This window comes from Pontimicrobium aquaticum (assembly GCF_005047595.1).
Lineage (GTDB): Bacteria > Bacteroidota > Bacteroidia > Flavobacteriales > Flavobacteriaceae > Pontimicrobium > Pontimicrobium aquaticum.
Map to the genome: position 1 here is coordinate 1 of NZ_SUPL01000003.1, position 115,343 is coordinate 115,343.

The 115,343-nt window shown below is 32.2% G+C and carries 112 protein-coding genes and 1 tRNA gene (1 of these 113 running past the window's edge); 78 read left to right on the forward strand and 35 right to left on the reverse strand.

The annotated features are described in order from the left end of the window. Nucleotides 1-182: 182 nt before the first annotated feature. Nucleotides 183-434: a type B 50S ribosomal protein L31 gene (locus E5167_RS05615; protein WP_136841916.1), complete on the reverse strand. Its 252-nt coding sequence runs from the start codon at nucleotides 432-434 to the stop codon at nucleotides 183-185. A gap of 156 nt (nucleotides 435-590) precedes the next feature. On the opposite strand from E5167_RS05615, the gene E5167_RS05620 reads away from it, so the two are divergent. The 7 genes from E5167_RS05620 to E5167_RS05650 all read left to right on the forward strand — a co-directional run bounded on the left by E5167_RS05620 (nucleotide 591) and on the right by E5167_RS05650 (nucleotide 7,606). Further along, nucleotides 591-1,118, forward strand: a complete 528-nt coding sequence (locus E5167_RS05620; RefSeq protein WP_136841919.1) for a DUF4199 domain-containing protein — start codon at nucleotides 591-593, stop codon at nucleotides 1,116-1,118. A 44-nt stretch (nucleotides 1,119-1,162) separates the two neighbouring features. After that, a complete protein-coding gene (locus E5167_RS05625; RefSeq protein ID WP_136841922.1) occupies nucleotides 1,163-2,110 on the forward strand; it encodes a glycosyltransferase family 2 protein in 948 nt (315 codons plus the stop codon). A gap of 67 nt (nucleotides 2,111-2,177) precedes the next feature. Further along, entirely contained in the window at nucleotides 2,178-3,908 is a 1,731-nt protein-coding gene (locus E5167_RS05630; protein WP_136841924.1) for a phospho-sugar mutase, read from the forward strand. Then, complete coding sequence (locus tag E5167_RS05635; protein WP_136841927.1) at nucleotides 3,908-5,734, forward strand: ABC transporter ATP-binding protein; 1,827 nt, start codon at nucleotides 3,908-3,910, stop codon at nucleotides 5,732-5,734. The genes E5167_RS05630 and E5167_RS05635 overlap by 1 nt, the downstream gene beginning before the upstream one ends. 307 nt (nucleotides 5,735-6,041) lie before the next feature. Next, nucleotides 6,042-6,584 (forward strand): RNA polymerase sigma factor, encoded by a 543-nt coding sequence (locus E5167_RS05640; protein WP_136841929.1) that lies wholly within the window; start codon nucleotides 6,042-6,044, stop codon nucleotides 6,582-6,584. A gap of 34 nt (nucleotides 6,585-6,618) precedes the next feature. Beyond that, complete coding sequence (locus E5167_RS05645; RefSeq protein ID WP_136841932.1) at nucleotides 6,619-7,128, forward strand: hypothetical protein; 510 nt, start codon at nucleotides 6,619-6,621, stop codon at nucleotides 7,126-7,128. 16 nt (nucleotides 7,129-7,144) lie between these two features. Beyond that, entirely contained in the window at nucleotides 7,145-7,606 is a 462-nt protein-coding gene (locus E5167_RS05650) for a sensor of ECF-type sigma factor (RefSeq protein WP_136841935.1), read from the forward strand. A 30-nt stretch (nucleotides 7,607-7,636) separates the two neighbouring features. Here the strand turns inward: E5167_RS05650 and E5167_RS05655 are convergent, their stop codons facing one another. Beyond that, nucleotides 7,637-8,674 carry a WD40/YVTN/BNR-like repeat-containing protein gene (locus tag E5167_RS05655; RefSeq protein ID WP_136841937.1) on the reverse strand — a complete coding sequence of 346 codons (1,038 nt, stop codon included), beginning with the start codon at nucleotides 8,672-8,674 and terminating at the stop codon, nucleotides 7,637-7,639. A gap of 100 nt (nucleotides 8,675-8,774) precedes the next feature. On the opposite strand from E5167_RS05655, the gene E5167_RS05660 reads away from it, so the two are divergent. From E5167_RS05660 to E5167_RS05710, 11 genes are all read left to right on the forward strand, one after another. After that, complete coding sequence (locus E5167_RS05660; RefSeq protein WP_136841940.1) at nucleotides 8,775-9,989, forward strand: RsmB/NOP family class I SAM-dependent RNA methyltransferase; 1,215 nt, start codon at nucleotides 8,775-8,777, stop codon at nucleotides 9,987-9,989. Between the two features lie 5 nt (nucleotides 9,990-9,994). After that, nucleotides 9,995-11,773 carry an endonuclease gene (locus E5167_RS05665; protein WP_136841943.1) on the forward strand — a complete coding sequence of 593 codons (1,779 nt, stop codon included), beginning with the start codon at nucleotides 9,995-9,997 and terminating at the stop codon, nucleotides 11,771-11,773. A gap of 113 nt (nucleotides 11,774-11,886) precedes the next feature. Beyond that, nucleotides 11,887-12,696 carry a fructosamine kinase family protein gene (locus tag E5167_RS05670; RefSeq protein WP_262709580.1) on the forward strand — a complete coding sequence of 270 codons (810 nt, stop codon included), beginning with the start codon at nucleotides 11,887-11,889 and terminating at the stop codon, nucleotides 12,694-12,696. A gap of 110 nt (nucleotides 12,697-12,806) precedes the next feature. After that, the gene (purL, locus tag E5167_RS05675) at nucleotides 12,807-16,469 is read left to right on the forward strand and encodes a phosphoribosylformylglycinamidine synthase (RefSeq protein ID WP_136841947.1); all 3,663 of its coding nucleotides are present in this window, start codon (nucleotides 12,807-12,809) and stop codon (nucleotides 16,467-16,469) included. A gap of 81 nt (nucleotides 16,470-16,550) precedes the next feature. Further along, nucleotides 16,551-17,288, forward strand: a complete 738-nt coding sequence (locus E5167_RS05680) for a pentapeptide repeat-containing protein (protein ID WP_136841949.1) — start codon at nucleotides 16,551-16,553, stop codon at nucleotides 17,286-17,288. 116 nt (nucleotides 17,289-17,404) lie between these two features. After that, complete coding sequence (locus tag E5167_RS05685; protein WP_136841952.1) at nucleotides 17,405-19,177, forward strand: AMP-dependent synthetase/ligase; 1,773 nt, start codon at nucleotides 17,405-17,407, stop codon at nucleotides 19,175-19,177. 139 nt (nucleotides 19,178-19,316) lie between these two features. Continuing rightward, on the forward strand, nucleotides 19,317-19,775 hold the full coding sequence (locus tag E5167_RS05690) for a MarR family winged helix-turn-helix transcriptional regulator (protein WP_136841955.1): 459 nt from the start codon (nucleotides 19,317-19,319) through the stop codon (nucleotides 19,773-19,775). Continuing rightward, entirely contained in the window at nucleotides 19,772-22,180 is a 2,409-nt protein-coding gene (locus tag E5167_RS05695) for a 3-hydroxyacyl-CoA dehydrogenase/enoyl-CoA hydratase family protein (protein WP_136841958.1), read from the forward strand. The genes E5167_RS05690 and E5167_RS05695 overlap by 4 nt, the downstream gene beginning before the upstream one ends. Before the next feature lie 80 nt (nucleotides 22,181-22,260). After that, entirely contained in the window at nucleotides 22,261-23,451 is a 1,191-nt protein-coding gene (locus E5167_RS05700; protein ID WP_136841960.1) for an acetyl-CoA C-acyltransferase, read from the forward strand. Nucleotides 23,452-23,487: 36 nt separating this feature from the next. After that, nucleotides 23,488-23,778 carry a four helix bundle protein gene (locus E5167_RS05705; protein ID WP_317130368.1) on the forward strand — a complete coding sequence of 97 codons (291 nt, stop codon included), beginning with the start codon at nucleotides 23,488-23,490 and terminating at the stop codon, nucleotides 23,776-23,778. 104 nt (nucleotides 23,779-23,882) lie between these two features. Beyond that, complete coding sequence (locus E5167_RS05710) at nucleotides 23,883-25,685, forward strand: acyl-CoA dehydrogenase family protein (RefSeq protein WP_136841963.1); 1,803 nt, start codon at nucleotides 23,883-23,885, stop codon at nucleotides 25,683-25,685. Nucleotides 25,686-25,757: 72 nt separating this feature from the next. Here E5167_RS05710 and E5167_RS05715 read toward each other — a convergent pair whose 3' ends face one another. From E5167_RS05715 to E5167_RS05735, 5 genes are all read right to left on the reverse strand, one after another. Beyond that, entirely contained in the window at nucleotides 25,758-26,744 is a 987-nt protein-coding gene (locus tag E5167_RS05715) for a M10 family metallopeptidase domain-containing protein (RefSeq protein WP_136841966.1), read from the reverse strand. Between the two features lie 133 nt (nucleotides 26,745-26,877). Further along, nucleotides 26,878-27,291: a nuclear transport factor 2 family protein gene (locus tag E5167_RS05720; RefSeq protein WP_136841969.1), complete on the reverse strand. Its 414-nt coding sequence runs from the start codon at nucleotides 27,289-27,291 to the stop codon at nucleotides 26,878-26,880. A 29-nt stretch (nucleotides 27,292-27,320) separates the two neighbouring features. After that, nucleotides 27,321-29,483, reverse strand: coding sequence for a DUF5916 domain-containing protein (locus tag E5167_RS05725; protein ID WP_136841971.1), 2,163 nt, complete (start codon nucleotides 29,481-29,483; stop codon nucleotides 27,321-27,323). A gap of 1 nt (nucleotide 29,484) precedes the next feature. Beyond that, on the reverse strand, nucleotides 29,485-29,910 hold the full coding sequence (locus E5167_RS05730; protein ID WP_136841974.1) for a nuclear transport factor 2 family protein: 426 nt from the start codon (nucleotides 29,908-29,910) through the stop codon (nucleotides 29,485-29,487). Between the two features lie 99 nt (nucleotides 29,911-30,009). Further along, a complete protein-coding gene (locus tag E5167_RS05735; protein ID WP_136841976.1) occupies nucleotides 30,010-31,053 on the reverse strand; it encodes an AraC family transcriptional regulator in 1,044 nt (347 codons plus the stop codon). A 123-nt stretch (nucleotides 31,054-31,176) separates the two neighbouring features. On the opposite strand from E5167_RS05735, the gene E5167_RS05740 reads away from it, so the two are divergent. The 6 genes from E5167_RS05740 to E5167_RS05765 are packed head-to-tail and all read left to right on the forward strand — an operon-like array spanning nucleotide 31,177 to nucleotide 37,226. Beyond that, nucleotides 31,177-32,430: a nuclear transport factor 2 family protein gene (locus tag E5167_RS05740; protein WP_136841979.1), complete on the forward strand. Its 1,254-nt coding sequence runs from the start codon at nucleotides 31,177-31,179 to the stop codon at nucleotides 32,428-32,430. Between the two features lie 6 nt (nucleotides 32,431-32,436). Further along, nucleotides 32,437-32,904 (forward strand): DUF6265 family protein, encoded by a 468-nt coding sequence (locus E5167_RS05745; RefSeq protein ID WP_136841981.1) that lies wholly within the window; start codon nucleotides 32,437-32,439, stop codon nucleotides 32,902-32,904. A gap of 2 nt (nucleotides 32,905-32,906) precedes the next feature. Further along, on the forward strand, nucleotides 32,907-34,238 hold the full coding sequence (locus E5167_RS05750) for a M28 family peptidase (RefSeq protein WP_136841984.1): 1,332 nt from the start codon (nucleotides 32,907-32,909) through the stop codon (nucleotides 34,236-34,238). Nucleotides 34,239-34,242: 4 nt separating this feature from the next. Then, nucleotides 34,243-35,010, forward strand: a complete 768-nt coding sequence (locus E5167_RS05755) for a hypothetical protein (protein ID WP_136841988.1) — start codon at nucleotides 34,243-34,245, stop codon at nucleotides 35,008-35,010. Nucleotides 35,011-35,016: 6 nt separating this feature from the next. Continuing rightward, nucleotides 35,017-36,657: a M1 family metallopeptidase gene (locus E5167_RS05760; protein ID WP_136841990.1), complete on the forward strand. Its 1,641-nt coding sequence runs from the start codon at nucleotides 35,017-35,019 to the stop codon at nucleotides 36,655-36,657. Nucleotides 36,658-36,662: 5 nt separating this feature from the next. After that, nucleotides 36,663-37,226 carry a YdeI/OmpD-associated family protein gene (locus tag E5167_RS05765; RefSeq protein WP_136841993.1) on the forward strand — a complete coding sequence of 188 codons (564 nt, stop codon included), beginning with the start codon at nucleotides 36,663-36,665 and terminating at the stop codon, nucleotides 37,224-37,226. 84 nt (nucleotides 37,227-37,310) lie between these two features. On the opposite strand, the gene E5167_RS05770 is transcribed toward E5167_RS05765, so the two are convergent. From E5167_RS05770 to E5167_RS05785, 4 genes are all read right to left on the reverse strand, one after another. Then, nucleotides 37,311-37,991, reverse strand: a complete 681-nt coding sequence (locus E5167_RS05770) for a DUF4386 domain-containing protein (RefSeq protein WP_136841996.1) — start codon at nucleotides 37,989-37,991, stop codon at nucleotides 37,311-37,313. 11 nt (nucleotides 37,992-38,002) lie between these two features. Further along, entirely contained in the window at nucleotides 38,003-38,461 is a 459-nt protein-coding gene (locus E5167_RS05775) for a carboxymuconolactone decarboxylase family protein (protein WP_136841998.1), read from the reverse strand. 220 nt (nucleotides 38,462-38,681) lie between these two features. After that, nucleotides 38,682-39,509 (reverse strand): N-acyl homoserine lactonase family protein, encoded by an 828-nt coding sequence (locus E5167_RS05780; RefSeq protein WP_211242133.1) that lies wholly within the window; start codon nucleotides 39,507-39,509, stop codon nucleotides 38,682-38,684. A 57-nt stretch (nucleotides 39,510-39,566) separates the two neighbouring features. Next, a complete protein-coding gene (locus tag E5167_RS05785) occupies nucleotides 39,567-40,136 on the reverse strand; it encodes a TetR/AcrR family transcriptional regulator (protein WP_136842001.1) in 570 nt (189 codons plus the stop codon). A 280-nt stretch (nucleotides 40,137-40,416) separates the two neighbouring features. Between E5167_RS05785 and E5167_RS05790 the strand changes: the two genes are divergently transcribed. Continuing rightward, nucleotides 40,417-40,971: a PepSY-associated TM helix domain-containing protein gene (locus tag E5167_RS05790; RefSeq protein WP_136842003.1), complete on the forward strand. Its 555-nt coding sequence runs from the start codon at nucleotides 40,417-40,419 to the stop codon at nucleotides 40,969-40,971. Nucleotides 40,972-41,041: 70 nt separating this feature from the next. Then, nucleotides 41,042-44,287, forward strand: coding sequence for a VPS10 domain-containing protein (locus E5167_RS05795; RefSeq protein ID WP_136842006.1), 3,246 nt, complete (start codon nucleotides 41,042-41,044; stop codon nucleotides 44,285-44,287). Between the two features lie 76 nt (nucleotides 44,288-44,363). Here E5167_RS05795 and E5167_RS05800 read toward each other — a convergent pair whose 3' ends face one another. After that, the gene (locus E5167_RS05800) at nucleotides 44,364-45,041 is read right to left on the reverse strand and encodes a Crp/Fnr family transcriptional regulator (protein ID WP_136842009.1); all 678 of its coding nucleotides are present in this window, start codon (nucleotides 45,039-45,041) and stop codon (nucleotides 44,364-44,366) included. Between the two features lie 194 nt (nucleotides 45,042-45,235). Between E5167_RS05800 and E5167_RS05805 the strand changes: the two genes are divergently transcribed. The 11 genes from E5167_RS05805 to E5167_RS15605 all read left to right on the forward strand — a co-directional run bounded on the left by E5167_RS05805 (nucleotide 45,236) and on the right by E5167_RS15605 (nucleotide 59,016). Further along, nucleotides 45,236-47,611 (forward strand): heavy metal translocating P-type ATPase, encoded by a 2,376-nt coding sequence (locus E5167_RS05805; protein ID WP_136842011.1) that lies wholly within the window; start codon nucleotides 45,236-45,238, stop codon nucleotides 47,609-47,611. Nucleotides 47,612-47,699: 88 nt separating this feature from the next. Then, nucleotides 47,700-47,864: a cbb3-type cytochrome oxidase assembly protein CcoS gene (ccoS, locus tag E5167_RS05810; RefSeq protein ID WP_136842014.1), complete on the forward strand. Its 165-nt coding sequence runs from the start codon at nucleotides 47,700-47,702 to the stop codon at nucleotides 47,862-47,864. 31 nt (nucleotides 47,865-47,895) lie between these two features. Next, nucleotides 47,896-50,073 (forward strand): cytochrome-c oxidase, cbb3-type subunit I, encoded by a 2,178-nt coding sequence (ccoN, locus tag E5167_RS05815; RefSeq protein ID WP_136842016.1) that lies wholly within the window; start codon nucleotides 47,896-47,898, stop codon nucleotides 50,071-50,073. A 15-nt stretch (nucleotides 50,074-50,088) separates the two neighbouring features. Continuing rightward, nucleotides 50,089-50,274, forward strand: coding sequence for a CcoQ/FixQ family Cbb3-type cytochrome c oxidase assembly chaperone (locus E5167_RS05820; protein WP_136842018.1), 186 nt, complete (start codon nucleotides 50,089-50,091; stop codon nucleotides 50,272-50,274). Beyond that, nucleotides 50,271-51,230 (forward strand): cbb3-type cytochrome c oxidase N-terminal domain-containing protein, encoded by a 960-nt coding sequence (locus tag E5167_RS05825; protein ID WP_136842019.1) that lies wholly within the window; start codon nucleotides 50,271-50,273, stop codon nucleotides 51,228-51,230. The genes E5167_RS05820 and E5167_RS05825 overlap by 4 nt, the downstream gene beginning before the upstream one ends. 12 nt (nucleotides 51,231-51,242) lie before the next feature. Then, nucleotides 51,243-52,667: a cytochrome c oxidase accessory protein CcoG gene (gene ccoG, locus E5167_RS05830; protein WP_136842021.1), complete on the forward strand. Its 1,425-nt coding sequence runs from the start codon at nucleotides 51,243-51,245 to the stop codon at nucleotides 52,665-52,667. Nucleotides 52,668-52,679: 12 nt separating this feature from the next. Continuing rightward, complete coding sequence (locus E5167_RS05835) at nucleotides 52,680-53,126, forward strand: FixH family protein (protein ID WP_136842023.1); 447 nt, start codon at nucleotides 52,680-52,682, stop codon at nucleotides 53,124-53,126. A gap of 1 nt (nucleotide 53,127) precedes the next feature. Next, entirely contained in the window at nucleotides 53,128-53,832 is a 705-nt protein-coding gene (locus E5167_RS05840) for a sulfite exporter TauE/SafE family protein (protein ID WP_136842025.1), read from the forward strand. Nucleotides 53,833-53,983: 151 nt separating this feature from the next. Next, the gene (locus E5167_RS05845; RefSeq protein ID WP_136842027.1) at nucleotides 53,984-56,911 is read left to right on the forward strand and encodes a sigma 54-interacting transcriptional regulator; all 2,928 of its coding nucleotides are present in this window, start codon (nucleotides 53,984-53,986) and stop codon (nucleotides 56,909-56,911) included. Nucleotides 56,912-57,133: 222 nt separating this feature from the next. Beyond that, nucleotides 57,134-58,591, forward strand: a complete 1,458-nt coding sequence (locus E5167_RS05850) for a PAS domain S-box protein (protein WP_136842029.1) — start codon at nucleotides 57,134-57,136, stop codon at nucleotides 58,589-58,591. A 35-nt stretch (nucleotides 58,592-58,626) separates the two neighbouring features. Then, nucleotides 58,627-59,016 (forward strand): response regulator, encoded by a 390-nt coding sequence (locus E5167_RS15605; protein ID WP_394347690.1) that lies wholly within the window; start codon nucleotides 58,627-58,629, stop codon nucleotides 59,014-59,016. A 386-nt stretch (nucleotides 59,017-59,402) separates the two neighbouring features. Here E5167_RS15605 and E5167_RS05860 read toward each other — a convergent pair whose 3' ends face one another. After that, entirely contained in the window at nucleotides 59,403-60,236 is an 834-nt protein-coding gene (locus E5167_RS05860; RefSeq protein WP_136842032.1) for a universal stress protein, read from the reverse strand. A gap of 21 nt (nucleotides 60,237-60,257) precedes the next feature. Continuing rightward, nucleotides 60,258-61,622, reverse strand: coding sequence for an oxygen-independent coproporphyrinogen III oxidase (gene hemN / locus E5167_RS05865; protein ID WP_136842035.1), 1,365 nt, complete (start codon nucleotides 61,620-61,622; stop codon nucleotides 60,258-60,260). A gap of 126 nt (nucleotides 61,623-61,748) precedes the next feature. On the opposite strand from hemN, the gene E5167_RS05870 reads away from it, so the two are divergent. After that, entirely contained in the window at nucleotides 61,749-62,348 is a 600-nt protein-coding gene (locus E5167_RS05870; RefSeq protein WP_136842036.1) for a superoxide dismutase family protein, read from the forward strand. A gap of 84 nt (nucleotides 62,349-62,432) precedes the next feature. Here E5167_RS05870 and E5167_RS05875 read toward each other — a convergent pair whose 3' ends face one another. Then, complete coding sequence (locus tag E5167_RS05875) at nucleotides 62,433-64,676, reverse strand: TonB-dependent receptor (RefSeq protein ID WP_136842039.1); 2,244 nt, start codon at nucleotides 64,674-64,676, stop codon at nucleotides 62,433-62,435. A gap of 252 nt (nucleotides 64,677-64,928) precedes the next feature. Between E5167_RS05875 and E5167_RS05880 the strand changes: the two genes are divergently transcribed. The 7 genes from E5167_RS05880 to E5167_RS05910 all read left to right on the forward strand — a co-directional run bounded on the left by E5167_RS05880 (nucleotide 64,929) and on the right by E5167_RS05910 (nucleotide 71,003). Next, nucleotides 64,929-66,104: an LETM1-related biofilm-associated protein gene (locus E5167_RS05880; protein ID WP_136842042.1), complete on the forward strand. Its 1,176-nt coding sequence runs from the start codon at nucleotides 64,929-64,931 to the stop codon at nucleotides 66,102-66,104. 31 nt (nucleotides 66,105-66,135) lie between these two features. Next, entirely contained in the window at nucleotides 66,136-66,390 is a 255-nt protein-coding gene (locus E5167_RS05885; protein WP_136842044.1) for a DUF1456 family protein, read from the forward strand. Nucleotides 66,391-66,402: 12 nt separating this feature from the next. After that, nucleotides 66,403-67,854 (forward strand): pyridoxal phosphate-dependent decarboxylase family protein, encoded by a 1,452-nt coding sequence (locus E5167_RS05890; RefSeq protein ID WP_136842046.1) that lies wholly within the window; start codon nucleotides 66,403-66,405, stop codon nucleotides 67,852-67,854. A gap of 88 nt (nucleotides 67,855-67,942) precedes the next feature. After that, nucleotides 67,943-68,578: a hypothetical protein gene (locus E5167_RS05895; RefSeq protein WP_136842048.1), complete on the forward strand. Its 636-nt coding sequence runs from the start codon at nucleotides 67,943-67,945 to the stop codon at nucleotides 68,576-68,578. Nucleotides 68,579-68,717: 139 nt separating this feature from the next. Further along, on the forward strand, nucleotides 68,718-69,113 hold the full coding sequence (locus tag E5167_RS05900) for a RidA family protein (RefSeq protein WP_136842050.1): 396 nt from the start codon (nucleotides 68,718-68,720) through the stop codon (nucleotides 69,111-69,113). Between the two features lie 199 nt (nucleotides 69,114-69,312). Next, nucleotides 69,313-69,969 (forward strand): hypothetical protein, encoded by a 657-nt coding sequence (locus tag E5167_RS05905; RefSeq protein WP_211242134.1) that lies wholly within the window; start codon nucleotides 69,313-69,315, stop codon nucleotides 69,967-69,969. Between the two features lie 122 nt (nucleotides 69,970-70,091). Continuing rightward, nucleotides 70,092-71,003 carry a hypothetical protein gene (locus E5167_RS05910; RefSeq protein WP_136842056.1) on the forward strand — a complete coding sequence of 304 codons (912 nt, stop codon included), beginning with the start codon at nucleotides 70,092-70,094 and terminating at the stop codon, nucleotides 71,001-71,003. Nucleotides 71,004-71,007: 4 nt separating this feature from the next. Here the strand turns inward: E5167_RS05910 and E5167_RS05915 are convergent, their stop codons facing one another. From E5167_RS05915 to E5167_RS05935, 5 genes are read right to left on the reverse strand one after another with little or no spacing between them, the layout of a single operon-like run. Continuing rightward, on the reverse strand, nucleotides 71,008-71,763 hold the full coding sequence (locus tag E5167_RS05915; protein WP_136842060.1) for a LytR/AlgR family response regulator transcription factor: 756 nt from the start codon (nucleotides 71,761-71,763) through the stop codon (nucleotides 71,008-71,010). Between the two features lie 10 nt (nucleotides 71,764-71,773). Then, nucleotides 71,774-72,127, reverse strand: a complete 354-nt coding sequence (locus tag E5167_RS05920; RefSeq protein ID WP_136842064.1) for a 2TM domain-containing protein — start codon at nucleotides 72,125-72,127, stop codon at nucleotides 71,774-71,776. Between the two features lie 6 nt (nucleotides 72,128-72,133). Continuing rightward, the gene (locus E5167_RS05925; RefSeq protein ID WP_136842066.1) at nucleotides 72,134-72,460 is read right to left on the reverse strand and encodes a 2TM domain-containing protein; all 327 of its coding nucleotides are present in this window, start codon (nucleotides 72,458-72,460) and stop codon (nucleotides 72,134-72,136) included. A 12-nt stretch (nucleotides 72,461-72,472) separates the two neighbouring features. Beyond that, nucleotides 72,473-73,822, reverse strand: coding sequence for a 2TM domain-containing protein (locus E5167_RS05930; RefSeq protein WP_136842068.1), 1,350 nt, complete (start codon nucleotides 73,820-73,822; stop codon nucleotides 72,473-72,475). Between the two features lie 9 nt (nucleotides 73,823-73,831). Then, nucleotides 73,832-74,452 carry a hypothetical protein gene (locus E5167_RS05935; protein ID WP_136842070.1) on the reverse strand — a complete coding sequence of 207 codons (621 nt, stop codon included), beginning with the start codon at nucleotides 74,450-74,452 and terminating at the stop codon, nucleotides 73,832-73,834. A 180-nt stretch (nucleotides 74,453-74,632) separates the two neighbouring features. On the opposite strand from E5167_RS05935, the gene E5167_RS05940 reads away from it, so the two are divergent. Beyond that, nucleotides 74,633-76,435, forward strand: coding sequence for a serine hydrolase (locus E5167_RS05940; RefSeq protein WP_136842073.1), 1,803 nt, complete (start codon nucleotides 74,633-74,635; stop codon nucleotides 76,433-76,435). A 10-nt stretch (nucleotides 76,436-76,445) separates the two neighbouring features. On the opposite strand, the gene E5167_RS05945 is transcribed toward E5167_RS05940, so the two are convergent. After that, nucleotides 76,446-76,994 carry a class I SAM-dependent methyltransferase gene (locus tag E5167_RS05945; protein WP_136842075.1) on the reverse strand — a complete coding sequence of 183 codons (549 nt, stop codon included), beginning with the start codon at nucleotides 76,992-76,994 and terminating at the stop codon, nucleotides 76,446-76,448. Nucleotides 76,995-77,141: 147 nt separating this feature from the next. On the opposite strand from E5167_RS05945, the gene E5167_RS05950 reads away from it, so the two are divergent. Next, complete coding sequence (locus E5167_RS05950; protein WP_136842078.1) at nucleotides 77,142-78,017, forward strand: DUF1684 domain-containing protein; 876 nt, start codon at nucleotides 77,142-77,144, stop codon at nucleotides 78,015-78,017. On the opposite strand, the gene E5167_RS05955 is transcribed toward E5167_RS05950, so the two are convergent. Then, nucleotides 78,014-78,736, reverse strand: coding sequence for an energy transducer TonB (locus E5167_RS05955; RefSeq protein ID WP_136842081.1), 723 nt, complete (start codon nucleotides 78,734-78,736; stop codon nucleotides 78,014-78,016). The two genes, E5167_RS05950 and E5167_RS05955, sit on opposite strands and share 4 nt — an antisense overlap. 160 nt (nucleotides 78,737-78,896) lie before the next feature. Between E5167_RS05955 and E5167_RS05960 the strand changes: the two genes are divergently transcribed. The 8 genes from E5167_RS05960 to E5167_RS05995 all read left to right on the forward strand — a co-directional run bounded on the left by E5167_RS05960 (nucleotide 78,897) and on the right by E5167_RS05995 (nucleotide 85,876). Further along, nucleotides 78,897-80,462, forward strand: a complete 1,566-nt coding sequence (locus E5167_RS05960) for a M28 family peptidase (RefSeq protein WP_136842084.1) — start codon at nucleotides 78,897-78,899, stop codon at nucleotides 80,460-80,462. Nucleotides 80,463-80,516: 54 nt separating this feature from the next. Then, the gene (locus E5167_RS05965; protein WP_136842086.1) at nucleotides 80,517-81,068 is read left to right on the forward strand and encodes a RidA family protein; all 552 of its coding nucleotides are present in this window, start codon (nucleotides 80,517-80,519) and stop codon (nucleotides 81,066-81,068) included. A 4-nt stretch (nucleotides 81,069-81,072) separates the two neighbouring features. Further along, nucleotides 81,073-81,969: a peptidylprolyl isomerase gene (locus tag E5167_RS05970; protein ID WP_136842089.1), complete on the forward strand. Its 897-nt coding sequence runs from the start codon at nucleotides 81,073-81,075 to the stop codon at nucleotides 81,967-81,969. Further along, nucleotides 81,966-82,889 (forward strand): carbon-nitrogen hydrolase family protein, encoded by a 924-nt coding sequence (locus E5167_RS05975; RefSeq protein ID WP_136842092.1) that lies wholly within the window; start codon nucleotides 81,966-81,968, stop codon nucleotides 82,887-82,889. Before E5167_RS05970 ends, E5167_RS05975 begins: the two co-directional genes overlap by 4 nt. A 145-nt stretch (nucleotides 82,890-83,034) precedes the next feature. Beyond that, nucleotides 83,035-83,337: an ArsR/SmtB family transcription factor gene (locus tag E5167_RS05980; RefSeq protein WP_136842095.1), complete on the forward strand. Its 303-nt coding sequence runs from the start codon at nucleotides 83,035-83,037 to the stop codon at nucleotides 83,335-83,337. A gap of 56 nt (nucleotides 83,338-83,393) precedes the next feature. Next, entirely contained in the window at nucleotides 83,394-84,125 is a 732-nt protein-coding gene (locus E5167_RS05985) for an NAD-dependent epimerase/dehydratase family protein (protein WP_136842098.1), read from the forward strand. Nucleotides 84,126-84,465: 340 nt separating this feature from the next. Continuing rightward, nucleotides 84,466-85,383 carry a carbon-nitrogen hydrolase family protein gene (locus E5167_RS05990; protein WP_136842101.1) on the forward strand — a complete coding sequence of 306 codons (918 nt, stop codon included), beginning with the start codon at nucleotides 84,466-84,468 and terminating at the stop codon, nucleotides 85,381-85,383. A gap of 7 nt (nucleotides 85,384-85,390) precedes the next feature. After that, nucleotides 85,391-85,876: a DinB family protein gene (locus tag E5167_RS05995; RefSeq protein WP_136842104.1), complete on the forward strand. Its 486-nt coding sequence runs from the start codon at nucleotides 85,391-85,393 to the stop codon at nucleotides 85,874-85,876. Nucleotides 85,877-85,885: 9 nt separating this feature from the next. Here E5167_RS05995 and E5167_RS06000 read toward each other — a convergent pair whose 3' ends face one another. Beyond that, a complete protein-coding gene (locus tag E5167_RS06000) occupies nucleotides 85,886-88,039 on the reverse strand; it encodes a TonB-dependent receptor (protein WP_136842106.1) in 2,154 nt (717 codons plus the stop codon). A 128-nt stretch (nucleotides 88,040-88,167) separates the two neighbouring features. Between E5167_RS06000 and E5167_RS06005 the strand changes: the two genes are divergently transcribed. The 4 genes from E5167_RS06005 to E5167_RS06020 all read left to right on the forward strand — a co-directional run bounded on the left by E5167_RS06005 (nucleotide 88,168) and on the right by E5167_RS06020 (nucleotide 91,034). After that, nucleotides 88,168-88,845 (forward strand): lysoplasmalogenase, encoded by a 678-nt coding sequence (locus E5167_RS06005; protein WP_136842111.1) that lies wholly within the window; start codon nucleotides 88,168-88,170, stop codon nucleotides 88,843-88,845. 55 nt (nucleotides 88,846-88,900) lie between these two features. Then, complete coding sequence (locus E5167_RS06010) at nucleotides 88,901-89,797, forward strand: M55 family metallopeptidase (protein WP_136842114.1); 897 nt, start codon at nucleotides 88,901-88,903, stop codon at nucleotides 89,795-89,797. A 96-nt stretch (nucleotides 89,798-89,893) separates the two neighbouring features. Next, complete coding sequence (locus E5167_RS06015) at nucleotides 89,894-90,388, forward strand: RNA polymerase sigma factor (protein ID WP_136842118.1); 495 nt, start codon at nucleotides 89,894-89,896, stop codon at nucleotides 90,386-90,388. Nucleotides 90,389-90,392: 4 nt separating this feature from the next. Beyond that, nucleotides 90,393-91,034 carry a DUF898 domain-containing protein gene (locus E5167_RS06020; RefSeq protein WP_136842120.1) on the forward strand — a complete coding sequence of 214 codons (642 nt, stop codon included), beginning with the start codon at nucleotides 90,393-90,395 and terminating at the stop codon, nucleotides 91,032-91,034. 184 nt (nucleotides 91,035-91,218) lie between these two features. On the opposite strand, the gene E5167_RS06025 is transcribed toward E5167_RS06020, so the two are convergent. After that, nucleotides 91,219-92,016, reverse strand: a complete 798-nt coding sequence (locus E5167_RS06025) for a lysophospholipid acyltransferase family protein (protein WP_136842123.1) — start codon at nucleotides 92,014-92,016, stop codon at nucleotides 91,219-91,221. Between the two features lie 114 nt (nucleotides 92,017-92,130). Further along, a complete protein-coding gene (locus E5167_RS06030; RefSeq protein ID WP_136842126.1) occupies nucleotides 92,131-92,772 on the reverse strand; it encodes an NUDIX hydrolase in 642 nt (213 codons plus the stop codon). 2 nt (nucleotides 92,773-92,774) lie between these two features. Here E5167_RS06030 and E5167_RS06035 point away from each other — a divergent pair, with 2 nt between their 5' ends. After that, nucleotides 92,775-93,476, forward strand: coding sequence for a peptidylprolyl isomerase (locus E5167_RS06035; RefSeq protein ID WP_136842129.1), 702 nt, complete (start codon nucleotides 92,775-92,777; stop codon nucleotides 93,474-93,476). Here E5167_RS06035 and E5167_RS06040 read toward each other — a convergent pair whose 3' ends face one another. Beyond that, nucleotides 93,477-94,079: a trimeric intracellular cation channel family protein gene (locus tag E5167_RS06040; RefSeq protein ID WP_136842132.1), complete on the reverse strand. Its 603-nt coding sequence runs from the start codon at nucleotides 94,077-94,079 to the stop codon at nucleotides 93,477-93,479. Next, nucleotides 94,079-94,825 (reverse strand): RDD family protein, encoded by a 747-nt coding sequence (locus E5167_RS06045; RefSeq protein ID WP_136842135.1) that lies wholly within the window; start codon nucleotides 94,823-94,825, stop codon nucleotides 94,079-94,081. The genes E5167_RS06040 and E5167_RS06045 overlap by 1 nt, the downstream gene beginning before the upstream one ends. Before the next feature lie 23 nt (nucleotides 94,826-94,848). Here E5167_RS06045 and E5167_RS06050 point away from each other — a divergent pair, with 23 nt between their 5' ends. The 8 genes from E5167_RS06050 to E5167_RS06085 all read left to right on the forward strand — a co-directional run bounded on the left by E5167_RS06050 (nucleotide 94,849) and on the right by E5167_RS06085 (nucleotide 102,007). Then, the gene (locus E5167_RS06050) at nucleotides 94,849-95,826 is read left to right on the forward strand and encodes a stage II sporulation protein M (protein ID WP_136842138.1); all 978 of its coding nucleotides are present in this window, start codon (nucleotides 94,849-94,851) and stop codon (nucleotides 95,824-95,826) included. Continuing rightward, nucleotides 95,813-96,757, forward strand: coding sequence for a hypothetical protein (locus tag E5167_RS06055; protein ID WP_136842141.1), 945 nt, complete (start codon nucleotides 95,813-95,815; stop codon nucleotides 96,755-96,757). Before E5167_RS06050 ends, E5167_RS06055 begins: the two co-directional genes overlap by 14 nt. Then, the gene (locus tag E5167_RS06060) at nucleotides 96,750-97,514 is read left to right on the forward strand and encodes a DUF4129 domain-containing protein (RefSeq protein WP_136842144.1); all 765 of its coding nucleotides are present in this window, start codon (nucleotides 96,750-96,752) and stop codon (nucleotides 97,512-97,514) included. Before E5167_RS06055 ends, E5167_RS06060 begins: the two co-directional genes overlap by 8 nt. Beyond that, nucleotides 97,511-98,707, forward strand: coding sequence for a DUF4350 domain-containing protein (locus tag E5167_RS06065; RefSeq protein ID WP_136842147.1), 1,197 nt, complete (start codon nucleotides 97,511-97,513; stop codon nucleotides 98,705-98,707). The genes E5167_RS06060 and E5167_RS06065 overlap by 4 nt, the downstream gene beginning before the upstream one ends. 2 nt (nucleotides 98,708-98,709) lie before the next feature. Continuing rightward, complete coding sequence (locus tag E5167_RS06070; protein WP_136842152.1) at nucleotides 98,710-99,789, forward strand: AAA family ATPase; 1,080 nt, start codon at nucleotides 98,710-98,712, stop codon at nucleotides 99,787-99,789. Nucleotides 99,790-99,806: 17 nt separating this feature from the next. Continuing rightward, complete coding sequence (locus E5167_RS06075) at nucleotides 99,807-100,157, forward strand: DUF805 domain-containing protein (RefSeq protein ID WP_169301387.1); 351 nt, start codon at nucleotides 99,807-99,809, stop codon at nucleotides 100,155-100,157. Further along, nucleotides 100,157-101,488: a DUF58 domain-containing protein gene (locus E5167_RS06080; protein ID WP_136842155.1), complete on the forward strand. Its 1,332-nt coding sequence runs from the start codon at nucleotides 100,157-100,159 to the stop codon at nucleotides 101,486-101,488. The genes E5167_RS06075 and E5167_RS06080 overlap by 1 nt, the downstream gene beginning before the upstream one ends. Before the next feature lie 99 nt (nucleotides 101,489-101,587). After that, nucleotides 101,588-102,007, forward strand: coding sequence for a DUF2141 domain-containing protein (locus E5167_RS06085; protein ID WP_136842157.1), 420 nt, complete (start codon nucleotides 101,588-101,590; stop codon nucleotides 102,005-102,007). Nucleotides 102,008-102,094: 87 nt separating this feature from the next. Here the strand turns inward: E5167_RS06085 and E5167_RS06090 are convergent, their stop codons facing one another. Continuing rightward, complete coding sequence (locus E5167_RS06090; protein WP_136842159.1) at nucleotides 102,095-102,577, reverse strand: Dps family protein; 483 nt, start codon at nucleotides 102,575-102,577, stop codon at nucleotides 102,095-102,097. 102 nt (nucleotides 102,578-102,679) lie between these two features. On the opposite strand from E5167_RS06090, the gene E5167_RS06095 reads away from it, so the two are divergent. Beyond that, a complete protein-coding gene (locus E5167_RS06095) occupies nucleotides 102,680-103,618 on the forward strand; it encodes a LysR substrate-binding domain-containing protein (RefSeq protein ID WP_136842162.1) in 939 nt (312 codons plus the stop codon). 27 nt (nucleotides 103,619-103,645) lie between these two features. On the opposite strand, the gene E5167_RS06100 is transcribed toward E5167_RS06095, so the two are convergent. From E5167_RS06100 to E5167_RS06110, 3 genes are all read right to left on the reverse strand, one after another. Further along, entirely contained in the window at nucleotides 103,646-103,843 is a 198-nt protein-coding gene (locus E5167_RS06100; protein ID WP_136842165.1) for a hypothetical protein, read from the reverse strand. Between the two features lie 178 nt (nucleotides 103,844-104,021). Next, nucleotides 104,022-104,822 carry a TIGR00266 family protein gene (locus E5167_RS06105; RefSeq protein ID WP_136842168.1) on the reverse strand — a complete coding sequence of 267 codons (801 nt, stop codon included), beginning with the start codon at nucleotides 104,820-104,822 and terminating at the stop codon, nucleotides 104,022-104,024. Between the two features lie 61 nt (nucleotides 104,823-104,883). Then, nucleotides 104,884-105,339: a DUF4442 domain-containing protein gene (locus E5167_RS06110; protein ID WP_136842171.1), complete on the reverse strand. Its 456-nt coding sequence runs from the start codon at nucleotides 105,337-105,339 to the stop codon at nucleotides 104,884-104,886. Between the two features lie 144 nt (nucleotides 105,340-105,483). On the opposite strand from E5167_RS06110, the gene E5167_RS06115 reads away from it, so the two are divergent. The 4 genes from E5167_RS06115 to E5167_RS06130 all read left to right on the forward strand — a co-directional run bounded on the left by E5167_RS06115 (nucleotide 105,484) and on the right by E5167_RS06130 (nucleotide 108,997). Continuing rightward, nucleotides 105,484-105,942, forward strand: coding sequence for a DUF4870 domain-containing protein (locus tag E5167_RS06115; protein WP_136842177.1), 459 nt, complete (start codon nucleotides 105,484-105,486; stop codon nucleotides 105,940-105,942). A gap of 165 nt (nucleotides 105,943-106,107) precedes the next feature. After that, a complete protein-coding gene (locus tag E5167_RS06120; RefSeq protein WP_136842179.1) occupies nucleotides 106,108-106,449 on the forward strand; it encodes a PadR family transcriptional regulator in 342 nt (113 codons plus the stop codon). Continuing rightward, nucleotides 106,446-108,170, forward strand: coding sequence for a PspC domain-containing protein (locus tag E5167_RS06125; protein WP_136842181.1), 1,725 nt, complete (start codon nucleotides 106,446-106,448; stop codon nucleotides 108,168-108,170). The genes E5167_RS06120 and E5167_RS06125 overlap by 4 nt, the downstream gene beginning before the upstream one ends. 101 nt (nucleotides 108,171-108,271) lie before the next feature. After that, complete coding sequence (locus tag E5167_RS06130; protein ID WP_136842183.1) at nucleotides 108,272-108,997, forward strand: head GIN domain-containing protein; 726 nt, start codon at nucleotides 108,272-108,274, stop codon at nucleotides 108,995-108,997. A gap of 108 nt (nucleotides 108,998-109,105) precedes the next feature. On the opposite strand, the gene E5167_RS06135 is transcribed toward E5167_RS06130, so the two are convergent. The 3 genes from E5167_RS06135 to E5167_RS06145 all read right to left on the reverse strand — a co-directional run bounded on the left by E5167_RS06135 (nucleotide 109,106) and on the right by E5167_RS06145 (nucleotide 111,728). Then, nucleotides 109,106-109,696 (reverse strand): YceI family protein, encoded by a 591-nt coding sequence (locus E5167_RS06135; protein ID WP_136842185.1) that lies wholly within the window; start codon nucleotides 109,694-109,696, stop codon nucleotides 109,106-109,108. A 128-nt stretch (nucleotides 109,697-109,824) separates the two neighbouring features. Next, a complete protein-coding gene (locus E5167_RS06140) occupies nucleotides 109,825-111,105 on the reverse strand; it encodes a hypothetical protein (RefSeq protein WP_136842186.1) in 1,281 nt (426 codons plus the stop codon). A 44-nt stretch (nucleotides 111,106-111,149) separates the two neighbouring features. Then, on the reverse strand, nucleotides 111,150-111,728 hold the full coding sequence (locus E5167_RS06145) for a YceI family protein (protein WP_136842188.1): 579 nt from the start codon (nucleotides 111,726-111,728) through the stop codon (nucleotides 111,150-111,152). A gap of 294 nt (nucleotides 111,729-112,022) precedes the next feature. Here E5167_RS06145 and E5167_RS06150 point away from each other — a divergent pair, with 294 nt between their 5' ends. Then, nucleotides 112,023-112,862 (forward strand): GIN domain-containing protein, encoded by an 840-nt coding sequence (locus E5167_RS06150; RefSeq protein WP_136842190.1) that lies wholly within the window; start codon nucleotides 112,023-112,025, stop codon nucleotides 112,860-112,862. A gap of 37 nt (nucleotides 112,863-112,899) precedes the next feature. Here the strand turns inward: E5167_RS06150 and E5167_RS06155 are convergent. Beyond that, a tRNA-Pro gene (locus tag E5167_RS06155) sits at nucleotides 112,900-112,974 on the reverse strand. Nucleotides 112,975-113,069: 95 nt separating this feature from the next. On the opposite strand from E5167_RS06155, the gene E5167_RS06160 reads away from it, so the two are divergent. The 4 genes in view from E5167_RS06160 to E5167_RS06175 are tightly spaced (at most 36 nt apart) and all read left to right on the forward strand, a layout consistent with a single transcriptional unit that may run on beyond the window. Further along, the gene (locus E5167_RS06160) at nucleotides 113,070-114,200 is read left to right on the forward strand and encodes a PQQ-dependent sugar dehydrogenase (RefSeq protein ID WP_136842193.1); all 1,131 of its coding nucleotides are present in this window, start codon (nucleotides 113,070-113,072) and stop codon (nucleotides 114,198-114,200) included. Between the two features lie 36 nt (nucleotides 114,201-114,236). After that, nucleotides 114,237-114,842 (forward strand): uridine kinase, encoded by a 606-nt coding sequence (udk, locus tag E5167_RS06165; protein ID WP_136842195.1) that lies wholly within the window; start codon nucleotides 114,237-114,239, stop codon nucleotides 114,840-114,842. Then, entirely contained in the window at nucleotides 114,842-115,174 is a 333-nt protein-coding gene (locus tag E5167_RS06170) for an FtsB family cell division protein (protein ID WP_262709578.1), read from the forward strand. Before udk ends, E5167_RS06170 begins: the two co-directional genes overlap by 1 nt. Beyond that, nucleotides 115,167-115,343: the start of a methylmalonyl-CoA mutase subunit beta gene (locus E5167_RS06175; protein WP_136842197.1), read on the forward strand. It continues 1,197 nt past the right edge of the window; 177 of the gene's 1,374 nt are visible here — the first part of the coding sequence; it begins with the start codon at nucleotides 115,167-115,169; the stop codon falls past the right edge of the window. The genes E5167_RS06170 and E5167_RS06175 overlap by 8 nt, the downstream gene beginning before the upstream one ends.

Below are 115,343 nucleotides of genomic sequence, written 5' to 3' on the forward strand. Positions count from 1 at the left end.
ACTTGCGATACTACTGCTAATTTAAAGCCCAAATTATAATCGCGCTGAGTACGCTTAACTCTTGATTGCTCTTTGTCTTTCATAATAAGTCGTTTTTGTGTCAACTTATTTCAGGACGGGACACACAAAATAAAAAAGCCTTTCAATTATTGAAAGGCTTTTAATATTTATGATAGCAAAAATTACTTTTTGAATTTTGCGTATTTGTTTTTGAATTTATCGATACGTCCAGCAGTATCAACAAGTTTAGATTTACCTGTGTAATAAGGGTGAGACGTTCTTGAAATTTCCATTTTCACTAATGGATATTCAACACCATCAACCTCTATTGTTTCACTAGTATCTGCTGTAGATTTTGTTAAAAACACATCGTCGTTAGACATATCTTTAAACGCTACTAATCTATAATTTTCTGGATGTATATCTTTTTTCATCACTTAAACTTTAAAATCGTTTCTTTTTTCGAGCTGCAAATTTAAGAATTTTTCATAAAACAACAACATATTATTTATTTTTTTATTCGTCTATTTTTACTGTAACATTTTTTACTTTTAACATACTAACTAAATTATTAACCAAAAATAACATTCATGGAAAACTCGATTAAATCAAGTGCTTTAAATTATGGACTTTATCTAGGAGGAGCTCTAGCATTAATAACCGTTGCAATATATGCCATTGACCTAAGTCTTATGGTTAATATGTGGCTTGGTATCTTTTTAATTTTAATAATTGTTGGATTTGGAGTAGTATCGACTGCTAAGTCCAAAGGAATTTTAGAAGGCTTTTTAAGCTTTAAACAGGCTTTTACCTCCTATTTTATTACAGTGGTAGTAGGTATCACAATCAGTACAGTTATAAGTGCTCTTCTATTTAATTTTATTGACCCAGAAGCTGCTATACAAATGAAAGAGATGACAGTACAGGCTACTATCAATATGTTGGAAGGTTTTGGTGCACCACCAGAATCAATTGCGGAAGCTGTTGAAAAGATTGAAAATCAAAATCAGTTTGGCATTGGGGCATTAATTCAAAACCTTATTTGGAGTTTTGTTATTCAAGCAATATTAGGTCTTATTGTTGCAGCAATAATGAAAAGATCTAACCCAGATGCTTAAATAATTTCTTTATTTTTGACAAAGAATTTAGAAATTACTAAAACATGAACATATCAGTAGTTATTCCACTACTTAACGAGAAAGACTCATTAAACGAATTACATGATTGGATTGCAAATGTTATGCAATCCAATCATTTTTCGTACGAGATTATTTTTATTGACGATGGCAGTACTGATGGTTCATGGCAAACTATTGAAGCACTTTCGCAAAAAAACAATGCTGTAAAAGGCATTCGCTTTTTTAAAAACTACGGAAAATCGCAAGCTCTTCATGCTGGCTTCCTAGAAACTCAAGGCAATGTAATTATTACTATGGATGCCGATTTACAGGACAACCCTGAGGAAATTCCTGGGCTCTACAAAATGATTAGTGATGAGGGTTACGATTTGGTTTCTGGATGGAAAAAGAAACGTTACGACTCGGTTATTGCTAAAAACCTACCTTCAAAATTATTTAATTGGGCAGCTAGAAAGACCTCTGGAGTTAAGCTAAATGACTTTAATTGTGGTTTAAAAGCTTACAACAAAGAGGTGGTAAAAAGCATAAATGTGTATGGCGAAATGCATCGTTACATTCCTGTATTAGCTAAAAATGAAGGATTTAGCAATATTGGTGAAAAAATAGTGCAACATCAAGCACGTAAATACGGAAAAACAAAATTTGGTATGGAGCGGTTTATAAATGGGTTTTTAGATTTAATTAGTATTTGGTTTTTATCTAAGTTTGGCAAACGACCTATGCACTTTTTTGGTGCTCTAGGAGCTTTAATGTTTTTTATAGGGTTTTGCTTTGCTATGTATTTAGGTATCGATAAACTATTTATTAATCCTGAAGGACGATTAATTACTCAAAGACCTCAGTTTTACATTGCACTAGTAACTATGATTATTGGCACCCAGTTTTTTGTAGCTGGGTTTTTAGGAGAAATTATTTTACGCTCAAAAGAAGATAAAGATCGCTACAAAATCGATAAAAAAATTAATTTATAAGTTGTTAACGTTACTACAACAACGTTAGCTGAGCTAATTCGCTATTTTTGCATATAAAATTTAATCAATGACTCATATTGAACCTCAAATTCTAGATAGGGTAAATGCGTGGTTAACGCCTACTTTTGATACTGATACACAACAAGAAATAAAGGAGTTAATAGCTTCAAGTCCTAAAGAATTAAAAGAAAGTTTTTACAAGGATTTAGAATTCGGAACTGGTGGTATGCGAGGTGTTATGGGAGTTGGCACCAACCGAATGAACAAATACACCATTGGTAAGAATACCCAAGGATTAAGTAATTATTTACAACAATCCTTTCCAAATGAGCAATTAAAGGTTGCTATTGCTTACGATTGCCGACATAATAGCAAAGCATTTGCAAAAATTGTAGCTAATGTTTTTTCGGCAAACAATATTAAAGCGTATTTGTTTGAAGATTTGCGTCCAACACCAGAATTATCTTTTGCTTTAAAACATTTAAATTGTCATTGTGGTATTGTATTAACAGCATCACATAATCCTCCAGAATACAATGGTTATAAAGTATATTGGCAGGATGGCGGACAAATAGTGCCTCCACAGGATACTAATATTATTACTGAAATTAACAAACTAGACTATTCCGAAATTAATTTTGAAGCAAATGAAACACTTATTCAATATATAGGGAAAGACATTGATGATGTGTTTATAAATGCCTCTATAAAAAACGGAAGCTTTAATACCACTAAAACTGCCAAGGAAAACTTAAATGTCGTCTTTACATCATTACACGGAACTTCTATAACCATTATTCCCGAAACGCTAAAAAAAGCAGGTTATACAAATGTTCATATTGTTAAGGAGCAAGAAATTCCTAATGGTAATTTTCCAACAGTAGATTCACCTAACCCAGAAGAGCCTGCAGCCTTAAAAATGGCGTTAGAATTAGCCGATAAAGTAAATGGAGATATTGTTATTGGCACCGATCCTGATAGTGACAGAGTTGGTATTGCGGTGAGAGACATAGATGGTAATATGAAGCTGCTAAACGGAAACCAAACAATGGTAGTCATGACCGAGTTCTTATTAAAACAATGGAGAGGTCAAAACAAAATTCAAGGTAAAGAATTTATTGGTTCTACAATAGTCTCCACACCAATGATGGAAAATTTAGCATCACATTATAATGTGGAGTGCAAAATTGGACTAACAGGTTTTAAGTGGATTGCTAAAATGATTAAAGATTTTCCAGAACTTGATTTTATTGGAGGAGGCGAAGAGAGCTTTGGCTTTATGGTTGGAGATTTTGTAAGAGATAAGGATGCTGTTACCTCTACCCTTTTAGCATGTGAAATTGCGGCACAAGCAAAAGCAAAAGGAAGTTCGTTTTTTAAAGAGCTTATCAACTTATATACAACACATGGTTTCTATAAAGAACGCTTAATTTCTATGACAAAGAAAGGCATAGAAGGTGCTGAAGAAATTAAGCAAATGATGATTGATGCAAGGAAAAACCCATTGCAACAGGTAAATGGCAGTAAGGTTGTAAAAATAGAAGACTATCAATTATCCATTGCTAAAAACTTGGTGACTGGTTCAGAAACCATTATAGATGTCCCAAAATCTAATGTGCTTATTTACTATACTCAAGATGGCAGTAAAATAGCCCTTAGGCCAAGTGGTACCGAACCAAAAATTAAGTTTTATATTAGCGTAAACACAACATTAGACAATGTGGCAGCATTTAAAACTACGGAACAACTTTTGGAAGCAAAGATTGATGCCATCATTAAAGATATGAAACTTAATTAATGGATTATTTAAAAAAACTATCACGTTTTATTATACCATACAAAAAGTATGGAATATTAAACATAATCTGTAATATTTTTTATGCGCTGTTTAGTACATTAGCTATGGTATCTCTAATGCCAATGATTAATGTGCTCTTTGGTGAAAACGAAAAAGTCTATACAAAGCCTACCTATGAAGGCTTAAAAAAACTAAAAGTATATGCAGAAGATAGCTTAAATTACTTTATTACATCAACTACCGATAGTCAAGGACCTCAACAAGCTTTGTTATACATGATTATTCTAATTATAAGCTTATTCCTATTAAAAAACATCTTTAATTATCTAGCACTATACTTTATTACCTTTTTAAGGAATGGTGTATTAAAAGATTTACGAAATGAGGTTTACCACAAAGTTTTAACATTGCCTATTTCTTATTATTCTGAGAAAAGAAAAGGCGATATTATAGCTAGAATTTCTGGAGATGTAAACGAAGTTAAAAACTCTCTATTAGCAGTGCTAGAATTAATAGTGAAAGAACCATTAACTATTGCTTTTGCAATATTAGCGATGTTCTCAATTTCAGTGAAGCTAACAATATTTGTTTTTCTTTTCATTCCAATTTCTGGATTTATTATTTCTAGAATTGGTAAAAGCTTAAAAAGAAAATCTGATCGTGTACAAAAAGAACAAGGTGTGTTTTTATCTACTTTAGAAGAAACACTTTCTGGACTTAAAGTAATAAAAGGATTTAATGCTGAAGGTAAATTCAACAAGAAGTTTCAGGAATCTACAAATAAATTTTACAACTTTTCCAATATTTTGCTAAACAGACAAAATCTAGCTTCTCCAACAAGTGAATTTCTAGGTATTGTCTCTATTGCAGCGCTTTTATGGTATGGTGGCTCAATGGTTTTAATAGAAAAAACATTATCTGGTGGTGCTTTTATTACTTATATGGCTTTAGCATATCAAATACTAACGCCTGCAAAAGCTATATCAAAAGCCAGCTATAAAGTTAAAGCTGGAAATGCAGCTGCTGATAGAATATTAGAAGTTATAGAAACTCATTCACCATTAGAGGATAAACCAAACACAACTACAAAACACGATTTTACAAATAGTATAAAACTTGAAAATGTTTCCTTTAAATACGAAGATGACTTAGTTTTAAGGAATTTCTCGATTAATGTTCCTAAAGGCAAAACCGTTGCTTTAGTTGGACAATCTGGAAGTGGAAAAAGTACCATTGCTAACTTAGTTACACGATTCTATGACGTAACTGAAGGAAAAATAACTATTGATGGTACCAATATTAAAGATATTACCAAGCACTCACTAAGGAGCCTTATAGGCTTAGTCACACAAGATTCCATTTTATTTAACGATACTGTAAAAAACAACATCCTTCTAGGTGACGAAAATGCAACAGATGAACAAGTGATTGAGGCTTTAAAAATTGCTAATGCCTGGGAGTTTGTTAAAGATCTTCCAGAAGGCATCAACACTAATATTGGAGACTCTGGAAATAAGCTGTCTGGTGGACAAAAACAACGTTTAAGCATTGCTAGAGCAGTTTTAAAAAATCCACCAATCATGATTCTCGACGAAGCAACCTCAGCTTTAGATACCGAAAGCGAACGATTAGTACAAGTAGCTTTAGAAAACATGATGAAAAACAGAACCTCAATTGTTATTGCACATCGCTTATCCACTATTCAAAATGCTGATGAAATTATTGTTATACAAAAAGGTGAAATTGTAGAGCAAGGTAAGCATCAAGAACTTCTCGATAAAGGTGCTGTTTATAGCAATTTAATTGCTATGCAATCTTTTCAGTAAATTAAAATTTAAGAGACTTATAAAAATAAGAAAAGGATGTAATTTGGGTAACATCCTTTTCTCGATTATTACCAATCTTGGGGGAAATGGTAATACTTAGTAGGTTAAGACGGTGTAAACATATAACATATTTTAGTTCTAAGCAAGAAAAAAATGCATTTTATCGATATTATTTTACACTTTATCGATAAAAAGTACATCAAACAACTAATTATCAATTGATTATAATGTTTGAAAAAATTTAAAAAATATCATCAAAGTGATTAAACTTTTCATAAATTCAAAAGTCTAAAAAGAAAACAGTTTTTTGAATAGCGAAGATTTTTTATTATTACAACTTAAGTCACCTTCTACCAGAGAAAAAGCATTTAGGGAGCTAATTACACTTTATAAAGAGCGTTTATATTGGCATATACGTAAAATGGTTATATCTCATGATGATGCAGATGATGTATTACAAAACACTTTTATTAAAGTATTTAAAAATATAGATAAATTTAAAGGAGATAGTAAGTTGTTTTCCTGGATGTATCGCATAGCTACTAATGAAGCTATTACACATTTAAACAAAAATGCTAAACATGTACAAATGAGCAATGAAGAAATACAATCTAACACAGTTAATAATTTAACTTCTGATGTATACTTTGAAGGAAACGATATTCAACTTAAATTACAAAAAGCAATTGCTACATTACCACAAAAACAGCAGTTAGTATTTAATATGAAGTATTTTGAGGATTTAAAATATAAGGATATGGCTGACATTTTAGAAACTAGCGAAGGTGCTTTAAAAGCATCTTACCATATAGCAGTAAAAAAAATTGAAGCTTATTTAACTGGCAATTAAACCTTTTAATGAAATTATAGTCTAACTAATAACCATGAAAAAATTAAACAACATAAAAAAAACTGGCTTTGAAGTTCCAAAAGATTACTTTCATAATATGGAAGATAAAATAATGGATGCTATCAAACTAAACGATGCGCTCCAAAATATGGGTGATGCTGGTTTTAAAGCTCCTGAAGGATATTTTGATGCTTTGGAAGATGTTGTTTTAACTAAAATTAAAGACAGTAAAAATCCAAAAGTTATTTCCCTTTTCAATAAGCAAACACTTATGTACATCTCTGGAGTGGCTGCTGCAATACTCATAATGTTTAGCGTGTTTTGGAATAAAAATGAAGTGTCAATCGATACAATAGAAGCCGAACTCGTAGAAAACTACTTTATTGAACAAGGTATAAACACTTATGAAATAGCGTCTTTATTAACTGAAGATAATAACGATATAAATTTAGACATAGAACTATTTGATGACACTTTTAATGACGATTCTTTAGAGGATTACCTATTAGAGAATGTTAATTTAGAAGATTTCATCGACCAATAACAACAACAATAACAAAATGAGAAAAATAATAACTCCCTTATTACTATTAATCTTTTGCTTCTCGGCTTATGCACAATCGGGAGGAAAAGATTGGAGACAACAAATAAAAGCTCAAAAAGTAGCTTTTATTACTGAGCAATTAAGCTTAACTCCAAAAGAAGCACAAAAATTTTGGCCTATCTATAATACATACGAAGACAAATTACACCAAATACGTCGTAATGACGAAAGAGCTTTAAGAGATGCCATGAAAAAAGAAAATCTAACCGAAAAAGAAGCACAAGATATTATAGATCAATACTTGGCTATTGAGAATAAAACGCATCTTGCCAAACAACAACTAATTAAAGATTTGGGTAATGTAATTACACCTCAGAAAATAATTAAATTAAAAATTGCAGAAGATGCCTTTAATAGAAAACTTATGGAGTCCTACAGACAAAGGCGTGCTCAACGTATGAAAAACAAAAAACCTTAAACAAAAAGAGAAGCATCAGCTTCTCTTTTTTTATTTTAATGTTATTTTACTAATACGTCCACTTCCAGCTGCATAAGCTGTAGTTTCATCAATGAATCGTATCGTAAAAAAACCTTCGTCGCTTATAGTTTTCCAAGTCTCTCCACCGTCATTACTATAGTCTATTCCTTTAAAGCCAACCGCAACTAACTCTTGACCATTTCGGTTTGGAATGTACTGCACGCAGCTTCTATAATTTGGTGTTTGTCCATCTGCAACCAGTTTCCAAGTTTTTCCACCATCAATGGTTTTAGCCTTATTGCCTTTGTTACTATCAGGGTTTGTGTAATCACCACCAATAGCAAAACCATGTAGTTCATCATAAAAATCTACAGAGTAAATCCCTTCTGTATCTTTATCATTAACAATTGGCGTACTAACAAATTCCCATGTTTTCCCTTTATCCGCTGAGTAATAAATTCTTCCAGCTGTAGTGGCAACCCAAGTGTTATCTCCTACAATAACAATATTGGTATTACTGGCAGCAAATGCACCTTCTCCATCCTTCGCTGGAGGTAATTGGTCACAAGGTAGTTTTGTCCAAGTATTCCCTCCATCACGTGTAATAATTATGGATATACAACCATCAATACTATCACCAATGGCAATACCTTCATTATCATTCCAAAAATTCATAGCGTCATAAAACACATTGTCATGATCTTCTCTATACACCAATTGCATTCCAGAATTTGTAGTCTTGTATAATAATGCAGGATTTGCAACGGTTAACATAAAAAAGTCGGTACTTGTATGCGCAACAGATCTAAAGCTAAATTTTAAAGAGTCTTGTTTTTGCTTAGAAATATTCCAAGTATTCTTAGCTGGATCATACAATCCAAATGAATTATTATTAGCTGCAAAAGCTAAACCATCATCATCCAAAATATCAATTGCTCTTACACTTAAAAGCGAATCTTCTAAAATAGTTTCTACTTCAACTGTGTTAAAATCTCGAGGAATAAATTTTTCTTCAGTTTTACATGAAAAGAATGAAATTAAAAGAAATAAGGTTATTAGTTGTTTCATTTTTAAAGTTTTTATAAAAATAGAAAACTCAATGAATAAACACACAAAGCATTTAACAAATAAACTTTTTAAACTACCTTTGCATGTTTAAATTATTGAGATGCGTTTACACAGAAATTTATGTTTTGCAGTTATTGATGGACTGATACAAATATTCAACGAAGGCGAATATGCCGACAAAGTTGTACAAAAACTTTTAAAGCGTGACAAACGTTGGGGAAGTCGCGACCGAGGTTTTGTAGCAGAAACCACCTATGAAATTGTGCGTTGGAAACGTTTATATGCCGAAATTGCTAATGTAAAAGAACCTTTTAGTCGTGATGACGCATGGCGTTTATTTGCTGTTTGGGCAACTTTAAAAGGGATTAAACTACCTGACTGGAAATATTTTGAAAACACACCAACCAGAAAAATTAAAGGACGTTTTGATGAGCTTTCAAAAATCAGAAAGTTTAGAGAATCTGTACCAGATTGGATGGACGATTTGGGCTTACAGGAACTAGGAGAAAGTAAGTGGACTAAAGAGCTAGCTGCACAAAATCAACAAGCGGATGTTATTTTAAGAGTAAACACACTAAAGACCAACAAAAAAGATTTACAACTTAAGTTACAGTCTGAAGATATTGAAACAGAATTCTTGCCTGATCATCCATCAGCTTTAAGATTGATTGAACGTGCTAACGTGTTTAAAACCGAAGCATTTAAAAACGGATGGTTTGAAGTACAAGATGCATCCTCTCAATTGGTAGCCGATTTTCTTGATGTAAAACCTGGAATGAAGGTTATCGATACGTGTGCTGGTGCTGGTGGTAAAACGCTTCATTTGGCTTCTTTAATGGAAAATAAAGGGCAAATTATTGCTATGGACATTTACGAAAGTAAATTAAAAAAACTTAAAGTAAGAGCAAGACGAAATGGCGCACATAATATTGACATGAGAGTCATTGATTCTACCAAACCCATTAAAAAACTGTATAATAAAGCCGACAGAGTATTAATAGACGCACCTTGTTCTGGATTAGGTGTATTACGTAGAAACCCTGATGCTAAATGGAAATTAGAACCAGAATTTATTGATAATATTAAACAAACTCAACAAGAAGTATTACAACAATATTCTAAAATGTTAAAACCTGGAGGTAAAATGGTATATGCTACCTGCTCTGTGTTACCTTCAGAAAACAGAAAGCAGGTTGATAATTTTTTAGCATCAGAATTAGGAAAAGAGTTTACATTTGTAAAAGACAATAACGTATTTGCTCATAAATCAGGGTTTGACGGCTTTTATATGGCGCTCTTAGAGAGAGAAAAATAATATTTATGAAGAAACTTTACCTATACTTTTTATTTATTACTGCTTTTTCCCAAGCTCAAATTCCATCAAATTATTACGATACAGCAACTGGATCTGGATATACACTTAAAACACAATTATATAATATTATATCTAATGGTCATGTAGATCAAGGTTATGGAGCATTATATACAGCTTACCAAACTACTCACAATGATGATTACTATGAAAATGATGACACGGTTTTAGATTTTTATTCCGAAAATCCAACTCCAAGTGCCACGAACAACGACTCTTATAATTATGATCATGGTGTTAGAACATGTGGCACATATGACTCAGAAAACGATTGCTATAATCGAGAGCATTTAATGCCACAATCTGTTTTTAGTGAAGCATACCCTATGAGAAGTGATGTACATCACGTTATACCAACTGATGGCTATGTAAATAATAGAAGAAGTAGTTATGCTTTTGGTGAAGTAAGTAGCCCTACATGGACATCTAACAATGGCTCTAAAGTTGGACCTAATACGTTTGGTAGCTATAACGGAACTGTGTTTGAACCAATTGATGAATTTAAAGGCGATATTGCTAGAGCATTGCTATATTTTGCTGTACGTTACGAAACACAAGTAGCATCATGGAGTCATACCATGCTCAATGGAACAAGCGACCAAGTTTTTGCTGATTGGTTTTTAGATCTTTTACTTGATTGGCATGCAAACGACCCAGTAGTACAAGCAGAAATCGATAGAAATAATGCTGCTTATAACTTTCAAGGGAATGCAAATCCGTTTGTAGATCATCCAGAATTTGTAAACTTGATTTGGAACCCTACTGCTGATACACAAGCACCAACAGCACCTACTGGTTTAACAGCTTCCAATCCAACAGACAACACAATTGACTTGAGCTGGAACGCTTCTACTGATAATGTAGCTGTTACGTCGTATGATATTTACGTAGGAGGTGTAAACACTTACAACACAACTAATACGTCATTTACTGCAACAAGTTTATCGGCTAATACAAATTACTGCTTTACAATAAAAGCTAAAGATGCAGCCAATAACATGTCTGCTTTTAGTAATCAAGATTGCGAAATGACTACTAACAATGGTTCTGGTGGTTCAGAATGTATTAGTGAAACTTTTGCTAACATACCAGCTTCAGCAAGCAATTATGCTACAAGAAATTGGACTGGTGATAATGGAGGCTCTTGGTCAGCAACTGATGCAAGAACCGATCAAAATATAAATGGTAGTGAAGCTATAACTATTAGAAATGGCTCATTAACAACTCCAACAGTTAGTGGAGGAATTGGAAATTTAACCGTAACAACATTAAGAATCTTTAATGGTAGTAGTGGTACATTTAACTTAAAAGTTAATGGTAATGTGGTTGGAACTATAGCATATAGTGATACTGAACAAACCATTACAGTACCTAATATTAATGTAACTGGAAATATTGCAGTAGTTCTCGATGGAAACTCAGATGGAGCTAATCGTGTGATTTTTGATGATTTATCTTGGACATGTTACGCGCCTTTAAACGCAGACACTAACGAAATAAAAAGTATTAGCATGTATCCTAACCCAGTTAAAGAAAACACTATACGATTTAATACCAATAAATTATTAAACATTAAAGTTTATGATATCTTAGGAAAACTTATTATTTCTAAATCCATTTTACCTAATAGTGCTTATGTCGATATATCTAACATCAATAAAGGTATATACTTAGTGAAAATTTCGAGTAAAAATCAAAGTATTACCAAAAAACTTATAAGGCAATAATACATTTAAAATATCATTTAAAAAAGACCATTTTTACAATGGTCTTTTTTATTTTTAAGCATGTTAAATACTGAATTAATAATCACCTTGCCTCTAGCTTAGAGAGTAGAGTTATATCGTATAAATCAATCTCTGGAGGCGATATTTCTTCGGCATATAATATAAAAACTCAAAACCAAGACTATTTCTTAAAAGTTAACGGAAGCTCCAATGCATCTAAAATGTTTTCTAGTGAAAGAGCAGGACTCAATACTATTGCAAAAACTAATACTATAGCTACACCTAAAATCTATTTACAAGATAGCTACAAGAACATTTCGTATATCCTAATGGAATACATAGAATCTGTCCCTCCCGCTAAACATAGTTTTAAAAAGCTTGGCATACAATTAGCAAAATTGCATCAAACAAAAGCAGATAAATTTGGGTTTAATCAACATAATTTTATTGGAAGCCTTCAACAAAGTAATTCGTTTCACGACAGTTGGCTTTCGTTTTACATAGAAGAACGCTTAATACCGCAAATAGATTTAGCTATAACTAAAAGATTACTTAACCAAAACGAAGTTCCAAGTAATAATAAAATGCAAGTTGTTCTTGACAATTTGCTTAAAAATAAAACACCTTCACTACTACATGGCGATTTATGGAGTGGTAATTTTTTAATAGCATCAAATGGCACTCCTTACCTAATAGATCCAGCATGTTACTATGGTCATAATGAGGTTGATATAGCAATATCTAACCTTTTTGGCGGATTTGATTCAAGTTTTTATAATGCGTATCATGATATCATTCCTAAAAATGAGCATACCAACGCTCGTATTGAGCTATATCAGCTGTATTATCTTTTAGTACATCTCAACCTTTTTGGAGGTTCATACTACAGTTCGGTGAAGCATATTTTATTAAAGTATTTTTAATTGTGAATTACTCCGTGAATAACTATCAAATTAAGATGACTTTTTAGCAAATAATTACAACTAAAAAAATTAAATTTGCACTTTAAAATTACAACACAAACTAACACATAATGATTCATTTCTTTGGAAACGTAAACAGCAGGGTTTTTGCTGTACAAACACTAGAAGAATTATCAACCGAGACCATCTCTAAATTATCATGGCTTTTTGGTAACCAACCAAAAATTGAACAAGCATCACTCGATGCTTTTTTTGTTGGTCCTCGTGCTGCTATGATTACACCTTGGAGTACCAATGCAGTTGAAATTACTCAAAACATGGGGATTTTAGGGATTATCAGAATCGAAGAATTTAAAGCAATTGCTAAAGATTTTAAAGATTATGATCCAATGATTTCTGAAAAATTCAATGGATTACATCAAAAATCGTTTACCATTGATGTTAAACCAGAACCAATCCTTAATATTGAAGATATTGCTTTATACAATCAACAAGAAGGCTTAGCCCTTAGCGAAGAAGAGGTTAAATATCTTAACAGTGTTAGTAAAAAAATAGGCAGACCATTAACCGATTCTGAAGTTTTTGGATTCTCTCAAGTAAATAGTGAACATTGTCGTCATAAAATTTTCAATGGAACATTCGTCATTGATGGCGAAGAAAAACCAACATCGCTATTCAAACTTATCAAGGAAACATCCAAACAACATCCTAACGATATTGTATCTGCTTACAAAGACAATGTTGCCTTTATTAAAGGACCAAAAGTAGAGCAATTTGCACCAAAACGTGCCGATGTTCCTGATTATTACACTACGCAAGAGTTTGATTCAGTTATTTCCTTAAAAGCTGAAACACATAATTTTCCAACAACGGTTGAGCCTTTTAATGGTGCCGCAACCGGTTCTGGAGGCGAAATTAGAGATAGACTTGCTGGAGGAAAAGGGTCATTACCATTAGCAGGAACTGCAGTCTATATGACCTCATATTCACGTTTAGAAGAGAATCGTCCATGGGAAAAAGCATTTCCTGAGCGTGATTGGCTATACCAAACACCAATTGATATTTTAATTAAAGCATCGAATGGAGCTTCCGATTTTGGAAACAAGTTTGGTCAACCACTAATCTGTGGTTCTGTTCTAACCTTTGAACATGAAGAAGAAGCTAGGAAATTAGGGTTCGACAAAGTTATCATGCAAGCTGGAGGTATTGGTTACGGAAAAAGGGAACAAGCATTAAAAGACACGCCAAAACAAGGCGATAAAATTGTTATTCTAGGTGGTGAAAATTACCGTATTGGAATGGGTGGAGCAGCCGTTTCATCAGCAGATACTGGAGAGTTTGAATCTGGTATTGAATTAAACGCAGTACAACGTTCTAATCCTGAAATGCAAAAACGTGCAGCAAACGCAATTCGTGGTATGGTTGAAAGTGATGAAAATTTCATTGTATCAATACACGATCATGGTGCTGGTGGACACTTAAATTGTTTATCAGAATTAGTTGAAGAAACTGGAGGCAATATCGATTTAGATAAATTACCTGTTGGAGATCCAACACTATCTGACAAAGAAATTATTGGAAATGAGTCTCAAGAACGCATGGGATTAGTCATTTCTGAAAAACATATAGATACGCTCAACAAAATAGCAGAGCGTGAACGCTCACCAATGTACACCGTTGGCGATGTTACTGGAGACCATAGATTTACGTTTGAGTCTAAAACCAAAGGTAACAAGCCTATGGATTTAGCACTTGAAGATATGTTTGGCAGCTCACCAAAAACAATAATGACAGATTCAACTATTTCTAGAAATTATGCAAATGTTGAATATAACCCATCTCAATTCTACGATTATCTCGATCAAGTGCTACAGCTAGAAGCAGTAGCCTGTAAAGATTGGTTAACAAATAAGGTTGACAGATGTGTTGGTGGTAAAGTAGCCAAACAACAATGTGCTGGACCATTACAACTTCCCTTAAATAATGTTGGTGTGATGGCGTTGGATTATAAAGGAAAAGAAGGGATTGCAACCTCAATTGGGCACTCTCCTATTTCTGGGCTTATTAATCCTGAAGCGGGAAGTAAAAATAGTATTACTGAAGCCTTAACGAATATTATTTGGGCACCTTTAAAAGATGGTTTAAAATCGGTTTCGCTTTCTGCAAACTGGATGTGGCCTTGTAAAAATGAAGGTGAAGATGCTCGTTTATATGAAGCTGTACAAGCAGTATCTAAATTTACAATCGATTTAGGAATTAATGTGCCAACTGGAAAAGATTCGCTTTCCATGAAGCAAAAGTACCCTAATGAAGAAGTGATTGCTCCTGGAACCGTTATCATTTCTGCTGCCGCAAATTGTAATGATATTAATAAAGTTGTAGAGCCTGTTTTTCAAAAGAATTCTGGAAACATTTACTACATCAATTTTTCACAAGACGATTTTAAATTAGGAGGAAGCTCATTTGCTCAAATTCTAAATAAAATAGGAAATGATGCGCCAAACATTGCTAATGCTTCATATGTAAAAACTGTTTTTAATACGATTCAACAATTAATCAAAGACGAACAAATTGTTGCAGGACACGATGTAGCTTCAGGTGGATTGATTACAACCTTGTTAGAATTGTGCTTCGCAGATAATAACTTAGGTGCAGAGTTAGATATCACAGCTTTAAATGAAAAAGATTCCCTTAAAGTCTTATTTGCTGAAAATGCTGGAATTGTAATTCAAGCTAAAGATGCTTCCATTGAAAAAGTACTTTCTGAAGCAAATATCGAATTCTTGAATATTGGAAAAGTTACCGAAAGTGACACACTTAGCGTGATTAATGATAACGAAGTTTTTACCATGACAGTTTCTAGATTAAGAGATGTTTGGTACAAAACTTCTTTCCTACTCGACCAAAAACAAACAGCAAACAATTTAGCTGAAGACAGATATAACAATTATAAAAATCAACCTTTAGAGTTTTCTTTTCCTCGTCATTTCACCGGAAAACTTCCTGTAATTGATTCTAATAAGCCAAAACCAAAAGCTGCAATCTTAAGAGAAAAAGGAAGTAATTCAGAACGTGAAATGGCTAATGCCATGTACTTAGCTGGTTTTGATGTAAAAGATGTACACATGACCGATCTAATTTCTGGTCGTGAAACGCTTGAAGATATTCAATTTATTGGTGCTGTTGGTGGCTTTTCAAACTCTGACGTTTTAGGCTCAGCCAAAGGTTGGGCTGGAGCATTTAAGTATAATGAGAAAGCTAATACTGCTTTAAAGAAATTCTTTGAAAGAGAAGACACGCTGTCTGTTGGTATTTGTAATGGTGCTCAACTTTGGATGGAATTAGATTTAGTAAACCCTGAACATGAAATTCATGGAAAACTAACTTATAACGATTCCCATAAACACGAAAGCTCATTTACTTCTGTGAAAGTGCAAGAGAATAATTCAGTGATGCTTTCAACTTTAGCTGGAACAAATTTAGGTGTTTGGATTTCTCATGGCGAAGGGAAATTTAGCTTACCATATACAGAAAACAAATACAACATTGTTGCTAAATATGGTTATGCGAACTATCCTCATAATCCAAATGGTTCAGATTTTAACACTGCCATGATGTGCGATAAAACTGGTCGTCATTTAGTAACGATGCCACATATTGAGCGTTCTACATTCCAGTGGAATTGGGCTAATTATCCACAAGGAAGAAAGGACGAAGTATCACCTTGGCTAGAAGCTTTTGTAAATGCCAGGAAGTGGATAGAAAAACATTAATAGATAATTTTTTATATTTTTTTGATTCAAACTGTAACATTCATAAAAGAGTAAAGTCTATTATATTATAAACTTTATATTATGAAAACCAATCATTCAATCAAAAAACGAACAGTTTTATATCTAATTTTATTCGCATTTATTTTCTCAACTAATGCCTTTGCTCAACAAACAGTAAAAGCAAGTGATATTATGAGAGATATTAAAATGGGCAAAACAGTGTCATACGATAATGTTACCATTAGTGGAATATTAGACATGACTTTTATGAATGAGAAACTTCCTGACTTACCAAAAAGAAAAAAATGGTGGAAAAATGGAAGTAGTAATTCTGTGAAAGAACAAATAGAAAGCTCAGTATCTTTCACCAATTGTACCTTTAAAGATAATGTGTATGCATATTACCACGATGAAGATTCTGGATATACATTTGTTGCAAACTTTGAAAACAATGTAAAATTCACTAATTGTACTTTTAAGGGAGAAGCCTTATTTAAGTATTCCAATTTTGAACGTGATGCAGATTTTAGTGGTTCAAAATTCAGTGCCAAAACAACGTTTAAGTATGCTAAATTCAACCGAAATGTAAGTTTTGAAAGCACAATATTTGATGAAGATGCTATATTTAAATATTCGCAATTTAGAGACGGCGTTTCCTTTAATAATGCTAAGTTTAAAGATGACCTTGATATAAAATACACCCAAGTAAATGGAAAATTTGATATAACAAATATGACTGTTGCAGACAATATCGATTCAAAGTACACAAAAATTAATGGAAAAAATTTCAACAAATACCTTTTAGACAATAGAGATTAACATCAATCAAAACACAAAATGAAGGAGTCGAATTAAAACGGCTCCTTTTTTTATGTCATTACTTTATAATCTTGTTTAATTTTTATACTTTTCAGTTCTTCAAATAGAACAAATTAATGATAGAGATTACCAGACTTTTTGATTTTCCATATTATCAGCTAGAAAAATACAACTTAGAGGCTGCTTTTGTAACTAAGTATAATGGTGATTGGAAAAAAATATCCACAAAAGAATATATAGATAAAGCAAATGCCGTTAGTAGAGCACTTTTAAAATTAGGAGTTCAACAAAACGACAAAATAGCAATCATTTCCTCTACAAATAGAACAGAATGGAACATTCTAGATATAGGCATATTACAGTTAGGTGCACAAAATATCCCTATATATCCTACTATTTCGTCTGACGATTATGAATATGTTCTTAATCACAGCGAATCAATCTATTGCTTTGTATCTGATGAAGAAGTTCTCGAAAAAGTAAAAAAAGTAAAAAACAATACTAAAGTAAAAGAAGTATTTTCTTTCGATCATATTAAAGGCTGTAAACATTATTCAGAATTATTTGAAATTGGCAAGGACGAGAGTAATCAACCAGAAGTTGAGGCACGAAAAAACGCAGTACAACCATCAGACTTAGCAACCATTATCTATACCTCTGGAACTACAGGAAAACCAAAAGGAGTCATGCTATCTCATTGGAATATCACAAGCAACGCATTAAGTAGTTCTTTAAGACTGCCTTTAATATCTGGTGAAACACGAGTATTAAGCTTCTTACCTATTTGCCATATTTTTGAACGTGTTTTAATATACATATATCAATATGCTGGAGCATCAATTTATTTTGCTGAAGCCATTGATAAAATTGGTGAAAACGCTAAAGAAATTAAGCCTAACCTTATGAGTGTAGTTCCTAGATTACTTGAAAAAGTATTCGATAAAATCTACGCTAAAGGTGATGAATTAACTGGTATAAAAAGAGCTCTATTTTATTGGGCTATTTCATTAGGCGAAAAGTACGAACCTTATAAAGCTAATGGTTGGTGGTATGAGTTCAAATTAAAAATTGCCAGAAAATTAATTTTTAGTAAATGGCAAGATGCTTTAGGCGGAGAGTTGTCAACAATGGTTTCTGGTAGTGCCGCTTTACACCCAAGATTATCACGCATATTTTGCGCTTCAGGAATGATGGTTATGGAAGGTTATGGCTTAACCGAAACATCTCCAGTCGTATCTGTTGGCATGGTAAGAGACAGACATTTTAAAATTGGCACTGTAGGAAAACCAATAAAAGATGTGGAAGTAAAAATAGCTGAGGACGGAGAAATACTTATTAAAGGACCAAACGTAATGCTTGGTTATTACAAAGATCCTAAAAAAACCGCCGAAGTTATGACAAACAATTACTTTCATACAGGTGATAAAGGCGAAATAGACCCAGATGGTTTCCTTAAAATAACGGGACGCAAAAAAGAAATGTTTAAAACCTCTGGTGGTAAATATGTCATTCCAACCCTTTTAGAAAATGAGCTAAAGGAATCTCCATTTATCGAACAAGCCATGGTAGTTGGTGAAGGTGAAAAAATGCCTGCGGTTTTAATTCAATTAAATTTTGAATTTGTAAAAGATTGGATAGACAGAAAAGAACATAATATTAAAAAAACTGAGAACGATATTATCGCTTCTGATATAATCATAACACGTATCCAAAAGGAAATAGATAAATGCAATAAAAACTTTGGCAAATGGGAACAAATTAAAAAGTTTGAACTCACCCCAGATGTTTGGTCTGTTGATGGAGGGCACCTCACACCTACAATGAAAATGAAACGAAATATTATTAAAGAAAAATACAAAGATCTCTACGAACGTATATATCAACCTTAATATTAAGCTCTCAAATTTGAGAGCTTTTTTATTTTAACAATATATGTCCCAATCATATTTACTATGCGAGCATAATTTTTTAATGATTTACTATGCATGCATAGTATTTTTTTATTATATTTGAACTTTCACAATTCTTATGAAAGAAAAAACTATAGATTACTTACTAAGAACCACTTGGTTAGCAGTTCAAAAAATGTATAACGAGGAAGCTGCAAAGTTCGATGCAACCATGGCTATTGCATTTACTTTACTGAGCATAGATCCTGTAAATGGTACACCTTCAACTGCTTTAGGCCCAAAAATGGGAATGGAAGCCACTAGCCTTTCAAGAATTTTAAAGAACATGGAACAACGTGGTGTTATTGAGCGTAAACCTAACCCACAAGATGGTCGTGGTGTACTTATACATTTAACCGATTTTGGGCGTGAAAAACGAGAATATTCACGTGAGCGTGTTTTAACTTTTAACAACGCTATAAGAAATGAAGTGTCAGAAGAAAAAATGAATCATTTTTATGAAGTGGCCGAAATCATCAACGAAATGGTTTCAAATAAAAAAATATATAATCAAAAAGAAGATATCCTAAAAAAATGAGTAAACGTAGAATTAAAAAAGTAGCAGTCATTGGTTCAGGTATTATGGGAAGTGGAATTGCTTGCCATTTTGCCAATATTGGTGCTGATGTGTTACTGCTCGATATTGTTCCTAGAGAGCTTATTGATGTTGAAAAAGCAAAAGGATTAACACTAAATGATAAGGTCGTTAGAAACCGTTTAGTAAACGATTCATTAAAGTCTGCTTTAAAATCAAAGCCATCACCAATTTATCACCAAAAGTTTGCCGATAGAATTACCACAGGTAACCTTGAAGATGATATTGCAAAAGTAAAAGATGTCGATTGGATTATTGAAGTGGTTGTAGAGCGATTGGATATCAAAAAAATAGTATTCGAAAATCTTGACAAACACCGAACGCCAGGAACATTAATTACCTCTAATACCTCTGGTATTCCTATCAAGTTTATGAGTGAAGGACGAAGTGAAGATTTCCAAAAGCATTTCTGTGGCACTCACTTTTTTAATCCTGCACGATACTTAAAACTATTCGAAATCATACCAGGCCCAAAAACCTCTAATGAAGTATTAGAATTCTTAAATGAATATGGTGAAAAATTCCTAGGTAAAACATCTGTAGTTGCCAAAGACACTCCTGCTTTTATTGGAAATAGAATAGGAATCTTCGGAATTCAATCCCTATTCCATCAAGTAAAGAAGTTAGGGTTAACAGTTGAGGAAGTTGATAAATTAACTGGCCCTGTCATTGGTCGTCCAAAATCGGCAACCTTCAGAACTGTTGATGTTGTTGGATTAGATACTTTAGTTCATGTTGCTAACGGTATTTATGAGAATTGTCCAAACGATGAAGCGCATGAATTATTCAAACTTCCAGAGTTTATCAACACCATGATGGAAAACAAATGGCTAGGAAGTAAAACAGGGCAAGGATTCTATAAAAAAGTTAAAGGCGATAATGGTAAAAGTGAAATCCTGTCGTTAGATTTAGACACATTAGAATATCGCTCTAAAAAAAGAGCGTCTTTCGCTACCTTGGAATTGACTAAAACAGTCGATAAAGTTATTGACCGCTTCCCTATTCTAGTTTCAGGCAAAGACAAAGCAGGTGAATTCTACAGAAAGAATTTTGCTGCCATGTTTGAATATGTATCTAACCGTATTCCTGAAATCACAGACGAACTTTATAAGATTGATGATGCCATGAAAGCTGGGTTTGGCTGGGAACATGGACCTTTCCAAATTTGGGACGCCATAGGTGTTGAAAAAGGAATTGAGATCATGAAAGCTGAAGGAAAAACACCTGCAGCTTGGGTTACCGACATGTTGGCTTCTGGAAGTTCTTCATTTTACACAGTAAAAGATGGTGCAACTTATGCCTATGATATTCCAAAGAAAGCACAAGAAAAAATTCCTGGACAAGATGCTTTTATTATTCTTGATAATATTAGAAAGTCAAATGAAGTATTCAAAAACTCAGGTGTTGTCATTGAAGATTTAGGTGATGGTATTCTTAACTGTGAATTCCAATCTAAAATGAACACGATTGGTGGTGATGTATTAGCTGGATTGAACAAAGCAGTTGATTTAGCTGAAAAAGATTTTGATGGTTTGGTTATTGGTAACCAAGGTGCTAACTTCTCGGTTGGAGCCAATATTGGTATGATTTTCATGATGGCTGTAGAGCAAGAGTACGATGAGTTAAATATGGCTATCAAATATTTTCAAGACACCATGATGCGTATGCGCTACTCCTCTATTCCAACTATTGCTGCACCACATGGTATGGCGTTAGGTGGTGGTTGTGAATTATCAATGCATGCAGATAAAGTTGTCGCAGCTGCTGAAACTTACATTGGATTGGTTGAGTTTGGGGTTGGAGTCATTCCTGGTGGTGGAGGTTCAAAAGAAATGGCTTTACGAGCTCAAGATACCTTTAGAAAAGGAGATGTAGAATTAAATACCCTCCAAGAGTATTTCTTAACTATAGGTATGGCAAAAGTAGCAACATCAGCTTATGAAGCCTTTGATATGGGAGTCTTACAAAAAGGAAAAGACATTGTTGTGGTAAATAAAGACCGTCAAATTGCTACAGCTAAAGCTCATGCAAGATTATTAGCTGACGCTGGATATACACAACCTGTAAAACGTAAAGATATTAAAGTCCTTGGAAAACAAGCTCTTGGTATGTTTTTAGTAGGAACGGATTCTATGGAAGCTTCAAATTACATTAGTGAACATGACCAAAAAATCGCCAACAAATTAGCATATGTTATGGCTGGAGGTGATTTATCGGAACCTACACTAGTAAGTGAGCAATACTTATTGGATATAGAGCGTGAGGCATTTCTATCGCTTTGTACCGAAAGAAAAACGCTAGAACGTATTCAACACATGTTAAAAACTGGTAAACCATTGAGGAATTAGAACCATGAACCAAGACCTAAAGATTCAAGATGAAGATGTCTTGATTCTAGACTCTTGATTCTATTAATCTTAAAGAAATCATGAAACAAGCATATATAGTAAAAGCATATAGAACTGCCGTTGGCAAAGCACCAAAAGGTGTGTTCCGTTTTAAAAGAACCGATGAATTAGCAGCTGAAACCATTCAGCACATGATGAAGGAATTACCAGGTTTTGATAAAACCAGAATTGATGATGTTATTGTTGGTAACGCAATGCCTGAAGGTTCTCAAGGATTAAATATGGCACGATTTATTTCATTAATCGGATTAAATAGTGTTGATGTTCCTGGAGTTACTGTTAATCGATTTTGTGCTTCAGGCATAGAAACCATTGGTATCGCAACTGCAAAAATTCAAGCAGGAATGGCAGATTGTATTATTGCTGGAGGTGCAGAAAGCATGAGTGCTGTACCAATGACAGGATTCAAACCAGAATTAAATTATGATACTGTAAAAGCAGGTCACGAAGATTATTATTGGGGAATGGGAAATACTGCCGAAGCAGTTGCTAATCAATTTAAAGTGTCTCGAGAAGATCAAGACGAATTTGCATACAATTCACATATGAAAGCTTTAAAGGCTCAAGCTGAAAATCGCTTTCAAGACCAAATTGTTCCTATTAATGTAGAGCAAACATACATAGATGATAACGGAAAGAAAGCAACAAAAAAATACACGGTGACTAAAGATGAAGGTCCTCGTAAAGGAACAAATCTTGAAGCCTTAGCTAAACTTCGTCCTGTATTTGCTCAAGGTGGTAGTGTAACAGCTGGAAACTCGTCTCAAATGAGCGATGGAGCTGCTTTTGTAATGATAATGAGTGAAGGCATGGTAAAGGAATTAAACCTTGAACCAATTGCTCGCTTAGTAAACTATGCTGCAGCTGGTGTTGAACCTCGTATCATGGGAATTGGACCTGTAAAAGCCATCCCAAAAGCACTTAAGCAAGCTGGATTGAATCAAGATGATTTAGAATTAATAGAGTTAAATGAAGCCTTTGCTTCTCAGTCTCTAGCCGTAATTAGAGAACTTAATCTTAATCCTGATATTATTAATGTAAATGGTGGAGCAATAGCGCTTGGTCACCCTCTTGGTTGTACAGGAGCAAAATTGTCTGTTCAGTTATTTGATGAAATGAGAAAGCGTAATATGAAAGGTAAATATGGTGCTGTAACCATGTGTGTTGGAACTGGACAAGGTGCCTGTGGAATATTTGAGTTTTTGAATTAAGAAAAAAGACTATAAGAACCAAGAAGCAAGACGAAAATGCATAATTTCAAAAAGCTTAAAATATGGATTGATAGCATTGAGTTAGTTTCTGAGTCGTATAAACTAACAAAGACTTTTCCAGATTTTGAAAAATTTGGATTATCAACTCAAATAAATCGATGTGCAATTTCAATTCCTTCAAATATAGCTGAAGGCTCTAGTAAAAGCACAAACAAACATTTCAATAAATATCTTGAAGATAGTTTAGGTTCTGCTTTTGAATGGGAAATTCAATTAATAATGCATTTAATGAAAGTTATCTATCAGAAGGAAAATTCAAAGAATTAGAAGAAAAAATAAAACAAATACAAAAAATGATTTCAGGTTTTCAATCTGGACTTAAACTATAAGTCTTGAATCTTGATTCTTGAATCTATTAATCTTAAAATAGAATGGAAGAAAAAGAATTATTAAGAGGAGGTCAGTTTCTAGTAAAAGAAACTAACTGTGAAGACGTTTTTACTCCTGAAGACTTTTCAGAAGAACAAAACATGATGAAGGAAGCGGTTATGGAATTTAATGATCGTGAAATTATTCCTCATAAAGCGCGATTTGAAGCTAAAGATTATGCGTTGACTGAAGAATGTATGCAAAAAGCTGGAGAACTCGGATTTCTTAGTGTAGCAGTCCCTGAAGCCTATGGTGGCTTAGGAATGGGATTTGTATCTACATGCTTAACATGTGATTATATTTCTAGTGGAACAGGCTCTTTTAGCACTGCTTTTGGTGCACACACTGGAATAGGAACTTTACCAATCACTTTATATGGTACCGAAGAGCAAAAACAAAAATATGTACCAAAATTAGCTTCTGGTGAATGGTTTGGGGCTTATTGCTTAACAGAACCTGGAGCAGGTAGTGATGCTAATTCTGGTAAAACAACTGCAACGCTTTCTGAAGATGGAAAATCTTATAAGATTAACGGACAGAAAATGTGGATTTCAAACGCAGGATTCTGTCGTTTAATGATTGTGTTTGCAAGAATTGAAGATGACAAAAATATTACAGGCTTTATTGTAGAATATGATAAAGACAATCCTAATGGCATTACACTTGGTGAAGAGGAACACAAATTAGGTATTCGAGCATCATCAACTCGTCAAGTGTTTTTTAACGATACTGTCGTTCCAGTTGAAAATATGTTATCAGAAAGAGGCAATGGCTTTAAAATAGCTATGAATGCTCTTAATGTTGGTCGAATTAAACTAGCTGCTGCTTGTTTAGATTCTCAAAGACGTATCACTACATTAGGTGTACAATATGCTAACGAGCGTAAGCAATTTAAAACACCTATCTCTGAGTTTGGTGCAATTAAAGTAAAACTAGCTGAAATGGCTACGAGTGCTTATGCTGGTGAATCTGCAACGTATAGAGCTGCAAAAAATATTGAAGATAGAATCGCAATTCGTGAAGCAGCAGGAAACTCTCATCAAGAAGCAGAGTTAAAAGGTGTTGAAGAATATGCCATTGAATGTTCTATCTTAAAAGTTGCAGTATCTGAAGACGTACAAAATTGTGCCGACGAAGGCATTCAAATTTATGGTGGTATGGGATTCTCTGAAGATACACCAATGGAAGCGGCTTGGAGAGATGCTCGTATCGCTCGTATTTATGAGGGAACAAACGAAATTAACCGAATGCTTTCTGTTGGTATGCTGGTAAAGAAAGCTATGAAAGGTCATGTGGATTTGTTAGGTCCTGCACAAGCTGTACAAGAGGAACTCATGGGAATACCATCGTTTGACACACCAGATTATTCTGAGTTATTTTCAGAAGAAAAGGAAATGATTAAGAAATTGAAAAAAACCTTCTTAATGGTTGCTGGTGGTGCAGTGCAAAAATTTGGTCCTCAACTAGAAGATCACCAACAGTTATTAATTGCTGCTGCAGATATTTTAATTGAAATCTATATGGCTGAATCTACTATTTTAAGAACAGAAAAGAACGCTAAGCGTTTTGGAGAAGAATCTCAGTCTGCTCAAATTGCAATGGCAAAATTATACTTATATCATGCTGTTGATATTATAGAAGAAAAAGGAAAAGAAAGTATTATCTCATTTGCTGAAGGCGACGAACAGCGTATGATGCTCATGGGATTGAAGCGATTTACTAAATATACAAACTATCCAGATATTGTGGATTTACGTAATGAAATCGCTGAGAAAGTAAAAGCTGAAAACAAATATTGTTTTTAGACTTTTGGTTGGTTGGATAAAAACGCCTCAATAACTTGAGGCGTTTTATTTTATATAAGATAACCCAATTAATCAATTATTTGGCCATTCTCCCCAATTGCTACAGTGACCACCATTATCTGTACCGGCTAAATCTCTGTAAGGCCCAGTGTATAAGGCATTCATTACAGCTCTAGGAGATGCCTTTAATGCCGTATTATTCTTAATCATAACTTTTCCAAAATGACCTTGACTTAATCCATGACCTAATTCATGTAGTGCAACAGTTTCAACATCTATATTAGTAACACCATCATCAGCCCAAATCCAAGATGGATCGTAATTAATTTCTCTAAAAGCAACATCAGCTTTTCCATTATTATCAATATCAGTAGGAACTCCTCCGTTAGTAAAAACAAAGGTGTGTGTAACTCCTATAACACCACCAGCATAATTAACCTCTCTAAATCCACCATGTTGTACATCAGCAAGAATAAACGGAGATCCTCCTAGCCCGTTTATGAAAGCAACTACGCCAATATCTAAACCAAAATCTGGATTTCTTGTAAGACCTAAATCCGAACAATTAACGTCTCTCCAAGTATTTGTTGCACTTTCAATTGCTGCGTCGGTTTCCGCTGCACTTAATCCTCCTCCAAAAGGTATTGCATCATTTGTTGTATCAATAGCATAAGTAATTGTGTTACCATCATCAGCACTCCAAGTACGTCGAGCATCATCAGGTACAAAATCATGTCCCAATTGTTTATTGCCAACGATTTTTGACAATACTGTATTTCCAGCTTCTTGCGAACCGCTAGCTGTAATATACTCTGCGGCTGCAACTCTATAGTTCATTCCTTTAGCTGCTAAAACCTCATTTATACCATCCAGATATTCAGGTGTAATTGTTAGTAATCCACTACCACGTGCATTACTAACAGCATCAACTTCATGACCAATAAAAGCTTCAATTGCTAAGCTTTGCGGTTCTTCATGTTGGGTAAGTTCTTCTGTTTGGCAAGACCAAAAGAATAATGATAATGCCATGATACATGTAATTTGTTTAATTAATTTCATTTTAAAATAGTTTAGTTAATAAATAGCATCGTGAAATTCCGAAACTATTTTTAGCCAAACAATACTCAATTTGAGTATTTTTACATTAATTATTAAAATGAAACTAAATTATTTAAAGAGAATAAATTGTTGATTAATATTTAACAAACGTAAACGATTTGTGAATAATCTTCCATTCATCTTTAACCTTCAATAGCATTAAATAATCTGTATAAAGTCGTTTTCTATCAGGCATATCAATTTCAATTTTTGCTATGGCTGCATCGTTAACATAATCAACAGATATTATTTTTCCTATACGATTACTCTTTCTGCCTTGCTTGACATTTGAAACATACCCTTTACCTGACCAAGCCTTTACAGAATCATTTTGTACAAAATACAAGTTAAAATCTGGGTGGAAAGCTCGTTTTAATCTATCTGGTTGTCCATTAGCTGTGCCTTCAATATAATCCAATAATGGTTTATTAATTTTTTCAATTTCAGTTTGTGCATTTACAGATATTGTAAATAAAAGTGTTGCGAGTATTAAAACTATTTTTTTCATTTGATTGATGTTTAATTTCTTCTAAGTTATTAAAAATCTAAACGGTAATTCATTTTAAATGCAATTCCCCAATCTTTTCTATGTATATCTTTATTAAAGTCATCAGTTACAACAAAGTAAACATAAGATAATGGTTTGTATTCCCATTGCAATCGTGAGTTTATATTAAAATTATTTCGTTGTGTGTTGTACTGCACGTAAGTGGTCCAATTTAATCGATTATTAAAAAACACTTCTCCAGTAAAACGAGCTAAATGGAAGGTTTCTTTTCCTAATTCATTTAAATCAATCGCATTTATGTCGTAAGCCACCTCAAAGCTAGCGAATGGTAGTAGTTGATAGTTTAGATCGGCTCCTGCGGTTGTTCTTTTACCATTATAATAAGTTCCTTTTTGTACATTTAATCGATATCGCAGTTTTTGGTTATTAGCCGAATTATATCCAATTTTTAAAATACCAAAACGATATTCATTTGGTGTTAAAGCGTTTCCGCTACCCAAAGGGTCAAATCCGTACTTTAAATCAACTATATCGTATATATACACATAATATATTAATGATAAATCCTTAAAGAACACTGCTGAATTTAGGAAGTGTGATGATTGGCTTACTTCTCCACTATCATTTAAATACGTGTTATTTCTATAGTTTAAATAACGAACAGAATTAATGCTTTTTGATTGCGAATAAAACTTTTTATATTCAATACGTGCGGTTGTTTGCGTATATCCTTCTCTAACAACAACATCATTAATAGCATCATAATTATAAAGTCTTGGCGTAAAACCTACATCTGTAATATAGTTTTTCCCTACATTTTTAATACCAACATTCCACTTTAATCCTCTTTTGTTAAACCAAATTCCAGCATTGTAAAAACCATTATCTCCTGAAATTCCATCGCTATAACTTTTTCCAAAATTGGCTAAACCTATCCACCTGTTGTTATTAGATTTATAGTTTAGGTTAATTCCGGTAACTCGATTATAATCATTTGCAAAATCAAAATTATTGGTCTGTTGACGATTAATTAAAAAGGCAGTAGTCGTGAAATTTTTAGATAATTGTTGTTCGGCAACTAAAGCTCCAAAGTTTTGTGATGTTACTGCATTTTCTTCTTCAGTTTGTACATCTAAAACGCCTATTCTGGTTTTTGGTGCGATATTTCCTGATAGTTTTAATCCAAATTGAATATCACTGTTAGCACCTATTCTTCTAGGATAAAAAGGATTGACACTAGCTACACCAAGGTTTGAAAACAGATCGGAATTCTCCAAAAAGAAATTTCGTTGTTCAGGAAAATTAACTGCAAACCGAGTTAAATTAGTGACTTGTTGGTCAACATCAATTTGTGAAAAATCTGGATTAATTGTAGCATCTAACCTTAAAGAAGACGTAACATTATATTGTGCATCTAAACTTGGTTTAAAAGTTGTATTGTCGGTATTAGTAGCAATATCTTTTTGATAATTAGCTGTGATTGATGGTGTAACTGTAAATCTTGAAGTAGTTGATTTTTCTGGAAGATTTTCAACTAAAAACTTTTCAGTAAAACGTAAATCTAAATTAGCATAATTACGTTTTACATTTTTTAAAATAGTCCATGAGTTGTTTTTTATATCCCTAACATAAAACTGAATACCGAACGTGTTGTTTTCCTTATTAAAGTTTAACGATTTTAAAGGAATAGCAATTTCATATTGCTTTTTATTACCATTTAATAAGGCTTTTGACTGCCAAACGGTATTCCAACTAAAACTAAGTTGGTAGCCATCATTACTTTTACCAACCAATCCATCTGTTTGATTTCCCAACGAATTAACAGCAAAGAAGTAAGCATTTTGCTTCTGATTTTGTGTATCTAAAATCATAATAAATGCATCGCTAAAAGCAATAGACACATCTCTTTTTAAGGTGCTTACTTGAGTTTTTGGGGTGGTATCATTATAAATAGCAGATATAAACAAATACTCACCATTATGGAATAGTTTTACTGAGGTTTGGTTCTTAGCTATGCCGTCATCTGTTGGTAAATAATTGTAAAAGTTAGTGTGTTCTGGTAACTCTTTCCAAATAGGTTCATCAAACCTGCCATCTATAGAAATATTAGTATCTATATACTTAATTGCTGATGTTTGTGCGAAAATGCCAGAATAATAAAAAAGCAACAAAAGACCTAAAATATTTTTCATATTAGTTGTTATCAATCTTAGTAGCCGTTTTACTTATAATTTTCCATCCTTCTTCTGTTTTCTTTAATAAAAACAAGTCTATATACAGCAGCTTCCTTTCTGGAATAGAAATTTCAACTTTAGCTGTTGCAATATCTTTAGCAACTTCTATAGCTAACACTTCAGCATAGCGTCCATTAAACTTGCCAAATTCTCTGTTTTTAAAAAAGGCTACATATTCTTTAGGGGTAAAGAGTTTAAACTCTCCTTTAGATGTTAAGTATAAAGTGGCGTTTTCAGCAAAAGCACTTTCTAACATCTCTAATTTATTATAGGAACTCCCTTCCATATAATTTTGAAGCGTTTTTTCGATTAAAGATGTTTCCGATTGTGCTATTGAAGCTTGAAAACTACATAGAGTCAGTAGTAATAAAATTTTGTGTTTCATTTTTATAGTTTTTAAATTTTGAAACAAAACTGATAAAATGAAAAGAAGAATGTATTTTGTGTTATAAAATAGGTGTCCTAAATTATAATTTGGGATATGCTAGGTGAGTGAATCTCTAAATGCTGCAGGTGTAATTCCTGTAATTTTTTTAAAGGTTGCATAAAATGTAGAGCGCGATGAAAATCCAGCTTCATAACCTATAACTTCAAGGGTGTATTTGCTATTTTTTGCTATAAGTTTTTTGGCCTCTTCTACTCTATACTCATTAATATATTGCGCAAAACTTTTTCCAAGATTGTCATTAAGTATTTGCGATAATTTATGTGCAGAAATATGCAACTCTTTTGCGATATTATTTAGTTTAGTATTGGTGTTTTTATACAACTCTTTTTGCTGCATCACATTTTCTAGAGCCTCTATTATTAAAACCGCCTCCTCACTCTCAATTTTCTTAAAGGCATATTTTTCAGGAATATCTTTAAACACATTATCTCTATTACTTTTAAATAGCAAGAAAAAAAGCAAGCCATAAAACACAAAAGAAAAAGTGAGTGTCCCTACATAATAAAAGTAGAAGAAACCAATAATGTATGCCACATAAATCAATACATTAGCAATATATACATTAAATAGCCATAGTTCGGCTATTGTACATTTTACACCTCTTTTAAAAACTTTTTTAAAAATATCTTTTAGAACAAATCCTGAAATCACAACATAAATTCCCCAAACAGTATAAATAAACTTAACAAAATACGTATTCCAGAAATCAGAATTAGATGGATAAGGTTTTGCTAACCCAACGACAACAACAACTAGCAATAAAAAGACAAAATGAATTTTCCAGAAACTAGTAATTTTCTTTGTGTTCTCTACTGAGGATTTCAAATAATAAAACAAAGAAACACCAATTAAAAAACACGCAGATAAACCAACTTGTAATATTAACAAATTTCTATCTTCTCTAGGTGTAAAAATAGTGTGTAAAGATTTTCCTATTCTTATACTTAATAGTAAAACCAACAATCCAAGAAATAAATTCTGAATCCTTTTCTGCTTTGTAAAAAACAACAAGTATAAACTCACTAAAAAACCGTTAAATACACCCAATGCACAAAAGAAAAATAAAAGTTGATTCTCCAAATTAAGTTATATTAATTATCCTTCAAATATATAAAGTTAGAAATTAACACAATTCTTTTATTCAACACAATTAAGTATCAATAATCCTTTTTTATTACTTTAGAGAAAAATTAAATTCAACTTATGCGCAAGCTATTTTCTTTACTTTTATTTTTTGCTTTTTTAGTTGCTAACTCTCAATCAAATACTGATGTATTTCTTTTTGATTTAAAAACCTCAAGCAATTCAATAGAGTTATTAAACCATAAAAATATTTCGGCTAATGATGGTTACGACAATCAACCGTCTTTTCTTGATAATAACACCGTTTTATATGCAGGTACCAGAAATGATCAAACCGATATCGTAAAATATACAATAAACTACGATTCCAAAATTTTTATTAACCATACGGAAGGTGGTGAATATTCTCCTTTAAAAATCCCTAATAAAAATGAAGTATCTGCAGTTCGATTAGATCCAGATGGCTTACAACGTTTATATACTTACAATTTACGTAATGGTGAATCTAAAGAACTTATTAAAGATTTAGTTGTTGCTTATTACACGTGGTATGATAACAATATTGTTGTTTGTGCAGCTATAGAAGAAAATAGATTAAACCTATTTGTTGTTAATACAAAAGGTGGTACAAGTAAAAAATATCAAGAAAATGTTGGGCGTTCGTTTCATAAAATCCCCAATTCCAATCTTGTAAGTTTCATTTCAAAAGAAAATAACACTTGGCAAATAAAATCTTTAAACCCAAAAACAGGCGTTACTAAAGTTATTGCCAATACTATGGAGGGTGTTGAAGATATTTGCTGGCTAAACAGCAAAACCATCCTTTCGGGCAAAGACAGTAAATTATATAAATTAACCTTGCAAAAGGATAACAATTGGAAACAAGTAGCTGATTTAAGTTCAAAAGGCATTTCAAAAATTACACGCTTAGCAACCAATTTAGAGTCAAGTATGCTACTAATTGCTGGAGATATTAACGAAAATGCAAAAAAAACAGAAGAAACCAAAGAAAAGGAAAAACCAGCTTCAGAAACATCAAATGAAGTTTCTGAAGCTGAAGCCATAGTACAAAAACAATTGGAGGCATACAATAATAGAGATATTGATGCTTTCATGGCAACTTACTCTAAAAATGTTAAACTTTATAACTATCCTAATGAATTACAAACCGATGGTGCCCAACAAATGCGAAAAAGATACGAACAGTGGTTTAATCAAACTCCCGATTTAAGAGCTTTTATTAAAAAACGTATCGTTATTGGTAATAAAATTATTGACGAAGAACAAGTCACTGCTAACGGACAAATTTTTAATGCTGTAGCCATATATGAAGTTGAAAATGGTTTAATTAGCAAAGTCACTTTTATACAATAGCAAATTATGAGAATACTAATTCTAGCTTTAGTTATTACAAGTTGGTCTTGCAAAGCACAAACAGAAACCAAAATAGAGCCTAAACTAGAAAACATTGCCTGGATTTCTGGAACTTGGCATGGTGAAGCTTTTGGTGGAAAGACAGAAGAAATTTGGAGTGAACCTTCTGCTGGATCCATGATGGCAACCTTTAAACTAATAAACAATGGAAAAGTCACCTTTTACGAAATAGAAATTATTAGAGAAGTTGAAAACTCGCTCATTCTTCAATTAAAACATTTTGGTTCTGATTTAAAAGGTTGGGAAACAAAAGACGAAACTATCGATTTCCCACTAAAAGAAATAACTCCTACAAAAGTTGTCTTTGAAGGCATGACCTTTGAAAAAGTGAACGATAAAGAAATGAATGTCTATGTAGATATTGAAGAAAACGGAACCATAGAAACAGTAAAATTTAATTATATTAAACAATAGCAATGAAACAATTACTAACCACCTTACTACTTGTATTTGTAGTAAACAGCTACTCACAAACCGATCAAAAAATATACGATATAATTGACGCTATCTCTGCCGAACGCATTAAAAAAGATGTAAAAACTTTAGTCGATTTTGGAACACGTAATACGTTTAGCGATACGATTTCCGATACAAGAGGCATTGGTGCCGCTAGACGTTGGATTAAATCTGAATTTGAATCTATTTCAAAAAATTGCAACGATTGTTTAGATGTATTCTATCAAAAAGACCTGGTCACTAAAGAAGGCAATCGTCGTGTGCCTCACGATGCTTGGATTGTGAATGTAGTAGCTATTCAAAAAGGCACCAAATATCCTAATCGTTACATCATTATGAGTGGCGATATCGATTCAAGATCAAGTAATACCATGAATTTCGAAATCGATGCTCCAGGAGCTAACGACAATGCCTCAGGAATGGCGGGAACTATTGAAGCTGCACGTGTGTTAAGCAATTATCAATTTGAAAACAGTATTATTTATGTTGGTCTTTCTGGTGAAGAACAAGGACTATTTGGAGGCGCTGGGTTAGCTAAATATGCAAAAGAGCAAGGTTGGGACATTATTGGGATTCTTAATAATGACATGATTGGAAACATAAAAGGGGTTGATGGCGTTATTGATAACAGAACGTTTAGAATTTTTTCTGAACCTGTTCCTCCAACTGAAACAGAACGTGAACGTAACGCTCGACGTTTTTATGGTGGTGAAGTTGATGGTATTTCACGTCAGTTAGCGCGCTATGTACATAAAAATGTAAAAACCTACATGCCAGAAATGAATCCAATGATGGTCTATCGCTTAGATCGTTTTGGTCGTGGTGGTCATCATAGACCGTTTAACGATTTAGGTTTTGCTGGCATTAGAATTATGGAAGCTCATGAAAATTACACTCAACAACATCAAGATATTCGTACCGAAAATGGGATTAACTATGGCGATACTTTTGAGCATGTAAACTTCCCTTATGCTAAAAAGCTTACTGCAGTAAACGCTATCAATTTAGCTAGTTTGGCAAGTGCACCTCCAGCACCTAAGAATATAGCAATTGGTGGTATTGTTCAGCCTTCAGCTAAATTTAAATGGGATAAAGTAGATGGAGCTGTTGGTTACAAAATTTATTGGAGAGATACCACCTCTCCTACTTGGGATTATAGTCGTTATGTAGGTAATGTATCTGAATTTGTTTTAGAAGGCATTGTTATTGACAACTTCTTTTTTGGAGTTGCATCAGTTGGAAAAAATGGTTATGAAAGCCCTGTAGTATTCCCTAATAAAACGTTTAGATAACTAGATGAAAGCGCTTAAAAAAAATAGTTTTTTATTTTGTGTTTTAATGTTGTTTTTAAGCTGTCAAAAAGACTCTAAAAATGAAGTTCTTGTACTAGGAACCATTCATGGTGGGCATTTAACTGAAAATGTTTATAATATCGATAAACTAACTGCAATTATTGAAGAAATAAACCCTGATATAATTCTTACCGAAATTCCTCCAAACCGTTTTAAAGCAGCTATGGAAGGATTTAAAAGAGACGATAGCATTTCAGAACCTCGTGTAATGCGCTTTCCAGAATATACCGATGTTATTTTTCCGCTTTCAAAAACTATGAGTTTTGAAATTATTCCAACCGCTGGTTGGACAGCCATAATGGCAAATGAAAGGTCAAAAAAACTTCAAGCAATTAGTAAAGACTCAACAAGAGTTGATGATTGGAACGAATATACTACTGCTAATAAACTAACAGATTCTTTAATGAATACAACTGGAAAACAAAATGACCCAGCTTTTATTCATACAAACACTTATGACAGTATTTATAATATAAGACTAAGTACTTATAACAAACTTTTTAACGAAGAACTTGGTCTAGGTGGCTGGGATAATATCAATATTGCACATTATTGGAATATCGAAAAAGCACTTCAAAAATATAAGTACCAAGGCAAGCGAATTCTAATAACTTATGGAGCTGGACATAAAGTGTGGTTTTTAAACGAGCTTCGTAAAAGGGATGATATAACTTTATTAGAGTTACAGCCATTTTTAGACAGATTAAACTAATAAAATATGAAAACTCGTTATCTAATCATTCTATTAGCCATAATTACTTCGCCAATTATTGAAGCACAAGGATTACTAGAAGACAAAAATACGTTTACAAGACAAGATACTTTACGTGGCTCAATAACTCCAGAGCGTGAATGGTGGGACGTAACCTATTATCATTTAGATGTAAAAGTAGATCCTGATAACAAGTATATTTCTGGTAAAAACACAGTTCAATATAAAGTGTTAAAGCCTCATAATCTCTTACAGATTGATTTACAAAGTCCTTTACAAATAACAAAAGTAACTCAAAATGGTGAAGACTTAAACGTAAAACATGATGGTAATGCGCACTTTATCACATTAAAAGAGAATCAAATTGTGGGTGACATTAAATCACTGGAAATACATTATAAAGGGAATCCGCAGGTGGCAAAAAGAGCACCTTGGGATGGAGGGTTTTCGTGGAAAAAAGATGAAAATGGAAAACATTTTGTAGCAACGTCTTGTCAAGGTTTAGGAGCCAGTGTATGGTGGCCAAATAAAGACCATATGTATGATGAAGTTGACAGTATGCTTATTAGTGTTACCAACCCAAAAGAATTAAGTAATATCTCAAACGGACGATTGCGATCTGTAAAAGATAATAACGATGGCTCTGTAACCTCTAACTGGTTTGTAAACAACCCAATCAATAATTATGGCGTCAATGTAAATATTGGCGATTATGTACATTTTTCAGAAGTATTTAAAGGTGAGAAAGGGAATTTAGATATGGATTATTATGTGCTGAGAGACAACCTAGAAAAAGCTAAAGAACATTTTAAAGACGCTCCAAAAATGATAAAAGCTTTTGAACATTGGTTTGGACCATATCCGTTTTACGAAGATGGTTTCAAGCTTGTAGAAGTGCCTTATCTAGGCATGGAACATCAAAGCTCCATTACCTATGGCAACAAGTATAAAAAAGGATATTTAGGTAGAGATTTGTCAAATACAGGTTGGGGATTAAAATTTGATTTCATTATTATTCACGAAGCTGGTCACGAATGGTTTGCTAATAATATAACGTACAAAGATATTGCTGATATGTGGATTCATGAAGGGTTTACAGCATATTCCGAAGGATTATATTTAGAGTATCACTACGGAAAACAAGCTGGTGACGAATATACAGTTGGCAAAGGAAAAGACATTAAAAATGACAGACCAATCATTGGCTATTACAATGTGAATAAAGAAGGTTCAGGAGATATGTACAACAAAGGCGCATATATGCTTCATACCTTAAGACAACTTATTGAAGACGATGAAAAGTGGCGAATGATTTTAAGAGGACTCAATAAAACATTTTACCACCAAACGGTGACCACTAAACAAATTGAAGATTACTTAAGTAAAACAACAGGAATAGATTTAACCGAGTTTTTTAATCAGTATTTACGTGATGTTCGCATTCCAACTTTAGAGTATGAAATAAAAAATAACGTCTTAAAATTTCGTTATACTAACATTATTGAAAGCTTCGACATGCCAATAAAAATACATATTAATGGAAGTGAACAATGGCTATTCCCAAAAGCTGAATGGCAAACCATGAGCACTAAAGCTGATGATATAAAAATAGATGATAACTTCTTAGTATATTCTAAAAAGCTATAACTCTTGTGAATTATCCAGAACTGTATTTTAAGCGTGATATAGATTGGTATGATTGGTTACTGCAAAATCATGACACTGTAAATGGAGTGTATATCATACTCTATAAATTAGAAATGAATATTCCCACTATGCGTTGGGAAGAAGCTGTAAAAGTAGCGTTATGCTTTGGTTGGATAGACTCTACTGTGAAGAGTTTAGGTAACGGTAAACGACGTCAATATTTTACACCAAGAAACCCCAAAAGTGTGTGGAGCGCTTTAAACAAACGCTACATTATTGAGCTAGAACAAAACAACCTTATTCAACCAAGTGGCTACTGTAAAATAGACATCGCTAAACAAAATGGCATGTGGACATTTTTGGATGATGTTGAGAATTTAATAATCCCAAATGATTTACTAAAGGCATTTAATGGGAATAAGGAAGCCTTTGCAAATTATCAAAATTTTGCTTCAAGCTATAAAAAATCATATTTGTATTGGTTAAAACAAGCCAAACGTGAAGCAACGCGACAAAACAGAATTGCAAAGATTATAGAGTTTTGTGAGCAGAATATTAAGTCACGATAGACCTTAATTTAAATGAGGGTTTAATAAGTGTGTAATTTGCAAAGATTAATATAAATAAAAACTTTCTAAATACTAATAATTGAGTTATTTAGTCTTTACTCCTTTTATTAAAAGCCAAAAAATAATTGAGAATTCACCAATCACCAAAGGTAGCATTAATATAGAAGTAATCATTTCTGAATGATTTGGTAAAAGCAAAGATGTAAGAGTGATTATCAAATATGAAAAACACCCAATAATTAAAAATACTCCAATAATTTTAGGGATAAATTTTGATTTTATTATTAGCATGCCTAACGGATATAACCAAAGCCCCCAAAATACTTGTACAATAACATTTCCTTGTTGGAATAGTTTAAGAAATAACATCATTAAGGCATGTAATTGATTTATTTTAAATGTGCTTAAATAGTCAACATCACTTAAAACTAACTGTGCCGCAATAAGATTTAAAGTATTTAAGAAGGCTATGGGTACAGCTACAGAAACTAATATTAGCATAAGTTTTACCTTTTTTGGGTCAACTTCTTTAAACAATTGACTTAAAGCTAATACTAAAAAAACAAAGCTTGTTTGACAGATGAGATTGCTAACTATGACCAATCGAAATAAAAAGTCCGATTCATTAACTTTCATTGCTGTTGCTACAGCATCTCCTTCTACAATGAAATTAGAAGGAATGTACATAATGCCAATACCTCCTGATATTGCCATTAATAAATATAAAAGACCTGCTATCTTTGCTTTGTTTTTTGTTGCTTCCATTTTAATTAATCTTAAACTTGTTCCTTTACCTGATAATTTCCAGGGGTAAATTTGAATGTTTTCATCAATCGAGTCCAGGTATTAATTTGTGAAATAGCTAAGGTTAAATAGCAAATCTCTTCCTTGTTAAAATGAGAGGTCAACACTTCAAATACGTGTTCTGGTAAAGGGTCTCTACTTAACTTAGTAAGTACATCTGTTAAATTAAGAGCTGCCATTTCTTTATCTGTAAAATACGGTGTTTCTTTCCACACACATAAAGAAGACAATCTTAAATCGGTTTCTCCAAGGTGTTTAAGCTCTTTATGATGCATGTCTACACAATAGGCACAACCATTTTTTTGTGCGACTCTTAATCGTATTAATTCTAGTAAATGCATATCTAATGAGGAATTGTTAATGTATTCTTCAGTTGACATTAAATTTTCGAACATTCCTTTAGGAATATCTTGATACGTAATTCGTTCCATAATATTTGTTTTTAATAGTTTAAATTCACTTCTAGTGCTTTTTTAAATAGGCTATAACTTATATTACTTGGCTAAAAACCTACTTTTTCTTTGTTATTAAGATTGTTTTCTCTGCGTATTTCTTCTTAATTCGCTTAAGAAGCCTGTTATGTAATCCAATATATTTTCCAATAGTAAAAGATTGATAAGGCATTTGGTTATTGTCCATCATATTGTTCTTTTAATTTTGAATAGTCGCTTTAAATTTCATTCTCTCCGGAACATTAGGATCATGAGATGGTAAATATATGGTAGGATTAAATTTTGCAAAAGATTGTATGTTCTTAAGTGTTTTTATGCTTTCATTGGTGCCAATTCCATCTGGTAAACCATTGATTAAATTTTCTTGAGTGTAAGACGTGTCTCCAGCTAAAAAATAATGCAATCCATCTACTTCGGCTATAACAGATATGTGATTTGCAACATGCCCTGGTGTAGCAACTATCATTATTTTGCCATCATTGGTTACAGGCATACTTTTATTAAATGAGAAGTATGGAGAACTAGGCAAGTCAATAAGTGTTGGCTTAAGCCATTTGGGCCATCTATGAGGTAAATAACCTGCTAATATCCCTTTTAACCCTGACGCGTTCTTAAATTCATTTTTATCAATTAATATTTCCGAATTTGGAAAATGATGCAATCCTCCAGCATGATCTGTATGTAGATGCGTCAATATTACTTTTTTAACATCTTTCTTAGGGTTTATCCCTATTTTTAATAATTGAGGACCTATTTCATCTTCTGGTTTCACATCAAAATCTACTGCTAATGCATAATAAGGATGCCATTTAGGAAGATACCCTTTACTACTTGTTTTATGAGTTTCACCTGTATCAACTACAATGACACCTTCAGGATGGTCTATAACCCAAGCATAAATAGGAATCCAATCTGCCCATATTTTTCCAAATAATACTTTAGCCATTGAAGGAATGATACCTTCTGTCCTTTTTATTTGATTTTCTTTAATCCTTACCTTTCCTGTTTCAATTCTATAAACTTTCATGAGTATGAAATTAATGTACTATAATGGTTTTATTAGTACAGTACTGTTTAAATTTTTTTATTTTTCAGTTATACCATTTAAAAATATTTCTGTGGTTAATTCATAAATATTTTGGCTGTGAATTCCTAAAAATTCTTGATATTGACTTTTTAATGGTAACTCCATTAAATTCATATATATAGTTAGAATAACATTAATATCAATATCATTACGAAGCATTCCTTCATTAATTCCTATCTCAAACAATTTTCTATAATAATTATTAATTCTATCAATTCTTGTTTGTTGATAATAGTCCCAGATATGTGGTGTGTTAAGTTCTAAGTCTTTTAAAAATGCTTCGCTAACACTAGTAAGAAGGTTTTTAGTAAATTTAGAGACCTCAATTAACTTGCCTTTAAAACTTAGTTTGTCATCACCAACAATTTCTTGCAGAGCTGAATTGATTTCAATATTTAACTGATCTATAACTGCTTTTACTAGTTCGTCTTTAGAAGAAAAATGATTATACAAGCTACTTTTACTAGTTCTAAGCTCCTTAACAAGACTATCCATAGAAACTTTATAAAAACCGTATTTTAAAAATTTTTGCTTTGCAATCTTTAATATTCTAGTCCTAACATTCATAAAATATAGTGTACTATATTAGTTCATTTAGTACAAATATATATAAAAAGTGTTTAATTTCAAAATTTTATATAAAACAACCTTAAATCATATTTAAATTTACAAACTCACTATTGCAGAAACAATTTAGGCAGACACTATTCAAAACGTGAAGCCACATGACAAAACAGAATTAAAAAAAATATTAAATTTTATGAGTAGAATATTAAGTCACGTTAACAACTCTTTAAGAATTATTCTAACTAAATTTCCTATTTTCGGTTTTTAAATTTACCTTCTTTTGAGAAAAAAAACCAAAGCACTTGCAAAACAATCACGTTGGTATAGGCGTTTACATAAAACAGTTGCTATTCCACTGGTGGTTTTTTTATTTTTGGTTGGTATTACTGGTTTGCTTTTAACATGGAAAGACGAATTAAAATTAAAACCTCCGTCTCAAAAAATTATACAGCAACAACAGCTTATTGGTTTAAAATCCATAGAAAACATTGCGCTACAATATTCCGATTCTTTAAACTTAGACAACACCATAAACCGTATAGATTACAGGCCATCTAAAGGCATTGCTAAAGTGCGCTTTGAATACCATTTTACCGAACTGCAAATAAACTGTTACACAGGAGATATTATCTCTGTAAAGCAACGCACTGCCGATATTATTGAAATGATCCACGATGGGAGCATTATTGATTTCCTGTTTAAATCAGACTCACATTACACCAAGCTACTCTACTCTACCCTTACATCTTTGGGTTTAATACTTCTGTCCATCAGTGGTTTTATGATGTGGTTGAGACCAAAGCAAATTAAAGCGTTAAAACAAAAAAAGCATTAACATCTCATTAAGAAAAAACATTACATATTTCCTTACCTTTAAAGCTTACAATTCTAACCAATAATTAAAAATGAAAAAACTCTTTTCAATGGTAATGCTGTTATGCGTTACCCTACTTTCCGCACAGGAATTTTCAATGGACTTAGTAAAAAACATGACACCTCGTAACATTGGTCCTGGAGGTATGTCTGGTCGTGTTACAGCTATTGATGTTGTGACTAGCAATCCAGATATTATGTACGTTGGTACTGCTTCTGGTGGTTTATGGAAATCTACTTCTGGAGGTATTAAATGGGATCCTGTTTTTGATAATGAGGTAACTGCATCAATTGGCGCAGTAGCTATCCAACAATCAAACCCAAGTGTGATTTGGGTTGGAACTGGCGAAGGTAATCCGCGTAATAGTTTAAATGGTGGTTACGGTATATACAAATCGCTCGATGGTGGTAAAAGCTGGCAAGCTATGGGATTACAAAAAACACGCCATATTCATCGTGTTATCATAGATCCAACAAACCCTGATGTAGTATATGTTGGTGCTATTGGGTCACCTTGGGGAGAACACCCAGAACGTGGTGTTTATAAAACAACTGATGGTGGTAAAACATGGAACAAAATTCTTTTTGCTAATAATAAAACAGGAGCAGCCGATTTGGTTATGGATCCAACAAATCCAAATAAACTAATTGCTGCCATGTGGGAACATAAAAGAGATCCTTGGTTTTTTAATTCAGGTGGTGAAGGCTCTGGTTTACACATCACACATGATGGTGGAGAAACATGGAAAAAACTTACCTCAGAAGATGGTTTACCAAAAGGCAATTTAGGCAGAATTGGTATTGCTATTGCTACTAATAAACCAAACATAATATATGCTTTAATTGAAGCAAAAAAGAATGCATTATATAAAAGTGAAGATGGTGGTTTTACCTGGAAAAAGGTAAACGACAACATTAGACAAATTGGTGGAAGACCTTTTTATTATTCAGATATTCATGTTGATCCAGAAAATGAAAATCGATTATACTCAGTCTTTACATATGTAAATGTAAGTGAAGATGGAGGTAAGAGTTTTTCTTCATTAATGCCAGCTTATGGTGTTAGCAATGGTGTACACCCAGACCATCATGCTTGGTGGATTCATCCTACCGATGGTAGTTTTATGATGGATGGAAACGATGGTGGATTTAATATTACTAGAGATGGTGGAAAATCGTGGCGTTTTATAGGTAATATTCCTGTGGCTCAGTTTTACCATATAAATGTCGATAACGAATATCCTTATAATGTATATGGAGGCATGCAAGACAATGGTTCATGGAGAGGTCCTGCATATGTATGGAAAGACCAAGGTATTAGAAATTCATATTGGCAAGAAATATCGTTTGGAGATGGTTTTGATGTCGTTCCTGACAAAGATGACTCTCGTTACGGATTTACTATGAGTCAGCAAGGATCTGTTAGTCGATACGACTGGCAAACTGGCAACAATTATAGCATTAGGCCAACACATCCTAATCCTGATGTTAAGCTAAGATTTAACTGGAATTCTGCCATAAACATGGATCCTTTTAATAATAGTACAATCTATTTTGGAAGCCAGTTTGTACATAAATCAACCGACAAGGGATTAACATGGACTGTTATTTCACCTGACTTAACAACCAACGATCCAGAAAAACAAAAACAACACGAAAGTGGTGGTTTATCAATGGATGCCACTGGAGCCGAAAATCATACAACCATTCTTGTTATCGAACCTTCTCCTGTAGAAAAAGATATGCTTTGGGTTGGTACCGATGATGGTCGTGTGCATTTTACTCAAAATGGTGGTAAAACTTGGACAGATGTATCTAAAAACATAAAAGATTTACCAACTGGAAGTTGGATTCCGCAGATAAAAGCATCTAATAAAAACAAAGGAGAAGCACTTCTTGTTGCTAATGATTATAGACGCTTTAATTATACACCTTATGTTTATAGAACTAAGGATTACGGAAAAACCTGGACTAGAATTGTAGATGGTAATGATGTTGAAAGTTATGCCTTAGCTATTTTAGAAGATATAGAAGAACCAAACCTAATGTTTTTAGGAACCGATGATGGTTTATATGTATCTATTGATGCTGGAAACAAATGGACAAAATGGACTAATGGTTTCCCAACCACATCGGTAAAAGACCTTGTAATTCATCCTCGCGAACACGATTTAGTTATTGGTACTTTTGGTAGAGCTGCTTGGGTTTTAGACGATATTCGTCCGTTGCGTGAAATTGCCAAAAACAAAACAGTTTTAAACAATAAACTAACCTTGTTTAATCCTCCAACAGCTTATCAAGCTGCATACCAACAACCAACTGGTAGTCGTTTTGGTGCCGATGCCATGTACAATGGCGATAATAGACCTAGAGGAGCCATTATGTCTTACTTTTTAAAGGTTGAAGACAAGAAAGAAGAAATACCAAAGGCAGAGACTTCCAAGAAAAAGAAGAAAAGTAAAAAAGCAAAAACCGAGGAAGTTAAAGAAACACCTGAAGAGAAAGCTGAAAGCAAAGTAAAATGGGATTCTATTACCATGAACATTTACGATGGCAATCGCTTAATTAGAACCTTAAAACGTAAAGCACCAAAAGAAACTGGTGTACATAAATGGGTATGGTATATGAACGAAAAAGGAGGTGATAGACCTTCTAGAAGTATTCGTCCGCGTCGTGGCGAGCCTAGTGGTGTACGTGTAAAACCAGGAACTTACAAAGTAGTAATGAGTTTTGGAGATCAAACTTCTGAAACCAATATTACCGTGAAGTCCGATCCTAGACTGAATATTGATTTAAATTCTATTAATGAGGTTTATAATACTTCAAAAGAAGTAGAAAAAATAACACAAGTAGCAGCCGATGCAGTGAAGCAATTAGTAGAAAGTAAAAACATTGCAACGGAGTATAGTAAAATGTTGACAAAACTTGACAAAGAAGCTCATAAAGATAATATTAAGGCTTCAAAAGATATTATTAAAAGTATTGACGATGTACTAGAAATATACCTTGGAAAAGTTGATGAAAGACAAGGTATTACCAGCGACCCTAATGTAAATGTAATGCAACGTATTTATAGTGCTTCATCTTATATAAGATCAAGACAAAGTGGTATTACTTCAACCGAGCGCACCTTAATGAAAAATGCTAAAGATGCTTTAGATGACGCTTTAGAGAAAACAAATACCTTCTTTAACGATGAATGGAAACCATTTAAAGCTTCAATGGAAAATCTTAATCTATCGCCATTTAAAGAAGTAAAATCTTTTAAACTCTATTAATTAAATCATCCATAACAAAAAACGCTCCGGAAATTCCGGAGCGTTTTTTGTTATTTATATAATTACTATTACTGTATTATTCTATTCGTTTTAGACCATCTAAATCTTCAATTTTTATATGCTTACCTACAGTAGAGATAAGACCTTCCTTTTTAAATTGAGATAATACTCTAATAGCCGATTCGGTTGCTGTACCTACTATACTCGCAAAATCTTCTCGAGACAACAACACACTTAACGTACCATCTGGGTTAGTGCCAAAGTTATTATTAATATTTATTAAAGCTTCAGCCAAACGTTGTCTAACTGATTTTTGAGCCATGTTTACAATAACATCATCGGCTTCTTTTAAATCATCAGCCATTTCTTTAAGGACATCCATTGTAAAATTATTATTCTTTTGAAGGTCGTTCATGATTTCAGCTTTTGGAATAAAACATAATTCCATATCATTTAAAGCTGTAGCTCTTAAATTTGTGCGTTCATCACTAATTAAAGATCGTTGTCCAAGAATTTGACCTTTTTCTAACAACTTAACAACCTGATCTTTACCATTAGCACTTAGCTTTGTGAGCTTACATATACCATCTCTTATACAAAACACACCGTTAAGTGATTCTCCTTCTTCAAAAATCACCTCACCTTTTTTAACTATTTTGGAAGTTTTACAAGCTGAAATTCTTACTAATTCATCTTTTGTTAACGACTTAAGAGAATTAAATTGCCTTATAATACATTGTTCACATTTACTCATACCTAAAATCGAAGTTATGCAAAAATAATTAAAACATGACAATTATCATATTTAATTTTTTTTTACCTTTCTACTTTCGCATCAGGTATTTTTGAGCAAATTTATGAAATGAGTCAACTACAAATTTTGATTTCATCACTGCATTCCATTAACGAATTGCATCTGTCTGATTACAAACAAATAAAATCCATCAGATGAAACATAAAACATGTTTCCACTGTGGTTTAGATGCCTCTAAATCAGGTATTACATTCGATGACAAGCCGTTTTGTTGCAATGGCTGCAAAACCGTTTATGAAATTTTCTCTATAAACGATTTAAGTTGTTATTACGATTTACAAGCTGCACCAGGAGCCACTCCTAAAGAAATAGAAGGCAAATACGATTTTCTTAATAACGATGCCATTGCAGAAAAGCTTTTTGAGTTTAAAGATGGAGATGTTCGTATAATTACGCTTTACATTCCTCATATTCATTGCAGTTCATGCATTTGGATACTTGAAAACTTAAACAAACTATTGCCTAACGTTAGCAGCTCTTTAGTAAACTTTGGCGAAAAAACAGTTCGTATTACATACAATGGTAATAAATTATCTCTTAAAAGTTTGGTAGATCTTTTATGCAGAATTGGTTACGAACCATACATAAGTTTAGAAAATTACGAATCTGGCAAAAAAAAAATAGATCGCTCTATAATCTACAAACTTGGTTTGGCTGGTTTTGCTTTTGGCTATGTTATGTTTTTATCATTTCCAGAGTATTTACAAGTTGAAGGTATTTGGTTAGAAAAATATAAGCATGTGTTTAGATGGTTAATGTTTACGTTTTCTGTTCCAGTGGTGTTTTATGCAGCTCAAGATTATTTTATTTCAGCCTATAAAGGGCTTCGATCCAAATTATTAAATATTGATGTACCCATTGCCCTAGGTATTTCTGTTTTATTTATAAGAAGTACCGCTGAAATAACACTAGATATTGGCACTGGCTTTTTTGATAGTTTAACTGGATTAGTATTTTTCTTATTACTCGGAAAATATTTTCAGCAAAAAACATATGCATTTCTATCTTTTGAAAGAGATTATAAATCCTATTTTCCAATTGGTATTACTAAAATTTCTACCAATGGTGAAGAATCATCTATTCAGGTTTATGATATTGAAAAAGGCGATCGTTTGCTTATTAGAAACGAAGAACTCATCCCTGTAGATTGTATTTTAATGACAGGTCGCGCAAGAATTGATTATAGTTTTGTAACTGGTGAATCTGAAACAGTATCAAAAAAATCAGGCGATAAGCTTTTTGCTGGTGGAAAACAATTGAATGGTGTTATAGAAGTAGAGGTTTTAAAATCGGTTGAACAAAGTTATTTAACACAACTTTGGAGTAATGATGTTTTTAAAATTAATAAAGAAAATGCTTTTACGACGTTAACCAATAAAATAAGTAAACATTTTACCATAGCTGTACTTTTAATTGCCGCAATGGCAACATCCTTTTGGCTTGTATATGATGCTTCCAAAGCATTAAATGTATTTACCGCTGTGTTAATTATTGCTTGCCCTTGTGCCATAGCATTATCTGCACCGTTTACATTAGGTAATTTATTACGTATTCTAGGAAAGAAAAAGTTCTACTTAAAGAATGCCAGTGTTATTGAGCAATTAGCAAAAATAAACACTATTATTTTTGATAAAACTGGTACCATTACAGCAAATAAAAGTTCTAAAATAACTTACGAAGGAGAACGCTTATCTAAAGAAGAAGAAGAATTATTAAAAAATACGCTTAGAGGCTCCAACCATCCGCTTAGTAGAGCATTATACAGCATGCTAGATGAACATAAAATTGTAACCTTAAATGACTATAAAGAACATTTAGGAAAGGGCATAGAAGCAACATTCAACACTCATAAAATAAAAGTAGGCTCTGCCACTTTTGTTGGACACGATACTCTTCAAGCTTCAACAAATACAGCTGTTCATATAAGCACCAATAATAATTACAAAGGAAAGTTTACGTTTTATAATGACTATCGCAAAGGACTTTCTAAACTATTTAAGACGCTTAAACAAGATTATGATTTAGCTATTATTTCAGGCGACAATGATGGTGAAAAAGATAATTTAACTAAATTACTTCCTACAAAAACGAAGCTATTATTTAACCAAAAACCAGATGATAAGCTAGAATATATTAAATACCATCAAAGTGAAGGTGCAAAAGTATTAATGGTTGGTGATGGTTTAAACGATGCTGGTGCCTTAGCACAAAGTGATGTTGGGATTGCTATTTCTGAAAATGTAAATGTGTTTTCACCAGCATGCGACGCCATATTAGATGCTTCAAAATTTAATCATTTATACAATTACATAAAAGCATCTAAATCAGCTATAAAAATTATCAAATGGAGTTTTGTACTTTCATTTTTTTATAACATAATAGGATTGTATTTTGCAGTAACAGGTCAATTAGCACCAGTAATTGCGGCAATTTTAATGCCTTTAAGCTCTATTAGTATTGTTGTTTTTACAACTATTGCTACTAACCTCTTAGGTAGAAAATTAACTTAAAAACAATGAACAATAAACACGTTAAATATGATAAAAATCATATTTTAGTTAAGTATATGAAATTACTTTTGAAACTTAATCTCAAGGCATGAGTGTCATTTATGTTTTATTAGCTATAAGTATTGCTGTAGCACTGGTTTTTTTTATTGCTTTTATTATCGCGGTAAAAAAAGGTCAGTACGACGATTCTTATACTCATTCAGTGCGAATGTTGTTTGAAGACGAAATTATTAAAGAAAAATCCAAAAAATAATACTAACCAATTAGAATAACACAATTTAATTATGGAAATGCAACAGTTTCATTACGATAATAAAATCGTTACCAAATTCCTTTATGCTACAATAATATTTGGAGTTGTTGGAATGCTTGTAGGTCTCATCGTAGCCTTCTTGTTTTTATTCCCTAACATGACAAGCGGTGTATCATGGCTAAGTTTTGGTCGTTTACGTCCTTTACATACAAATGCGGTGATTTTTGCCTTTGTAGGTAATGCTATGTTTGCTGGTATTTACTATTCGCTTCAGCGTTTATTAAAAACACGTATGGCAAGCGACCTTTTAAGTAATATTAACTTCTGGGGTTGGCAATTAATAATTGTTGCTGCAGCAATTACTTTACCACTAGGGCTTACAACTTCTAAAGAATACGCCGAATTAGAATGGCCAATAGATATTGCTATTGCATTAGTATGGGTTGTTTTTGGTATAAACATGATTTGGACCATTTTAAAAAGAAGACAACGTCATTTATATGTTGCTATTTGGTTTTACCTAGCAACGTTTGTAACTGTTGCTGTATTACATATTTTTAATAGTTTAGAATTACCAGTTTCTGCAATGAAAAGTTACTCGGTATATGCAGGTGTACAAGATGCACTAGTACAATGGTGGTATGGTCATAATGCAGTGGCGTTTTTCTTAACAACACCTTTCTTAGGGTTAATGTATTATTTTGTACCAAAAGCAGCAAATAGACCTGTGTATTCTTATAGACTATCTATTGTACACTTCTGGTCATTAATATTCTTATACATTTGGGCAGGACCTCACCATTTATTATATACAGCCTTACCTGATTGGGCACAAAATTTAGGTGTTGTGTTTTCAGTAATGCTTTTAATGCCTTCTTGGGGTGGTATGATTAATGGCTTATTAACACTAAGAGGTGCTTGGGATAAAGTAAGAACAGATCCTGTTTTAAAATTCATGGTAGTAGCTATTACTGGTTATGGTATGGCTACTTTTGAAGGCCCAACATTATCACTTAAAAATGTTAATGCCATTGCGCACTATACCGATTGGATTATTGCTCACGTTCATGTTGGTGCATTAGCTTGGAATGGCTTTATGGCTTTTGGTATCATATACTATTTAATACCAAGATTATTTAAAACAAGATTATTCTCTACTGGGTTAGCCAACTTACACTTCTGGCTTGGTACATTAGGTATCATTATTTATGCATTACCAATGTATGTAGCAGGGTTTACACAAGCAAGTATGTGGAAGCAGTTTAATCCTGATGGAACCTTAGTATATGGTAACTTTTTAGAAACTGTAACCGAAATTATGCCAATGTATTGGATGAGAGCTATAGGTGGTACGTTATACTTAGTTGGTACTTTAATTTTAGTGTATAACATTATAGTAACTGTTAGAAGATCTGGAAGTAAAGTAGAAGACGAATTAGCTGAAGCTCCTGCATTAACTAGAGTATCTAAAAAGCGTACTGCTGGCGAAGGATGGCATACTTGGTTAGAAAGAAAGCCTGTGCAACTAACAGTATTAGCAACCATTACCATTTTAATTGGTGGTATTGTGCAAATTATACCAACAATTATGGTGAAATCTAATATTCCAACCATAAGTAGTGTGCAACCATATACGCCTCTTGAACTAGAAGGTAGAGACATTTATATACGAGAAGGCTGTAACACCTGTCACTCGCAAATGATTCGTCCTTTTAGAAGTGAAGTGGAGCGCTATGGCGAATACTCTAAAGCTGGTGAATATGTATATGACCACCCATTCCTTTGGGGAAGTAAGCGTACTGGACCAGATTTACATAGAATAGGTGGAAAATATAACGACAGTTGGCACTTTAACCATATGTATGATCCACAAAGCACCTCATCTGGTTCCATCATGCCACGCTACCAATGGATAATTAAAAATGAGCTTGATAAATCTAAAACTGAAAAGAAAATGGAAGTTATGGTAACACTTGGTGTACCATACACAGAAGAGGACATTGCAAATGCTCAAGAAAATATGTTAGCTCAAGGAACTCAAATTGAAGAAAACCTTAAAACAGATCCTGATTTTGCGACAAATTACGAAAACGACAAAGCAAATGCAGGTGGAGATTTTATTGAAATGCGAAATAGAGAGATAGTTGCTTTAATTGCTTACTTACAGCGATTAGGTACAGATATTAAAGTAGAAACAGCTCAGCAATAATTAAAATTTAGAATCATGTTAAAATATATAAAAGACCATATGGAGAGTATTACTGGGATAGAAATTTATCCCATAATCTCACTACTCATATTTTTTATCTTTTTTGTGGCTCTTTTTTGGTGGGTTATTTCTGCAAAAAAAGACTATATAAAAACCGTAAGTAACATTCCATTAGACAACCAAAACAATAACATATTATGAGACATCTAATTCCATCATACATAAGGGTTCCAGTAATATTTTTTATAATATTTGGAATCGTAGAATACATGATAGATTCTGGCGAAAAACCAGCATTTATAGAGTACCCAGCTGTTTTGCTGTTCTTGTTCTTAGTCCTATTAATTCTAATTGCAATTGAAGCTATTATTGGAGCATTAGAAAATGTAATGCTTCATAAAATGGATGCAGAAGCAAAAGCGCGCTTTTTAGAAGAAAAGAACAGTGCATTTGAATTTAAATGGATTAAAAACATTTATAAGAAGCTTGCTGGCGGAAAACCAATTGAAGAAGAAGGGGAAATTATTCTAGACCATAATTACGACGGTATTAAAGAGTTAGACAACTCATTACCACCATGGTGGGTTTATTCGTTTTATATCTCTATAGTTTTTGCTGCTATATACTTAGTTAGATACCACATTTTTGATGGTCCTACACAATTACAAGAGTTTGAAACTGAAATGGCTGAAGCAAAACTAGCCATTGAAGAATACAAAAAAACTGCCAAAAATTTAGTAGATATAAATACCGTAGTTATGTTAACAGATGATGCCGATTTAAGTGCTGGTAAGGCTATTTGGAATACCAATTGTGTGGCTTGCCATTTAGCAGATGGTGGTGGTAGTATTGGACCAAACATGACAGATGAATATTGGATTCTTGGTGGTGGCATAAAAAATGTATTTCAAACTATATCTGAAGGAGGTAGAGATGGTAAAGGTATGATTGCTTGGAAGCAACAATTAAAACCTTTAGAAATGGCACAAGTAGCAAGTTATGTATTAACACTACAAGGGACAACACCAGCAAATCCAAAAGCAGCAGAAGGTGAAATATGGGTTGATGATAGTGCTCCAGCTGAAGAAGCAAATACTGATGAAGGTACTCAAGAAGAAGTCACTACTGAAACCAACACTGAAGAAAATAATAATTAAATAAAATTTACATTGGAAGCACCCAAAAACGAAAACTTTCGAGATTCTATAGGAACCATAACAAAAGATGGTAAACGTGCTTGGGTGTTCCCGAAAAAACCTAGCGGTAAGTTCTATAACTATCGTAAATATGTTAGTTATTTTCTACTTCTATTTTTGTTTTCCGCTCCATTTATAAAAGTAAATGGCAACCAATTTTTAATGTTCAATATATTAGAACGTCGATTTAATATTTTTGGTTTTCCATTTTGGCCTCAAGACTTTCACTTATTTGTAATCTCAATGATTATTGGTGTCGTTTTTATTACACTATTTACAGTGGTTTTTGGACGAATATTTTGTGGATGGATTTGTCCTCAAACCATCTTTATGGAAATGGTTTTTAGACGTATTGAATATTGGATTGAAGGTGATAGAGGAAAACAAATACGTTTAAAAAAACAACCTTGGACTAAAGAAAAAATAAAAAAAAGAGGATTAAAACTTATAGTTTTTGCTATTATTTCCTTTTTAATCGCTAATGTTTTCTTAGCATATTTAATTGGTAGTGATAGGCTAATACAATACATTGTAGATGGACCAGCTGCTCATTTAAACACACTCATATCTTTAGCCATTTTTACTGGTATATTCTATTTTGTGTTTGCTTGGTTTAGAGAGCAAGTTTGTGTAATAGCTTGTCCTTATGGGAGACTTCAAGGTGTGCTTCTAGACACAAAATCTATTGTTGTTGCTTACGACCATAAAAGAGGCGAAGGTGAAAATGGCAGAAAAAAGTTTAGAAAAAACGAAGATAGAGCAGCTCTTGGCCATGGTGACTGTATTGATTGTATGCAATGTGTGCATGTGTGCCCAACAGGAATCGATATTAGAAATGGCACACAACTAGAATGTGTAAACTGTACTGCATGTATAGATGAATGCGACCATATCATGGAAAGCATCAATCTTCCTAAAGGATTAATACGTTATGCTAGCGAAGAAAACATTGTAAATAAAGCTAAATTCAAACTAACACCTCGTATAAAAGGCTACATTGCTGTTTTAATAATTTTAATAGGTGTACTTATTGGTATGCTATTTTTAAGAAATGATGTAGAAGCAAGAGTATTAAGGCTTCCAGGACAATTATACGAACGTAAAGATAACAACATGATAAGTAATGTCTTTACATATAAACTGGTAAATAAAACAACTAAAACTATAGAAGATGTAAGCTTAAAACTAATGTCTCATGATGGTGAAATTAAGCTAGTATCAACAAGTGGTACGTTTGTTGTCCCTTCGCAAGGAATGACCGAAGGCACATTATTTATAGAAATAGATAACTCTAAGTTATCAGGCGATAGAAACACAATTAAAATAGGTGTTTATTCTAATGAAAAGTTAATTGAAACAACCACTGCTAACTTTTTAGGACCAAGGAGTTATAATTAAAAATACTAAGAAATGAAATTAAATTGGGGAACAGGAATTGTAATAGCATTTATAACGTTTATAACATTTATTCTATACTTTGTAGTTAACATGACTACAAATAAAAAGTACAACCATGATTTAGTAACTGAGGAATATTACAAAGCCGAATTAGAATACCAACAAGATATCGATAAACAAAACAATTCTAAATCCTTATCTAAAAACATTACTTATAAAAAAACAAATGAAGGGTTGGTTGTTTATTTTCCAGAAGACTTACAACCAGAAAAAATTACAGGAAAATTGTTCCTATATAGACCATCTAACAAACAACTAGATTTTGAAACTACACTTTCATTATCTAAATCACATTTGCTCATACCTGACAATCGTTTGGTAGATGGTCGTTGGGACATAAAAATTGATTGGCAATATAATGGAACATCTTATCTCTTTAAAGACAACTTAACTTACTAACATGTTACTATCAGCTTTAGCATTGGGTTTATTAGGAAGTTTTCACTGCGTAGGCATGTGTGGACCAATAGCCTTTATGCTTCCTGTAGATAGAACAAATTCTTTAAAAAAAGTTACGCAAATAAGCATATATCATTTTGGCAGACTTCTCTCCTACAGCATTATAGGTTTAATTTTTGGACTTGTTGGAAAAGGGCTTTACATTTTTGGCTTGCAACAACAATTATCAATCATTATTGGTGCTTTAATGATTTTAGTCGTTTTAATTCCGTACCAAACTTTTAATAAATACAACTTTTCTAAACCAATTTTTAAGCTTATCACGAAGGTAAAAAGTGCTTTAGGCAAAGAACTACAAAAAAAAACACCAGACACATTCCTAACCATTGGTTTTTTAAATGGATTTTTACCTTGCGGATTAGTTTACATGGCTGTTTTTGCGGCAATTGCTTCAGGAAATGCTCTTCAAGGAAGTTTATACATGCTTTTTTTTGGATTAGGAACCATTCCTTTAATGACGACAGCCATTTATTTTAGTCAGTTTTTAAAAGGCAATATTAGACAACGCATTCAACAAACAATCCCTGTTTTTATAGTCATTATAGGTGTTCTTTTTATTCTTAGAGGCTTAGGCTTAGGCATACCTTACATCTCTCCTGCTCCAATACATGATATGATTAACACTGTCATGCAATGCAAAATGTAATATTTGCATTTCTTCTATACTATAGTCAAAACATTAGTTACTAGACAAGTAAAAGTCATAAAAAATTTTTACACAATATCCATAGTGTAATGTTAATTATAATAAACTATTTTTTTATATATTTCACTCCATATATAATTATTTATAATATATGACAAAAAACTCCATAAGCATTCCTGAAATAGATTCAAAAAACATACTCAATTCATTAACAACATCTATAAGAGTTATTGACTTCAATTATAAATTACTTGCATATAATGAATGCTATAAAAATAATATTTTAAAATATTTTGGAATTACTATAAACGTTGGGGTTTCTATAAAAGATATTAATCCTGTTGCTTTTGAAAATACTTGGAAAAAAAACTACGACAAATCATTACAAGGTGAATCCATAGTTTTTAATTATTCACCAAAAGCTAACGTGGTTTATGAAATAAAATTACAGCCTTATATTACAGATAATAAAATTATAGGTGTGCTAGCAACAGGTAATAATATTTCTATGCACAAGCATAGAATACATAAATTAAAAACAACAAAACATATTTTAAAGGAAACTCACAAAGTAGCTAATATTGGTTCTTTCGTGCTAAATTTAAAAACTTTAAATTGGACAAGTTCTAAGAAATTAAATGCCATTTTAGGAATAGATAAATCTTATAAAAAAACATATCAAGGATGGTGTAATTTAATACACCCTGAAGATTTAGATATGATGGAAAATGATTTTAGAGTTTTTCAACAAACAAAAAAAAAATTAGCCAAAAAAACATATCGAGTAATACACCAAAAAAATGGAAAACCATTATGGATACTTCAAAAAGGGGCTCTTGTTTTTAATAAAAAAGGCGAACCTATCGAACTAATTGGTGCCATACAAGACATTACAATACAAAAAGAAATTCAAAAGGATTTAAAAAAAGCCAAAAGCTTTTTATTGCGTTCACAAAAAGTTGCTGAATTGGGAACTTACACCATTACTTTCCCTATGAAAACCTGGGAAAGCTCTGAAGTTTTAGATACTATTTTTGGAATAAAAAAGTCATATCAAAGAGATTATGAAGGGTGGAAAAACCTATTACACCCCGACGACAAAGAAAAGGCTTTAACTTCTTTCTTAAATAGTTTAACTTCTGTTAAAACAACAACAACAACAACAACAACAACAACAACAACAACAACAAAAGAGTTTCGAATAGTAAAACATGATACTAAAGAGGTTATATGGGTAAGAGATATAGGCGTGTTTGATTTTGACAAGGATGGGAATTTACAAAAAATGCTGGGTACTATACAAAATATAACTAAAGATAAAATAGCACAAAATAAGTTACAAAAAGCAAATAAACTTCTTAAAGAAACTAGTGAAATTGCAAAATTAGGCGGCTGGGAAATAGACCTAAATACAATGCAAACTAACTTTACTGATGAAACCTTTAAAATATATGAGTTACCCCCAGAAGAAAGTCCAAGTATAGAAGAAGGCCTTTCGTTTTATAGCCCAGAAAGTCAACCCATAATTAAAAAGGCAGTAAAAGATGCCATAGAAAAAAACATTCCTTATAAGCTTGAACTCCCTTTTATTACAGCAAAAAAAAGGAATAAATGGGTATGCGCACAAGGACAAACACTTATAAAAAATGGAAAAACCATTAAATTGTTTGGCACTCTTCAAGATATTACAGACCGTATAAAAACTGAACAACAAGTTGAAGCAACTAAAATTATACTTGATAATACGTCAGATTTAGCTTTTATGATAGATATTAACGGAAACATTACTTACGCTAACAAACCATTTGAAAAATTATCTGGTTACAAATTTCAAGAATTTACAAATAAACCTTTTACATCTCTTTTCAGTAAAGAAAACTTAAAAAAAGTATTAGATGCATATACTAAAACATTAAACGGTGAAAGCACATTAATTGAAGTTTCTTTAAAAAAAACAAAACAAATCTTTGAGTTTAAAAACATGCCATTAAAAAATGAGATTGGCAATATTATTGGGGTAGTAGGTGTTGCTAGAGATATTACTGACCGAAAGGAAAATGAAGAAAAACTCGAAAAACACCGACTCCATTTAGAAATTGAAAATGTTAATCTAAAAGAAGAAATATCTTTATCATATAAATATGAAGATATGATATATGCTAGTGAAGAAATGAGTAATGTATTAACCTATGTTGAACAAGTTGCTAATACAAATGCTACTGTTTTAGTTCATGGAGAAACTGGCACAGGAAAAGAATTAATAGCTAAAGCTATTCATAACACAAGCTATAGAAGCAAAAAACCTCTCATTAAAATAAATTGCGCTGCCATACCTACAGAACTTATTGAAAGCGAACTATTTGGACATAAAAAAGGTGCTTTTACTGGGGCAACATACGATAGAATAGGTAAATTTCAGCTAGCAGATCAAGGCACATTATTTTTAGATGAAATAGGAGAAATGCCTATAGAATTGCAACCAAAACTGCTTAGAGCAATCCAAGAAGGAGAAATTGAACCTATAGGTAGCACAAAAGTTAAAAAATTAAATGTAAGAATTATTGCAGCCACAAATAGAGACTTAAAAAAAGAAATAAAAGAAAAACGTTTTAGAGAAGATCTTTACTTTAGGTTAAATGTTTTTCCAATTACCGTACCACCACTTAGAAATAGAATAGATGATATCCCTGTATTAACAGACCATTTTATTACAAAATATTGCAAAAGACACTACAAAGAAATTAAACATATAACTAGTAATACACTAGAACAAATGATAAGTTATGATTGGCCAGGTAATATAAGAGAATTACAACACTCTATTGAAAGAGCAGTTATAATGTCTAATAAAAAACTATTATCCTTTAACGAATTCCCAAATAACAACAATATCAAAGCAGATTTAAAACATATTAATTTATCTCTTAATCAAGTACAACGTAATCATATCATAAAAGTTCTTAAAAAAACTAATTGGAAAATTGAAGGCTATGATGGTGCGGCGATATTATTGGACTTAAAACCTAGCACACTACGCGACCGAATGAAAAAATTAGGCATAAAAAGAAATTCAAAATAAACACGGCATTCCGTGAGTAAAAAAAATATATGCATGCGCCACGATTAATCGTGGCTTAAGATTATCAAAAAGAATAAATAAGCAAAATATAAAATACTATAAACAAGGCGGTTATCTTTTTTATAATATAATTTAACTTTAACTTAACATTCTGGCATAAGAATTGCTTAAACCATTATATTGTAGTGTAACCTATTTTTTTAAAAGTCTTTTTACTTTTTAATGTTTATAGAATCTAAAGATGTATGGGGTAAAGATCAGTCCCTTCAATTAATAAAAGCTCTTGACGAGTCCTCCTTAGTGTCTATAGCAGACTCCAAAGGAAATATTATATATGTTAATGATGCATTTTGCAAAGTTTCTGGTTATGAAGATCAAGAGCTTTTAGGCAGAAACCTCAGGATACTAAAATCTAACAAACAATCCGTTAGTCTGTTTAAAGAAGTTTGGGGCAAAATCAACGCCAAAAGAATTTGGAAAGGAGAAATTTGTAATAAACGTAAGGACGGAAGCTTTTATTGGGTAAAAACCACCATTATCCCCTTTTTAGATCCTTATGGAAATATAGAAAAATTTGTTTCTATATGTCATGACATTACCCACGAAAAAGAAAAAGAAATTGAAATTAAAAAATCTGAAGAAAAGTTTAGGCTAATCTTTAACTCGGCTCCTGATGCTTTTTTTATTTGCGACACCAATGGCAACATTAAGCTTTGCAACAAAGCATCTGAAACATTGTCTGGCTACAATAAAGCAGAGTTAATCAATAAGAATATAGCTAATTCAATAATGTTATCCAAAACTGATAAAATAAAAATATTAAACACCTTAAAAACACCTATAGATGAAAAATCTAAAATTGAATTTGAAATCATTACAAAACAAGGCAAAAAAGTTGACGTCGCATTATCTTCGCATCATGTAAAGTTATTAGACGAATCTTTGGTTTTAAACATTGTTCACAACTTAACTACTCGAAATAAACATTTAAAGCAAATTAAACAAAGAACATTGGAGTTAGAAGCTTTTTTACATAGAACTAGCCATGATTTAAAAGCCCCTCTTACAACACTTGAAGGTCTTATAAATTTAATGGAAATGGAGTCTATAAATGACCAAACTAAAGAGTATTTAAAAATGTTTAAGTCTGTTTTAAAAAACAAAGAAGCACTAATGAACAATCTCTCTAATGCTTCATTAATGCTAAATAAAACAACAAAACTAGAAACCATATGTTTTACTAAACTTCTAGATAACGTTCTTTTAAATTTAAAACAAATTGAGAATTACAATACCGTAAACTTTAACATTAACACTCCTAAAGAATTAAAATTCACCTCAAGCCCTCAAATGCTAACTAGTATAATACAAAACCTAACTCTAAACGCTATAAAATATCAAAGAAAAGCAACTAAAGACCATACTCCGTTTGTAATAATTAATACCTTAAAGACAAAAAGTCACATTAAAATTACCGTAAAAGACAACGGCATTGGCATAGCTAAACACGAATTAGATAAAGTTTTTGATATTTTTTATAGAGGCACCAATACTTTAGATGGCACAGGTCTAGGTCTTTATATTGCAAAAAATGCTGTAGATCAATTAAATGGCTCTATAAGCGTTAAAAGCACATTAAATAAAGGCTCACAGTTTGACATACTAATACCTCATCACTAAAAACAAAGCTTATCAAAAACATTAAACACATTATAATATTAGACGATAATAAAATTGATTGCTTTATCAATAAAAAAATAATATCTGTCATCTTTCCAAATATAAAAACAACAGTTTTTAACCAAGGATTAGATTTAATTAATTTCTTTAAAAAAGATATTACTTATAAAGAAATCCCTATTCCAAACATCATTCTTATAGACATTAACATGCCTTTTATAAATGGCTTTGAATGTATAAATCAATTGTCAGTCCTTAATACTTTTAAAAAAAATACTATTGATGTCTATTTTCTTTCTTCATCACAAAATAAAGAGGATATCTCAAAAGCCCTAAACATAGAATCATGTATTGGCTACATAAACAAACCTCTTACAAAAAATAAATTAGAAGAAATCTTAATTAAAACCCGAAAAGGCAATTAGTACATTTTAAATAAAAAAATCACTATAAATATCTAATTTAAAAATATCACTGTATTTCGTGTTTTTGAATTTTCCATATCTTACACCGACGGTATATCGTGGTCTGAAAATCATCAAAAATATCATCAACTATATAAACACCTGACAGTATGGTGTTTAATATTTTTTTTTATATAAAATATAACTTTGGCACTGGAATTGTTATATGTTTTCTGTCTAAGATTTAATCTTAGAATATTTGTTGGGTTAATATCAATTGACACTGTATTTAAAATCCCTAACAAAGATTAACACAAAAGCGAGTATAAATTTATACTCGCTTTTATTTTTTATATACTTTAAATGATATTAATAAATCATGCAATCATTGTATTGCAGTTCTAATTCTAAATCTTGAATGTCATTACTGGAAGAGATGAATGATTAGCTATATCCTCACCTATGCTTCCTACAAAAAAGTGAGAAATTCCTTTTCTGCCATGAGTAGGTATCGCTATAATATCTGCCCCAACTTTGTTTGCATAATTTATTACGCCTTGCTCAACCGTGTAATCTGCATGATAAGCCACATCATTTAGTCTATCTAAATTACCGTCTGCAGTAATTAAAAATTCTGCAATTTTCTTTTCTATTTCTACCGAACTTTTAAAGTGTTCGTTAGGCAAGTTAACATAAAGCAACTTAAGTTTTGTACCTAGTGACTCAAACATACTTGTGGCATTTAGGTAAGGGCGAACATTTTCTTCTTCAAAATTGGTAGCAAATATGGCTGTACCAAAATTAATGTCCTTAATTTCATTTTTTATGACCAATACCGGAATGTCCGAATTTCTAACAACACGCTCTGTATTAGAACCTACAAAAAATTCTGTAAAACCACCAGTACCATGAGAACCCATAACTATTAAATTAGCATCATGTTCTTTTGCTACATCATTAACCTCACTAAACACTTTGTAATGCTTAACTATAGGTGTAACATTAACATCCTTTAAATAATCTTTATCTAAAAATGTTTTAAATTTTTTCTCAACTAATTTTAAAAAGAAAACTGCTTTTTGTTGCTGCTCCGAGTCACTTTCTGTAAGAACAACTTCAGACATCTCTAACATATGTAATGCTAAAAGTTCTGCATTACTATTCTTGGCTAATTTAGCTGCTGTCTTTAAGGCATATTCTGAGTGTTCAGAAAAATCTATAGGTACAATAATTTTTTTCATAGTCTTGTTTTTAGTGTTTTGTTAAATTGTCATCGAAAAAAGCTGTGTATCAGGTTTTTTTCGCTGTAATAATAAATCAAAAGACATGCAAATGTTTCTAACAAATGGATAACCTTTCTTAGCAATGGCAATGCCTGTTTTATAAACTTCTAATAAGCCATCGCTTTCCATTTCCTTGAGTCTTAATAATACTTCAGGAAGTTCTTTAAAATAAAGATACTCATTTTTCCATGAAGTTTTAAACTGACACATAAGGTTTAATATATGCTTTCTAATAACAAGATCTTCTTCATTTAAAATATGCCCTCTATATACAGGAATAATGTCTTCAGAAATTAAATGATAATACTCTTCAATATTTTTTACATTTTGAGCAAAACCATACCAACTATCACTAATTGATGATACTCCCAAACCAATCATGGCTTGAGTTTTACTAGCTGTATAACCCATAAAATTTCTATGTAGATTACCTTCAACCATCGATTGATAAAGCGTATCTGTGGACAATGCAAAATGATCCATTCCTATTTCATGATAGCCTACTTCACTTAATAAAGCTTTACCAACCTCGTATTGTTCTCTTTTTAAATCAGCACCTGGCAAATCATCATCTTTAAATCCTCGTTGTCCATTACCTTTTATCCAAGGTACATGTGCATAACTATAAAAGGCTAGTCTGTCTGGCAACAATTCTTTAGTCATCAAAATTGTATGTTTTACATGCTCCAAAGTTTGAAATGGTAATCCAAATATTATATCGTGCCCAACTGAGGTATAGCCAATTTCTCTAGCCATTTCTGTAGCGCGCTTTACATTCTCAAAAGGTTGGATTCTACGAATAGCCTTTTGAACAGTGGTATTATAATCTTGCACGCCATAACTTACACGTCTAAACCCAACATCGTAAAGTGCCTGCAAATGTTCCTTTGTTGTATTATTAGGGTGACCTTCAAAGCTAAACTCGTAACCATCTGCAAGAATTCCTTTATTTAAGACACCTTTAATCAACTCTTTAAGGTTTTTCGGACTAAAAAACGTTGGTGTACCACCACCCAAGTGAAGCTCTTTTATTTTGGGTTTACTACCTAATACATCGCAATACAATTGCCATTCTTTTAAAACGGCATTTATATAAGGTGATTCTACTTCATGTCGTTTTGTAATACGCTTATTACAACCACAAAACGTGCAAAGACTCTCACAAAACGGCAAATGAATGTAAAGACTTACACCTTCATCATTATTACTTTCATTAAACGATTTTATTAACGATTCTTTCCAATTTAATAAAGAAAATGTGTTATTATTCCAGTAAGGAACTGTTGGATAACTTGTATATCTTGGTCCAGCAACATTATACTTTTTTACTAATTTACTATGCATACCTAACTTTTACAGAGCAAAAATAAAATAACTGTACTATCGAAAATATGATTTATGTCATATGTCAAATTTGCAAATAGATAAATATTACTTAACTTTCACTTTTAAAATAAAAAACCCTTAACTATGAAAAAAATATCTGTTTTTGCACTCGCTTTTACGTTAGCATTTACAACCTCTTGTAAGTCTGACAAAAAAGAAACAAACACTACCGAAACAGAAGTAGAAAGCACTAATAATACAGAAAAAACAACTACTGAAAAGTCTTATGATGGTGGCGATGTATGGGTCAACCTTAATGCCAAAAGCGGTAGCTCAGTAAAAGGTACTGCTGTTTTTGAAAATAAAGGAGATAGTGTGAGCATGCTGCTAACTGTAAGCGGATTAGAACCAGGCGAACACGCTGTTCATTTACACGAAAAAAGTGATTGCTCTGCAGAAGATGGAACATCAACTGGTGGGCACTGGAATCCAACAGGTCAACCTCACGGAAAATGGGGAGCTGATGAAGGCTATCACAAAGGAGATATTGGTAACTTTACTGCAAGCGATAATGGAAAAGCAACCTTTACCTTTGCCACCGATGAGTGGTGTATTGGTTGTGGCGATGACACTAAAGATATTTTAGGAAAAGCTATTATAATACATCAAGGAACCGACGATTTTACTACACAACCAACTGGAGCTGCTGGAGGCAGAATAAGCTGTGGTGGTGTAATTCAATAAAGAAAGTGAAACTCATTTAAAAAAAGCTGCTAACGCAGCTTTTTTTTGCCATATAATTAATAATAACAAGCATAATATCTGTTCTTAGAATTTATAAATAACACTACCTTTCACAAAAAATGGGGTTCCTGGTGTAAAGTGTATTTCTTCTACAGGGTTTGGCTCACTTTGTAAACGTGATTCGGTAGCAAATTGTGTTTCGTTCCACTCAACATCAAATAGGTTTTCAATGGCAAGTCCTAATGTAACATTGTTATTGAGTTTAAAGTTCGCATTCAAATCGGTTACAAAATATCCTTCGGCAACAATCGAGTTATCTTCGTTTGCTGGTCTGTCATCTATATAACGGTAGCGTAATCCTGCCGAAAATCCGTTTAAATCGTTAATCGCCAAACCACCTGTTAAGGTAAAATCTGGTGCTAACGGAATATAATCTGCACCACTAGGTTCTTCAGTACTTCTAGCGTGTGTATAAGTCGCATCTGTATCAAAATACAACCAATCTGTAAACTGGTAACGCACACCTAAATCAATACCTAAACGCTCTGATTTTCCACTTGGCTCTACAATACCTGCATCGCCAACATACACAAACTCTTGTTCTAAAAACAAATACCATAAGGCAGAGTTAACCACCATTTTTGGTGTAGGCTTCCAAACAAGTCCAAAATCGCTTCCATACGCTTTTGGTAAAATATCTTTAGCATTTTGTTGCACCACTACTCTACTATCGTTGGAGTGGAATCCAATACCTGACTTTAAAAACCACTGTAAATTTTTAGTCTGATTGAAAAACACATTCAGCTTTGGGCTTAAAGTTGTTTTAGTTTCTGCTTGTGTTTCGTACGATGTTACCAAATCATCATTGTACATAAATTTAAAATAGTCTAATCTTAACGCTGGGGATATGACGAATTTACCTAATTCAAAATCGGCATTTAAAAATCCAAACATATTAGTTTGGTTTACATTACCTAAAGCCAAATAATTTAAGGTTTCGTTTCGGTTTAAGGTATGCGACAATTCTACATCGTTTACTACATCATGACGCAAGCCAAACCCTGAACTTAATGTTGTTTCAACATCTCCAACAAAGGTATCTTTAATAAACTTGGTGTTTAACCCAAAAATGCTTCGTGACTCATGTTGCTTAATTTGGTCACCATTGGTTGAATCATCCAAAAAGAAGGTGAAATTTGAGTACAGTTCAAAATCGTACTTTGTATAAAACACATTAGATTTAAACTGTAAATCGTCTTTTAAAATAGCATCATAGCTTAAGTTAACGTTACTTCTAGAAGTGGTTCCACCTTCGGTATCGTCTATAGCACCAAAACGAGAAATTAAACCACCATCTACAGCACGCTGCGGAATTTGTCCTGACGCATCCCAGCGACTTGTAAAATGCGATACAGATAGCGATAACCTATCATTACCTTGTAAGTACGTGTTGTATTTTCCGAAGATGTTTAGACGATTAAAATTTTGAGGCGAATCGTAAGGACCATCAAACTGTATATGCTCTAAGGCAACATAGGCATTGGAGTTTTTACTATTATTTAGCAAGTCGAACATACCAAGGGTTCGCATAGAATTAAATTGGCCTAAGCTAAAGCTTACTTTACTGTTTTTTAAATGATCTTTTGTATTAAAATCTACATAACCTGCGGTATTAAAATCGCCTTTGTTAGCATAATAAGGTCCTTTACCAAAATTGATGTTATTGATGGTTTCTGGAATTACAAAATGCAAATCGCTATACCCTTGACCATGAGCATGCGAGACCATATTTACTGACATTCCATCAACTACTAAACTTACATCTGTTCCGTGATCTATATCGAACCCTCTTAAAAATATTTGTTCGGCTTTTCCTCCTCCAGCATGCTGACCAATAATTAAACCAGGTACTTTACGCAATACTTCTTGCGAAGAGTTTACTGGGCTTGTTTCTAAATCTACTTTAGCTACACTATTCAAGGCATTAACTTGTTCGGTAATTACTAATTCATCTAATAAAATTGACTTAGCTATTAAAGTAACTTTTAGTTCTTCTTTTAAATGTTTATCTGTTACTACAACTATAGCTTTTTCATACCCTAATAAGCCAATGTTTAAGGTATCACCAATACTGTTGTTTTCGAGTATAAAAGTTCCGTTAGACAGGGTATGTGCGTGACTTGAAGAGTTCGTATTATATACATACACATGCTCTATTGGTTGTCCGTTTTGATTACTTACTACACCTTTAATATTTTGAGCAAACAAAATAGGACTTAAAAAAAATAGAATAATAAAGTTTTTAAAAAATTTATACGTTGGTGGCATAATTGGTTGGTAAGTTGTTAGATAAACTTGTTTTTTGATCACTAATTATTGGTAATTCAAAAATATTTCTCCTTAATAAATACTTTGTTATGCTTAACGCTTTTTTAACATTTCTCAATTAACAAACCCTATAAATAACCATTTTAGCACAACATCGTTTTGGATGAACAAAGCTGTTCTCTACCAACTTTTTAAAATTGAACATACTTTTAGATTTTAAATATATCTTTACAACAACAAAAAGAATGCTATATGAATCCTTCGGCAAGTGGATGGATAAAAAAACTTACTAAAGAATTATCTAAAAATCAGGAGTTTTTAAATCAATCTGAATCATCCTTTTACGATAGGCTAAAACACTCAGGGTTTATTTATGGTAATAGTAAAGCCTCTATTGCTTATTTTATTGATGCTGAAGATTTGTCGGAAGAAGAAATGAGTAAAATAAATTTATTTCTCGCTTTATATTTTGCGCACTCTAATTCCAATAACAACTTAAAATTTCTTGATAGTATTATTGCCTTTTACAAGCAAATAGATGTTTACAAGTCATCCTTTTTTAATGATTTATTTTCGAGTAAAATCTCAAATGGGTTGCTTGAAAAAATTATTCATAAACGTGTACAAATAGATGATAACGTTTTAATAAAAAACTTTAATTACTTTGTTATTAACGCTTTACTTTATGTAGATATACTTGCCTATAAAGAATATTTAGTAAAAAATACAATCTCGAGTAGTTATATAAAAAAGCTAGAAGCGTCTATTGAAAAAATCGTGTTGGATGTTTTAAATTCTAAAGTTGTAAAAACTAAATATGACAAGAGTTTAATTAAGCTATTTGAATCATCGATGCGTTATCAAGATAATGCATACATTACCCATAGTGAAGCTATGGCTAACTTAGTAACGAATCATGAAAAATGGTATTTATTTGATATTGCATGCATGTCCACATGGAGCGACAAGGTTATAGATAAAAACGAACAAATTTTTCTGCACAAAATTGGCAAGGAATTACATTTACCAGAAACTACAATCACCAACTCCATAAACTCAGTAAACTCTTTTTACACTAAACATAAAGACAATATAGACTTGCTAAGTTCTAGAAACATTGTAGAGAATTTCTACGACAATTCAAGTAAAATGGTTTCTAAACTTATTTCACGAAATAAAAAACGTCTAAAAAAAGAGCTAGTACAAAGCAAAGAACTTGTTAGACTTATTGGTCAATCAACTATCAGGGATTTAAGTAAAAAAGAACAAAAACAATTACAAGAACAACTAATAGATATTATAAAATCTATACCTAGTTTAGCCATCTTTATGTTACCTGGAGGCGCTTTATTATTGCCTTTATTTATAAAGTTTATTCCAAAGCTTTTGCCTTCAGCTTTTGATGATAACAGAATTGACGAATCATAATTTATAAACATAAAACACTTACCTTTACTATATGGGACTTACAAACAACGACATTTTTAAAAAACTACGAGTTGCACATAAATTACGCGACGACGATATTGTAAAAATCTGCGCTTTAAAAGATTTTAAAGTCACTAAAAGTGAATTAGGAGCCATTTTTAGAAATGAAAACCACCCAAAATATATGGAGTGTGGCGATCAGTTTTTACGTAATTTCCTTGATGGACTCATCATTCATTTGCGCGGTCCAATGCCTCCTAAAGATAACAAGAAGCCTAATAACTAACATCATAACAAAATGAGTGACTCCTCAAAAGCTTTTGAAACGCTTGATCCTCAAGACTGGGAACAATCAAAAGCCTTAATGCATCAAATGGTTGAAGATGCTTTTGATTATGTAAAAAACATAAGAGATCGTAAAATTTGGCAAGAAATGCCAGAAGATGTTCTTAAAACTTTTAATTCTAAATTACCTCAACAGCCAAGTGATGCAGAAACGGTTTACCAAGAACTTCAACAAAATGTATTGCCATACCCAATGGGAAATGTACATCCTCGTTTTTGGGCTTGGTATATGGGAAACGGTACCATTTCAGGTGTTATGGGCGATTTTTGGGCGTCTATTATCAACCCAAACTTAGGAGGTGGTAATCACGCGGGACACAAAGTAGAAGAACAGGTTGTAAATTGGATTAAAGAGATTATTGAGTTCCCACAAACCTCAAGTGGTCTTTTAGTTAGTGGTGGTTCTATGGCTAATTATGCAGCTTTAGCAGTAGCAAGAAATGTAAAAGCAGGTTACGATATTCGTAAAGAAGGATTAAAAGAAAACAACTTAGTATTTTATGCCTCAACCGAAATACACAGTTGCAACACCAAAGCTGTTGAGCTCTTAGGTTTAGGAACTAAAGGACTCAAAAAAATTGCTGTTAATGACGATTACACCATTAACATAGAGTCACTAAAAAAACAAATAGCTCAAGATAAAGCAAGTGGCTTACAACCTATTTGTATTATTGGCACCTCAGGAACTGTAAATACAGGTGCTATTGACGATTTAAATGCTATTGCAGATATATGCGAACAAGAAAACCTTTGGTTTCATGTAGATGGTGCTATTGGTGCCATTGCCATGTTGTCCAACACTCTTAAACCTCAACTTAAAGGTATAGAACGTGCCGACTCTGTAGCATTAGATTTACACAAATGGCTACACATGCCTTTTGAAGCTGGCTGTGTAATCATCAAAGACAACAACAGCCATAAAAAAACCTTTTCGTTAATTCCTGAGTATTTAGAAAAAAATACACGTGGTTTAGCATCAGGAGAAAATTGGTTTAGCGAATATGGCTTACAACTTTCCAGACGCTTTAGAGCCTTAAAAGTTTGGATGTCATTAAAAGAACATGGCAGCAAACGTTTTGGCAGAATGATAACGCGTAATGTAGAGCAAGCCTTTTATTTAGGTGATTTAGTTAATAACCATAACGACTTAGAACTCCTCGCACCTATTGGTATGGACATTGTCTGTTTTAGGTATAATCCAGGAGAGAAATCTTTAGACGAATTAAACGCCATTAATAAAGAAATAAAATTACAAATAGAAGAACAAGCCATAGCCTTACCAGGATATACCACATTGAATGGCGCATACTGTATTCGTTGTGCCATTTCTAGCCATCGCGTCACTAATAACGATTTTGATGTGCTTATAGAACATGTTTTAAGGATTGGAAAACAGTTAACATAATAAGCTTATACTGTTACCCCAAAATATTAACCATTAAAACAATATATCTGTTGTTATATAACGAGTTACCACACATTTAAGAGCAACATTGAAAGATTGGAAAGACATAGAATGGATATTTGAAAAGGATGGAGCCTTAAGAGATATTTATGTTCAAAACGCAACAATTTCGGATTGGAAAAAAGTGGTTAATTTATTGAATTCTGATTACAAATTAACTTTTGGAGCTTGTGAAGATAATTTGACCAATAAAATTGACTTTGAATATGTGGAGAAAATGTTTGCGGACGAAACAGGTGAGTTAGAAAGAAAATCTGCAACAATTGATTTGAATGGAATTATTGTTAAGTCCTACTTTTTTCTTGAAGACCAAATCGAGTTTGATTTATGGCCAGAAGATATAAAAACTGAAAACGAGCTAAATTTCGTTTTGAATTTTTTGTCATCATTAAGTTCTAAATTAAAGAAAGAAGTAACTCTTTGTGGAGAAAATCAACCTGAATTTCCATTAATAAAAATTGACACTAAAAACGAAATTGAAAAAATTCTGACTGAAAAAGATGCTGAAAACTTGTGGAAAAAATCAGACCAAAATGTAAACAGATTCACAAAGCTGAAGTCAAAAATAATAATGAAATTCTTTCCGAAATTGTTTGAGAAGAAAGTACTTGAAAGTGCGAATGGAGAATATAAATCAACACCAAAAGAAAAAAACGTGCGGTAACAATGTATATAAAAAATAGGCGAAGTAGTGCTAAATATCAGGTTTATGGCTCTTATCAAACTTTGTGCTTAACCGAAAATTTTGAGCTTCGAACCGCCTACTTTTCATATACTAACCGTTGCCTGAATTGAATAAATTTATGAATAATAAAAAATATATAACAAACGGCAAAGGACTTCCTAACTGGTCGAATCCCATTAGTCACGCAGTCGTTGTGAATAATATGTGTTTCGTGAGTGGTCAATTGTCTGTGAATATTGAAGGGAAATATATTTCTGGGACAATACTAGAAGAAGGAAATTTGGCATTCTCTAATTTTTTTTCCGCTATAAAAAACGCTGGATTTGAAAAAGAAGATATTGTTTTTATTGATATTGCTTTTGACAATCTGAAAGATTTACCTGAAATAAATAAATTATATATGGAATTATTTCCTGAGAATAAACGACCAGCCAGAACAATATATCAAGCAGAAGCCTTGCCATATGGTGGAAAAATTAAGATTACTGGTACAGCAGTAAAAGAATTAATCTGATAGAAGAATAAACAAAATATAAAAACCTACGCACAACAAAGAACTGAGTTAAAAAACAATGAAAATAAATAGACTTACTTATTTAGTAATCATATTGATAACCTTTAGCTCTTGCAATGAGAAGAAGACTGCATCAAACATAATACAAAATACAATACATACAATTGATACCATCGGGACGATTTATTATAAGCAAGACATGGCGAGGACTAATCCTCGAAATGTTAATGATACAATTTTTCGATATCGTGAAATGTACTTTAAGAGACTAATTTCCGATTCAATTGTTGGAGTAAAAGGGCACTGGTATATGTATGTAAATGATAAGGAGAATGTGTTTTACGAAGATATTTACGATGGGAATAAACTCATTAGAAAAAACAATCAAGATAGCATTATTCGCCTTTACGATTTAGACAAATATCCCGATTTTAAAAAAAACCACTTTTGGAGCCATAATACATTATACGGAAAGCAGTTTGAATTTAAATTTATGCTCAACAATATGGATTCCTACTCAACTAAAAGGTTAAATGACACAATTATTGATAATAAAAATTGTTATCAAGTTTTAATAGTACTAGAAGATAAAATGACTATGCCTGGATTTGCAACAAAACTTGAAGATGATAAAGGAAGCATATCTAAATCCATCTATTATATTGACAAGCAAACAAACTATCCCATAAGAATGAAAGAAGAGTTTTATTCTACTAACAATCCTGAGCAAAAAATGTTTTTTGACCAAACCTATTATGATATTGCATTCAATCTAAAGATAAATGAAGATAAACAATTTAACACCTCTCTTGAGTCAATTAAAGGATATAAAATAATAGAAATGAAACCAGAATAAATTCAGCATACAATACGTGACATAAAAATTGCTAGTATAGCCTTATTTACTAAAACACTTTTTAACTGTAACAATAATTGTAAATCTTGGTCTATATATATAAATCAATCAAAAAATTACACATGAAAATTTCAATCAATAAGTTATTTGTTCTCGTGTTTATACTACCGTTAGCTACTTTTTCGCAAGTAGAAGCCATTTTTAATGGCATCACCCTAAAAAACAGTACTGAACAGGTTATGCAGAAGCTGAGTCCTATTTCAGAAACTGTTAATTTAATTTCTCCTAAATCAGTTAGATTTCCTATAGCAAAAAACACCGAATCCCATATAATATGCACCAATATTAAAACTAACAACGTAATTATCGAAAAAGCTATATTCACTTTTGCCGATAACAAACTAAGCTATATTGAGGCAAGAGGCAATGTTATTGAGGTTTTTGAAAGCAACAGGCAAGATACTGCTAGAACTTATCTAGATTACAAAGCCTATGTAAAGGATAAGTTATTTTTAAATGAAAAGAAAGATATTGCTTGGATCTTAAATAATGAAGGTATGCATCTTAATCTGTTTACTTGGGAAAACCCTTATTTTAACGATGATTATAAAGTTAAAATAGATCTTTCAGGAAAAATTCCAGAGTTTATAAACATGGGAGCAACTATTGACGCTCTTAAACCAACTCTAGAAGCAAACAGTGCTTTTACCAATACTGAAAAATTAGATGGTAGCGACCCTAATGCACAAATACAAATAAATTGCTTTGGTGTGAACTATTTTGGGTTTCCAAGAAAGATAGAAGCGCGTTTTGGCGATAATCAATTAAATACTGTTTGGATACTAACCGCAAAAGGCGAAGAAGACAGAATACGACAAGAACTTATTAAACATTATGGCAAACCTATCTTTGTTAATGAGGCTTGGGAAATTTTTGATAACTGGAAAATTGGATTGCGTAAAGACAAACCAGAAGTTTTATTATTAACTCAAGAGCTTGGATTATTTTACAAAAAAGATTTTTTTAAGCAATAATTAGTTATTCCAACCATTCTTTAAAATCTTTTACACGCTCACGAGCTACAATAACATCCTGTTCATTATAATTGTTAAGTTTTATTTGTAGTCGCGAATTGGTATAACTCACCATGTCTTTTATAGCATTAATATTTACAAAGAATTTTCTATTAATTCTAAAAAACGTATGAGGTTCCAACTCATTTTCCAACTGCTCTAAAGTAGTGTCTAGTAAATAGTTTCTACCTTCAGAAGTAAAAACATAGGTACCTTTGTTTTCGCTATACACACACTCAATATCATCAACATTAATAAGTTTTAAATGCTGTCCTACTTTAACCGAAAAACGTTTTTTATAGTCGCGTTCTATTGGGTTTACTAGCAAATTTTTAATATCATTAAAATCTAGAGTTACGGCTTGTTGCTTAGGTAAACGTTCTTTAAATTTAGAGACTGACTTTGTTAAGTCGTCATCATCAATAGGCTTTAGCAAATAGTCTATACTGTTAAGTTTAAAGGCTTGTAAAGCATACTCATCGTAAGCAGTAGTAAAAATAACTGCCGACTGGATATCTATTTTTTCAAAAATTTCAAACGACAAGCCATCACTTAATTGAATATCTAAAAATATTAAATCTGGATGTGCATTGTTTTGAAACCAATCTATCGATTCTTCAACCGAATGCAGCATCACCTCAGCGGTAATATCTAAATTGTTCAACATACGTTGTAAGCGTCTTGCTGATGGTTTTTCGTCTTCTATAATTATTACTTGCATATTATATTACTTATTGAAATCGTTGGTACTCTTCTTTGTCTTTATCCATAAATTCTTTAATCTTTTTTTCTTCCCAGTTTTTTCCAAACATAAAGTTTGGCCCAAAAACACCTAGAAAATGAAACAGTAAACCTATTCCCCAAAAAAGAGGTGTTGCCCAAGTACCAAAATGCCACAAACCTTGTTCTGTATTTGATGATATAAGCACAATTAAAAATATATTTATAACCACATAAACTGCAAGATGCCAATAAAAACCAACTAATTTATCTAATTTCTTTTTTGCTCTTAAATAAGCATCTTCTTTTTCGAAATTATATTTTGACTGATTGTCATCATAAGGTTCTATATTGTATTTTTTCATGTTTTTTTAATTTAAATTATTTCTTTCTTCCTCTTGCATGAATTGTTTAATCTTTTGTTCTTCCCAATTATTTCCAAGTATAAAAGCCAATCCAAATATTGCAAAAGCATGTATAGCTAAACCTATTCCCCATAACATCCATAATCCAAAGGTATTCCAATCAAAAAATGCTTCTTGAAAAGATTCTCCATTTTGCATATTTCTAATAATTTTAACTGTTGAAATAACACTGTTAACAACAATAAATACAATGAGGTGAATGTAAAAATTCCTGAGTTTTTCAACTCTGCATTGAGCGTTTAAATAAGCTCTCTCTTTATCTGAATAATTCATAGCAGTCAAGTTTTAATTCCAACGATTTCTTTCTTCTTCTTGACGCATAAACTCTTCTATTTTCTTACGTTCCCAATTACGACCAAAAATACCATCATTTACATAGACTTTGTAAGCGTGAAATAGCAAGCCTATTCCCCAACCTAGCATTGGCCACCAAAACCATTGGTATTCCCAAAATGTCCAATAATTAACAAATACTAAAAACGGAATTACGATTACGTAAGATATTAGGCTATAATAAAATTCTTTTACTTCTTCAACATGTTTACGTGCACGCACATAACTGTCGTCAAATTGTTCTTTTGTTCTTGTTTTCATGACTGATATTTGCTTTGTAAGCATTGGTATTGCAACTGCAAAACTGTCTGCTTGCTGATTGATGTTTACTTTTTTATCGGTTAATAAATTGTAACGTTGACGAATATTATCTAGTCCAACACCACTACTCTTTTTTACTATTTGTTTTGGTTGTAAATTATTTTCGACAACTAACAACCCATTAGATTCAAAAATTTTAATATGTAATGGTTTACTACTTGTTACCATGTTATGCTTTACTGCGTTTTCTAACAGTAACTGTAAAGACAATGGCACTACTTTGGCTTCAGGGTTTAAGGCTTTTTCAGGAATTTCAAAAACAATACTGTCTTCAAAACGCATTTTTAACAAAGACATGTAGGTTTTTGCAAACTCTAATTCTTCATCAACCGTTACTAAAGCTTTATTTTTTTGCTCTAATACGTAACGATATACTTTCGACAACGAGGTTGTAAACTTTTGTGCATTTTCTGGGTTCTCATCAATTAAACTCGTTAACACATTTAAACTATTAAATAAAAAATGAGGGTCTAATTGATTCTTTAAAGCATCAAATTTTGCGCTTGCGGTTCCTGCAATAACCTTTTGCTCTTTTATTTTATTTTTTTGTAGTTGTTGATAGAAATAAAATGCGTGAAAAAATAAAGATACTGCAATGGTTATAATTAAAGCTGTATAATAAAATGATAAGCTTTCAGTTTCTATAAAAGTTTCATAACTAACCTCTTCTAACACCATTCTGTGAAACATTCTAATTAAAAAAACTGTTCCAATAGTTAAAACAATAGAGCCAAAAAACCCAATAGCAAGTCGGTATTTTTTGTACCTGTCCCAAACCACACGTTCATTTAAATAGTCAAAAAATGAAGCGTTTACAAGCGTTAAAGGAAAACTATACAAAACATAATAACCAAAAACTTTAACTAAATGCATATTATACACCACTTCTTTGTTTGATACATAATCAAAGACAATGTCAATAACAAATAGTATAAATGCAATTATTAAACTTATGGAAACTAATTTTATAAACGTTTTCATTCTTAAATATTATTTTTTACAACTGTTTAGAACCTGTTCAGCTCTTTCTTTTCCCCAATTTGGGTGAAATGGAGTTTCTGGTTTAAAGTTAGCAAAAAGTTCTAAGGCTCTTTCAAAATCTTTACAAAATGGTGCTGTATCTTGACCAAAAAATTGTGCAGCTCCCATATTCCATTCGGCTTTATTTAATACTACTCTTGGATTGTTAGAATCTATTTTTGCAGCTTGTTCATACAAAGCTGCTATTTTTGGTGATAACTGCATACCATAAGTTGCACCATCGTAAACAACCCAAACAGTATGCAATAAAGCTTGCATTATTATTATCTCTGGATTATTTTTAGAAATCGCTGTGGCATCATTAATTAAATCTTGAGCCTTTTTAAGGTGCGAGTCTAACTTATCTTTATCTTTTATTTCAAAGCCTTGTAAAATTAATACTTGAGCTGCATAATATGGTGGCAACCAATTATCTTTTTCAGCAGCAGCGATACGTTCAAATAAATTGGACGCTTCAGTTGGGTTTGTTCCCCATAATTCAAAGGCTTTTTGCATACCCTTCTCGTAATTTGATTGTGCAGTTATAATTCCTGAAATTATAAGTGCAATTAATAGTGCTAGTTTTTGCATGATTGTTCATATTTTAATTATGATACAAATGTCTATGGTTTCATCTCTTATTTAAAAATAGATTTACCGAATTGTAAAAATTATATGATGAATTGTATTACTTTAAAAAATCACGTCAAAAAACAGTAACTTTATAAGCCTTTACCATACTAACCTTTGTATAACATTAAATCAACCACAATGAAAAAGTTATTCCTTTTAGTATTTAGCATCTGTACTATTCTTCCTGTTTTAAGTCAAACAGATAACCGTTTAAAAAATATTGATAGTGAATTAAATAAAGTTTTAGAAGCAACTAAAACTCCAGGATTTGCCGTTGCAGTTGTTGAAGGCGATAATGTTATTTATGCTAAAGGGTTTGGTTATAGAGATTATGCAAATAAAATCCCAGTAGATGCTAATACACTATTTGCAATTGGGTCTTCTACAAAAGCTTTTACTTCTGCTATTTTAGGAAAGCTACGTGCTGAAGACAAATTATCATTTGATGATAGTCCACTAGATTATATTCCAGATTTAAAGTTTTATAATAATGATATGAACAACAACATCATTATTAAAGATTTAATGCGCCATAGTACAGGGTTACCGAGGCATGATTTATCATGGTATTATTTTCCAACACATAGTAAAGACAGTTTAATTAAGCGTGTACAATACCAAGAACCCTTTACAGGTGTAAGGCAGCAATGGTATTACAACAATTTTATGTTTTTAGCACAAGGTGTTATTGCCGAAAAAATCACAGGCAAAAGCTGGGAGGATAACATAAGTGATATGTTTTTTAAGCCCTTAGGAATGTCGAGATCTAACTCAACCATAGCCGAAATGAAATCTGCCAGCAATGCAGCCTATGGTTACGAACTCAAAAAAGGTGATGTAATTAGTAAAATGGATTATTATGATATTGCAGGAATGTCTCCAGCAGGAAGTATTAACAGTAGTGTTAATGATATGTCTAAATGGTTAATTACATGGATTAACAAAGGTAAATTTAACGATACAGAAATAATTCCTGAAGCTTATATAACCGAAGCTATGAGTTCTCAAATGGTTATTAATGGAACTTTACCTGACGAAGAACTACCTGATATGCACTTTGCAAATTATGGTTATGGTTGGATGCTGCAATCGTATCGTGGGCATTATCGTGTAGAACATGGCGGAAACATTGATGGTTTTTCGGCAAGCGTTGCCTTTTTTCCAACCGATAAAATAGGAATTGTTGTATTAACCAACCAAAATGGGTCAGCTGCAACAGGTCTAGTAAGAAATACTATAGCAGATAGAATGCTTGGTGGAAAAACAACCGATTGGGTAAAACGTTTTACCGATTCTCAAGAAAAAAACAAGAAGGCTCAGGAAGAAGCCGAAGATAATTCATCTAGCTCAAAAGTGGCAAATACAAAGCCTTCGCACGCTAAATTAGATTACACAGGAACATATTCAAATCCTGGTTATGGTAAGTTAGATATTATCGTTGAAAATGATTCACTTTTTACAATACTGAATAACAACAAACAATATGTAAACCATTATCATTATGATACTTTTGAGTTAATTGATATTGTTGATAATAAATTAGACACTACTCAAATTGGAAATGCTTTAAAAATAACTTTTAAGACCAATGATACTGGCGATATTTCAGGAGCTACTTTTAAAACTGAACCAACACTAGATGCAATTATGTTTAAACGCACGCCTAACACAATAGAGGTATCGCTAGAAGACTTAAACAAATACGTTGGTGATTTTGAGTTAGCTGGAATGATATTAAAAGTATATGTAAAAAATGAAAGCCTATACTTTTTTGTTCCTGGTCAACCAGAATACGAACTTGTTGCCACTGCAGAACACAAATTTAATTTCAAGATCGTAGATGGCTTTAAGATAGAATTCTTAAAAAATGGTGATAATGACTTTGATTCGATTAAAGTCATTCAACCTCAAGGTAACTTTATAGCTAAACGTAAAAAATAAATATTAAAATTTAAGAACACCTGTAAACAAAAGCTGGAGGTAAATTTATTGGTGTAAACCCCAGTTTTACTGAATCGAAAACCGATTTTAAGTACTTGTACTTATTAAGGCTGTACTGGTATTGAACAAAACTACCATCTGTTATTAAATATTCAGGTATTTTTTTAAACAAAATATCTAAATCTGCTTTAGGCAAAATAGCAAGGGGTAAGCTTGAAATTAAATAATCTACTTTTTCTATTTTCAGTTCTTGTAAAAGCAAATCAAATTCGATGGCTGAGTGATTATAGACTTCAAAGTTATTATAAATTTTAAATCTATCTTGGCAATGCTTCATAAAAGGGTCATTAATTTCTAATGAAATTAACCTCGAACTAGAAGGCATTTGCTTTAAAATTTGCTTTGTAATAGCACCATTTCCGCAGCCAAACTCTAAAATTATTTGATCTTCATCAAAGTTTATGTGTTTTATAATATTATTTGCTAAATACTTAGAACTAGGTGCAATAGCTCCAATATGCTTCATGGAATTAACAACTTCTTTTACAAATAATTTCATTTAAAACCTTTAATTCTTATTAAATAACATCAATAAGACGAGTAACTTTAATTAAAGTTACGAATATGACCATTATTTTATTCAAATCAAATAAATTAAAACGCTTAATCTAAAATTCTTTAACTTGCTCCAATAATCATTTTTCAAATGAAATTTTTACAAATCCTAGTTTTAATAGTTGTTTTTTCTGCATGCAATAACAAGAAAGACATAATAAGCGATAAATATCGTTCAGAAATAGATGTTTTTTTTGAAGCCAAAATGAAAGAAAGACAAGATGATTACCTTCAGTTAGTCGCTTTACACAAATTAAATTCCGGAAATAATACTTTAGGGAAAAGCAATATAAATGACTTAATATTAAATATTGAATCACTACCTGAAACTATAGGAAGCATAACTATACAAGGAGATTCACTTAGCTTTAACGCCAAAGAAAACATCATCGTTACATCTAACAATGACTCAATTATCACACGTATTCCCTTACTTCTAAACGAATATGGAAGCTCGCTAAAAATGCATCACAATGAGATAAGGTGGCAGGTTATAACACGTTCTGGTCAACATTATTTAAGAGTTTGGTATTCAAAAAATCCTGCGGTTAAAACATTTAAAGGGTTTAAAAAGTTCGATTTGAATAGTGATTACATTTTGGATGGTGAGTTTACCTATTTTGACAAAGAAAAGTCTGAAGTAGTAAAAGCGAAAGTTGATGGCAAACGTAGTATTAATTTTATTGGAAGTGTTAGTTTTACATACCAAGACAAAACATTTTCGCTAGATGTAAGTGCTGACGGTTTTACAATGGTAGGAGATATTACAAACGGAGACACTACCTATGGTGGTGGAAGGTATTTCTATCTAGATTTACCAAAAGAAAGCGGATTAATAAAGATTGACTTTAACAAACTTTATAATCCGCCTTGTGCTTTTAGTGAGTTTACAACCTGTTTATACCCTCCAAGACAAAATCAACTGCCTTTTAAAATATTAGCTGGTGAAACAATCAATCGTTTTTAATTTGCCAATACAAAATTAATAGGAAGGCTATAAGGAATAGTTACTGGTTTTCCTCGTTGTTTACCAGGCTCCATTTTTGGCACTAATCCTATAATTCTAGAAGCTTCTTTCTCTAAAATTTTATCAGGTCCTCTCACTTGAACATTTGCAACATAGCCTTTTGAGTCAATTACAAACATAACAAATACTTTGCCTCTAATTTGTAAATCTAGTGCTTGTTGAGGGTATTTAAAATTTTTATTTACATGCTTAACCATTTGGTCTTGAAAACACTTTTTTAATTCAGCATTATTTCCTGTACATCCAGGCCAAACTGGCACTTTTTCAACTACTGCAAAAGGAACACTAATATCCTCTTCTACTTCTTCAACATCAACATCACTTACTTCCACGCGATCTTCAATGGCTTCTTCCATATTTGTTTCAGTACTCTCAATAATGGTTTCTTCTATTTCCACAACATCCTCAACAACTTTAATAACTTCAGGAGTTGCCGCTGGTGGTGGAGGTGGTGGAGGTATATTAACATCAACTATTTCTATAATATCTTCATCCTCTAATTCTCCCATTTGAAGAATTTCTAAGGCTACATCTGGTTTGTCGTAGGTTTTATAATTTAACAGTCCTTTGGTAGTCAATAACATCAAACAAAGACCTATAGCAAAATATAAGCTACTATTTCTGTTTACATCCACATCTGGATTTTTCTTTACTTGCATGACTTTTAATTTTTATTATTAGAATATGTCATCAAATTACTATAAAAATTCATTAAAAAACATGACAAAAGTCAGTAAGCAACTAAATATTAAACAATTAAAAAGTTGACGCTTAACTTTAATTCTCTTACTTTAGTGAACAACTTAAAACCAACCAATAATGAAACAAATTTTTTCTCTATTTGTAATTGCATGTTTATCTCTTACAATTACAGCACAAAACCCTACAACAACAACCAAGGATATTGCTGATGTTATTAAAAAACACGGTTTAGAAAATAGTCAAGTTATGGATATTGCTAGTTACATTACCGATGTACTTGGGCAACGTCTTACTGGATCTACAGGGTTAAAAAACGCTAACGATTGGGCAAAAAATAAGCTAACAGATATGGGAATGAAAAATTCCCACTTACAACAATGGAACTCATTTGGTCGAGGTTGGGATATGACGCATTTTGAAATGCATGCCGAAACACCAACCTATTGGCCTATAATTGCTTATCCAAAAGCTTGGTCATCATCTTCTAAAGGATCTGGTGAAGTTATTTATTTAAATGCTACTACAATAGAAGAACTTAATAAGTACAAAGGAAAATTATCTGGGAAATTTGTAATGATTGAAGGTATTCGTGAGGTAAATGAGGCTTTTGAACCTACTGCTAAACGTCATGATACCGAAAGTTTACTAAACTTAGCCAATGCAACGCAACCTGTACCAAGAGAACGCAGACGTTTTGGAGGTAACTCAACCGCTGCTGAACTTAGAGCTGCTACATGGAAACTTCTAGAAGATGAAAAACCATTAGCTGTATTAGATAGAAGTCGTAAAGGCGATTTAGGAACTGTATTTGTTTCTGGAGCAAGAACAGCTGAAGGAAGCGCACGCGATAATGGAAAATATGTAGTACCACAAATAACAATGGCTATCGAGCATTATAACCGAATTTTCAGAATGTTAGAAAAAGGAATTCCAGTAAAACTAAGTGTAGATTCTCAATCAAAATACACAAATCCAGATGGTAATGAAAATAACGTAATTGCCGAAATTCCTGGAACCGATTTAAAAGATGAAGTAGTAATGTTTGGAGCCCATTACGATTCTTGGCATGCTGGAACTGGAGCCACAGATAATGGATCAGGATCTGCAGTAATGATGGAGGTAGCAAGAATTTTAATAGAAACCATTAAAGAAACTGGTATAAAACCTAGACGCACCTTACGTATAGCTCTTTGGTCTGGTGAAGAACAAGGATTACATGGTTCAAGAAATTATGTTGCTCAAACTTTTGCCAACACTGGCGAATCTAGTAGAAGCATAACCTCTTTAAAGCCTGCACAAAAGAAAATATCAGGGTATTTTAATATGGATAACGGAACAGGTAAATTAAGAGGTGTGTATTTACAAGGAAATCAGGCAGTTTCTCCAATCTTTAGAGAGTGGTTAAAACCATTTCACGACATGGGTGCTTCAACACTTAGTCTAAGCAATACTGGTGGAACAGACCATTTAGCATTCGATGCTGCAGGTATTCCAGGATTCCAATTCATTCAAGAACCTATTTCGTATTCTACAAAAACGCATCATTCTAATATGGATAACTTTGACCATCTAATAGCCGATGATTTAAAGCAAGCTGCAACAATTATTGCTTATTTTGTTTGGCAAACGTCTCAACGAGATGAAAAATTACCAAGAAAAGAAACTAATTTAAAATACAACTAATTTTATTTAAGCCTGCTTTTACCTTAAAGGTAAGCTTTTTTTAATCTCTATTTTATGAAACGATTTCTCGCTTTGTGTATGATATTTCTATCTGCATGCAATCAAGATACACAAAAAATCGAACAAGTCGAACTTCTATACGATTATGATGTTGAAAAACGATTAGAAGAATTAAACATTCAATTACGTGATATGCCAGCACCAGTAGCAAATTTTGTTCACGCAGTTAAAACTGGTAATTTAATTTTTATGGCTGGTAAAGGCCCTAGTAAACCAGAAGGAGGCTCTGTAAAAGGAAAAGTGGGTGTTGACTTAACCGTAGAAGAAGGTTATGAGGCTGCTAAACTAGTTGCCATTGCTCAACTATCTGTTTTAAAACAAGAAGTTGGCGATCTCAATAAAGTAGTACGTATTGTAAAAGTATTAGGCATGGTAAATGCTGATAGTTCGTTTACTCAACATCCAGCAGTTATTAATGGATTTTCAGATGTTATGGTGGACGTATTTGGCGAACGCGGTAAACATGCACGTGCTGCAGTAGGGATGGCATCATTACCTAGTAATATTGCGGTTGAAATTGAAATGATTGTAGAAGTTCAAGATTAATAATATGAAATTATTTATAAAACTAATTCTTGCTTCTTTTTTCCTAATTACTCTAGGGTGTGATAAAGAAATTGAAGAAAGTGTTATGAAAAGTGACCTTAAAAAAGATGTGGAAATGGTCACTGATATGGGTACAATTATAATACGCCTCTCTGATGAAACCCCTTTGCATCGTAATAACTTCATCAAATTAGTAAACGAAAAATATTATGACAGCATTGCATTTCATCGCATTATAGAAAACTTTGTTATTCAAGCAGGAAATCCCACAACAAAACCTAATAAAATTTATAGTAGTGGTGGCGATCCAGAATTAAACTATACAATTGAAGCCGAGATTAAACCAAATTTATTCCATAAACGAGGTGCACTAGTAGCTGCAAGATCTGGAGGTATTTCTAATCCTGATATTTTATCTAGTGGCTTACAGTTTTACATTGTACAAAGAGGCACTTATAACGATAGCACTTTAAATATTCAAGAAGAAAGAGTAAACAAGCAATTAGCTTATAATAAAGTAATAAATAGCTCTAAAATAAGAGCCGAAATAGACAATTACATAAAAATATCTGAAGAAATAAGCCAAAATATTAGCAAAGAGGATTCGTTAAAATTTGAAGCCATAACAAAGAAAATTGAGTTATTCAAAGTTGACTCATTAGCTGATATAGAGTTTAAAAATATGAATAAATACAAATACCCTGAAGATCATCGTGAAATATATAAAACTATAGGTGGAACGCCTCATTTAGATCAAAACTATACCGTTTTTGGTGAAGTTGTTAAAGGAATGAATGTGGTGGATAGTATTGCAAAAATAGAAGTTAGCAAAAATGGCAAACCAATAAAAGACTTATACATTAAATCTGCTAGAATGATAACACGTAAATCTTACCAATGATAGTAAAAGTAGCAGTAGTACAAGATACACCTGTATTTTTTGACAAGCAAGCAACGCTACAAAAAGTAGAAAGCATTACCACACAATATGCGCAACAAGGTTGTCATTTAATAGTCTTTCCTGAATCGTTTATTCCTGGATATCCTCGTGGTTTCTCCTTTGGCGCAACTATTGGTAACCGAACAGATAAAGGCAGACAACACTATGCCGATTATTATAACAACAGTATTGATTTAGAAAGTGACGATTTAAAGCGTTTAGAAACCTTAGCCAAAGAGCAACACATATATATTGTTATTGGCGTTACCGAAAAACAACAAACCAATGGAAGTTTATATTGCTCTATGCTCTATATATCTCCTACTAATGGTTTACTTGGTGTACACCGAAAAATTAAACCAACAGGAACTGAACGTTTAGTTTGGGCAGAAGCTGGAGCAGAATCATTAACAACCTTTGACACTAGAATTGGAAAATTAGGAGGACTCATTTGTTGGGAAAACTACATGCCTTTAGCACGAATGAGCATGTATTTAAAAGGTGTTGAAATTTATATAGCACCAACAGCCGATTCTAGAGAACAGTGGACAGCCACCATGCAACAAATTGCATTAGAAGGACGTTGTTTTGTACTAGGTTGCAATCAATTTATGACGACTTCAATGTATCCAGATAAGTATAAAGACGAAGTTGCTAACCAACCAAAAAACTTTTGTCCTGGTGGTAGTGTTATTGTATCTCCTTTAGGAAACATTATTGAAGGCCCTTTGTTTGATAAAGCTGGTGTATTGACAACTGAATTAGATTTAGAAGACATTAAACGTAGTAAGCTAGATTTTGATGTAATAGGTCATTACGCACGTAATGATATTTTTGACTTTGAAGTAAAGGGGCAACCAGATATTAAAAAGGAACAATAACCAACATAATTGATTTTGTAAAAAAACTGCTATTCTGGTTTAGTATCTGATATAAAACATAGAAACATTCCATATCAGAACATTGTAGGTGACTTTAAAAAATTAAAAACATCTATATATCTAGAAATTTAAATATATTTGCTGCATGAATTTGAAATTAGCTACAGAAATAGGTAAATGTTTATCAAACCAAACTAGGGTTCAAATTATGGAATGGCTAAAAGACCCTGAAAAGAATTTTCGTCAACACGAATCTTTAAGAAATTTTGATGATGGTGTTTGTGTAACTCACATTAAAGATAAATCTGGACTTTCACAATCAACAATTTCTACCTACCTAACAAATATGCAAAAATGCGGGTTACTTATTTTAACAAGACATGGAAAATGGAGCTATTTAAAAAGAAATGAAAAACTCATAAAAGAATATACAGATTTTTTAAAATAAAAAATTTTAAAGAATACATCGACATATTTGAATATAACGAAATAAATATTAAACCAATGAAAAAAATTTTAATAACTGGAGGGTTTGGAAAAATAGGAAAACACTTTATCCAAAACTACAATCATAAATATGAAATAACTGTTGCAGATATATCAACTAACAATAAGACCTTTACAAGCAACGTACAAATTCAACAAGTAAATTTGTTAGACTTTAAAGTTTGTCAAAAATTATGTGAAGGAATTGATACGGTAATTCACTTGGCTGGAATGGTTGACCCTATTTCTGAATCAAACGAAATTCTAGAGACGAACATTAAAATAACCCAAAATATTTTTAAAGCTGCTGTAAATTCAAAATGTAAAAGATTGATTTTTTCTAGTAGTGCTCAAACCATCGAAAGCTATCCAACAGATATTCAAGTAACCAAAAATATGGTTGTAAAACCCAAAAACATTTACGGAGTTTCAAAATGTTTCGGGGAAGCCTTGGCTGCCTATCATGCATTCAACAGTGAAATTTCAGCTATCTGCCTACGAATTGGAGCCTACGAATTTCCAAAAGACTTTACCGAAATGAACGCAAGGGATTTAAGTGCTTTTTTACATCCAAACGATTTTAATCAATTATTGATAGGATGCATCGAAACTGAAAATATACAGTATGAAGTTCTGAATGCGATTTCAAACAATAGATACAAACGATTGGATATATCTGAATCGATACAAAAAGTAGGATACCAACCAAAAGCAGATGCATTTAAGTTATTTAAACTTATTGAAGAATAAAACTGGCTACAACATAGGCTATAAGTAATGCGGGCTGAATCGCTAAAACCAAACTTTTTGCTTCTAGTCCGCTCGCAATTTGTATATTTAATCAAGAATTTAAAAAATATAAAAAAGGCTCGCTTAGGTCAGTGCTAAATTAAATAAACAGGCTTTTATCATCCGCACTACTCATAGCCAAAACCGTTGTGCATAATATTGATCTGTCCTGAATAAAAGGCTACATAATTTTAAACATTATGTGCTAAAACGACAAGGTCATCAGACGGTATTCAAAATCTTTTAAACTAAAAGTTTTAGATAAACTTCCCCAAGCCAACTAAACAAAAGACAATTAATTATGAGTAAAACTTTTAAAGTAGCAGCTGCCCAACTCACACCTGTATTCTTAGACAAAGAAAAAACAATTGAAAAAGCATGTAATGCAATTCTGGAGGCTGGAAAAAAGAAGGCTAAATTAATCGTATTCCCCGAAGCTTTCATTTCAGGGTATCCGGATTGGGTTTGGTTAATCCCAAACAGCAAAGGAGCAGAGCTAAACAAATTATATGTAAAATTGGTTGATAATGCTATTTCTATTCCAGATGATTCAACAAGAAAGCTGTGTCATGCAGCAAAAAAAGCTGGAATTAGTGTCGTTATGGGAATACATGAGAGAAACACAGAAACAAGTGGGGCAAGTTTGTTTAACAGCCTACTCTTTATTAACGACCAAGGCGAAATAATAGGTAAACACCGTAAATTAATTCCAACAGGCGGTGAGCGTCTTATTTGGGCTCAAGGTGATGGTTCAACCTTTCAATCCCATAATACATCAGCTGGAAAAGTAGCCGGTTTAATATGTTGGGAAAATTATATGCCATTAGCTCGTCATGCTGTTTATGAAACAGGTGCCCAAATTCTGGCTGCTCCAACATGGGACAAAAGTAAAAATTGGCAACAATCCATGCAGCACATTGCCCGTGAAGGAGGCCTGTTTGTTATAAGTACATGCATGGCAATTAGAATGGACGACATTCCAAATGACTACGAGTTTAAAAATCTTTACCCTGAAGGAAGAGAGTGGATAAACACTGGAAACAGTTGTATTATAGATCCAAAGGGACAAATTATTACAGGACCATTAGAAGCAGAAGAAGGCATCCTATATGCAGATATTAACTTAGATACAATTACAGAAGCTAAGCGCATGTTTGATGCGGTTGGACATTATTCCAGACCTGATGTTTTCAATTTTTCAATTAAACCAACTAAATAATTATACTATGACCCATTTAAACACACGTGCAAATGCACTCGCAGATCGTCTTATTTTAGGAGCAACCAAACTTGCCAATTTCGCAGAAAACTTATCGGATTCCGAATGGAACAAACCTGTTTTAGGCGATGGTAGAACTATAGGTGTCGTTATTCATCATGTGGCAAGCGTTTACCCAATTGAAGTTGAATTAGCGCAAACCCTTGGTAAAGGAAACCCGATTACAGAAGTTTCAAAGGAAGCTATCGATAATATGAATGCGCAGCATGCCGTTGAAAACAACATGGCAGACAGACAAGAGACTATGGATTTACTAAGAATCAATAGTAATAATGCTGCTAATGCCATAAGGGAATTTACTAACGAGGAATTAGATAATTCAGCACCAGTATCGTTGTATTACGATGCTCCTTTAACCACTCAGTTTTTTATTGAGGACCATGCACTTCGACACAGTTTTCATCATTTAGGTAAAATTAAAGCATCTATATAATAAATAACCTTACAAATTATCCAACTGGTTACTGGTGTTATCCTCGCTAATGGTCCAAAAGAAACCTATAAAAAAGAACTGGTCTGCAGCTGGCTTTAAGGCCCTACTTGCAAAATGGCCATTAACATCTGGCGTGTTTGCATATTGGTAACCATTTACATTTTTAAATCCTGTAACATTATTAACCGAAAAATATAATATTTTTTGAGGGCTCAACAAATACGCCCAATTTAAACTTAGGTTATTGTACCCTTTTGTTTTTTGGTTTAAAAATCCTTCCATATTTGGATTGGTGTAGGTACGTCCTGAACCAAAAGCATAACTAAAACCAACCTGACTTTTCCAATCTTCAATCCAATATTTTCCAACCACAGATACGTTATGTGTGTTTGCAAAATTGGGTTGAGCTTCGGTTGGATAGTTTCTAAAATTTCTTTTAGAGTCTAACAATGAATAGCTAATCCAATAATCGGTGTTTTTAATGCTTTTGTTATCTCTCCAAAACAAATCAATTCCTTTAGCATAGCCAAAACCATCGTTTGAAAAATTAGTATTAAATGTGGTGAACTCTTCATCATACTTTATTAGGTTTTTATAGTCTTTGTAATAAGCTTCGGCTCTAAAAATACGTCCTTCACTGTTTAACTGATAATTTAAAATATAATGACTGGTCTCTTGTGACTCTATAGCTTGAGTAAATTTCAACACATTACTTTGTGGGTTTTGATAAAAGTTACCATATGCCAATGATACTTGACTATTAGGTGATGTTTTATAAGCCAATGATACTCTTGGTGAGATGGTAAACTCATTAAAAAGTGAAGTATTTTCTACTCTTAATCCAGGTTTTATAGCAAAGGCTTTAGAGAAGATTATATCGGCTTCAGCGTAAGATGCAAATATATTATTGTTGTATCCATAATCTGTTTTCGCTATAAAATCAGATGCATAGTCTTCATTAAAATTTGTGGTAAAATATTCTGTTCCAAAATATAATTTTAACCGGTTGCTTATTCTGTTTTTAAATTTAACCTTAAAATGTGCAGAGTGCTCTTGGTCACGAATATCGCTATCCATAACACCTATGTTCTCATCGGCATAGGTATAGCTCATGCCTCCAAAAACGGACCATCTATCGCTAAGCATCCCTTGGTATGACGTATTGGTATAAAAGTTACTGTTTTTTAATTTGAAATGTACACCATCCTCGTAATTAATATCTTCTTGAATGAGCTCGAAATTAGACGTATCAAACGCAGCGTAAAGTTTAAACAGCCCATTCTCAAATTTTTGTCTAAAAACGGCTTCACCTGCAAGCCCTTCATACGGTTTTTCCCAATCGTTTCTATCTGGAAACAAAGTATTATAAGGTGCTAAATTAATGTACGACGCATTGATACTTAACGAACTTTTATCCCATTTTTGGGTGTTTCCTAAGGATCCACCAACCGTCATAATACCAATATCTGTTTTTTCTTGGTCTGGTTCGTCAATAGTATTTAATAACAGTACCGAAGATAAGGCTTGTCCATATTCAGCCGAATAACCACCCGTTGAAAAGGTAATACCATCAAATAAAAATGGCGAATAACGTCCTCTAGTTGGCGTGTTATTGGTTGTTGGCGCATAAGGTGTGAACACACGAATACCGTCAATAAAAATCTGCGTTTCTTCGGCTTCACCACCACGCACAAACAATCGACCATCTTCGGCAACCGTGGTTGTTCCTGGTAAAGTTTGTAACGCACCTACAAAATCGCCTAAAGCACTGGCTGTGGTTACCACATCTAAAGGTTTTAAAGCATTGACTTTACTGTTGTCTCCTGCCTCGAATGTTCCAGCAGATAATACTACAGTATCAAGTGAATTAACATCTTCGCGAAGTTTAACTTGTATGTTTTGCATAAACGACACATCACCTATCATAGTGAATTTTTCATAAGAAATATAGGATACAATAAGGGTTTGTGATCCTGTTTCGGTAGTAGTAAAACTAAACATACCTTCTTTATCTGTAGTGGTTCCGTCGTACGTTCCTTCAAGATAGACATTGGCACCTTCAATTGGAATACCTTTGTTATTAGTAACTTTTCCGCTAATAATTGTTTGTGCGGATAAACTTAAACTTAATACAAGTAGTAGTGTAGTGAATAGCGTTTTCATGTTTTTAATAATGTTCGTTTTTTAGTTGATGAGACAAAATTGCCGCATCAATGCCAATCTTGAAACTTATAATGACCGAACTGTAACATTTTAATGACGAATTGAATATATTTGAAAAAACCACCAAGATGCAGCTAACTAAAACTGAAAAAATCTTCACACTTATTTTTTTAACTATAACATTATTAGAACTTTTTTCTGAGAGCATCTTTGGGCTTTTTTCTGTTAGGTTTTCACCTAAACCTCTTATATTATTATCGCTTATTATCTTTTTTATAAAGCAGAGTAAACATTTAGACCTAAAAATGAGGGTATATATGCTGTTAGCCCTTTTATTCTCTTTTAATGGAGATGTTTTACTAATGTTTGTAGAGACATCTCCCAGCTACTTTATGTTTGGATTAGTTGCTTTTTTAATAGCGCACCTTATGTACATTAGAGTATTTTTAAACAAAAGAAATAAGACCAAATCAATATTAGTCATTTCAGCTATATTACTTATTTACGCTTTAGGTATGTTTTATTTTTTAAAAGATGGTTTGAATGATATGTTAATTCCTGTTGCTCTGTACATGATAATTATACTTTTAATGACGGTTTCTGCTTGGTTACGAAAAGGGTTAGTACCAAAACTAAGCCATACGCTTGTATTTATTGGTGCTATACTATTTGTAATTTCCGATAGTGCATTGGCTCTTAATAAGTTTTATAAACCTCTAGTACAATCACATATAATTATAATGAGTACTTATGCTTTAGCGCAATACTTTATAGTCATGGGAATTTTAAGGCAAAAAACACTTTAAACCAATATTGATTTTTTTTAAGTAAATTTAATTACATCTATAAACGCTTTTAACTATGAAATATATTTACTCACATGTTGTAAAAACTGTTCTGTTATCTCTTGCATTCATAACATCGTTTCAAACATTTGGTCAAGAAAAATTAAAAATATTTATCTCTGTTGACATGGAAGGCATTGGAGGCATTGGCACTCCAAAAATGACAAGAAGTGGTGGAAAAGATTATGCAACAAGCAGACAATTAATGACAGATGAAGTGAACACTGTAGTAAGTGCCATTTTTGAATTTGGAGATGCTGAAATTTTGGTAAACGACAGTCATGGTGATATGCAAAATTTACTGCATCTTCAGTTAGACCCAAGAGTAACCTATTTACAAAGTAATATTAAACCCTTAGGTATGGTTCAAGGTTTAGATAATAGTTTCGATGCAGCTATTTTTATTGGTTATCATGCAAAAGCTGGTAATCTAGGAGGGTTTTTAGCACATACTGGATCTGGATCTGTAAAAGGTTTATGGATTAATGGCCTTGAAGTTGGTGAAGGAGAGTTAAATGCACTTTATGCAGGAGCCTTGAATGTTCCAGTAATTCTAGCTAGTGGCGATGATAAATTCTCTGAAGAATTCACAAAAACAGTAAAAACAAGAACTGTTATTACTAAAACTTCAGTAGGTTCAAGTGCCGCAAAACTAATACATCCAGACAAGGTCAAAGAAATGTTAAAAGTTAAAACTATTGAAGCTTTAAAAGACTTAAAATCAGCAAAACCTTTAAGTGTTTCGCAACCTATAACAATTAGGTTTAAGTCTTCTACAACTACTCGAGCTGATGTTGTTATGAGTATTCCAGGGATGAAACGAATAAATGGTACTACTGTAGAGTATAATGCCAAAAATATGGATGAAGCATATAGACTCATTAGAGTAATGTATAAATATATTTCTTGGTAAACTACATAGACTCCGTTACTATTTTTTGAATATTAATTAAACACAACTGTAACAATTTAAACTATAAAGCTACTTACCAGTAACTAACTTATCAAATTGAACAAAGAACTAGAACATAGTTTTGTAGAATTGCTTGAAAAGCATCAAAATATTGTACATAAGGTTTGCCGACTTTATACCAATAATTATGATGCACATAATGATTTGTTTCAAGAAATAACCATACAACTTTGGAAAGCATATCCAAAGTTTCGTGGTGATGCAAAATTTAGTACTTGGATGTATCGTGTTGGTTTAAATACAGCTATTACACTGTATAGAAAATCTAAGCGAAGAATAGACACACACACTTTTAACGATTTTGAATTTAAAATAAAAGCAGAAGATTATGATGATACCGAAGAGCAGCAATTAAAAATTTTATATAAAGCTGTACAACAGCTAAACGATATAGAAAAAGCGTTAGTGTTTTTGTATTTAGAAGATAAAAACTATAAAGAAATTAGTGAAACAATGGGGATTAGCGAGGTAAATGCAAGAGTGAAAATGAACAGAATAAAAACTAAGTTAAAGACTATTTTAAATCCGTAATACTATGGATGAATTAGAATTATTAAAAAAAGACTGGCAAAAGAAGGACAAGGACTTTCCGAAGCTTACATATAATGAAATATATAAGATGATACTCAAGAAGTCATCGTCTATTGTAAAATGGATATTTATTATTAGTATTCTAGAATTTGTGTTTTGGGTAGGTATTGCATTTTTATTAAAATACACGGGATATGCTGATGATATGGCTAATGTTGGATCCAATACAGCATTTATTATAATGAGTGTGATCTCTTATATTATTCTAGCTTACTTTTTTTATAGATTTTATATGAACTACAGAACCATTAATACTACAGATAATGCCACAACATTAATGGAAAACATACTTAGAACTCGCAGAACCGTTAAGCAGTATGTTGGTTTTAATTTGATTGCAATGGTAGTAAGCGTTGGTATTTTACTTCCTTATTTTATAAAACAAGATCCTGAATCGCAAACAATTATAGAGCAAGCAACTGCTGATGGTGAATTACTTAAGTTCTATGCAGGAATTATAATTGTTACTTTATTGATGCTCGCAGTAGTAATAGGAATTTTATTATTGTTTTACTGGCTAATTTATGGCATTCTTTTAAAGCGTTTAAATAAAAATTATAGAGAGCTTAAAAAACTAGAGGTATGAGTGTTAGGTGTTAGGTGTTAGGTGTTAGGTGTTAGGTGTTAGGTGTTAGGTGTTAGGTGTTAGGTGTTAGGTGTTAGGTGTTAGGTGTTAGGTGTTAGGTGTTAGGTGAAAATAAAATAAATTATTTAAAAACTAACATAACACTAAAAACTGGCTTACTGCTACTGATGACTGTGAACTAAAATCACCACTCACGCTGCTTATTCAGCTCTTCTTGAGCCAATAATTCCTCTTTAGGAATCACTTTTAAAAATGATGGATGTTGCTCAATAGCATATTCTATTTTCTCTACTATTTCTGCTATTGTTTCATTATCATAATCAATGTCTAAAGGCTCCTTTATTTCCATTGATTGCAGGATGTTTTTCTTTTTTATTCTAATACCTTTTTTATCAAACGAGCGTCTAAAGCCATCAATTACAATTGGTACAACCACAGGCTTATAGCGCTTAATAATATGTGCTGTTCCTTTTCTAATAGGCTTAAAAGGTGTTGTGGTTCCTTGTGGAAAAGTTATTACCCAACCATCGTCCAACGCTTTAGCAATATTAGATATATCACTCATTTTTACCTGCCTGTTTACGTCCTTACCTTCTGCCCTCCAAGTACGCTCTATACTTACCGAACCAACATAAGCCAGAATTTTAGGCAGCAATCCAGATTTCATAGTTTCTTTGGCTGCTACATAATAAATGTTAAGCTTCGGATTCCATAAATAACCTACATTTTTAATAGAATCATCACGACCGCTTAAACTCGCGTTAAACACATGAAACATCGCTACTACGTCTGCAAAATAGGTTTGGTGGTTTGAAATGAACAATACGTTGGTTTCTGGAAGATCTTTTAAAATTTCCGACCCTTCAATTTGTAGTTCATTAAACCCTCTAAAACGTCTGTGTGTAATAGCTCCAAGTATTCTAATGAGCCACTTTTTAATAAATAGTATATGTCCAAAAGGGTTTTTTTTAAACAATCCCATAAAAATTGTGTCAATCTATTAGTTAGTGAATGCAAACGTACATATTTTTTCTGTTTCTAATCGTGAACAAATCCTAATTAACACATTTGATAAGAACCAATTTCATTTAAAATATTACATAACAGTTTTCAATACATCCTTTATTTCACTGAGCATCATCGCTGTAGCCCCCCAAACTATATGACCGTTTAACTCGTAAGCTGGTACTTCAATGTTTGCTGTGTAAGATGTTGCAACCATTTTATTACCCACATTGTTTTCGTCTAAAAAATGACTTAGTGAAACCTCAACAATATCTTCCACTTCTTCATCTTGCTTGATAAATTTTGGTGGTTTTGGAGTAATACCAATAAAAGGTTGCACGTAAAAGTTACTTGGCGGAATGTAAACCTCAGTCATTTGTTTAATAACTTTTATTTTATGTTCAGGAACTCCAATTTCTTCAAAGGTTTCTCTAATAGCAGTATGTTTTAATGTTTTATCTTCCTTTTCAAATTTACCTCCTGGAAACCCTATTTGAGCTGAGTGCACACCTTTATAGGTTTTTCTTAGTATAAGCGCTAAATATGTTTTATTTCTTTCATTAGGGTAAAACATGGCAAGTACACCAGCGCGTTTTGCGTTTTTCATTCGCTCTTTATACTCTTTTATAAGTTCTCTTCTAAAAGGTGGCGACATTTTAAACTGTGATGTTTCGGCTGGCAATGGGATATTTTTTATTTTTGACAGTGAAACTAAAAATTCATCAAAATCCATTTATGAGAGTCTTTTTGCTAGTCTTTTTTTTATTACTACTAAACTGTGAAGATAAAAAATCTAATTCTAAAACAGCTATAAAACCTAGTGTAGAAACTTCACCTGTTACCGAAAATAAGAAATCTACAGAAGTTGATGATAAACGAGAGTTTCCAAAGCTTACAAGTAAAAATGCAATGGAATTCTTTTTACAATACGAAAAAGAAAACAAAGAAAATAAAATACGCATCACGACAGATTTTGGAGACATAGATATTTTACTATTTGATAAAACCAAATTTCATAGGGCTAACTTTATATTTCTTACTAAGCAAAAATATTTCGACAATACTCAATTTTATAGAGTAATTGACAATTTTATTATACAAGGAGGTAATAGTGACACAAGAGCTACTGCTAGAAAACGAACAGATATTGGGAGGTATTTATTGCCTCCCGATACTAAAAGAGGCTATAAACACGACAGAGGTGTTATAAGTATGCCAAGTAGTGACATTGACAATCCATACAAATTAGCTTCTCCTTTTGAGTTTTTTATTGTACAACAACGTGAAGGTGCCCATTTTTTAGATGGCGACTATACTATTTTTGGTAAAGTTACTAGCGGAATGGATGTTGTTGATAAAATTGCTGCTGTTAAGACTGATGAAATTGATTGGCCTCTACAAAACATATACATAAGAAAAGTTGAGATTATTGAGTGATTAAGCTCTGTAAATATTTGGTAACGCAATTTTAAACTTAACAGCCAACAAGCGTACTAAAATAACAACAGCACCCGAAATCATAAATACAAAATCACTTTCAATAGGTAACTTTCTGATTAAAAAATAGCTTAAGCCACCCAAAATACACGCAGTTGCGTAAATTTCTTTTCTAAAAATTACAGGAATTTCATTACCCAAAATATCTCGAATAACACCACCAAAACAAGCAGATATAGTACCTAAGGCAATACATATAATTGGATGTAAATCGGCAGACAACCCTTTTTCAACACCAACCACTGTATATAAACCAATACCAATAGTATCAAACAAAAACAATGAAGTACGTAGGTAATTAATTTTATTTCTTGCAATAACTGCAAACACAGTCGAACCAAGTATTACGTAAGTAAAGGTCATATCTTTCATCCAACTAACAGGAGTCTGTCCAATTAAAACATCGCGAAGCGTTCCTCCACCAACTGCTGTTACAAAAGCAATGATAAGAATACCAAATAAGTCCATTTTCTTATTCATGGCTACCAATACTCCTGAAATAGCAAAGGCGATTGTTCCTAAAATGTCAATTGTATAAAACATTACATATTTTGTGTGTAGTAGTTATAATCTTTTAAAATTACGTCAATAAACTCATGATCGGTACTATGTTTAACTTCTTTTAATTCTAGTACTTCTATAATTTTGGTTCTTAGTTTTATAAGCGTTTTATAATCCTTAGATTTTTTTGCTGTTTTAAAAGTGTCTTTTATAATTCGAGCATCATTATCGGACAATTTAATTACCATTGGATAGGTTGGCATATAATCTTGCTTTAAATCTTCTAAAATAGTGTGATTAATATTTACATTGTTTTTTAAAGTAATTACTGCTGTTCCCGCTGTCATATCTCCTAAACGTTGATTTTTAGGACTTGTTATAATTGCAATTAATGCCACAACACCACTCATAATATTTAAGTCTATAATTCTAAAAATCCAACGAATAATGAAATCGGATAAAGTAGCTTGATAACCATCAATTTTTACCACTTTAATCTTTAAAATTCGTTTTCCAGGTGTTTGACCATCTAACAACGCTTCAAACAATAATGAGTAAAAAATAACAGGTAAATAAAACACTAAAAAAATAGCCATTTGCGACCAGTTATCCATATCTCGCACTAGCTCATCGATTTTTAAAACCTTGAACATGATTTGGTAAATTACAATCCCATAAGCTATTTTAATTAACCAATCTATTCCCCAAGCAAGTATGCGTTCGCCAACACTAGCTGCAGTGAAATTTATATTTACATTTTGAGTAGTGTTTATTTGTAACTCTACCATTTATTCTGTTAATTTGAAAGTCTATGAGAGAGGTCGCATTTATCAAACAAAATAAAGAAAAATGGCTCGATTTTGAGAAAGCCATTTTTGGAAAAACACTTAAAAACCCTGATGAATTAGCGTCTTTATATATTCATTTAGTAAACGATTTGTCTTACGCACAAACTTATTATCCCAAAAGTAAAACAATTCTTTATTTAAACAACTTAGCAGCAAAAGCTTTTCAGAAAATTTATAAAACCAAGCGTGAGGACTCTAATCGATTTGTTCATTTTTGGAAAGTAGAAGTGCCTCTTATAGTGTATCAGTATAGGCGTTATGTAATGTACGCTTTTGCGCTTTTTTTGTCATTTGTTGCTATTGGAGCCTTATCTGCTGCTTATGATGACACCTTTGTAAGACTCATTTTGGGTGACCATTATGTAAACATGACTTTAGAAAATATTGAGGCTGGTGACCCAGTAGCAGTTTATAAAAGTGGTAGTAATTGGGGAAGTGCCTTTGGTATTACCTTAAACAATTTATATGTAGGGATTTCATCTTTTATATTTGGTGTATTCGGTGGAGTTGGAACTGGTTATTACCTTCTAAACAATGGTATTATGCTTGGTGCTTTTCAGTTTTTCTTTTATCGAGAAGGTGTGTTTTGGGAAAGTGTACGTGGTATTTGGATTCATGGTTCTATGGAGATTTTTGCCATTGTCATTGAAGGAGCTGCAGGACTTATTTTAGGTGCAAGCATACTATTTCCAAAAACATATTCGAGACTAAACTCTTTTAAAATAGGAATGAAAGATGGCGTAAAAATTTTAATAAGTACGTTTCCGTTTACAATAGCTGCTGGATTACTTGAAGGTTATGTAACACGTTATTCCAATACAATGCCAAATTGGCTATCGGTTGGCATTATTCTAGTCACATTAAGTATTATCTCCTATTACTACTTAATATTTCCTCATCTAGTACATAAAAAACTCAAGCAAACTTATGCAGTTATATAAATCAAGAGGTTTTAGTGCCTTCTTTCAAGATACCTTTACCTTTATTAAACAAAACGGAAAACATTATTTTAAACATTTCTTTATTGTTAATGGGATTTTCCTGTTAATACTAATGGCAATAGGCTATTTAATTTCTAAATTTTATACAGATATTCTTTTTGGTGGCATAATTCAGGGGGGTAATAGCTCAAATCAAATTGACGCATATATAAATGAAAACTTTGGCCTTTTTATTCTTTTAATGATTGTGTTTATAGTAACTGCACTTGTTGCTGGACTCATATCCTACTCTTACACAGCCATCTATTTAAAATTATATTCAGAAAATGATGGAAAAAATTTCGACACCAAACAAATCGTTCAAGTTTATAAGCAAAACTTGGGTAAGCTATTTATTTTCTTAATTTGTGGAATTCTACTAGGCATTCCATTAGCATTTGTTTTAGGTATTGGTGCTTTTATATTAATAATAACAATAATTGGTTTTTTACTATTGCCATTTTTAGCTGGTGCTTTCTCATTATTTTACAACATGACGCTAATGGAATACCTTGAACAAAAAAGAGGTATTTGGGATAGTTTTGGATATGCGTGGACACTGATGACAAAAAAATTCTGGGCTGCAGTAGGCAGTGTTGGTTTGTTTTACTTAATGGCTTATGTAGTACAAAATGTTATAACATTAATTCCTTACTTATTTTTTATGGGAAGTTTGTTTACTAATATTCCTGAATCAAATCCAAATCCAGAGGAAATTGGTGCAACATTTATGGTAATGATGCTAGTTGTGTTTTTCATCACATTCATTGTTGGTATTATTCTAAATAACATTACGCAACTTAATCAAGGTATTGTGTTTTACAGCTTAAAGGAAGACAATGAAAATGTTAATACTAAAAGTGTTATTGACCAAATAGGTTCAGGTGAATAAACGTATTGGCTTACATATTGTCCTTTTTATGTTTGTTTGTTTTTCGTTTCAAAGCATTCAGGCAGTAACTCATGATGAATTCATAATTGTAAACATTGAAAACGACACACTTAACATAGACACTTCTGATATAAAACCTCGACTCTTTAACAACCTAAAAGAAAAATATAGTAACGATGCTTTTATTTACGAACGTACCGTTGAAAATTCAGGTTGGTGGACGCGTTTTAAACAGTGGTTAAGTGATAAATTTAGAAGTCTTTTCAATATAAAAAACGCTGGACAAGCCTCCAAAATAACCGATTTAGCCATTAAAATTGGTGGTGTTTTGCTCTTTGTTCTAGTTGTTTATTTCATTTTTAGAGCCATTATCAATAAAGAAGGTGCTTGGGTTTTTGGCAAATCTTCTGATAAAAGTATTATACCTATAACAGATATTGAAGCTAATATTCATGCAACTAATTTTAAAAAGTTAATTGATGAAGCCGAAACAAATTCCAACTATAGGTTAGCCATTAGGTATTACTATTTATGGTTGCTTAAAAATTTAAGTGCTGCTGAAATTATACACTATGATGTAGAGAAAACTAATAATGATTATCGAAATGAAATAAAAATACCGAAAGTAAAAGAAGATTTTGCTTATACGTCTTATCTATACAACTACATTTGGTATGGCGAGTTTGATGTCAACAACGAACAATTTAGTAAAGCTAAGCATGCTTTTTCAACATTTTTAAACTCCATAAAAGCATGAACAAAACCATAAAAATATATGTTGGATTGTTAATCTTGCTTTTTCTTGGAGCGATAGCTATTGAGTTTTCCAAACCTAAACCAATAAATTGGACGAGAACCTTTAACGAATCGCATACCATTCCATATGGTACTTTTATACTATATAACGAGCTTTTAAACTTTTTTCCAGATAATGAGGTAAACAAAATAACGGTATCGCCTTATGAGTATTTTGATGGCTATTTTAACTGGAGTGATTCAACATATACAGTTTCAGGAAACTACATACTTATTGATGATTATGCCGAAGTTGATGATGTGTCTGCTCAAGAACTATTAGACTTTGCTTCACATGGAAACACCATTTTTATGTCTAGTAATTACCTCCCTCAAAAGTTTTTAGACACCTTAGGAATTGAACTAAAAAATGATTTTGATTTTACTGGAGAAGCGCAGTTTAGCTTAGCTAATCCTGTTTTTAAGAACGACTCTATTACTATAGATAGAGGTTTGAGTAATATTTATTTTTCAAAATTAGATTCAACAAAAACTACAGTTTTGGGCTATCAAAATTTTAATGAGGAACAGCACATTAATTTTGTTAAGATAGACCATGAATATGGACAAGTATTTCTGCATTTACAACCCATGGCATTTACTAATTTTTCGCTACTAAAAAATGATAATAAAAAATACGCAGCAGCCATCTTATCTTATTTACCAGATAACACTATTTTTTACGATTCTCGAAATAAAAAACGAACGGAATTGGGCAATTCGCCTTTGCGATTTGTCTTGAGCCGACCAGCCTTAAAATGGGCTTGGATATTAGGCTTAATTGCATTATTTATTTTTATCTTATTCAATGCTAAACGAAAACAACGCATTGTTAAGATTATTAAGCCTTTAGAAAATTCAACCATTGCCTTTACTAAAACCATTGGCAATTTGTATTACGAAACGAAAGACCATAATAACTTAATAGACAAAAAAGCAACCTATTTCTTGGAATCTATTAGACGTAAGTACTATTTAGACACTCAGTTGTTGGATGAAAAATTTGTAAAAAATCTAGCATTAAAATCTGGGAAAGATCTAGGTAAAACAAAAAAAACAATGAATCTTATTGTACATTTAAAAGCAAAACAAGTATGCAACGAAGATGATTTGAAAAACTTAAACAAAACAATAGAAGACTTTTATAACAACTAAATATGGAGCATACAAACAACTCTCAAAACGGCAACTTAAATCAAGATAACCAAGAGCAAACACCTATTGAAAGCGATCATACTCAAGAAACAAAGGAACCTCAAGCGGAAAATCTAAGTTTTAAAAATAGGATTGATCTATCGGAACTCCAAGAAGGCATTGAACTTATAAAAAACGAAATAAGTAAAGTCATTGTTGGACAAAAAGGCATGATAGATATGTTGATTGCCTCTATTTTAGCAAACGGTCATTCATTAATAGAGGGTGTTCCAGGAGTTGCTAAAACAATTTCAGCAAAATTATTAGCCAAATCGTTAGATGTTGGTTTTAGCCGAATTCAGTTCACACCAGATTTAATGCCAAGTGATATTTTAGGAACCTCGGTTTTTAATATGAAAACCTCAGAATTTGAGTTTAAACAAGGTCCTATATTTTCAAACATGATTTTGATTGATGAAATAAATCGTGCGCCAGCAAAAACGCAAGCGGCTCTATTTGAAGTAATGGAAGAACGCCAAATAACCATCGATGGTCATAAATACCAAATGGAATTACCTTTTATAGTATTGGCAACACAAAACCCTGTTGAGCAAGAAGGTACTTACCGCTTACCAGAAGCGCAGTTAGATAGATTTTTGTTTAAAATTGACATCGATTATCCAAGTCTTGATGAGGAAATTGAAATTATTAATCGCGAGCATAATCTGCAAGGAGAAGCAAAAACGGCTAAAGTAACGTCGCATTTAACCAAAGAGCAAGTAGCCAAATTTCAAGATTTAGTTAATCAAGTAATAATTGAGTCCCATTTGGTTAAGTATATTGCTGATATTATTGTAAACACAAGAAATAATCCGTTTTTATATTTAGGTGCTTCACCAAGAGCTTCTATTGCTATTTTAAAAGCAAGTAAAGCTTTTGCAGCCATGAATGGTCGTGATTTTGTAACACCTGAAGATATTAAACAATCTGCCATTCCTGTCTTACAGCATCGAGTTATTGTAACGCCTGAACGCGAAATGGAAGGGGTTACAACAAAGCAGATAATTAGTCAGATTATTGAAGCTGTAGAGATTCCGAGATAACAAAAAAGCAATAAATCATGTTTGATAATCCTTTCTCATTCAAAGGCAGAATACGCAGACTAGAATACTTTATTAGTATTCTACTTCAAGCTATTTTATTTTTTCCTATTGTATATTTAATAAAGGGAATGCCATATGAAAGGGAAGTGTTTTGGATCTTATTTCTAATTTTTGCATGGTTTACGATTGCACAAGGCACTAAGCGTTGTCACGATATTGGTAGAAGCGGTTTGTATCAATTTATTCCTTTTTACTTTTTTTGGATGATTGTTGAAGATGGCATACCAAAAAAGAACAAATACGGCTTAAATCCAAAAGGTTTAAAAGGACCAGAAGAAACAGGAAAAATTCGTCAAAACGAAGGCTAATGAAATTACTTAAACCTTTTTACATACAAAACCGCTTTTTTTATGCCTGCATTACACTTATGGTGTTATTTGTATTGAGTTTTGTATTTCCTAGATGGTTTGAAATTGTAAAGTTGTTATTATTAGTACTTTTAATATTTACACTACTCGATATTTTACTATTGTTTGTAGCAAAAAAAGGGGTTAATGGACAACGTATCTTACCAGAAAAATTTTCGAATGGCGACCAAAATCCAATAAGAATAAGTGTTGAAAATTATTACACTTTCCCAGTTTATATAAAAATTATAGATGAAATTCCAATACAATTTCAGGTTCGTAATTTTAGTATTGAACGTAAACTAGACGCCACTAGTAAAACCGAATTACAATACGAATTACGTCCAACAGAACGCGGTGAATATCACTTTGGAAAACTCAATATTTATGCAACTTCTGTGTTCGGATTAATTGCTAGACGTTTTAGTTTTTGCGATAATACTATGGTGCCTACCTACCCTAGCTTTATTCAATTACGCAAATACGACTTGATGGCTATTAGTAACAATTTGCACCAATATGGTATTAAAAAAATTAGACGCATTGGTCATACCATGGAATTTGAGCAAATTAAAGAATATGTGCTAGGTGACGATTTACGAACTATTAATTGGAAAGCTACTGCCAAATCAAATCAGTTAATGGTCAATCAGTTTCAGGATGAAAAATCACAACCTGTATATTCAGTTATTGACAAAGGTCGTTTAATGAAAATGCCTTTTAATGAACTAAGTTTGTTAGACTATGCTATAAATGCAGCGTTAGTAATATCTAACGTTGCTGTAAAAAAACACGATAAAGCTGGAATTTTTACGTTTTCAAAAAAGGTTGAAAATATGGTGGTTGCCGAAAAGCGAACCTCACAAATGAATATGATCTTAGAAGGTCTTTATAATATTAAAACAGATTTCTTTGAAAGTGATTTTGGTCGTTTATATGGTGATGTAAGACGCAATATTACACATAGAAGCTTACTGCTACTATATACAAATTTTGAAACTCTAGATAGTTTACACAGGCAATTGCCTTATTTAAAAGGTATGGCCAAAAACCATTTGTTAGTAGTTATTTTCTTTAAAAACACAGAGTTGAATAGTTTAATTGAAAACAAAGCTGAGACCATTCAACAAGTATATGACAAAGTCATTGCCGAAAAATTTGCTTATGAGAAACGCCTTATTGTAAACGAACTCAAGAAGTATGGCATCTACCCTATCCTTACCACGCCCGAAAATTTAACCCTTGATACCATCAATAAGTACTTAGAAATTAAAGCTAGAGGGTTACTTTAACAATTCAGAAGTAAAAAATTACAGTTCGGTAACCCAAATTATTATACTACATTTTGATAATAGACTTTTACAGTGTAAAAAATTAAAGCACACACTATTATGAAAACTATCGTACTGATTTTTACTTTTATTTTAAGCACAACTTTAAATACGTTTCAAACAGAAAAAGGTCAAGATGTAACCATTACTATTGACAATATTTCAAACGAAAGAGGTCATGTAATTATAGGGTTACATACAGTTGACACATTTATGAAAACTAGAGGTTTGCAGCTAACTGCCGCTAAAGTTAAAGATGAAAAAGTTGTTTATACCTTTAAAAATGTTGCACCTGGAAATTATGCAATTTTAGCATTGCATGACGAAAACGATAACAAACGCATGGATTTTGAACCAAATGGAATGCCAGCCGAATCATATGGTATTTCTAATAATCCGACCTTAATGGGCCCTCCAACTTTCTCAGAAGGAAAATTTGAAGTAATAGACACAGCTGTAGCATTAACCATAAAGTTCTAACAATATATCAATCAAAAAATAAAAGGAGCATGTTTTTAAACATGCTCCTTTTCAATCAATCAAAACTAACTACTAATCAATCAATAGTTATACTGTTTCATTTAACCAAGCCTTCATCATCCAAACCGTTTTTTCTTGTTCTGATATGAAATCACTCATCATGGCATTGGTACCTTCATCATCTGCATCACCTGACTTATTCAAAATATCTCTTTCAATTTTTAGCAACTCTGTTAAAGAATCTACAATTAATTTAACTGCCTTATCATCCTCTGAAATGTTTTTACCAACTGGTACTTTACCATAATTAGTATAATCATCAAACGTGTGTAAAGGTGTTTCACCAAGCGTTAAAATACGTTCGGCTATTTCATCAACCTTCATATTAGCATCATTGTAAAGCTCTTCAAATTTCACGTGCAAATCAAAAAATGCACGCCCTTTAATATTCCAATGTATTCCTCTTAAATTTTGATAATACAATTGAAAATTTGCCAATAATGTATTTAAATCTTCAGCTAAAATTTTAGCTTTTTTACTATCTAATCCTATGCTATTTAATGTTGTCATGTTGTTGTTTTATTTTGCACTACAAATTTAATCTATTAAAAAGGTATTTTTGCATAAATTTTATTGATAGTTTTTATATCTTTATAGCCTAAAATTATTAACATGACCATTACTCAATTATACTATGTTCTTGCAGTTGCAGAACATCAAAATTTCACTAAAGCTGCAGAAAAGTGCTTTGTTACTCAGCCAACACTAAGCATGCAAATACAAAAGCTTGAAGACCAATTAGATATTCAGATTTTTGACCGAAGTAAAAAACCAATAGAACTTACCGAAGTTGGAAAAAAAATTGTTTCTCAAGCAAAAAACATAGTTAATGAAGCCGATAGGATTAAGGATATTGTAGATCAACAAAAAGGGTTCATTGGCGGCGAATTTAGGCTAGGAATTATTCCTACTGTTATGCCTACTTTACTACCAATGTTTTTGAAAACTTTTATTAAGCGTTATCCTAAAGTAAAATTAAAAATTGAAGAGTTAACTACCGACGAAATCATACAACGTATTAATGATGGTCATTTAGATGCTGCTATAGCTGCAACGCCTCTTGAAAACGAATCGGTAAAAGAGCGACCTCTTTACTATGAACCTTTTGTTAGTTATATACCCAAAGAACATCGTTTAGCAAGTAAGAAAAAAATTGACACTACGGATTTAGAAATTGAAGACATGCTTCTACTTGAAGATGGACATTGCTTTAGAGATGGAGTTATTAATTTATGTAAATCGTTTAAACAGCAAGATGATGATAACTTTCAATTAGAAAGCGGAAGCATTGAAACGCTTGTTAAACTCTCTAATGAAGGTTTGGGTATGACGCTATTGCCTTATTTAAATACGCTAGATATAAAAGAATCAGAAAAATCAAACTTGCATCATTTTAATGATCCAGTTCCTGCAAGAGAGGTAAGCATCATTTATCATAAAAGCGAATTAAAAATGCAAATTATTGAAGCTTTGCACACAGTAATATCAGGAATAATAAGAGGTGCCATAGCATTTCAAAATGTAAATATTATTAGTCCTTTAGCTAAATAAAAAAACGACTCTTTCGAGTCGTTTTTTTTATGGTTTTAAATAGATTAAACATTTATTTAATTCTGGGTTCTGCATAATTAGAGAGTTTATGAAAATTTTCAACTCCTCAATTTCATAAGGTAATAATCGTTGAAGGGCTTTTTCAAGTTCTCTACAGAACAACGTAGCGTCAAAACTTACTTTTTTAAGTACTGTTTTGGTGTACTCAAACATTGCTCTTGCCATAAGTTACTTAAGGTTTATTGATAAATAATAAAAAGTAGAAATGTTTCTATAGGCTAAAAAGTTATAATTATCTAACTCTAAATTTATAAAAAAATTTGATTTATATACTCAAGTATAGAAAACTTTAACACCTTACCACATATAAACAACTGAAAATCAGCTAATTCTTTTAAACAATTTAAAATCTATTATCACCATCAAGTATATCTCCTAGTCCTCCTAAAATACTACCTTCTCCTCTATCCTTTCCGCCACCTCTTGGAGCAGTTGCTAAAACGCGTCCAGCCAACCTACTAAACGGTAACGATTGTATATACACAGTTCCAGGACCTTGCAGCTTAGCGAAAAATAAACCTTCTCCTCCAAAAATGGTGTTTTTAATACCTCCAACAAACTCAATATCGTAATCAACATCTTGTGTAAAACCAACAATACAACCAGTATCTACTTTTAAAACTTCTCCTGGTTGTAATACTTTTTTAGACATGGTGCCTCCTGCATGTACAAAGGCCATTCCGTCTCCTTCTAATTTTTGCATGATAAAACCTTCACCTCCAAAAAGTCCGCGACCAAGCTTTTTTGAAAATTCAATTCCTACGCTTACACCTTTAGCTGCACATAAAAAAGCATCTTTTTGGCAAACAAACTTTCCTCTAAATTCAGTTAAATCAACTGGTATAATTTTACCTGGATATGGCGATGCAAACGAAACATTTCTTTTACCACTTAAATTATTGTAAAAAGCAGTCATAAATAAACTTTCACCAGTTAAAATACGCTTTCCTGCTCCTAGTATTTTACCAAGAAACCCAGAGTCTTTCTGTGAACCATCACCAAAAATAGTCTCCATTTTTATGCCATCGTCCATCATCATAAAACTACCTGCTTCAGCTACAACGCCTTCTTGTGGATCTAATTCAATTTCAACATATTGCATTTCTTCGCCGTAAATTCTGTAATCTATTTCGTGTGCTGTCATTTTTTAAATTGTTATTTATTAATACACTTATATGTTGGTTGGTTTTTATTTTTGTTACACTTTAGACTCTAACTTTCATAGACCAAGTAAAGCTAAACTTAGAAACTTCAATGTTATCACTATTTTTGCCTATTACATTTAAAGTTATGGTTTGTCCTTCTTTACTTTCAATAGTCTTTTCTATGACTTTATCTATTAGCTTTCCTTCACTACATTCAAAAGTAATACGTCCTGTTGCTTTTTTAGAATAACTAGCATCGTTTTTCACTAATAACATTGCAATATCTTTATTGGTTGCTTTTATTTTCTTAATAATTAATGCGCCTGTAGTTAACTCTGCAGCCATCCCTTGAACAGCCCAAAAAAGTGATTTAAATGGGTTTTGATTTATCCATCTATGCTTTACAGACACAATACATTTGTCATTATCTAAATATTTTGTTCTAACACCTGTTAAATATGCCGACGGCAACTTAAACATTAAAAAAGCATTAAGTTTTCTTGGATTTATAGTCATTACAAAGGATTATTTTACACGAAGTTACTCAAAAAACATGACACTATAAATGTTAATTTTTTGTTAAATTTTAGTACTTTGTATTGCATAATACCTTTTTTTAGACATATATTTGCATAAGAAATTACTATATGTTTTAAAATCATGTTATCAAACCACCATAAAAATGTTGCCGCAGTTATACATTTATCTGCATTATCAAAATTCATATTTCCGTTAGGGAATTTTATTATGCCTTTAATTATTTGGACTTTGAATAAAGACAAATCAGATTTTGTTGACAAGCATGGTAAACAAGCAATTAATTTTCAATTAAGTATTTTACTATACACATTTTTAGTTGCTTCTATTACCATACCTCTATTTTTATTTGGTGTATTAAATCATATTGATTTTCCAGAATTTTGGCATGCTTACGATTTTGACTTTGATTTTCATTTATCAAATCACGATAGTTTTAATGTTATTATATTTTCAATATTAGCTGGCTTATTAGTTGTCGCTGCATTTATCTTGGAAATTATTTTTATCATCATAGCTACTAGTAAAGCAAATCAAGGAGAACCATATAAATATCCATTAACAATCAATTTTTTAAAATAAATTTACCCTGAGCTTGTCGAAGGGACATCAATCAATCAATCAATCAATCAATCAATCAATCGATTAATCAATCAAAAAATGAACAGTTATTAAAAACTCAAATTCTAACAATATAAAACCTCATCAGTTTTAACGAGTTGTTAGATTACAAACAAAAATGAACACATGAAGATAGAAAACACAAAAGCACAAATGCGTAAAGGCGTTCTGGAGTACTGCATACTATCGATCTTAAAAGATGATGATGCCTATGTTGCAGAAATTTTAGGCACCTTAAAAGATGCAAAGATGCTGGTTGTAGAAGGAACCATTTATCCTTTACTTACACGTCTTAAAAATGCAGGTTTACTCAATTACCGTTGGGAAGAATCTACTTCAGGACCTCCAAGAAAATATTACGGCTTAACAGAAACAGGAAAATTATTTTTAAACGAATTAAATACTACTTGGAGCGAATTACAAAACGCCGTTAATCTAGTAACAAGTCAAAAAACAACAAAAAAATGAATAAAACAGTCAATATAAATTTAGCAGGTATATTCTTCCATATAGACGAAGATGCTTACTTAAAATTGCAACGCTACCTTGAGGCTATAAAACGTTCATTTACAGATTCCCAAGGAAGAAATGAAATCATTGCCGATATTGAAGCACGTATAAGCGAATTGTTTAACGAACGTGTGCAAAATGAAAAGCAAGTAGTTTCTATAAAAGAAGTTGAAGAGGTTATTACCATAATGGGACAGCCCGAAGATTATATGGTAGATGAGGAGATTTTTGATGATGAACCTAAAAAACAATACACGTCTTATTCATCAAGCTCCAACAGAAAGCTATTTAGAGACACAGAAAACGCATACATTGGTGGGGTCTCTGCAGGATTAAGTCATTACTTTAACATAGACCCTCTATGGATTAGATTAATTTGGGTGTTATTATTTTTTGGTGCAGGAACTGGAATATTAGTCTATATACTATTATGGATATTAATGCCAGCAGCTGAAACTACTGCCGATAAATTGGCAATGTCGGGAAAGCCAATTAACATTACTAATATAGAAGAAAAAGTAAAAGAAGGGTTTAGTAATGTTAAAGATAGTTTGGACGAAGTTACAGACAAAATAAAAAATGCTGATTACAACAAAGCTGGAGATAAAATCCAAACAAAATCACGCTCATTTTTCGATGCCCTTGGAAATGTAATTATGTTTTTCTTTAAGATTTTTGCCAAATTTATTGGCATTATCTTAATTATTATTGGTGCAACAACGCTAATTTCATTAATTGTGAGTTTACTTTCAGTAGGTGTTGTCGATGTCTTTAATTTTGATGGTATAGACATGGCTCATACCTTCTATTCATCTAACTTACCAATTTGGGTAGTATCACTATTAGTCCTTTTTGCTGTTGGAATACCATTCTTCTACATTTTTATATTAGGATTAAAAATTTTAGTAAACAACCTAAAATCTATTGGTAGAACAGCAAACTTTACATTGTTTGCACTTTGGTTAGCATCAGTTGTAACTCTTTCTATTTTTGCAGTAAAAGAAGTTGCCGAATTTTCTAGAGAAGGTGAATTTACAGATACTATTGAGCTAAACATAAAAGCAAATGACACCTTACATGTTGAAATGATAAACAACGAAAAATACGCTAGCAATAATTACAGAAGCAATGATTTTGACATTGTATTTGACGATAGTGATAAAAAATACATTTACTCATCAGATGTAAGGTTTTTGGTAAAAACAACAAGCGATTCTTTAGCCTATATGAAAATTGTAAAAGATGCTAGAGGCAGAACGTATCAAGATGCTAGAGATCGTGCAGAAGAAATTATTTATAATTTCGATTATACAAATGGAAAATTAGTGTTAGACAACTATTTCTTAACTGATGCTAATAATAAGTTTAGAGATCAAGATGTAACTATTACGCTATATATGCCTGAAGGAAGTGTTATTTATTCTGATAAAAGCACACGCAATCGAAGAAGCTGGAGATATTCATCAGATATTATATCTCGTGGAAAAGAAAATCATTTCTTAAAGATTAAATATAATGATGTTGAGTGTTTGGACTGTGATGAAGATGATTCAATAATTGAAATTAAAGACAGTGAATCTTCACTTGAAGTTGACACAGACAAAATTGAATATAAGGACGGTGAAGTAAAAGCCACTATTGATTCTAGCGGGATTACAATAAAATCGGCTAATAATTAACAACTCAGATACTAAATATAACAATTGAGAATAAAACTAATTGTAAATAAATTAACAACATAGATATTTACACTATAAATAAAAATCAATCAAATCAAATTATGACAACAATAGCAAAATTTACAACAGCCCTAATTGCAAGTTTATTACTTGTTTCATGCAATTTCGATTTCGGCGGCTTTGGCGTTAGAGGAAACGGAAATGTTGAAACTGTAGAACGACTTCTTAATGAAGACTTTAACGAAATTAAAGTAAGCCGTGGTATGGATGTTTATTTAACTCAAAGCGATGAAGTTAGTTTAAGCGTTGAAGCTGATGAAAACTTACATGACATCATTGTGACCGAAGTTGAAAATGGTGTACTACGCATTACTACCAACGAGAGTATAGGTTATTCAAAATCCAAAAAAGTAATAGTAAGCTTTAAAGATGTTTCAAAAATCACAGCAACTAGCGGAAGTGATGTATATTCAACCAATACTATTGTTACAGACAATTTGGAATTATCTACCACAAGTGGAAGCGACATGGAACTGGACATCAATGTTCAAGTAGCTGATTGTAGCTCTACAAGCGGAAGTGACCTTAGAGTATCTGGAACAACAAATAAATTATACGCTAATGCAACCAGTGGAAGCGATATAAAAGCCGGAAACTTAAAAGCAAAAATTAGTGAAGCCAGAGCCACAAGTGGAGCAGACATTACAATTAATACATCCGAAGAGCTTTATGCAAAGGCATCGAGTGGAGCAGATATAAAATACTACGGAAATCCAGAAAAAGTTACTAAAAAAGATGGTGTTTCAGGTAGTGTTCGTAAACATTAAACCAATCAAAAAAATACTCCTTTAAAAGAGTATGCTAATCAATCATGTTTAACCATTCCATAGTTAAAATATAACATTGGGATGGTTTTTTGTATTACTTCTTTAACGCTATTTGCTTAAAGCAGTAATATTTAAATCTAAAGCTATTTCAATTTCATCTTCTACCACTACCAACCCTAAAACTTTCTTAGGTGGTTCTAATTTAAAATCGCTTAATTTTAGGCTTAAACATCCAGTAGCGTTTAATGACTTAGACTTATCTACATTTAACCAAATGCTATAATATCTGGAAACTCCTGCAATATTTATATTTGTTAAGGCAATAATTTCACTAGTCTCTCTAGGGTTTATTGTAATTTCTTTTAACTCTAGCGTTATATTAGGATGATTTTTAGTGTCTAACATCTTTAAAAAATCATTGTTTATCATCTTACTTCCACAATCAAAACAAGAATTAGACAACTCTAACTGTGAGTCTATAAATTTAATTTTATTCCCTTCTCTTTTATAAAAAGTTTTAACTTTTGTATTTATATCACTAAAAGCCAAATCGCAATTAAACCTACTGACGTTGGTAGTACCTTTTATACCTAGCTTACTATTTCCTTGAATGAGATATGAAGCAATTTTATAGTCTGAACTATGGGTTGTAAAACCAAGCATCAAAAGACCTAAAAAACCAATTAATATATTTTTCATCTTAATATGAATTAGTACTTTGCTTTAATATAATAAGACAAAACGAGTTTTAAAAATTGACCTAAATTTAATAAATTAATTCAAGTACATATTTAAAACTCGTTTTTAACCAATACTATCAATCTATATTAGAAACTTATTGCAGCTTCTAGTACAAGTCCGTTAAACTCTCCTCCTTCATGGATATCTCCAATAGGATAGTCTTTATATTTTTGAGATACATATTCGGCCTTCATCAATATATTTTTTGTCATAAACCAACCTGCTGTCAATTGAAATCTATTTACTTTAACATCATCGCCACTAGTTAATTCACCATTAAGAGTATTATAACGCGTTCCTAAATATACTTTTTCATTATCACCAAATCTGTAAATTAATTCACCCGAAAATTGATTCCATGTTCTTTCGTCTGTTTCTCCAAGTTTTTTCCCTTTGGCTGATTCTATAATTCCAAAAAATTCTAATCCTTGATATTTAAAAAATGGGTTAATCATAAAAGCGGTCATCTCATTTTTTAAATCCGGGTTAATTCTACCAGCTCTAAAACCATCCCCAACAGATGCTCCACCTCCATCTACACCATTCATAACTGTGTAATATCGAGACCCAGCTCTATCACCACTGTACAAGTAAATTCCTCTTGCGTTATTGTGTGCACTATGGAACAATGACCCTGTTAAACGGAAACGAAAATCATCATTAATTTGTTTATCATATCCTAGCTTTGCTAAAAATGACGGACTGGTTTGGTCTTTATCTGTCACGTTTTGGTTTAATTTACCATTGGTAAACCCAAGCATACCAATCCAACCATTATTAAAGTAGTAAATTTCAGCACCAACCTCTGTTGTAAAAGCATCCATAATATAGTTTCCTACAAAAGGGTTATGAAGTGCCATGGCATTATCACTTCTTCTAAAGTGACCATCACCATAGTTGTTTTCCATATGACCAATTTTAATTCTTAAGTACTTCATTAAATCACTCGCAAAGCCTTCACTAATAAAGTCTAATTTATCAATTTGGATATAACCACCTTTAACGTAGGCTTCGGTATGGTGTTGAGATGATAAATACGTACGTAAATGCATTCTAACGCCATCGTATAAAGCTACATCTAAGTCTAAGTTGGCAGTTGCCAAATTAAAGTTTTTACCTAAATCTGTAAGCGTAATAGTACTACTTGTATTATCTTGTGTTAAAGATTGGTATTGTAATGTTGAAGCACCACCTAATCTAACTTTCAAGTCTTTAAAAGTTGAAGCAGAATCTTTTACAGCTTCAAAATCATTAATGCCATTTTTATCTGGCTCCCTATAGTTGTCCAGTTTCCTATCCTGGGCTGAAATATTCATAACGAACATTAGAGCCATCGTAAACAATGAGTATTTAATTATTGATTTCATAATATTTGATTTTTAATTATTAATTGTTTAGTTATTTATTAATTTTATTTAGTTAAAAACATTACGTTAAACTTTATTGAAATATCATCTCCTGTCTTTATTGTCCCTAATAATGCTGTTGGTGGTACAACTTTAAAGTCAGTCATCTTCATTTTACAGCTTCCTGTAGCATTTATGTTTTCTCCTGTTTTAGAAAGTAGAAAGTCTATACCTAATAATTTTGTAACGTCACAAATTGTTATTTCCCCAACTAGCTTCATCTCAAAAGTAGAGTCATCTACTTTTTTACTCGATTTTACCTTTACCATTTTAAAAGATATTGTGCTGTAATCATCTGTTTTTAATGCTTTATAAGTTTTCTTATCCATAGCTTTCTTACCACTCTTTAAGGATTCGGATGGGATACTAACAAATAAGGTTTCTATTTGAGCTGTTACAGAATCTTTAAGTTGAATGTTTCCGCTAAAGTTGTTTGAAATTATATCCCAGTCATGTAAGCTAGAAGTGCCGGAAACTGTAATTGTTGAGTTGGATTTATCTAAAACGTAACTTTGTGAATATGCTTTTACATTTAGTAGCAACAATGAAAATATTACCACTATTATAATACTTCTTTTTTTCATTATGTTTGATTTTATGCCTCAAAGGTCATCAAATCATTAAGGAAAAAATATGACTTTTATCATTTCAAATTGTATTATGTATTTTTATATTTTATTGATTTTAAAAAAAATGAAAAGCGAAGAATGACCTAACGATTACAAAAACTTATGGTTTAATCCATCAAAGAAGGTTAGTTACTTAATTATTTTTGGCGTTGAGATAATCAATTTTGATAATCTTGTTTATTATCTCTGAGTCTTTTATCAATAAGAGGATGGTTTTTTGCATATATTTGTTAGACACAAACTTTGATTATGATGCTTAAAAAAGGATTACTACTTACTTTTATTTTGCTTTTAAGCACTACGCTTCAGGCACAAAAAAAAGAAAGAATAAAAGGAAATAAAAGCGTAACTACTCAAGAAACACCCATAAGCTCTTTCAATAAAATTTTGGTAGGAGAAAATTTCTTTATAGATATTATTGAGGGTGAAAGCGCATCAGTATTTATTGAAGCTGATGACAACCTACACGACGTCATTAAATTTAATGTAGCCGATAGTGTATTAACTTTTAAAACCACTAAAAAAATAACCTCCAGTAAAAAACTTAGTATTAAAGTTATTTATACTAAAGCATTAAAAGAAATTGAGACTATAGATGATGGAGAAATAAGCTCCTTAACCTCAGTTGATCTAGAAGGGGTATCGGTTAAAAGTAGTGGTACTTCAAAAGTTTTTCTTAATGTAAAATCGCAAAATTTTAGTCTAATTAGTAGTGGAAGGTCTAAAGTAAAACTTAATGTAACATCTAACGAAACTAAATTTGAGTTAAACGATAATAGCAAACTCGACGCTTTAATAAATGCCGACAGAATGCATATAGATTTATATAATAGATCAGATGCAAAAGTTCGTGGCAATCTCGATAAATTAAAAGTAAGAGCAGGAAACTCTTCAAACATTGTAGCTAAAGAGTTGGTTTCTATTAATTGCGAAGTACTCTCAGAAGACAATAGCGATGTAGCTGTTAATGTTACTGAAGAATTATTTATAGATGTAACAGGTAATGGTGAGGTATATATTTATAACGAACCAAAAATTACGCTAAATAAGTTTGCAAATACTGCAAAGCTTCATAAAAAAGAAATATAAAATAAAAAAAGCTGAACAAATGTTCAGCTTTTTTTTGTCGGGGTGGCAGGATTCGAACCTGCGACCTCCGCGTCCCAAACGCGGCGCGATAACCGGGCTACGCTACACCCCGAAAATGGTTATTAAAATTAGAGGTGCAAATATATAGTTTTCTTTTAAGAACAAATAATTTTTTATTCGTATTTTAAAGTCAAAATATTTTGAGTAATGAAATTATATAAATTCGTTTTTTCGCTAGTGATTATTATTAATTTTATTTCATGTAAAGAAACAAAAACTAACGAGTCCATAACACTTAATACTTCTACAGTTTTTGAGTATTCCCATGAAGTTATAGTACCTAATTTAAGTATTCCTTGGGGATTTACCTTTTTGCCTGATGGCTCTATGCTAATTACTGAAAAAAGTGGCGAGTTAATTCATTTTAAAAACGGTAAAATCTTTAAAATTAATGACTTACCAGAAATTAAAGTACAGGGGCAAGGTGGTTTAATGGATATTGAACTACATCCAGAATATAAAAGCAACGGTTGGATATATATATCGTATGCATCAGCTGAAGGTGAAGGTAATGGCGCCAATACAGCTATCATGAGATTTAAAATCGAAAATAATACAGCTGTCGAAAAAAAATTGATGTATAAAGCTAGCCCTAACAGCAGTCGTGGACAACATTTTGGTTCTAGATTGGAATTTGATAATGATGGATATTTATATTTTTCGATTGGTGATAGAGGTAATAGAGATGTAAATCCGCAAAATATTGAGCGCGATGGTGGTAAAATTTATCGTATTCATGACGATGGTAAAATTCCTGTTGACAACCCTTTAGTAAAAGACCGAAATGCTAAGAAAGCCATTTATTCATATGGTCATAGAAACCCTCAGGGTATGGTTAAACATCCAGAAACTGGTAAAATATGGACACATGAACATGGTCCTAAAGGTGGTGACGAAATAAACATAATCGAATCTGGAAAGAACTATGGTTGGCCAGTAATAAGTTATGGTATTAACTATAGTGGTACAAAATTTACTGATATTACTAAAAAGGAAGGTATGGAACAACCTATTCATTACTGGGATCCTTCAATTGCTCCAAGCGGTATGGAATTTATAACTAGTAACATTTACCCTGGATGGAAAGGAAACTTACTTGTTGGTTCGCTAAAATTTCAATATTTAAATAGGTGCGTTATTGAAAATAATAAGGTAGTTAAAGAAGAAAAACTAATTGAAGGATTAGGTCGTGTACGATCGGTTAAACAAGGACCAGACGGTTATATATACGTTGGTGTTGAAAATGTTGGTATTGTTAAAATAATTCCGAAGAAATAATCTTAAATTTGCCCTTAATAATCAAACAAAACATTCATGCTTATAATTGGAATTGCTGGAGGAACAGGATGTGGAAAAACAACAGTAGTAAACCAAATTCTAAACGAATTACCTGAAGGTGAAGTTGGCATAATTTCGCAAGATTCTTATTACCAAGACACCACGCATTTAAGCTATGAACAACGTGTAAAGATTAATTTTGATCACCCTCGCTCTATAGATTTCGATTTGTTAACCAATCACTTAAAAGAGTTAAAAGATCAAAAACCTATAAATCAACCTGTATATTCTTTTGTGCAACATAACAGAACTGGAGATACTATTCTTACTCATCCAAGAAAAGTAATGATTGTTGAGGGAATTTTAATTCTTACCAATCCTGAGCTTCGCGACATGTTTGATATTAAAATATTTGTGCATGCCGACAGTGATGAACGCTTAATTAGACGTTTAAAACGTGATATTTCAGAAAGAGGAAGAGACCTGAACGAAGTACTTTCTCGTTATCAAACCACTTTAAAACCAATGCACGAACAATTTATAGAGCCAATGAAAGAGTATGCCGATATCATCATACCAAACAATAAATACAATACCGTTGCAGTTGACATAGTAAAAACAATTATTAACGAACGATTATAGTGGCTGATTTTATAAATAAATACAAACGCTTTTTTAAGCCTTTTAAAAATGTATCCTTTGTCATTTTAATTGTCTTTGCTATTTGGATGCTTTTTTTTGATGCTAACTCTTGGTTTATTCACAACGAATTAAACAACGATATCGAAGCTCTTGAAAACGAAAAAGCATATTATAAAAGTGAGATTGAAAAAGATAAAAAGGAAATAAAAAAGCTAAAGAGTGAAGAAGGCATCGAGAAATACGGCAGAGAAAAATATCATATGAAAAAAAAGAACGAAGAAATTTATTTAATCGAATACGAAGACAGCCTTAAAAACAGTACAAATGAGTAAAAAGTTATTCAACGAATTTAAACCTGTTTCTGCTAAAGCTTGGAAACAAAAAATTCAGTTAGATTTAAAAGGAGCCGATTATAACGACACACTTATTTGGCATTCTCCTGAAGGCATCGATGTTAAACCTTTTTATAGTACCGAAGATCTTGAAAATACCCTACCTCCA

Coding starts and splice junctions, on each gene's coding strand:
- E5167_RS05615 (WP_136841916.1), bottom strand. CDS start 434: ATGAAAAAAGATATACATCCAGAAAATTATAGATTAGTAGCGTTTAAA.
- E5167_RS05620 (WP_136841919.1), top strand. CDS start 591: ATGGAAAACTCGATTAAATCAAGTGCTTTAAATTATGGACTTTATCTA.
- E5167_RS05625 (WP_136841922.1), top strand. CDS start 1,163: ATGAACATATCAGTAGTTATTCCACTACTTAACGAGAAAGACTCATTA.
- E5167_RS05630 (WP_136841924.1), top strand. CDS start 2,178: ATGACTCATATTGAACCTCAAATTCTAGATAGGGTAAATGCGTGGTTA.
- E5167_RS05635 (WP_136841927.1), top strand. CDS start 3,908: ATGGATTATTTAAAAAAACTATCACGTTTTATTATACCATACAAAAAG.
- E5167_RS05645 (WP_136841932.1), top strand. CDS start 6,619: ATGAAAAAATTAAACAACATAAAAAAAACTGGCTTTGAAGTTCCAAAA.
- E5167_RS05650 (WP_136841935.1), top strand. CDS start 7,145: ATGAGAAAAATAATAACTCCCTTATTACTATTAATCTTTTGCTTCTCG.
- E5167_RS05655 (WP_136841937.1), bottom strand. CDS start 8,674: ATGAAACAACTAATAACCTTATTTCTTTTAATTTCATTCTTTTCATGT.
- E5167_RS05660 (WP_136841940.1), top strand. CDS start 8,775: ATGCGTTTACACAGAAATTTATGTTTTGCAGTTATTGATGGACTGATA.
- E5167_RS05665 (WP_136841943.1), top strand. CDS start 9,995: ATGAAGAAACTTTACCTATACTTTTTATTTATTACTGCTTTTTCCCAA.
- purL (WP_136841947.1), top strand. CDS start 12,807: ATGATTCATTTCTTTGGAAACGTAAACAGCAGGGTTTTTGCTGTACAA.
- E5167_RS05680 (WP_136841949.1), top strand. CDS start 16,551: ATGAAAACCAATCATTCAATCAAAAAACGAACAGTTTTATATCTAATT.
- E5167_RS05685 (WP_136841952.1), top strand. CDS start 17,405: ATGATAGAGATTACCAGACTTTTTGATTTTCCATATTATCAGCTAGAA.
- E5167_RS05690 (WP_136841955.1), top strand. CDS start 19,317: ATGAAAGAAAAAACTATAGATTACTTACTAAGAACCACTTGGTTAGCA.
- E5167_RS05695 (WP_136841958.1), top strand. CDS start 19,772: ATGAGTAAACGTAGAATTAAAAAAGTAGCAGTCATTGGTTCAGGTATT.
- E5167_RS05700 (WP_136841960.1), top strand. CDS start 22,261: ATGAAACAAGCATATATAGTAAAAGCATATAGAACTGCCGTTGGCAAA.
- E5167_RS05705 (WP_317130368.1), top strand. CDS start 23,488: ATGCATAATTTCAAAAAGCTTAAAATATGGATTGATAGCATTGAGTTA.
- E5167_RS05710 (WP_136841963.1), top strand. CDS start 23,883: ATGGAAGAAAAAGAATTATTAAGAGGAGGTCAGTTTCTAGTAAAAGAA.
- E5167_RS05715 (WP_136841966.1), bottom strand. CDS start 26,744: ATGAAATTAATTAAACAAATTACATGTATCATGGCATTATCATTATTC.
- E5167_RS05720 (WP_136841969.1), bottom strand. CDS start 27,291: ATGAAAAAAATAGTTTTAATACTCGCAACACTTTTATTTACAATATCT.
- E5167_RS05725 (WP_136841971.1), bottom strand. CDS start 29,483: ATGAAAAATATTTTAGGTCTTTTGTTGCTTTTTTATTATTCTGGCATT.
- E5167_RS05730 (WP_136841974.1), bottom strand. CDS start 29,910: ATGAAACACAAAATTTTATTACTACTGACTCTATGTAGTTTTCAAGCT.
- E5167_RS05740 (WP_136841979.1), top strand. CDS start 31,177: ATGCGCAAGCTATTTTCTTTACTTTTATTTTTTGCTTTTTTAGTTGCT.
- E5167_RS05745 (WP_136841981.1), top strand. CDS start 32,437: ATGAGAATACTAATTCTAGCTTTAGTTATTACAAGTTGGTCTTGCAAA.
- E5167_RS05750 (WP_136841984.1), top strand. CDS start 32,907: ATGAAACAATTACTAACCACCTTACTACTTGTATTTGTAGTAAACAGC.
- E5167_RS05755 (WP_136841988.1), top strand. CDS start 34,243: ATGAAAGCGCTTAAAAAAAATAGTTTTTTATTTTGTGTTTTAATGTTG.
- E5167_RS05760 (WP_136841990.1), top strand. CDS start 35,017: ATGAAAACTCGTTATCTAATCATTCTATTAGCCATAATTACTTCGCCA.
- E5167_RS05770 (WP_136841996.1), bottom strand. CDS start 37,991: ATGGAAGCAACAAAAAACAAAGCAAAGATAGCAGGTCTTTTATATTTA.
- E5167_RS05775 (WP_136841998.1), bottom strand. CDS start 38,461: ATGGAACGAATTACGTATCAAGATATTCCTAAAGGAATGTTCGAAAAT.
- E5167_RS05780 (WP_211242133.1), bottom strand. CDS start 39,509: ATGAAAGTTTATAGAATTGAAACAGGAAAGGTAAGGATTAAAGAAAAT.
- E5167_RS05785 (WP_136842001.1), bottom strand. CDS start 40,136: ATGAATGTTAGGACTAGAATATTAAAGATTGCAAAGCAAAAATTTTTA.
- E5167_RS05795 (WP_136842006.1), top strand. CDS start 41,042: ATGAAAAAACTCTTTTCAATGGTAATGCTGTTATGCGTTACCCTACTT.
- E5167_RS05800 (WP_136842009.1), bottom strand. CDS start 45,041: ATGAGTAAATGTGAACAATGTATTATAAGGCAATTTAATTCTCTTAAG.
- E5167_RS05805 (WP_136842011.1), top strand. CDS start 45,236: ATGAAACATAAAACATGTTTCCACTGTGGTTTAGATGCCTCTAAATCA.
- ccoS (WP_136842014.1), top strand. CDS start 47,700: ATGAGTGTCATTTATGTTTTATTAGCTATAAGTATTGCTGTAGCACTG.
- ccoN (WP_136842016.1), top strand. CDS start 47,896: ATGGAAATGCAACAGTTTCATTACGATAATAAAATCGTTACCAAATTC.
- E5167_RS05820 (WP_136842018.1), top strand. CDS start 50,089: ATGTTAAAATATATAAAAGACCATATGGAGAGTATTACTGGGATAGAA.
- E5167_RS05825 (WP_136842019.1), top strand. CDS start 50,271: ATGAGACATCTAATTCCATCATACATAAGGGTTCCAGTAATATTTTTT.
- E5167_RS05835 (WP_136842023.1), top strand. CDS start 52,680: ATGAAATTAAATTGGGGAACAGGAATTGTAATAGCATTTATAACGTTT.
- E5167_RS05840 (WP_136842025.1), top strand. CDS start 53,128: ATGTTACTATCAGCTTTAGCATTGGGTTTATTAGGAAGTTTTCACTGC.
- E5167_RS05845 (WP_136842027.1), top strand. CDS start 53,984: ATGACAAAAAACTCCATAAGCATTCCTGAAATAGATTCAAAAAACATA.
- E5167_RS05850 (WP_136842029.1), top strand. CDS start 57,134: ATGTTTATAGAATCTAAAGATGTATGGGGTAAAGATCAGTCCCTTCAA.
- E5167_RS05860 (WP_136842032.1), bottom strand. CDS start 60,236: ATGAAAAAAATTATTGTACCTATAGATTTTTCTGAACACTCAGAATAT.
- hemN (WP_136842035.1), bottom strand. CDS start 61,622: ATGCATAGTAAATTAGTAAAAAAGTATAATGTTGCTGGACCAAGATAT.
- E5167_RS05870 (WP_136842036.1), top strand. CDS start 61,749: ATGAAAAAAATATCTGTTTTTGCACTCGCTTTTACGTTAGCATTTACA.
- E5167_RS05875 (WP_136842039.1), bottom strand. CDS start 64,676: ATGCCACCAACGTATAAATTTTTTAAAAACTTTATTATTCTATTTTTT.
- E5167_RS05880 (WP_136842042.1), top strand. CDS start 64,929: ATGAATCCTTCGGCAAGTGGATGGATAAAAAAACTTACTAAAGAATTA.
- E5167_RS05885 (WP_136842044.1), top strand. CDS start 66,136: ATGGGACTTACAAACAACGACATTTTTAAAAAACTACGAGTTGCACAT.
- E5167_RS05890 (WP_136842046.1), top strand. CDS start 66,403: ATGAGTGACTCCTCAAAAGCTTTTGAAACGCTTGATCCTCAAGACTGG.
- E5167_RS05900 (WP_136842050.1), top strand. CDS start 68,718: ATGAATAATAAAAAATATATAACAAACGGCAAAGGACTTCCTAACTGG.
- E5167_RS05905 (WP_211242134.1), top strand. CDS start 69,313: ATGGCGAGGACTAATCCTCGAAATGTTAATGATACAATTTTTCGATAT.
- E5167_RS05910 (WP_136842056.1), top strand. CDS start 70,092: ATGAAAATTTCAATCAATAAGTTATTTGTTCTCGTGTTTATACTACCG.
- E5167_RS05915 (WP_136842060.1), bottom strand. CDS start 71,763: ATGCAAGTAATAATTATAGAAGACGAAAAACCATCAGCAAGACGCTTA.
- E5167_RS05920 (WP_136842064.1), bottom strand. CDS start 72,127: ATGAAAAAATACAATATAGAACCTTATGATGACAATCAGTCAAAATAT.
- E5167_RS05925 (WP_136842066.1), bottom strand. CDS start 72,460: ATGAATTATTCAGATAAAGAGAGAGCTTATTTAAACGCTCAATGCAGA.
- E5167_RS05930 (WP_136842068.1), bottom strand. CDS start 73,822: ATGAAAACGTTTATAAAATTAGTTTCCATAAGTTTAATAATTGCATTT.
- E5167_RS05935 (WP_136842070.1), bottom strand. CDS start 74,452: ATGCAAAAACTAGCACTATTAATTGCACTTATAATTTCAGGAATTATA.
- E5167_RS05940 (WP_136842073.1), top strand. CDS start 74,633: ATGAAAAAGTTATTCCTTTTAGTATTTAGCATCTGTACTATTCTTCCT.
- E5167_RS05945 (WP_136842075.1), bottom strand. CDS start 76,994: ATGAAATTATTTGTAAAAGAAGTTGTTAATTCCATGAAGCATATTGGA.
- E5167_RS05950 (WP_136842078.1), top strand. CDS start 77,142: ATGAAATTTTTACAAATCCTAGTTTTAATAGTTGTTTTTTCTGCATGC.
- E5167_RS05955 (WP_136842081.1), bottom strand. CDS start 78,736: ATGCAAGTAAAGAAAAATCCAGATGTGGATGTAAACAGAAATAGTAGC.
- E5167_RS05960 (WP_136842084.1), top strand. CDS start 78,897: ATGAAACAAATTTTTTCTCTATTTGTAATTGCATGTTTATCTCTTACA.
- E5167_RS05965 (WP_136842086.1), top strand. CDS start 80,517: ATGAAACGATTTCTCGCTTTGTGTATGATATTTCTATCTGCATGCAAT.
- E5167_RS05970 (WP_136842089.1), top strand. CDS start 81,073: ATGAAATTATTTATAAAACTAATTCTTGCTTCTTTTTTCCTAATTACT.
- E5167_RS05975 (WP_136842092.1), top strand. CDS start 81,966: ATGATAGTAAAAGTAGCAGTAGTACAAGATACACCTGTATTTTTTGAC.
- E5167_RS05980 (WP_136842095.1), top strand. CDS start 83,035: ATGAATTTGAAATTAGCTACAGAAATAGGTAAATGTTTATCAAACCAA.
- E5167_RS05985 (WP_136842098.1), top strand. CDS start 83,394: ATGAAAAAAATTTTAATAACTGGAGGGTTTGGAAAAATAGGAAAACAC.
- E5167_RS05990 (WP_136842101.1), top strand. CDS start 84,466: ATGAGTAAAACTTTTAAAGTAGCAGCTGCCCAACTCACACCTGTATTC.
- E5167_RS05995 (WP_136842104.1), top strand. CDS start 85,391: ATGACCCATTTAAACACACGTGCAAATGCACTCGCAGATCGTCTTATT.
- E5167_RS06000 (WP_136842106.1), bottom strand. CDS start 88,039: ATGAAAACGCTATTCACTACACTACTACTTGTATTAAGTTTAAGTTTA.
- E5167_RS06005 (WP_136842111.1), top strand. CDS start 88,168: ATGCAGCTAACTAAAACTGAAAAAATCTTCACACTTATTTTTTTAACT.
- E5167_RS06010 (WP_136842114.1), top strand. CDS start 88,901: ATGAAATATATTTACTCACATGTTGTAAAAACTGTTCTGTTATCTCTT.
- E5167_RS06020 (WP_136842120.1), top strand. CDS start 90,393: ATGGATGAATTAGAATTATTAAAAAAAGACTGGCAAAAGAAGGACAAG.
- E5167_RS06025 (WP_136842123.1), bottom strand. CDS start 92,016: ATGGGATTGTTTAAAAAAAACCCTTTTGGACATATACTATTTATTAAA.
- E5167_RS06030 (WP_136842126.1), bottom strand. CDS start 92,772: ATGGATTTTGATGAATTTTTAGTTTCACTGTCAAAAATAAAAAATATC.
- E5167_RS06035 (WP_136842129.1), top strand. CDS start 92,775: ATGAGAGTCTTTTTGCTAGTCTTTTTTTTATTACTACTAAACTGTGAA.
- E5167_RS06040 (WP_136842132.1), bottom strand. CDS start 94,079: ATGTTTTATACAATTGACATTTTAGGAACAATCGCCTTTGCTATTTCA.
- E5167_RS06045 (WP_136842135.1), bottom strand. CDS start 94,825: ATGGTAGAGTTACAAATAAACACTACTCAAAATGTAAATATAAATTTC.
- E5167_RS06050 (WP_136842138.1), top strand. CDS start 94,849: ATGAGAGAGGTCGCATTTATCAAACAAAATAAAGAAAAATGGCTCGAT.
- E5167_RS06055 (WP_136842141.1), top strand. CDS start 95,813: ATGCAGTTATATAAATCAAGAGGTTTTAGTGCCTTCTTTCAAGATACC.
- E5167_RS06065 (WP_136842147.1), top strand. CDS start 97,511: ATGAACAAAACCATAAAAATATATGTTGGATTGTTAATCTTGCTTTTT.
- E5167_RS06070 (WP_136842152.1), top strand. CDS start 98,710: ATGGAGCATACAAACAACTCTCAAAACGGCAACTTAAATCAAGATAAC.
- E5167_RS06075 (WP_169301387.1), top strand. CDS start 99,807: ATGTTTGATAATCCTTTCTCATTCAAAGGCAGAATACGCAGACTAGAA.
- E5167_RS06080 (WP_136842155.1), top strand. CDS start 100,157: ATGAAATTACTTAAACCTTTTTACATACAAAACCGCTTTTTTTATGCC.
- E5167_RS06085 (WP_136842157.1), top strand. CDS start 101,588: ATGAAAACTATCGTACTGATTTTTACTTTTATTTTAAGCACAACTTTA.
- E5167_RS06090 (WP_136842159.1), bottom strand. CDS start 102,577: ATGACAACATTAAATAGCATAGGATTAGATAGTAAAAAAGCTAAAATT.
- E5167_RS06095 (WP_136842162.1), top strand. CDS start 102,680: ATGACCATTACTCAATTATACTATGTTCTTGCAGTTGCAGAACATCAA.
- E5167_RS06100 (WP_136842165.1), bottom strand. CDS start 103,843: ATGGCAAGAGCAATGTTTGAGTACACCAAAACAGTACTTAAAAAAGTA.
- E5167_RS06105 (WP_136842168.1), bottom strand. CDS start 104,822: ATGACAGCACACGAAATAGATTACAGAATTTACGGCGAAGAAATGCAA.
- E5167_RS06110 (WP_136842171.1), bottom strand. CDS start 105,339: ATGACTATAAATCCAAGAAAACTTAATGCTTTTTTAATGTTTAAGTTG.
- E5167_RS06115 (WP_136842177.1), top strand. CDS start 105,484: ATGTTATCAAACCACCATAAAAATGTTGCCGCAGTTATACATTTATCT.
- E5167_RS06120 (WP_136842179.1), top strand. CDS start 106,108: ATGAAGATAGAAAACACAAAAGCACAAATGCGTAAAGGCGTTCTGGAG.
- E5167_RS06125 (WP_136842181.1), top strand. CDS start 106,446: ATGAATAAAACAGTCAATATAAATTTAGCAGGTATATTCTTCCATATA.
- E5167_RS06130 (WP_136842183.1), top strand. CDS start 108,272: ATGACAACAATAGCAAAATTTACAACAGCCCTAATTGCAAGTTTATTA.
- E5167_RS06135 (WP_136842185.1), bottom strand. CDS start 109,696: ATGAAAAATATATTAATTGGTTTTTTAGGTCTTTTGATGCTTGGTTTT.
- E5167_RS06140 (WP_136842186.1), bottom strand. CDS start 111,105: ATGAAATCAATAATTAAATACTCATTGTTTACGATGGCTCTAATGTTC.
- E5167_RS06145 (WP_136842188.1), bottom strand. CDS start 111,728: ATGAAAAAAAGAAGTATTATAATAGTGGTAATATTTTCATTGTTGCTA.
- E5167_RS06150 (WP_136842190.1), top strand. CDS start 112,023: ATGATGCTTAAAAAAGGATTACTACTTACTTTTATTTTGCTTTTAAGC.
- E5167_RS06160 (WP_136842193.1), top strand. CDS start 113,070: ATGAAATTATATAAATTCGTTTTTTCGCTAGTGATTATTATTAATTTT.
- udk (WP_136842195.1), top strand. CDS start 114,237: ATGCTTATAATTGGAATTGCTGGAGGAACAGGATGTGGAAAAACAACA.